General features: G+C 66.7%; 101 protein-coding genes, 1 tRNA gene, 2 rRNA genes and 1 pseudogene. 34 read left to right on the forward strand and 71 right to left on the reverse strand.

The window, feature by feature from the left end:
* Nucleotides 1–138: 138 nt before the first annotated feature.
* The 7 genes from ACFWHR_RS09960 to ACFWHR_RS09990 form a co-directional block, all read right to left on the reverse strand.
* Nucleotides 139–900 carry an ABC transporter permease gene (locus tag ACFWHR_RS09960; RefSeq protein ID WP_382448150.1) on the reverse strand — a complete coding sequence of 254 codons (762 nt, stop codon included), beginning with the start codon at nt 898–900 and terminating at the stop codon, nt 139–141.
* On the reverse strand, nt 897–1,721 hold the full coding sequence (locus ACFWHR_RS09965) for an ABC transporter ATP-binding protein (protein WP_382448151.1): 825 nt from the start codon (nt 1,719–1,721) through the stop codon (nt 897–899). The genes ACFWHR_RS09960 and ACFWHR_RS09965 overlap by 4 nt, the downstream gene beginning before the upstream one ends.
* Nucleotides 1,718–2,098, reverse strand: coding sequence for a DUF1048 domain-containing protein (locus ACFWHR_RS09970; RefSeq protein ID WP_382448152.1), 381 nt, complete (start codon nt 2,096–2,098; stop codon nt 1,718–1,720). The genes ACFWHR_RS09965 and ACFWHR_RS09970 overlap by 4 nt, the downstream gene beginning before the upstream one ends.
* Nucleotides 2,095–2,457: a PadR family transcriptional regulator gene (locus ACFWHR_RS09975; RefSeq protein ID WP_382448153.1), complete on the reverse strand. Its 363-nt coding sequence runs from the start codon at nt 2,455–2,457 to the stop codon at nt 2,095–2,097. Before ACFWHR_RS09975 ends, ACFWHR_RS09970 begins: the two co-directional genes overlap by 4 nt.
* A gap of 278 nt (nt 2,458–2,735) precedes the next feature.
* Nucleotides 2,736–3,428 carry a response regulator gene (locus ACFWHR_RS09980; protein ID WP_382448154.1) on the reverse strand — a complete coding sequence of 231 codons (693 nt, stop codon included), beginning with the start codon at nt 3,426–3,428 and terminating at the stop codon, nt 2,736–2,738.
* Nucleotides 3,428–6,034, reverse strand: a complete 2,607-nt coding sequence (locus ACFWHR_RS09985; protein ID WP_382448155.1) for a DUF4118 domain-containing protein — start codon at nt 6,032–6,034, stop codon at nt 3,428–3,430. Before ACFWHR_RS09985 ends, ACFWHR_RS09980 begins: the two co-directional genes overlap by 1 nt.
* Nucleotides 6,035–6,255: 221 nt before the next feature.
* Nucleotides 6,256–6,849 (reverse strand): TetR/AcrR family transcriptional regulator, encoded by a 594-nt coding sequence (locus ACFWHR_RS09990; protein WP_382448156.1) that lies wholly within the window; start codon nt 6,847–6,849, stop codon nt 6,256–6,258.
* 113 nt (nt 6,850–6,962) lie between these two features.
* Here ACFWHR_RS09990 and ACFWHR_RS09995 point away from each other — a divergent pair, with 113 nt between their 5' ends.
* On the forward strand, nt 6,963–7,964 hold the full coding sequence (locus ACFWHR_RS09995) for an SDR family NAD(P)-dependent oxidoreductase (RefSeq protein WP_382448157.1): 1,002 nt from the start codon (nt 6,963–6,965) through the stop codon (nt 7,962–7,964).
* A gap of 120 nt (nt 7,965–8,084) precedes the next feature.
* Here ACFWHR_RS09995 and ACFWHR_RS10000 read toward each other — a convergent pair whose 3' ends face one another.
* Nucleotides 8,085–8,756 carry a YdeI family protein gene (locus ACFWHR_RS10000; protein WP_382448158.1) on the reverse strand — a complete coding sequence of 224 codons (672 nt, stop codon included), beginning with the start codon at nt 8,754–8,756 and terminating at the stop codon, nt 8,085–8,087.
* A gap of 219 nt (nt 8,757–8,975) precedes the next feature.
* On the opposite strand from ACFWHR_RS10000, the gene ACFWHR_RS10005 reads away from it, so the two are divergent.
* Nucleotides 8,976–10,550: a dihydrolipoyl dehydrogenase family protein gene (locus ACFWHR_RS10005; protein WP_382448159.1), complete on the forward strand. Its 1,575-nt coding sequence runs from the start codon at nt 8,976–8,978 to the stop codon at nt 10,548–10,550.
* A 24-nt stretch (nt 10,551–10,574) separates the two neighbouring features.
* Here ACFWHR_RS10005 and ACFWHR_RS10010 read toward each other — a convergent pair whose 3' ends face one another.
* The 6 genes from ACFWHR_RS10010 to ACFWHR_RS10035 form a co-directional block, all read right to left on the reverse strand.
* Nucleotides 10,575–11,759, reverse strand: a complete 1,185-nt coding sequence (locus ACFWHR_RS10010; RefSeq protein ID WP_382448160.1) for an AI-2E family transporter — start codon at nt 11,757–11,759, stop codon at nt 10,575–10,577.
* A 127-nt stretch (nt 11,760–11,886) separates the two neighbouring features.
* A complete protein-coding gene (locus ACFWHR_RS10015; RefSeq protein ID WP_382448161.1) occupies nt 11,887–13,113 on the reverse strand; it encodes a C2 family cysteine protease in 1,227 nt (408 codons plus the stop codon).
* Nucleotides 13,110–13,499, reverse strand: a complete 390-nt coding sequence (locus ACFWHR_RS10020; protein WP_382448162.1) for a hypothetical protein — start codon at nt 13,497–13,499, stop codon at nt 13,110–13,112. Before ACFWHR_RS10020 ends, ACFWHR_RS10015 begins: the two co-directional genes overlap by 4 nt.
* Entirely contained in the window at nt 13,496–13,777 is a 282-nt protein-coding gene (locus tag ACFWHR_RS10025; protein ID WP_382448163.1) for a hypothetical protein, read from the reverse strand. The genes ACFWHR_RS10020 and ACFWHR_RS10025 overlap by 4 nt, the downstream gene beginning before the upstream one ends.
* Nucleotides 13,774–14,127: a hypothetical protein gene (locus ACFWHR_RS10030; protein ID WP_382448164.1), complete on the reverse strand. Its 354-nt coding sequence runs from the start codon at nt 14,125–14,127 to the stop codon at nt 13,774–13,776. Before ACFWHR_RS10030 ends, ACFWHR_RS10025 begins: the two co-directional genes overlap by 4 nt.
* Nucleotides 14,128–14,163: 36 nt before the next feature.
* Nucleotides 14,164–14,376 (reverse strand): hypothetical protein, encoded by a 213-nt coding sequence (locus tag ACFWHR_RS10035; protein ID WP_382448165.1) that lies wholly within the window; start codon nt 14,374–14,376, stop codon nt 14,164–14,166.
* 136 nt (nt 14,377–14,512) lie between these two features.
* On the opposite strand from ACFWHR_RS10035, the gene ACFWHR_RS10040 reads away from it, so the two are divergent.
* From ACFWHR_RS10040 to ACFWHR_RS10050, 3 genes are all read left to right on the forward strand, one after another.
* Nucleotides 14,513–15,157 carry a LysE family translocator gene (locus tag ACFWHR_RS10040; protein WP_382448166.1) on the forward strand — a complete coding sequence of 215 codons (645 nt, stop codon included), beginning with the start codon at nt 14,513–14,515 and terminating at the stop codon, nt 15,155–15,157.
* 228 nt (nt 15,158–15,385) lie between these two features.
* Entirely contained in the window at nt 15,386–16,549 is a 1,164-nt protein-coding gene (locus ACFWHR_RS10045) for a Cmx/CmrA family chloramphenicol efflux MFS transporter (protein WP_382448167.1), read from the forward strand.
* Between the two features lie 337 nt (nt 16,550–16,886).
* Complete coding sequence (locus ACFWHR_RS10050; protein ID WP_382448168.1) at nt 16,887–18,533, forward strand: ATP-binding cassette domain-containing protein; 1,647 nt, start codon at nt 16,887–16,889, stop codon at nt 18,531–18,533.
* Between the two features lie 100 nt (nt 18,534–18,633).
* Here ACFWHR_RS10050 and ACFWHR_RS10055 read toward each other — a convergent pair whose 3' ends face one another.
* From ACFWHR_RS10055 to ACFWHR_RS10120, 14 genes are all read right to left on the reverse strand, one after another.
* Nucleotides 18,634–19,455: a DeoR/GlpR family DNA-binding transcription regulator gene (locus ACFWHR_RS10055; RefSeq protein WP_382448169.1), complete on the reverse strand. Its 822-nt coding sequence runs from the start codon at nt 19,453–19,455 to the stop codon at nt 18,634–18,636.
* 16 nt (nt 19,456–19,471) lie between these two features.
* Entirely contained in the window at nt 19,472–20,269 is a 798-nt protein-coding gene (locus ACFWHR_RS10060) for a triose-phosphate isomerase family protein (protein ID WP_382448170.1), read from the reverse strand.
* On the reverse strand, nt 20,262–20,735 hold the full coding sequence (locus tag ACFWHR_RS10065) for a ribose-5-phosphate isomerase (protein ID WP_382448171.1): 474 nt from the start codon (nt 20,733–20,735) through the stop codon (nt 20,262–20,264). The genes ACFWHR_RS10060 and ACFWHR_RS10065 overlap by 8 nt, the downstream gene beginning before the upstream one ends.
* Nucleotides 20,732–22,534, reverse strand: a complete 1,803-nt coding sequence (locus ACFWHR_RS10070; RefSeq protein WP_382448172.1) for a dihydroxyacetone kinase family protein — start codon at nt 22,532–22,534, stop codon at nt 20,732–20,734. The genes ACFWHR_RS10065 and ACFWHR_RS10070 overlap by 4 nt, the downstream gene beginning before the upstream one ends.
* A 141-nt stretch (nt 22,535–22,675) precedes the next feature.
* Nucleotides 22,676–23,677 carry a D-ribose ABC transporter substrate-binding protein gene (locus tag ACFWHR_RS10075; protein ID WP_382448173.1) on the reverse strand — a complete coding sequence of 334 codons (1,002 nt, stop codon included), beginning with the start codon at nt 23,675–23,677 and terminating at the stop codon, nt 22,676–22,678.
* Nucleotides 23,678–23,733: 56 nt separating this feature from the next.
* Nucleotides 23,734–24,891: an ABC transporter permease gene (locus tag ACFWHR_RS10080; RefSeq protein WP_382448174.1), complete on the reverse strand. Its 1,158-nt coding sequence runs from the start codon at nt 24,889–24,891 to the stop codon at nt 23,734–23,736.
* Between the two features lie 19 nt (nt 24,892–24,910).
* Entirely contained in the window at nt 24,911–26,437 is a 1,527-nt protein-coding gene (locus ACFWHR_RS10085) for a sugar ABC transporter ATP-binding protein (protein WP_382448175.1), read from the reverse strand.
* Complete coding sequence (locus ACFWHR_RS10090) at nt 26,434–27,156, reverse strand: DUF2291 family protein (RefSeq protein ID WP_382448176.1); 723 nt, start codon at nt 27,154–27,156, stop codon at nt 26,434–26,436. Before ACFWHR_RS10090 ends, ACFWHR_RS10085 begins: the two co-directional genes overlap by 4 nt.
* On the reverse strand, nt 27,153–28,184 hold the full coding sequence (locus ACFWHR_RS10095) for a zinc-dependent alcohol dehydrogenase family protein (RefSeq protein WP_382448177.1): 1,032 nt from the start codon (nt 28,182–28,184) through the stop codon (nt 27,153–27,155). The genes ACFWHR_RS10090 and ACFWHR_RS10095 overlap by 4 nt, the downstream gene beginning before the upstream one ends.
* A 321-nt stretch (nt 28,185–28,505) precedes the next feature.
* A complete protein-coding gene (locus ACFWHR_RS10100; protein WP_382448178.1) occupies nt 28,506–29,537 on the reverse strand; it encodes an ABC transporter substrate-binding protein in 1,032 nt (343 codons plus the stop codon).
* Nucleotides 29,534–30,364: an ABC transporter ATP-binding protein gene (locus ACFWHR_RS10105; protein WP_382448179.1), complete on the reverse strand. Its 831-nt coding sequence runs from the start codon at nt 30,362–30,364 to the stop codon at nt 29,534–29,536. Before ACFWHR_RS10105 ends, ACFWHR_RS10100 begins: the two co-directional genes overlap by 4 nt.
* Nucleotides 30,361–31,419 carry a FecCD family ABC transporter permease gene (locus ACFWHR_RS10110; protein ID WP_382448180.1) on the reverse strand — a complete coding sequence of 353 codons (1,059 nt, stop codon included), beginning with the start codon at nt 31,417–31,419 and terminating at the stop codon, nt 30,361–30,363. The genes ACFWHR_RS10105 and ACFWHR_RS10110 overlap by 4 nt, the downstream gene beginning before the upstream one ends.
* A 103-nt stretch (nt 31,420–31,522) precedes the next feature.
* Nucleotides 31,523–33,325, reverse strand: a complete 1,803-nt coding sequence (locus tag ACFWHR_RS10115) for a prolyl oligopeptidase family serine peptidase (protein ID WP_382448181.1) — start codon at nt 33,323–33,325, stop codon at nt 31,523–31,525.
* 15 nt (nt 33,326–33,340) lie between these two features.
* Nucleotides 33,341–34,564 carry a hypothetical protein gene (locus ACFWHR_RS10120; protein ID WP_382448182.1) on the reverse strand — a complete coding sequence of 408 codons (1,224 nt, stop codon included), beginning with the start codon at nt 34,562–34,564 and terminating at the stop codon, nt 33,341–33,343.
* A 114-nt stretch (nt 34,565–34,678) separates the two neighbouring features.
* Here ACFWHR_RS10120 and amiA point away from each other — a divergent pair, with 114 nt between their 5' ends.
* From amiA to ACFWHR_RS10205, 17 genes are all read left to right on the forward strand, one after another.
* Nucleotides 34,679–34,777: a streptamidine family RiPP gene (gene amiA, locus ACFWHR_RS10125; protein WP_382448183.1), complete on the forward strand. Its 99-nt coding sequence runs from the start codon at nt 34,679–34,681 to the stop codon at nt 34,775–34,777.
* A 79-nt stretch (nt 34,778–34,856) separates the two neighbouring features.
* Complete coding sequence (locus tag ACFWHR_RS10130; RefSeq protein ID WP_382448184.1) at nt 34,857–35,735, forward strand: hypothetical protein; 879 nt, start codon at nt 34,857–34,859, stop codon at nt 35,733–35,735.
* Between the two features lies 1 nt (nt 35,736).
* Nucleotides 35,737–36,699 (forward strand): CocE/NonD family hydrolase, encoded by a 963-nt coding sequence (locus ACFWHR_RS10135; RefSeq protein ID WP_382448185.1) that lies wholly within the window; start codon nt 35,737–35,739, stop codon nt 36,697–36,699.
* Nucleotides 36,696–38,072, forward strand: a complete 1,377-nt coding sequence (locus tag ACFWHR_RS10140; protein WP_382448186.1) for a YcaO-like family protein — start codon at nt 36,696–36,698, stop codon at nt 38,070–38,072. The genes ACFWHR_RS10135 and ACFWHR_RS10140 overlap by 4 nt, the downstream gene beginning before the upstream one ends.
* Before the next feature lie 7 nt (nt 38,073–38,079).
* Nucleotides 38,080–39,219: a hypothetical protein gene (locus ACFWHR_RS10145; RefSeq protein ID WP_382448187.1), complete on the forward strand. Its 1,140-nt coding sequence runs from the start codon at nt 38,080–38,082 to the stop codon at nt 39,217–39,219.
* Nucleotides 39,216–40,892 (forward strand): ABC transporter ATP-binding protein/permease, encoded by a 1,677-nt coding sequence (locus tag ACFWHR_RS10150; RefSeq protein ID WP_382448188.1) that lies wholly within the window; start codon nt 39,216–39,218, stop codon nt 40,890–40,892. The genes ACFWHR_RS10145 and ACFWHR_RS10150 overlap by 4 nt, the downstream gene beginning before the upstream one ends.
* Entirely contained in the window at nt 40,886–42,583 is a 1,698-nt protein-coding gene (locus ACFWHR_RS10155; RefSeq protein WP_382448189.1) for an ABC transporter ATP-binding protein, read from the forward strand. The genes ACFWHR_RS10150 and ACFWHR_RS10155 overlap by 7 nt, the downstream gene beginning before the upstream one ends.
* A gap of 285 nt (nt 42,584–42,868) precedes the next feature.
* The gene (locus ACFWHR_RS10160; RefSeq protein ID WP_382448190.1) at nt 42,869–43,516 is read left to right on the forward strand and encodes a maleylpyruvate isomerase family mycothiol-dependent enzyme; all 648 of its coding nucleotides are present in this window, start codon (nt 42,869–42,871) and stop codon (nt 43,514–43,516) included.
* A gap of 85 nt (nt 43,517–43,601) precedes the next feature.
* The gene (locus ACFWHR_RS10165; protein ID WP_382448191.1) at nt 43,602–44,030 is read left to right on the forward strand and encodes an SRPBCC domain-containing protein; all 429 of its coding nucleotides are present in this window, start codon (nt 43,602–43,604) and stop codon (nt 44,028–44,030) included.
* A 14-nt stretch (nt 44,031–44,044) separates the two neighbouring features.
* A complete protein-coding gene (locus tag ACFWHR_RS10170) occupies nt 44,045–44,359 on the forward strand; it encodes an ArsR/SmtB family transcription factor (RefSeq protein ID WP_382448192.1) in 315 nt (104 codons plus the stop codon).
* A 281-nt stretch (nt 44,360–44,640) separates the two neighbouring features.
* Nucleotides 44,641–45,168, forward strand: a complete 528-nt coding sequence (locus tag ACFWHR_RS10175; RefSeq protein WP_382448193.1) for a GNAT family N-acetyltransferase — start codon at nt 44,641–44,643, stop codon at nt 45,166–45,168.
* Nucleotides 45,169–45,170: 2 nt separating this feature from the next.
* On the forward strand, nt 45,171–45,872 hold the full coding sequence (gene pnuC, locus ACFWHR_RS10180) for a nicotinamide riboside transporter PnuC (protein ID WP_382448194.1): 702 nt from the start codon (nt 45,171–45,173) through the stop codon (nt 45,870–45,872).
* A 100-nt stretch (nt 45,873–45,972) separates the two neighbouring features.
* Complete coding sequence (locus ACFWHR_RS10185; protein ID WP_382448195.1) at nt 45,973–47,400, forward strand: LLM class flavin-dependent oxidoreductase; 1,428 nt, start codon at nt 45,973–45,975, stop codon at nt 47,398–47,400.
* A 192-nt stretch (nt 47,401–47,592) separates the two neighbouring features.
* Entirely contained in the window at nt 47,593–48,141 is a 549-nt protein-coding gene (locus tag ACFWHR_RS10190; protein WP_382448196.1) for a hypothetical protein, read from the forward strand.
* A gap of 41 nt (nt 48,142–48,182) precedes the next feature.
* Nucleotides 48,183–48,533, forward strand: a complete 351-nt coding sequence (locus tag ACFWHR_RS10195) for a DUF4259 domain-containing protein (protein WP_382448197.1) — start codon at nt 48,183–48,185, stop codon at nt 48,531–48,533.
* 65 nt (nt 48,534–48,598) lie between these two features.
* A complete protein-coding gene (locus ACFWHR_RS10200; protein WP_382448198.1) occupies nt 48,599–48,991 on the forward strand; it encodes an ArsR/SmtB family transcription factor in 393 nt (130 codons plus the stop codon).
* Nucleotides 48,984–49,652: an SRPBCC domain-containing protein gene (locus ACFWHR_RS10205; RefSeq protein ID WP_382448199.1), complete on the forward strand. Its 669-nt coding sequence runs from the start codon at nt 48,984–48,986 to the stop codon at nt 49,650–49,652. The genes ACFWHR_RS10200 and ACFWHR_RS10205 overlap by 8 nt, the downstream gene beginning before the upstream one ends.
* Nucleotides 49,653–49,767: 115 nt before the next feature.
* On the opposite strand, the gene ACFWHR_RS10210 is transcribed toward ACFWHR_RS10205, so the two are convergent.
* The gene (locus ACFWHR_RS10210; protein WP_382448200.1) at nt 49,768–50,751 is read right to left on the reverse strand and encodes a DMT family transporter; all 984 of its coding nucleotides are present in this window, start codon (nt 50,749–50,751) and stop codon (nt 49,768–49,770) included.
* A gap of 34 nt (nt 50,752–50,785) precedes the next feature.
* Between ACFWHR_RS10210 and ACFWHR_RS10215 the strand changes: the two genes are divergently transcribed.
* Nucleotides 50,786–51,400, forward strand: coding sequence for a TetR/AcrR family transcriptional regulator (locus ACFWHR_RS10215; RefSeq protein ID WP_382448201.1), 615 nt, complete (start codon nt 50,786–50,788; stop codon nt 51,398–51,400).
* A 141-nt stretch (nt 51,401–51,541) separates the two neighbouring features.
* On the opposite strand, the gene arfB is transcribed toward ACFWHR_RS10215, so the two are convergent.
* From arfB to ACFWHR_RS10235, 4 genes are all read right to left on the reverse strand, one after another.
* Nucleotides 51,542–51,964 (reverse strand): alternative ribosome rescue aminoacyl-tRNA hydrolase ArfB, encoded by a 423-nt coding sequence (gene arfB / locus ACFWHR_RS10220; RefSeq protein WP_382448202.1) that lies wholly within the window; start codon nt 51,962–51,964, stop codon nt 51,542–51,544.
* A 245-nt stretch (nt 51,965–52,209) separates the two neighbouring features.
* A complete protein-coding gene (locus ACFWHR_RS10225; RefSeq protein WP_382448203.1) occupies nt 52,210–53,013 on the reverse strand; it encodes a PH domain-containing protein in 804 nt (267 codons plus the stop codon).
* A gap of 150 nt (nt 53,014–53,163) precedes the next feature.
* Nucleotides 53,164–53,706 (reverse strand): DapH/DapD/GlmU-related protein, encoded by a 543-nt coding sequence (locus ACFWHR_RS10230; protein WP_382448204.1) that lies wholly within the window; start codon nt 53,704–53,706, stop codon nt 53,164–53,166.
* Between the two features lie 87 nt (nt 53,707–53,793).
* A complete protein-coding gene (locus tag ACFWHR_RS10235; RefSeq protein WP_382448205.1) occupies nt 53,794–54,735 on the reverse strand; it encodes an NAD(P)H-binding protein in 942 nt (313 codons plus the stop codon).
* Nucleotides 54,736–54,802: 67 nt separating this feature from the next.
* Between ACFWHR_RS10235 and ACFWHR_RS10240 the strand changes: the two genes are divergently transcribed.
* Nucleotides 54,803–55,135, forward strand: a complete 333-nt coding sequence (locus ACFWHR_RS10240; protein ID WP_382448206.1) for a metalloregulator ArsR/SmtB family transcription factor — start codon at nt 54,803–54,805, stop codon at nt 55,133–55,135.
* Nucleotides 55,136–55,256: 121 nt separating this feature from the next.
* On the opposite strand, the gene ACFWHR_RS10245 is transcribed toward ACFWHR_RS10240, so the two are convergent.
* Complete coding sequence (locus ACFWHR_RS10245) at nt 55,257–55,655, reverse strand: hypothetical protein (RefSeq protein WP_382448207.1); 399 nt, start codon at nt 55,653–55,655, stop codon at nt 55,257–55,259.
* Nucleotides 55,656–55,848: 193 nt separating this feature from the next.
* Nucleotides 55,849–56,469, reverse strand: coding sequence for a DUF998 domain-containing protein (locus ACFWHR_RS10250; protein WP_382448208.1), 621 nt, complete (start codon nt 56,467–56,469; stop codon nt 55,849–55,851).
* Nucleotides 56,470–56,557: 88 nt separating this feature from the next.
* On the opposite strand from ACFWHR_RS10250, the gene ACFWHR_RS10255 reads away from it, so the two are divergent.
* A complete protein-coding gene (locus tag ACFWHR_RS10255) occupies nt 56,558–56,908 on the forward strand; it encodes a MerR family transcriptional regulator (RefSeq protein ID WP_382448209.1) in 351 nt (116 codons plus the stop codon).
* 879 nt (nt 56,909–57,787) lie between these two features.
* Here ACFWHR_RS10255 and ACFWHR_RS10260 read toward each other — a convergent pair.
* The 4 genes from ACFWHR_RS10260 to ACFWHR_RS10275 are packed head-to-tail and all read right to left on the reverse strand — an operon-like array spanning nt 57,788 to nt 60,991.
* A complete protein-coding gene (locus ACFWHR_RS10260; RefSeq protein ID WP_382448210.1) occupies nt 57,788–58,249 on the reverse strand; it encodes a Mov34/MPN/PAD-1 family protein in 462 nt (153 codons plus the stop codon).
* Nucleotides 58,246–59,532 carry a HesA/MoeB/ThiF family protein gene (locus ACFWHR_RS10265; protein WP_382448211.1) on the reverse strand — a complete coding sequence of 429 codons (1,287 nt, stop codon included), beginning with the start codon at nt 59,530–59,532 and terminating at the stop codon, nt 58,246–58,248. Before ACFWHR_RS10265 ends, ACFWHR_RS10260 begins: the two co-directional genes overlap by 4 nt.
* A complete protein-coding gene (locus tag ACFWHR_RS10270) occupies nt 59,529–60,041 on the reverse strand; it encodes a hypothetical protein (protein WP_382448212.1) in 513 nt (170 codons plus the stop codon). The genes ACFWHR_RS10265 and ACFWHR_RS10270 overlap by 4 nt, the downstream gene beginning before the upstream one ends.
* Nucleotides 60,038–60,991, reverse strand: a complete 954-nt coding sequence (locus ACFWHR_RS10275) for a nucleotidyltransferase (protein WP_382448213.1) — start codon at nt 60,989–60,991, stop codon at nt 60,038–60,040. The genes ACFWHR_RS10270 and ACFWHR_RS10275 overlap by 4 nt, the downstream gene beginning before the upstream one ends.
* A gap of 160 nt (nt 60,992–61,151) precedes the next feature.
* On the opposite strand from ACFWHR_RS10275, the gene ACFWHR_RS10280 reads away from it, so the two are divergent.
* Nucleotides 61,152–62,453: an SAVED domain-containing protein gene (locus ACFWHR_RS10280; RefSeq protein WP_382448214.1), complete on the forward strand. Its 1,302-nt coding sequence runs from the start codon at nt 61,152–61,154 to the stop codon at nt 62,451–62,453.
* Nucleotides 62,454–62,870: 417 nt separating this feature from the next.
* On the opposite strand, the gene ACFWHR_RS10285 is transcribed toward ACFWHR_RS10280, so the two are convergent.
* The 7 genes from ACFWHR_RS10285 to ACFWHR_RS10315 form a co-directional block, all read right to left on the reverse strand.
* On the reverse strand, nt 62,871–63,860 hold the full coding sequence (locus ACFWHR_RS10285; RefSeq protein WP_382448215.1) for a tyrosine-type recombinase/integrase: 990 nt from the start codon (nt 63,858–63,860) through the stop codon (nt 62,871–62,873).
* A 673-nt stretch (nt 63,861–64,533) separates the two neighbouring features.
* A complete protein-coding gene (locus ACFWHR_RS10290; RefSeq protein WP_382448216.1) occupies nt 64,534–66,807 on the reverse strand; it encodes an AAA family ATPase in 2,274 nt (757 codons plus the stop codon).
* Between the two features lie 255 nt (nt 66,808–67,062).
* Nucleotides 67,063–67,398: a hypothetical protein gene (locus ACFWHR_RS10295; RefSeq protein WP_382448217.1), complete on the reverse strand. Its 336-nt coding sequence runs from the start codon at nt 67,396–67,398 to the stop codon at nt 67,063–67,065.
* A gap of 201 nt (nt 67,399–67,599) precedes the next feature.
* Nucleotides 67,600–68,529: a hypothetical protein gene (locus tag ACFWHR_RS10300; RefSeq protein ID WP_382448218.1), complete on the reverse strand. Its 930-nt coding sequence runs from the start codon at nt 68,527–68,529 to the stop codon at nt 67,600–67,602.
* A 126-nt stretch (nt 68,530–68,655) separates the two neighbouring features.
* Entirely contained in the window at nt 68,656–69,330 is a 675-nt protein-coding gene (locus ACFWHR_RS10305) for an AAA family ATPase (RefSeq protein ID WP_382448219.1), read from the reverse strand.
* Nucleotides 69,331–69,486: 156 nt separating this feature from the next.
* Nucleotides 69,487–69,560 (reverse strand) — tRNA-Pro (locus ACFWHR_RS10310).
* 182 nt (nt 69,561–69,742) lie between these two features.
* The gene (locus ACFWHR_RS10315) at nt 69,743–70,213 is read right to left on the reverse strand and encodes an aminoacyl-tRNA deacylase (RefSeq protein WP_382448220.1); all 471 of its coding nucleotides are present in this window, start codon (nt 70,211–70,213) and stop codon (nt 69,743–69,745) included.
* Nucleotides 70,214–70,329: 116 nt separating this feature from the next.
* On the opposite strand from ACFWHR_RS10315, the gene ACFWHR_RS10320 reads away from it, so the two are divergent.
* The gene (locus ACFWHR_RS10320; RefSeq protein ID WP_382448221.1) at nt 70,330–71,226 is read left to right on the forward strand and encodes an NUDIX domain-containing protein; all 897 of its coding nucleotides are present in this window, start codon (nt 70,330–70,332) and stop codon (nt 71,224–71,226) included.
* On the opposite strand, the gene ACFWHR_RS10325 is transcribed toward ACFWHR_RS10320, so the two are convergent.
* Together ACFWHR_RS10325 and rraA are read right to left on the reverse strand one after the other, a co-directional pair.
* Nucleotides 71,192–71,941, reverse strand: coding sequence for a lysoplasmalogenase family protein (locus tag ACFWHR_RS10325; RefSeq protein WP_382448222.1), 750 nt, complete (start codon nt 71,939–71,941; stop codon nt 71,192–71,194). The genes ACFWHR_RS10320 and ACFWHR_RS10325 overlap by 35 nt on opposite strands.
* Before the next feature lie 10 nt (nt 71,942–71,951).
* Entirely contained in the window at nt 71,952–72,422 is a 471-nt protein-coding gene (gene rraA, locus ACFWHR_RS10330; RefSeq protein ID WP_382448223.1) for a ribonuclease E activity regulator RraA, read from the reverse strand.
* Between the two features lie 198 nt (nt 72,423–72,620).
* Between rraA and ACFWHR_RS10335 the strand changes: the two genes are divergently transcribed.
* From ACFWHR_RS10335 to ACFWHR_RS10345, 3 genes are all read left to right on the forward strand, one after another.
* The gene (locus tag ACFWHR_RS10335) at nt 72,621–73,244 is read left to right on the forward strand and encodes a TetR/AcrR family transcriptional regulator (RefSeq protein ID WP_382448224.1); all 624 of its coding nucleotides are present in this window, start codon (nt 72,621–72,623) and stop codon (nt 73,242–73,244) included.
* Nucleotides 73,245–73,296: 52 nt separating this feature from the next.
* The gene (locus ACFWHR_RS10340) at nt 73,297–74,847 is read left to right on the forward strand and encodes an MFS transporter (protein WP_382448225.1); all 1,551 of its coding nucleotides are present in this window, start codon (nt 73,297–73,299) and stop codon (nt 74,845–74,847) included.
* A gap of 124 nt (nt 74,848–74,971) precedes the next feature.
* Nucleotides 74,972–75,301, forward strand: coding sequence for a DUF4190 domain-containing protein (locus ACFWHR_RS10345; protein ID WP_382448226.1), 330 nt, complete (start codon nt 74,972–74,974; stop codon nt 75,299–75,301).
* Nucleotides 75,302–75,306: 5 nt separating this feature from the next.
* On the opposite strand, the gene ACFWHR_RS10350 is transcribed toward ACFWHR_RS10345, so the two are convergent.
* From ACFWHR_RS10350 to ACFWHR_RS10390, 9 genes and pseudogenes are all read right to left on the reverse strand, one after another.
* Nucleotides 75,307–76,212 (reverse strand): DUF817 domain-containing protein, encoded by a 906-nt coding sequence (locus tag ACFWHR_RS10350; RefSeq protein ID WP_382448227.1) that lies wholly within the window; start codon nt 76,210–76,212, stop codon nt 75,307–75,309.
* A 144-nt stretch (nt 76,213–76,356) separates the two neighbouring features.
* Complete coding sequence (gene der / locus ACFWHR_RS10355) at nt 76,357–77,772, reverse strand: ribosome biogenesis GTPase Der (protein ID WP_382448253.1); 1,416 nt, start codon at nt 77,770–77,772, stop codon at nt 76,357–76,359.
* A gap of 332 nt (nt 77,773–78,104) precedes the next feature.
* Nucleotides 78,105–78,842 (reverse strand): (d)CMP kinase, encoded by a 738-nt coding sequence (cmk, locus tag ACFWHR_RS10360; RefSeq protein ID WP_382448228.1) that lies wholly within the window; start codon nt 78,840–78,842, stop codon nt 78,105–78,107.
* Nucleotides 78,827–79,972, reverse strand: coding sequence for a prephenate dehydrogenase (locus ACFWHR_RS10365; protein WP_382448229.1), 1,146 nt, complete (start codon nt 79,970–79,972; stop codon nt 78,827–78,829). The genes cmk and ACFWHR_RS10365 overlap by 16 nt, the downstream gene beginning before the upstream one ends.
* 227 nt (nt 79,973–80,199) lie before the next feature.
* Nucleotides 80,200–80,928, reverse strand: a pseudogene (locus tag ACFWHR_RS10370) (pseudouridine synthase); the annotation flags it as partial.
* 182 nt (nt 80,929–81,110) lie between these two features.
* Nucleotides 81,111–81,890 (reverse strand): SMC-Scp complex subunit ScpB, encoded by a 780-nt coding sequence (locus tag ACFWHR_RS10375; RefSeq protein ID WP_382448230.1) that lies wholly within the window; start codon nt 81,888–81,890, stop codon nt 81,111–81,113.
* Entirely contained in the window at nt 81,883–82,755 is an 873-nt protein-coding gene (locus ACFWHR_RS10380; RefSeq protein WP_382448231.1) for a segregation and condensation protein A, read from the reverse strand. The genes ACFWHR_RS10375 and ACFWHR_RS10380 overlap by 8 nt, the downstream gene beginning before the upstream one ends.
* 4 nt (nt 82,756–82,759) lie before the next feature.
* Nucleotides 82,760–83,611: a ParA family protein gene (locus ACFWHR_RS10385; protein ID WP_382448232.1), complete on the reverse strand. Its 852-nt coding sequence runs from the start codon at nt 83,609–83,611 to the stop codon at nt 82,760–82,762.
* Between the two features lie 33 nt (nt 83,612–83,644).
* Nucleotides 83,645–84,574, reverse strand: a complete 930-nt coding sequence (locus ACFWHR_RS10390; RefSeq protein ID WP_382448233.1) for a LysR family transcriptional regulator — start codon at nt 84,572–84,574, stop codon at nt 83,645–83,647.
* Between the two features lie 71 nt (nt 84,575–84,645).
* On the opposite strand from ACFWHR_RS10390, the gene ACFWHR_RS10395 reads away from it, so the two are divergent.
* The 3 genes from ACFWHR_RS10395 (at nt 84,646) to ACFWHR_RS10405 (ending at nt 87,724) form a co-directional block, all read left to right on the forward strand.
* Nucleotides 84,646–85,611, forward strand: a complete 966-nt coding sequence (locus ACFWHR_RS10395; RefSeq protein WP_382448234.1) for a DMT family transporter — start codon at nt 84,646–84,648, stop codon at nt 85,609–85,611.
* Nucleotides 85,612–85,691: 80 nt separating this feature from the next.
* The gene (gene zapE, locus ACFWHR_RS10400; RefSeq protein WP_382448235.1) at nt 85,692–86,966 is read left to right on the forward strand and encodes a cell division protein ZapE; all 1,275 of its coding nucleotides are present in this window, start codon (nt 85,692–85,694) and stop codon (nt 86,964–86,966) included.
* A complete protein-coding gene (locus tag ACFWHR_RS10405; protein WP_382448236.1) occupies nt 86,966–87,724 on the forward strand; it encodes a hypothetical protein in 759 nt (252 codons plus the stop codon). Before zapE ends, ACFWHR_RS10405 begins: the two co-directional genes overlap by 1 nt.
* Here ACFWHR_RS10405 and ACFWHR_RS10410 read toward each other — a convergent pair.
* From ACFWHR_RS10410 to ACFWHR_RS10465, 12 genes are all read right to left on the reverse strand, one after another.
* Nucleotides 87,679–88,971 (reverse strand): M1 family metallopeptidase, encoded by a 1,293-nt coding sequence (locus ACFWHR_RS10410; protein ID WP_382448254.1) that lies wholly within the window; start codon nt 88,969–88,971, stop codon nt 87,679–87,681. The two genes, ACFWHR_RS10405 and ACFWHR_RS10410, sit on opposite strands and share 46 nt — an antisense overlap.
* 20 nt (nt 88,972–88,991) lie before the next feature.
* Nucleotides 88,992–92,936 (reverse strand): Pls/PosA family non-ribosomal peptide synthetase, encoded by a 3,945-nt coding sequence (locus ACFWHR_RS10415; RefSeq protein WP_382448237.1) that lies wholly within the window; start codon nt 92,934–92,936, stop codon nt 88,992–88,994.
* A 198-nt stretch (nt 92,937–93,134) separates the two neighbouring features.
* Complete coding sequence (locus tag ACFWHR_RS10420; RefSeq protein ID WP_382448238.1) at nt 93,135–94,118, reverse strand: site-specific tyrosine recombinase XerD; 984 nt, start codon at nt 94,116–94,118, stop codon at nt 93,135–93,137.
* Nucleotides 94,118–94,801: an NUDIX domain-containing protein gene (locus ACFWHR_RS10425; RefSeq protein WP_382448239.1), complete on the reverse strand. Its 684-nt coding sequence runs from the start codon at nt 94,799–94,801 to the stop codon at nt 94,118–94,120. Before ACFWHR_RS10425 ends, ACFWHR_RS10420 begins: the two co-directional genes overlap by 1 nt.
* Complete coding sequence (locus ACFWHR_RS10430) at nt 94,794–96,488, reverse strand: CTP synthase (protein WP_382448240.1); 1,695 nt, start codon at nt 96,486–96,488, stop codon at nt 94,794–94,796. Before ACFWHR_RS10430 ends, ACFWHR_RS10425 begins: the two co-directional genes overlap by 8 nt.
* A 92-nt stretch (nt 96,489–96,580) precedes the next feature.
* Nucleotides 96,581–97,843 carry an AI-2E family transporter gene (locus ACFWHR_RS10435; protein ID WP_382448241.1) on the reverse strand — a complete coding sequence of 421 codons (1,263 nt, stop codon included), beginning with the start codon at nt 97,841–97,843 and terminating at the stop codon, nt 96,581–96,583.
* A gap of 47 nt (nt 97,844–97,890) precedes the next feature.
* A complete protein-coding gene (gene recN / locus ACFWHR_RS10440) occupies nt 97,891–99,582 on the reverse strand; it encodes a DNA repair protein RecN (RefSeq protein ID WP_382448242.1) in 1,692 nt (563 codons plus the stop codon).
* Nucleotides 99,579–100,505: an NAD kinase gene (locus tag ACFWHR_RS10445; protein ID WP_382448243.1), complete on the reverse strand. Its 927-nt coding sequence runs from the start codon at nt 100,503–100,505 to the stop codon at nt 99,579–99,581. Before ACFWHR_RS10445 ends, recN begins: the two co-directional genes overlap by 4 nt.
* The gene (locus tag ACFWHR_RS10450) at nt 100,502–101,377 is read right to left on the reverse strand and encodes a TlyA family RNA methyltransferase (protein WP_382448244.1); all 876 of its coding nucleotides are present in this window, start codon (nt 101,375–101,377) and stop codon (nt 100,502–100,504) included. Before ACFWHR_RS10450 ends, ACFWHR_RS10445 begins: the two co-directional genes overlap by 4 nt.
* On the reverse strand, nt 101,367–101,516 hold the full coding sequence (locus ACFWHR_RS10455) for a hypothetical protein (protein ID WP_382448245.1): 150 nt from the start codon (nt 101,514–101,516) through the stop codon (nt 101,367–101,369). The genes ACFWHR_RS10450 and ACFWHR_RS10455 overlap by 11 nt, the downstream gene beginning before the upstream one ends.
* 40 nt (nt 101,517–101,556) lie before the next feature.
* Nucleotides 101,557–102,597, reverse strand: a complete 1,041-nt coding sequence (locus ACFWHR_RS10460) for an HAD-IIA family hydrolase (protein WP_382448246.1) — start codon at nt 102,595–102,597, stop codon at nt 101,557–101,559.
* Nucleotides 102,597–103,640, reverse strand: a complete 1,044-nt coding sequence (locus tag ACFWHR_RS10465; RefSeq protein ID WP_382448247.1) for a hypothetical protein — start codon at nt 103,638–103,640, stop codon at nt 102,597–102,599. The genes ACFWHR_RS10460 and ACFWHR_RS10465 overlap by 1 nt, the downstream gene beginning before the upstream one ends.
* 9 nt (nt 103,641–103,649) lie before the next feature.
* Here ACFWHR_RS10465 and ACFWHR_RS10470 point away from each other — a divergent pair, with 9 nt between their 5' ends.
* Nucleotides 103,650–104,996 (forward strand): hypothetical protein, encoded by a 1,347-nt coding sequence (locus ACFWHR_RS10470; RefSeq protein WP_382448248.1) that lies wholly within the window; start codon nt 103,650–103,652, stop codon nt 104,994–104,996.
* Between the two features lie 188 nt (nt 104,997–105,184).
* On the opposite strand, the gene rrf is transcribed toward ACFWHR_RS10470, so the two are convergent.
* Nucleotides 105,185–105,301, reverse strand: a 5S ribosomal RNA gene (gene rrf, locus ACFWHR_RS10475).
* 130 nt (nt 105,302–105,431) lie between these two features.
* Nucleotides 105,432–105,523 (reverse strand): 23S ribosomal RNA (locus tag ACFWHR_RS10480); the annotation flags it as partial.

Genomic DNA, 105,523 nt, shown 5'->3' on the forward strand with positions numbered 1-105,523 from the left:
CCGGGCACCCCCCCCCCAGCCACCCTCGCCCCACACCTTGCCCCCATATACATCTTTTCTCCCGCCGTTTTTCCCCCGCCCCCGGGGTTCGGCCGGGGGGCCGGGGGGGGCGGGGCGCCGGGGCCGGGCCCCGGGTCACTACCCCCGGCGTCTCGCCATCAGGATCGCGCCGCCCGCGGCGAGCGCCAGGATGCCGACCAGCCAGGCCAGCGCCACCCAGATCTCGTTGCCGACCGGTTCACCCTCGAAGAGGGCGCGGATCGTGTCGACCACCGCCGTCACCGGCTGATGCTCGGCGAACCACTTCACCGGTCCCGGCATCGAATCCGTTGGCACGAACGCCGAACTGATAAACGGGAGAAAGATGAGCGGGTAGCTGAACGCGCTCGCTCCGTCGACGGTCTTGGCTGCGAGCCCGGCAACGACTGCGATCCACGTCAGGGAGAGCGTGAAGAGCGCGATGATGCCAACGACGGCGAGCCACGCCCCCACCGAAGCGTCCGTGCGGAATCCCATGATCAGGCCAACGCCAACAACCACGGCGACCGAAACGAGATTCGCTACGAGCGACGTCAACACGTGTGCCCAGAGCGCGCTGGCGCGAGCGATCGGCATCGACCGGAATCTCTCGTAGATGCCACTCTGCCGATCGAGGAAGAGACGGTACGCGGTGTATGCGACGCCAGACGCGACGGTGATCAACAGGATCCCGGGCAGCAGGTAATTGATATATGCACCGTCGCTCCCAGTACGAATTGCCCCACCGAGCACGTATACGAACAGCAGCATGAGCGCCACCGGCGTGACCACCGTGGTGATGATCGTGTCGGGGCTGCGCAGGATGTGCCGCAGTGAGCGGCCAGTCAGCACACCAGTGTCGGGGATGAACAGCGCGGTCATCGGAGTGCCTCTCTCTCGGCGGCGGCCGCCGCAGCGGCGGCCGTAGCAGCAGCGGCGGAACCTTCCTCGTGCCCGATGAGCGTCAGGAAGATGTCTTCGAGCGTGGGCTGCGGTTCAACCAGCACGGGTTCACGCCGCGGCAGCAGACGTTGCAGTTCGGACAGAGTGCCCTCCTGGACGATGCGCCCCTCGTGCAGGATTGCGATGCGATCAGCGAGGTGTTCGGCCTCGTCGAGATACTGGGTCGTCAGCAGCACAGTGGTGCCGCCCGCAGCGAGCGAGCGCACGAGATTCCACACTTCGATGCGTGATTGCGGATCGAGTCCGGTCGTCGGCTCGTCGAGAAAGAGGATCGGCGGATCCCCCACAAGGCTCATCGCGATGTCGAGCCGTCGGCGCATGCCTCCCGAGTACTCCCCCGCGCGCCGGTCGCCCGCTTCGCTGAGTGAGAAGCGGTCGAGCATTGCGTCAGCGACGTCTCCCGGTCGGTCGACGTGGCGCAGTCGCGCGACGAGACGAAGATTCTCGCGGCCGGTCAGCACCTCATCGACAGCGGCAAACTGACCGGTGAGACTGATAACTCCGCGCACCGTGGCCGGGTTCGCGACGACATCGTGGTCAAGCACGGTCGCCTTGCCTTCATCCGGGGGCAACAGCGTCGAGAGGATCCGGATCAGCGTGGTCTTGCCCGCCCCGTTCGATCCCAGCAGCGCGAAGATCGTGCCGGACGTCACGTCGAAGTCGACTCCGCGGAGGACGGCGGTGTCGCCAAAGGACTTCGCGATCCCGCGCACTTTGAGTGCCGGGGGCTGCGAGCTCATGATGCGCCACCGCCCGTCGATTGCGCCTCGGCCTCGGAGATCGCCTTGATGAGACGGGCGCGCTCCTTATCGATCCATTGACGGCCTGCGTAGGCGGCGACGAAGGTCTCGGCGAACTCGACCGGGTCTTCGCCGATGATGTCGCGCACCGGTGTGCCGTCGACGGCCGCGCGTTCCCAGAGGTCGGCGTGGTCGACGAGCATCTGCACGAGCGTGGCACCGTCGGTGACGAAGCCGTAGTAGGTGAAGTAGCGGCTGAGCGCCTTCGCAGCGGTCGCGTAGGGCTCGGGCAGCGCGTCGATGCGAGCGGTCGCGGCCTTGTACTGCTTCTTTTCGTCGAGCGATCCGGTGATGGTTTCGATCCATTTGGCGGTCATGATTCGGTTCCTTCGTTCGTGTGGGGTGCGGGCGCTGCGCCGGGGCGCAGCCCCTCGATGTGTGTGGCGAGAAAGTTCCAGGACTCCCAGAACTCTGCGAGGCGTTCGCGGCCGGCCGCATTGAGCGAGTAGACCTTTCGCGGCGGGCCCTTTTCAGACGGGACCTTTTCAACGGTGACAAGCCCCCGCTGCTCAATACGCACGAGCAGCGCGTAGATCGTGCCCTCCGCGAGGTCGGCGAAGCCGCGATCCCGAAGCGACGTCGTGATCTCATATCCGTATGCCGACTGTTCGGCGAGGATCGCGAGCACAATGCCCTCGAGCGTGCCCTTCAGCATCTCGGTCATCTGTGTGGCCATGGACGGCCTCCAAGCTTCTCAGTGTTACTAGCTACCGGTACAAGGTAACACTAAGTACCGCTACTTGGCAAAACTTACTACTGGCGGGGTTAGGACGGCCGCTGGCGCTGGCGTTCGCGCCCACGTCGGCGCGCACCGCCGAGCGGGGCAACTTGTCGGGGGTGTCGCGACCACAACACCCCCTAATAGTTACCTCGCTCGAGAGGGCGCGCGAGCGCTCGGGAGGGCGCGCGGGCGCTCAGGAGGGCGCTCAGCGCCCCGCCCCGCCGGGCGCGCGGCTACGCCGTGACGCGCTCCAGGCGGTAGCCCATGCCGGCCTCGGTGATGAGATGGACGGGGTTGGCCGGATCCCGCTCGATCTTTTTGCGCAGCTGCGACAGGTAGAGGCGCAGGTATCCGGTGTCTTCGATGTGCTCCGAGCCCCAGATCGTGGTCAGCAACATCTGGCGTGTCACGAGCCGGCCGGGGTTGCGAATCAACAAGTCCATCACCTGCCACTCGGTCGGCGTGAGGCGAATCTGCTGCTCCCCCTCTGGCGTCGCCCGCACCACGCTGCGCGCCGCAAGATCAATCGTCACGTCGCCGAGTCGCACGACAGGCTCCGCCTCGCCGCGCACCACCCGCCGAGCGAGGGCGCGAATGCGCGCGAGCAACTCGTCGATCGCGAACGGCTTCGTCACGTAGTCGTCGGCACCCGCGTCGAGCGCATCGACCTTGTCGGCGGCACCCGTTCTCCCCGACACGACGAGAATCGGCGCCTGCGACCAGCCACGCACCGCCTCGATCACCTCGAGCCCGTTGAGCGCCGGCATGCCGAGGTCGAGCACGAACAGATCGGGCCGATGATCGATCGCCGCGGCAATCGCCTGCGCGCCGTCGCCAGCCACGATCACGTCGTACCCCTTCGCGGTGAGCGTGATGCGCAGCGCGCGCAAGATCTGGGGATCGTCGTCGGCGATGAGGATCTTCATCAGTGTGCCTCTCTGGCAATCGTCACGGACGGCCCAAGGTCGGGGTGGTGATCCAGCGCCGGATCACCCGCCGCGGTCGGCAGCGACACCACCATGGTGAGCCCGCCGCCGGGGGTGTCTTCGGGTCGCAGCGTACCGTGCATCGTCTCGACGAAGCCGCGCGAGAGCGCGAGGCCGAGCCCGAGCCCCGTCGTGTTGTCGGTGTCGCCGAGCCTTTGGAAGGGTACGAAGATGTCGTCATACTTTTCGGCGGGGATGCCGGGGCCGTGATCCACGATGCGCACCTCAAGCCGGTCGGCGAAGGTGCTCGTGGTCACGAGCACGCGGGCTCCTGCGGGGGTGAATCGCGAGGCGTTCGCGAGCAAATTGACGATGACGCGCTGCAGCAGCACCGGATCCGCCTGCACCAGCGCGTCCCCGTGCTGCAGGGCGAGAGACACGTCGGTGGGGCCGAGCGCGAGCTCATCAAGTGCGGCGGCGATGACCGCCTCGGGGTCGGTCGGCGTCACGCGGATCGACAGCGCTCCAGCCTGAATGCGAGTGACGTCGAGCAGGTCGGTCACGAGCGTTGCGAGCGCCTCAAGGCTCTCTGACGCGGTGTCGAGCAGTTCCCCCCGATCATCCGCGCTCATCGTGATGCCCGCGGCGCGCAATCCGCCCACTGCTGCGGTCGCGGCGGCGAGCGGGCGACGCAGATCGTGACTCAGCGCCGAGAGCAGCGCTCCGCGCACGCGGTCGGACGCGGCGATCGGCTCGATTTCACGGGCCGTGAGTTCGAGCCGCCGGTGCTCAAGCACGGCCGCCAGCTGAGACGCGACCACGGTGAGGAGCCGCCGCTCGGATACCGCGAGCTCAGCCCCGGTAAGTTCGAGCGTGACGCCGTCGCCGACGTCGATAACGGTGCCAGTGCCGTCGCCGGTGCCAGTGCCAGCGCCAGTGCCAGCACCAGCAGCCGCTCCCGGCACCGCCTCCCCCGCCGCAGCCAGCACCGTCCCGCCCGCGTCCACGAGCCGTGCACCCCGCAGCCCGAACGCCTCACGGGTGCGTTCCACGAGCGCCTGCAGCGCGTCATCGCCGCGCAGCACGCTCCCGGCGATGGTCTGGATCAGCTCGGACTCTGCCGCCGACCTCCGCGCCGCGCGCGTGTATCGCGCCGCGCGGTCAACGATCAGGCTTACAAGCACCGCGATCACCACGTAGAGCGCGACGGCAACCAAGTGGAGGGGCTCGCTGACGTGGACAGTGTGCAGCGGCTCTATGAAGAAGAAGTCCAGCGTGAGCCCCGAGAGCACGGCAGCAAACAGGGCGGGCCAGACTCCGCCGACGAGGGCGACCAGCACGACGAGCAACTGATAGCTCAATACATCGCTCGTGATTGAGTCATCGCTGCGGAATGTCGAGAGCAACCACGTCACCAGCGGACCGCCGACGAGCGCGAGTGCGAAGCCGAGCAGACGCCGCTTGACCGTGAGCGCGCCCGTTCGCCGCGGCAACGCGAAGTGACGCGCACCCTCGGCATGATTGACCATGTGCACGTCGATGTCGCCAGACTCGCGCACCACGGTCGCGCCGATCCCGGGGCCCGTGAGGGCGGCGACTAGGCGCCCACGTCTGCTGGCCCCCAGCACGAGTTGAGTCGCATTTGCCGACCGCGCGAACTCGACGAGCGCCGCGGGCACGTCGTCGCCGATCACCTGGTGATAACTCCCGCCGAGCTTCTCGACGAGCGCGCGCTGCTGGGTGAGGGCCGCCGGATGATCGCTGCGGACACCGTCGGAACTCGATACGTGCACCGCCAAGAGCTCGCCGCCGGCAGAGCGCGCCGCGATCCTCGCCCCGCGTCGGAGCAGCGTCTCACCCTCCGCCCCACCCGTGAGCGCGACGACCACGCGCTCCCGAGCCTCCCAGGTGCGGCGAATGCCGTGCTCGGCACGGTAGCCCTTGAGTGCCTGGTCAACCTCATCGGCGAGCCACAGCAGCGCAAGTTCGCGGAGCGCCGTGAGATTGCCGATGCGGAAGTAGTTTGAGAGCGCCGCGTCAACGCGCTCGGCGGGGTAGACGGCCCCTCCGGCGAGGCGGTCCCGGAGGGCCTGCGGCGTGAGGTCGATGACCTCGATTTGGTCGGCGCGACGCAAGAACTGGTCGGGCACGGTCTCGTGCTGGGGCACGCCGGTAATCTGCTCGACGACATCGTTTAGCGACTCGATGTGCTGAATGTTCAGCGTTGAAATGACGTCGATGCCAGCGGCGAGCAGTTCCTCAACGTCTTGCCAGCGCTGTTCGTGCGCGCTGCCCGGCGCGTTCGTGTGGGCAAGTTCGTCGACGAGCGCGACTGCGGGGTGACGCGCGAGCACGGCGGCCACGTCGAGGGTGCCGGTGCCGGTGGCACGGTCAGGGTCTCGCGTGCGCGCGGCCCGATCCGGATCGATCCTCGGCAACCCCGCCGCCATCGCCGCGGTCGCGGTGCGGCCGTGGGTGTCGAGATGCGCGATGACGATGTCTGCGCCCTCGGCGCGCATGCGGCGCGCTTCCTCGAGCATGGCGAACGTCTTGCCGACTCCCGGGGCGGCGCCGAGCAGCACGCGCAATCGCCCCCGTCTCGACATCCCCGGCTCCTGTTCTCGCTCGTACTCTGACTCGTGCTGGCGCCCCGCCCGCCCTCGCCCGCTGGCTCCAGGATATTCACTCCCCACCCGTCGCCGGGGTTCCCGCCCGCGCTCCCCCTGCGTTCGCTTCTGGAGGCGACAGAAACTCCGCCTAAAACGGGCTGAGAAGCGGAGTTTCTGTCGCTTCCAGAGGGCCGGGGGGCCGGGGGGCCGGGGGGGGCCTAGGTGATTCCGGTGAGGAGGAGGGTGACCGTCGCTCGGATGCGGGACTCCGTTTGCGGGGCGCCCGTGAGCGCGGCGTAGGCGGTGAACGCGATGAGGTGATCGGCGAGCAGGATCGCGTCGACCCCCTCCCGCACCTCGCCGCGCGCGGTCGCGAGTTCGACGCGCTGCTGCACCCATTCGCGGACCGGTGCCGCAAGCCGCTCGTTGAGCGCGGCGCCGACCTCCGGATCCGAGGCCGTCACCGCGATGAGCGCGCGCGCCACTCCGAGCCCCTCGGCGCGACCGAGCTGCTGCGCTGACCCGGTGAGCCAGTTGACGAGTTCGGTTGCGAGGTCGGGAGCAGGCTGATCGGCGGCAGGTTGCTCGGCGGTGGGCGGATCCGGAATCGCCTGCGGCAGCGCGCCCTCGACCAGCGCCTCGCCCAAGATCGCGGCCTTCGTCGGCCACCAGCGGTAAATCGTCTGTTTCGATACGCCAGCCTCGGCCGCGAGCCCCTCGATAGTGAGCGCTTCGTAGCCCTCGCCGACGACAGCACTGCGCATCGCGGCGAGCACTGCCTGGCGGGCGGATTCACTGCGAGGTCTCGGCACGGATTCAGGGTACCCGGGTGTACTGTAAATCATAAGTGGACGCACCGTTGCGAAATACGGTTCGCTCGGCTTTCCGCCGACTCCCCGCGCCCGCTCCGAACCAAGGAGACACCATGGCACTCACAGCACAATCCACCATTGGCGATTGGCTCGCCGACGAAACCGGCGGAGACCTCGTGCGCGGGCTACTCGCGCAGTCGGGCGCCGATCCCGAATCACTCACTCCCGTCCTCGGCCTCCCCCTGCAACAGCTCGTGACCCTGAGTCAGGGCGCGATGCCGCAGTCGGTCGTCGACGATCTCGTGCGCGCGGCAAACGGTGGCGAGATCCCCGACGAGGCGCCGGCAACCGGCTGGACCGAGCGCATCACCGCCGGACGCTTCTCGGGCAAGACGATCATCGTGACGGGCGCAGCATCGGGTATCGGCAAGGCCACCGCGTCGCGCATTGCGCGCGAGGGCGGGCGCGTCATCGCGTGCGACATCGCCGCCGAAAAACTCGAGGCCATGCGCGCCGAGTTGCCCGACACCGACATCGTCACCGTCGCCGGAAACCTCACCGAGCAGGCAGCGATCGACAAGGTTGTCGCAGCAGCGGGCGACACGATCGACGGCCTGGCGAACGTCGCCGGCATCAACGACGACTTCTCCCCCGCCGGAGAAACCCCCGACGCCGTCTGGGATCGCGTCATCGCGATCAACCTCACGGCACCGTTCAAGCTGATGCGCGCGGTACTCCCGGCGATGGAAGCGGCCGGTCGAGGTGCGATCCTAAACGTCGCAAGCGAGGCCGCTCTCCGCGGCAACGCGTCTGGCAATGCCTACACGGCGAGCAAGCACGGCATCGTCGGCGTCACGAAGTCGGCTGCGTTCATGTACGGCCAGAAGGGTATCCGAGTAAACGCGGTGGCTCCGGGCGGGGTGGCGACCGGGATCCCGATGCCCCCGAACATGTCGGAATCCGGATCCGCTCGCCTCACTCCGTTCCAGATGGCCATCCCGTCGCTCGCGACTGCCGAGCACCTCGCCGCATCGATCACGTTCCTGCTATCGGACGACGCGGTGAACATCAACGGCGCGATCCTCGCCTCGGACGGCGGCTGGTCGGTGCAGTAGGGCGCGCGGGCGCCAGCCAGATCCGCGCTGGCCAGATCCGCGCTGGCCAGATCCGCGCTGGCCAAACCATGCTGGCCAAACCATGCTGGAGGCGACAGAAACTCCGCCTAAAACGGCTTCTTAGGCGGAGTTTTTGTCGCCTCCAGGGACGGGTCGGTGAGTGAGCCGGGCGACCAGCTGCGCTGCGCGCTTGGCTCGGGTTTCTGGTTTCACAGCGGAGATGATCGGGTGCAGCGCGCTGTATCGCGCCGTGCGGTTGAGGCCCTCGAAGGCTGCGAGCGCCGCGGGGGCCGCCGCAAACGCCTCTGCAAGCTCGGCAGGAACCTCGGCTCCCGCGGGCCCCGCGTACGCCCGGTCCCACCGACCATCAGCCTTGGCGCGATTCACCTCGCTGAGGCCGCGCTCGCGCAGTAGACCGTCCGCCTCGAGCCGCGCGATGATCTCGACGTTGCGCTGCGACCAGATCGAGCGGGCGCGGCGCGGCGTGTACCGTTGCCGAAATGTGCCGGCGTCATACGACTTGCGCTGACCGTCGATCCACCCGCTGCAGAGCGCGATCTCGAGCGCCTCCTGGTACATCAGCGAGGTCGGCTGCGAGGTCCCCTTCTTCGCGAGCATCAGCCACACGCCGTCAGACGTGTGCTCGTTCGCCTCAAGCCACTCGCGCCACGCCGCGGCGTCAGCGAACACGATCGGCTCATCAGCGGCCACATTCACGGGCGTGCCAGCGGCGTCAACGCCGGCACCGCCGGCAATGCCGCCAACCGATTCGACGGAGTCATTCGCAGCCATCGACCAGCACCTCGACTCGCCACTCAGGGGTGATGATATTCGCGCACATGCCCCCACGCTAGCCCCATCCGGGCGATCGATCACCGGGCGCCGGATCGCAATGCCCCAGATAGACTCCGAGCCATTGGCGGTTTCACGATGTGCACCCCACGCTGCCGCCGCATCGAACCGCCGCGTCGAGCGAACACATCGAGCAGACTCATTGAACAGAGGAGCACCATGCCAACGGAGTACGACGTCATCGTGATCGGGGCCGGGCCCGTCGGCGAGAATGTCGCGGATCGCGCCGTTCAGGGCGGACTTTCTGTCGCCCTCGTGGAGGCGGAGCTCGTCGGCGGCGAGTGCTCGTACTGGGCGTGCATGCCCTCGAAGGCGCTCCTGCGGTCGGGCGAGGCGGTGCGCGCAGCGCAGCGTCTCGATGGCGCGAAACAGGCCGTCTCGGGCAGCGTCGACGCCGCCGCCGTGCTTCGTCGCCGCGACTCATTCACCCACAACTGGGACGATTCGGGCCAGGCCGAGTGGGTCGCGAGCGCCGGCATCGATCTCGTGCGCGGACACGGCGTCATCTCGGGCGAACGCGAGGTCACTGTCCATTCGAGCACGGAGAGCGCGGAGAGCGCGAACAGCACGGACAGCGCGGCCAACACGGACAGCGCAAGCAGCGCGACCGACTCCCCCGCCGTATTCCGCGCCCGCCACGCGGTCGTCGTAGCGACCGGCTCGGCCGCCCTGCTCCCCGACATTCCGGGTCTCGCCGAGTCGCGCCCGTGGACAAACCGCGAGGCGACGAGCGTGACCGAGATCCCGAAGCGTCTCGCCATCATCGGCGGAGGCGTCATCGCGGCAGAACTCGCCACCGCGTTCGCCACGCTCGGTTCGGCCGTGACCGTGCTCGTGCGCCACGAACTCCTCGCGGGCCAGGAACCATTCGCGGGCGAAATCGTCGGCGACTCACTCCGTGAACTCGGGGTCGATCTGCGCCTCAATACCTCCCCCACACGGGTCGAACGAGCCAGCGAGAGCAACGACACAGACACAGACACAGACACAGACACGAACACCAACACGACCACTCCCACCCCCGTCCGCATCACGACGGACACGGGCGACATCTTTGAGGCAGACGAGATCCTCGTCGCGACCGGTCGAGTTCCCCGCACGGCAGATCTCGGGCTCGAGAGTATCGGCCTCGACCCCGGGGCATGGCTGACCACCGACGACACGCTGCTTGTGCTGGGCGCCAATGGCAAGCCGCTCGCCGGCGACTGGCTGTACGCGGTCGGTGACGCGAACCATCGCGCACTCCTCACGCACCAGGGCAAGTACCAGGCCCGCGCGGCGGGCGACGCGATCGCCGCCAGGGCAAACGGCACTCCACTGCGCGACGCTCCCTGGGGCCGCCACGTCGCGACGGCGGATCACGCGGCCGTGCCGCAGGTCACGTTCACCGATCCACCGGTCGCCTCGGTCGGCCTCACTGCCGCCGCCGCGGAACAAGCAGGTCTCACCACCCGCGTGGTCGATTACGCCATTGGCGACGTCGCGGGTGCGAGCCTCCACGCCGACGGGTACCGGGGCACAGCGCGCATGGTCGTTGACGAGGATCGCGGCGTGCTCGTCGGCGTTACGTTCGTGGGCCCCGACGTGCACGAGCTCATCCACTCCGCCACCGTCGCGATCGTCGGCGAGGTGCCGCTCGAGCGTCTCTGGCACGCGGTGCCGTCGTATCCGACGATCAGTGAGGTCTGGCTGCGGCTGCTCGAAACCTACGGCCGCTCAAACCAGGACGCCTGAACGACCCGGGCGAAGGACGCCCGCTCACACCTCGACGGCTGGCGGGTTCCCGTCGACTCCCGCCTCGGCGCGCTCGCCGGGCGGCAATTTCTTGAGATCCTGCGCCGGGAACACCACCTTCTGCACAATGATGATGACGCTCGCGGCGACCGGGATCGCGACGAGCGCGCCCAAAATACCGCCGAGCGCGCCACCACCGACAGCCGCGATGACCACGAGCGACCCCGGCACCGCGACCGCCTTGCTCATGATGCGCGGGCTCAGCACGTACGCCTCGATCTGCATGTAGACGAGGTAGTAAATGCCCGCGATGAGCGCGGTCGTGGGCGAATTCACGAGGCAGACGGCCGTGATAATGATCGACGCGGACAGCGTGCCAACGAGCGGAATCAGTGAGCCGACGAACGCGATGAGCGCGAGCAGCGCCGGCAGCGGCGCACCGATGATGCTGAGGAAGATCAGGCTCAGCACAGCATTGCAGAGCGCGAGACTCACCTGCCCGATGACGTAGCGGCCGACCGCACCCGAGACGTCCTCGAGCAGTTCGCGGAATCGCGGGCGGTGGTAGGCAGGCACGAACCGCACCGCGAGCCGCTTCATCGCGCGCATCGAGGCCATGAAATACAGGGTCAGGATCAGCACAATGATGACCCCCGTCACGCCGCCCGCGATACCGGCGCCGACCGCGACGATGCCGCCACCGATCTCGCCGAGGTTCGTTGGATCCTGCAGGAAATCGAGCACCCCAGAGACGGCGCTATCGAAGTTGGTACCGAACTGGTCGGTCAGCCAGCCGTACCAATCGCTGTGCGTGATGTCGTCGACCATGTCGGGCGCGGTGTCAATGAGGTTCGTGATTTGCTTGACGAGTACGGGCACGATGGCGAGCAAGATCCCTGCGAAAGCGAGGATCACCCCGCCGACGACCACCGCAACCGCTGCAGGTCGCGGCAGCTTCCGTTCAATCCGCGAAACGATCGGGTCAAGCCCGAGCGACAGGAAGAGCGCAACTCCGACGTACACGAATACCGTGCCAAGCTGCCCGACGATGGAACCGATGAGCAGTGCCACGAGCACGCCGAGCGCGCCGAGCAGGCCGAACGTGAACGGGTTGATGCGCGCGCCATTGCCCCAGGGGATATACCCCGGGGTCGACACCGTCGCACTCGGCGCCTCGTCCGCGTCATCTTTCGCGGTCCACCAACGCATGTCGTTCCCCTTTGTTGCGGTGGCACGGTCGTCGTGCCGTCTCTGGCCAGTCGACCACTTGGCTGGGGCCGGGTCAAGCTCATTGCATTCTCGGTCGGGGCGTGTCGCTTTTTCGCCCGCACGGTGGCTACTCGGTGATGTTCGTGCTCGTCGCGCGCCAGAACAGGTCCGCGACGTCGTCGGAGCTCACGCGGAACTCGCCACCACCGTCAGCGGAGTTACCGGGGCCCCACGGGTTGCGCATCCACACGTCACCGTTTGCATCGATGCGGGTCACGACGTAGGAGTGCCCAGTCACGACCTCCACCTCGCGCGACGTGCCGTCAGCGTCGGTGACCGTGATGTGATGGTCGCCGCTCCGAGGTGACGACAGCACGACCTGACCGCCGTCGGTGATGACCTCGCGTAAATCGTCGACCTGATCGCTGTCGAGGCCGCTGTAGTCATTGTTTGCAACGACCTCGGTGTCGTGGCCAGTAATGATCTCCATTGCCTCATACGGCTGGCCACCGTCGAGAAAGTCGTAGCCGTATTCTTGCCGCATCGCAGCCTCGTACAGGGCCGCAATGGAGGGCTTGTCGCCACTGAAAATGAACCAGTCCCAGTCGCTCTGCTTTGCGCCATTGTCGAACACGTACTCGACAAACACCTCCTCTGGTTCGCCGTTGGAGTACAGCGTCACCCAGTAGCCCTGCTTGTCGGCGTCCCAGCGCACATGGTCGCGAATAAACTCATCGCCCTCGTCGGAGTTCAACAGCGACACGATCGAGCTCAGCATGAAGCAGTCGCCAATGCTGCCCTGCGCGACGTCGTCCGGGTCGAACGAATCGTCGTCGAGAATGTTGTCGGAGACGTGCTCATCAGGGTCTTCTTCGTCGTTGAACCAGCCGAAGGGGTCCCACCAGGGGCGCGCGTCACCGTCTTCGCCGAGCGCCGAACGCAACTCTTCGGCGGCGGTTGCCGCGGCCTGCTGCAGTTTGCCCTGCGCTCCGAGCGCCGCGAATCCCGCCTTCGCAACGGTCAGTGCCGCCGGAACATCGAGCGGGTTGGCGCGCAGCGCCTTCGTCGCGTGGTCGAAGTCGGCCTGAGCTCCCGCGAAACTCGATTGCGCCTCGCGCTGCACGACCGCATAGCGACTCAGCGTGCCAGACGCAGCGTCGAGCGCATCGGCAATGCTCAGAGTCTCGGGCAGCGTCTTGTCGACAGCCGCCGAGTACGCCTCGGCGGCTGCGCCCTGCCACAGCTCGGGCCGAGCTTTCGCGGCCTGCGCTCGCGCATTTTCAGCGGCGCGAGCACCTTGACGCAGCGCCGTCGCGGCCCCGTCGACCGCCGTCGGATCTCCGAATTCGCTCACCACAGTCGCCACCTCAGTTCCACTCGACCGCCCGCACCGTCAGCGGGGGCGCCGGCGTCGCTTGCCGCGGATGCAATATTTGCAGACGCATCAGCCTCCGATGCGTCAACCTCCGGAGCATCAATGCTGACGACCTCGACGACGCAGAGCGGGTGCACCCTGACGCGGTCGCCGGGCGTGAGCGCCGTATCAGCCACGCCAAGCAATTTGACCGACTTGCCCGATTCGACCGCTGATACGCCGACCTTCGCGCCGCATATCTGCGTCTGCCCACCAACAGCTACGACGCGCGTGACTCCCGCGAAGCCGAGCACGCCAACGGTCGCCACGGCCGCCAACGCAACAACCCCGCACACGACCGCGGCGATCCGGCGCCCGCGCGTCATGCTCCCGGCTCCGTAACCTCGATCGCGGCGGCTGTCTGCGTGCCGTCGGGGTTCACGAAAATGTCGATCACGCGAAGTTCGCCGCCGCCCGGCAGCGCCACGCCCTCACCCGATCCGAGCTCCACGATGGTGCGGCCGTCGGCCCACACGACACCCAGGCGCGCTGCAAGACCACCGCCCGCGTCGGAGGGTCGCAGCTTCGCCGCAATGAACCCGATCGAATAGCTGCCGCCGCGGCGCTGCGCGCCCTGCCGCAGCAGCTCCGGCCGACCGGTCACTGGAGCGGTCCGCTCGCCCGGATGGACCCTCCGGGACCACCGGCCCTGCCGGTGTCGCCTGAGCCCAGGTTGCCGCCGAATTTGCCGAGTCCCGCGACGATCTCGTCTTCGACCGTGCCCATGTCTTTGAGGGTGTCTTGCACTCCCGTGTCGAGTTCGCTCCATCGGGTGCCGAGTTGCTCAGCTCGGCGGCGCAGCGCCGATTCGAAGGACGCGACCGCGCTTCCCAGCACCGCGGGCCCGTAGGCGGCCGCACCCGGAAGCTGCGGCACGGCTTCGCCGAGGTCTTCCGAAGCTACGCGCAAGCGCTGCCGAATGGCCGACACGTCGTCGGCATCCATTGCAATCATCGTCGTCTCCCCTGTGCCACCCTGCGCCGAGTTCCCCTACTCGACAGCCGCCGACGCGATCTCCTGGAGCCGTTCGAGCAGCCGTTCTCGCGAACGCTGGTGCGGGAATGAAGCGTCCCGCACGTATTCGAGCAGCCCCCGGCCATCTCGCAGCACGGGTGCAGAAACATCGTAGCCTGCGCGCAGCAGCAGCGCCTCATAGAGCGGTTCGATCACCGATCCGTCGAGATCGCGATTGGCGAGCTGCACGATCGGGTGGCCACCGAGTTCCGAATCGACCAGACCTGTGCCGGGTTCGCTCCCGCGCTCAGCAGCCGAATGAGCACAGGGGGCCGGTTACGCTCTATGCAAGACCTCCGCCAAAGCAGCCCACCGAAGGAGCCCAGTGATTTCGCTCTCCGCCGCCCTCGGTATCGCGCTCGTCGAGCTCGGGCTGGCGCTCACGCCGGGTCCGAACATGATCTATCTCGTGTCACGAAGCATCAGCCAGGGGTGGCGAGCAGGCATGATGTCGCTGGCGGGCACAGCTGTGGGGTTTGTGGTGTACATGACGATGGCGAACGTCGGCCTGGCGGCCGTGTTTATCGTCGTGCCGTGGCTCTTCATCGCGCTCAAGGTGCTCGGCGCCGTCTATCTCCTGTGGCTGGCGTACAAGACGCTGCGCCCCGGTGGCACGTCGATGTTCGAGACGAATGAGCTGCCCCGCGATTCCTTTGGAAAGCTCTTTCGAATGGGTCTCGTGACAAATCTGCTCAATCCGAAGGTCGCGATTCTGTACCTCGCGATTATTCCGCAGTTCATCAACCCGGCCGCGGGCAGCGTCGTCGCCCAGGGCTTCCAGCTCGGCGCGATCCAGATCGCTGTGGGTGTCGCCGTCAACGGTGCCATCATCATCGCTGCCGGGTCAATTGCGGCGTTCCTGCAACGGAGGCCCCGCTGGACCCGGTGGCAGAAATGGGTGACCGGCTCACTGCTCGGCGCAATCGGAGTGAAGCTCGCGCTCGACGCCCCGGCGCCGGCGACGGGGTAGTTCCATGAGCACGCTTGCTACGCTGAGCACGTGAGTTCTCCCGAATCAGACAGAGCGGGGCTACCGGCCTTCCGGTAGCCCAGATACCCGCACTCACGACTGACGGCCTACGCCGCGCCGATCCGGCACGAAGCGAGACCGAGCAGCGAGACCGAGCACGCGTATTCGAAGCACCGGTTGTGCCACGCGCACCCCCGACCTGTCGTATCTACTTCGGAAGGCACTTCCATGCCCGTATTGCTCTATCTTCTTGCCCTCGCGGTCTTCGCGCAGGGCACCTCTGAATTCGTGTTGGCCGGCATTCTCCCCGGAATTGCGGCTGACCTGGACGTTCCGCTCGGCCAAGCGGGCCTGCTCACCTCGGGTTTCGCGCTCGGCATGGTCATCGGCGCTCCGCTCATGGCCGCGGCTGCCCGCCGCGCGTCACCGCGCTGGAGCCTGACCGCGTTTCTCGCGCTGTTCATCGTCGCGCACGTGGTGGGTTCGGTCACCGACAGCTTCGCCGTGCTGCTCGCCACTCGCATCGCCGCGGCGCTCGCGCACGCTGGATTCCTCGCCGTCACCCTCGCGACCGTCACGAGGCTCGTCCCCGCCGCACAGCACACCCGCGCACTCGCCGTCATTTTGGGCGGCACGACGCTCGCCCTCGTCGCAGGTGTGCCCGCGGGCGGGCTCGTGGGCGAAACGCTGGGTTGGCGATCCACGATCGGGGCGATCGCACTGCTCTGTGTGCCAGCCCTGGTTGCGGTGTTTCTGGCGGCCCCCAGCGACCCAGCGCCTGCGGACGCAACGCGCGCGGTCGGCAGCGTGCGCCGCGAGCTTGCGACGCTACGGGAACCAAGCCTGCGCGGTTTCCTGCTGCTGGCGGTGCTGGTCAACGCGGCCACGTTCTGCACGTTCACCTATCTTGCGGTGATTGCGGCGGGCCCGGCCGGGGTTCCGGATCGCCTGGTGCCCGCGCTGCTCGCCGTTTTCGGCGCGGGCGCGTTCGTCGGGGTAGCGGTCGCCGGCAGACTTGGCGACGCGCACTGGCGACGCCTGCTGGGGGTGACCTCGCCCGTGTTGCTCGCCGGGTGGGCGACGCTGGCGCTGGCTGTCGATGTCGAATGGCTCGTGTGGGCGCTCGTGTTCGTGCAGGGCGCACTGTCGTTCGCGCTCGGCAGCACGCTCATCGCGCGCCTGCTGGCCGCCGCTCGTGCGGCGCCGACGTTGGGCGGCTCGTTCGCGACGGTCGCGCTGAACATCGGCGCAGTGCTCGGGCCGCTAATCGGAGGCCTCGCACTCGACACCCGCGGCGAGCGCGCCCCGATCTGGGCGAGCGCATTACTCGTCGCGGTCGCGGCCATAACGTGGTTCCTCTGGCGCGAAGGGTCGCGTCGCGCCCGCCACTAACCACCCGCCCCCTCTCCCCTCTACCCCTCACCCCCTCACCCCCCTCACCCCCTCACCCAACTTCGCCGAGCGAACGCATATGGCCGTTATACGGGCTCATAACGCACATTTGCGTACGTTCGGACGGGGCACTCTGCGGGGCGGTGGGCAGGGGCGGGCGGGGCGGGTAGGGTGGGGGTGTGCATTTGTTGTTTCTGTAGCGGTGAGTTGGCCTACCGCGCCCGTTGAGTCAATCCGGGTGTGCGGTGGCCGATTGTTCTGACCTCTCATGGTCACCGCTATTTCGCGCGCCCAAACGTCGCACGACTTCGACGGCGCGCCCTGCCAAAGGAATCTCATGCCTTCCCAGACCGCTCATATTCACGCGCGCCATCGGGCGCAACTCACCGTTTCAGAGGTCTCCGTCGTTCGCGGCGCGAACCCCGTACTTACCGGCGTCAGTCTCGTCATCAATCCGCAATCACGCCTGGCTATCGTTGGCGAAAACGGGCGCGGCAAATCGACCCTGCTCCACGTGCTCGCCGGCACACTTGCCCCCACCACTGGAACCGTGCACGGGATCGGGACCGTTGGCGTCGCCGAGCAAGAAATGTCTGCTTCCGAAGGCCGGACGGTCGGGCACGCGATCGCAGAGTCGATCGCCCAGCCTCTCGCCGCATTGGCGACGCTCGATCGAGCCGCCGAAGCCCTCGCTGACCGCCTCGACAACGCCGATGATCACTATGCCCGAGCACTGGAGCACGCCGAAGCACTCGGCGCCTGGGACGCGGGGCGTCGCGTACAGATCGCACTCGAATCACTGCACGCCGAGACCGAGCCGACGCGATTGCTCGCGGATCTCTCGGTCGGGCAGCGCTACCGAGTGCGACTCGCGTGCCTGCTGGGGGCCGACGACGATTTCCTTCTGCTTGACGAACCGACCAATCACCTGGATCGCAGTGGACTCGACTTTCTGGCAGCGCAGCTCCGCGCTCGATCGGGCGGCGTCGTCGTTGTCAGCCATGATCGCGCGCTGCTTGCCGATGTCGCGGAAACGATCGTGGACCTCGACCCGACACACGATGGTCTCCCGAGAATCTACGGTGATGGCTACTCCGGGTACCGCGCCGGTCGCGTGGCCGAATACGAGCGCTGGCAGCGCGACTACGACCAACAGCGGGCGGAGCAGTCCCGCTTACAGGAGAGTCTCAGCGCGGCACAAAACCGGCTGGTTTCAGGCTGGCGCCCCGAGAAGGGCTCGAACAAACACGGTCGGGCCACCCGCGCCGGTGGCCTCGTGCAGAACGTGCATCGGCGACAAGAAGCGCTCGACGCGCACGCCGTCAGCGTGCCCGAACCTCCCCAGGCGTTCCGCTTTCCGGACCTCGCCACTCGCACGGGAGCGGACCTGCTCTCCGTCGACAACGTGATAGTCGACGGACGGTTGCGCACCCCGGTGTCTTTCGTGCTCTCGCACCGCGGTCGACTCGTGATTACGGGCCTCAATGGTGCAGGAAAGTCGACGCTGCTGAACGTTGCTGCTCGTGCACTCAAACCCGACACGGGCTCAGTGAGCAGCGCCCGCGGCACCCGGATCGGGTTGTTACAGCAGGAGAGCGCTTTGCCGGTCGAGCAGCGCGCGATCGAGATGTTCACCGCGCACGTCAACACTCTTCTTGCAGCGGGCACACTCCGGGAATCGGAGGCGATCGGGCTCTCTCAGCTCGGCCTACTGAGGCCGCGAGAGATGAGTAAGCGTTTCGGCGAGCTGTCAATGGGACAACAACGCAGGCTCGACCTGGCATTGCTGCTCGCCGCAAGACCTCACGTGTTGCTGCTCGACGAACTGACGAACCACCTATCGGTCGCTCTCGTCGACGAACTCACCGAGGCGCTCGGTGCGACGAACGCCTCGGTAGTGGTGTCCACGCACGACCGGCAACTCCTGAAAGACACGGAAAACTGGCCCCGCGTCGAGCTCGGGCCCCCCGCGCCCATCACTTGAGCGAACGCATATGGCCCGTATACGGGCTCATAACGCACATATGCGTACGTTCAACGGGGGCGCTAGCAGGGCGAGCGGGCGGGCGGGGGGCGGGGCGGGGTTAGCGCGAGGTGCGGCGCGCGACCACCACGTTGATGCCCTTGTCGCGCAGACGCTTCAGGTGTTCGGGGTCGATGCCGGTGTCGACGATCACCGCGTCGAACTGCGAGAGGGGCAGCATCGCGTGCAGCGCGCGGCGCTCAAACTTCGTGTGATCCGCCAGCAGAATGCGGCGGCTCGACGACTCGAACATCGCGCGCTTCACGTCGACGGTCTCTTGCGTCTGGTGGAAAGCCACATCGTCGGAGATCGCCGACGTCGACATCACGAGCAGGTCGGCGCGCAGGTTCTCGATCGTCGTCGTCGTAATGCGACCCATGTAGGCGCTGCACCAGTTGTAGTACTGGCCGCCGAGCCCGAGCATCGTGATGCCGTTCGCCGAACGCAGCTCCTCCATAATCGTGAGGGTGTTAGTGATCACCGTGAGCGGCTTCTTCGCCGAGAGGTGCGGCAGCAGGTGCAGCGTTGTCGTGGAATCGTCGAGCATGATTGCCTGCCCCGGCTCGATGAAGTCGAGCGCGGCGTGGGCAATGGCTTCTTTTTCGGCGAGCTGCCGCGACGCACGATAGACGTCGCTCGACTCGACCAGCGCCGACGACAGCGCGGTCGCCACGCCTCGACTCTTGCGTAGCAGCCCACGCCCCTCGAGCTCGTCGAGGTCGCGGTGAACCGTCATCACGCTGATGTCGAAGCGGGTCGCGAGTTCTTCGATGCGCACCGCTCCGGCCGCCATCACGGCCTCGGTGATGGCGCTCTGTCGTTGAGCCTGTCGCCCCTGGCGGGCATCACCAACGACGCCGCTGTCGTCGCGCATCGCCGTCATCTCAGGTCCTCCGTAGTCACGTGATTAGCTGCGCGGCCTCGTCGACGATGCGCGCGAAGTCGGCCGGGTCGTGCGCGAAGCGCCCCATAAACAATCCGTCCACACTGGCACCCAATTCACTCAGCGAACCCGGCTGCGCGCTCCCCCCGTAGATTACCCACGAGGAGGCGACTCGGTGATCGTTTTCGAGTATCTCACGAAGCGCAGCGACCACCCGCCCAACATGCGCCGCGGCGGCCGGGCGCGGGCCGCCGATGGCCCAGACCGGTTCGTATGCGACGACCACGTCGCCGAGTACTGCATCGCCAACGCCCGCCAGCGCCGATCTGAGCTGCGCGCTGCTCGCGGCAATGGCGTCGGCGACCGGGCCTTCCGTGGCCTCTCCGATGCAGAGGATCGGCGTCAGACTCGCGCGCATCGCCGCCGCGAGTTTTCGGGCAACGATCTCTTCGGTCTCGTGAAACAGCCCGCGACGTTCAGCGTGCCCCACCTCGACGGCGGTGCAGCCGACGTCCCGCAGGTCAACACCGCTGACCGCGCCGGTGTAGGCACCCCGATCCGCCCAGTGCAGGTCTTGCGCTCCGACCTCGATAGGAGTTCCCGCGATGGCGGCGCTCACCGCGGGGAGGGCCGGCAAGGACGGCAGCGCGATAACGCGAATGCTGCCGTCGAGAACGGCGGGGTGCTCCCCCACCATCGCCGCGACTCCTCTGGCCCACTCCGCACTCGCAGCGACGTCGAGGTAGAGCTTGAGACTGACGCCGAGCACCAGCGGCGGGCGACGCCCGGTAGGCCCGGCCTCCACCTCACCCACAGCTGCCCGTCTGTTCGTAGGCGGTGAGCTCCGCGACCTTCTCGGCCGACGCCGATGACTCGTCGAACTCGTAGCTCAGCCACTCGCGGGCGAGGCGACGCGCAAGCTCAAGGCCGACGACGCGCTGACCGAACGTGAGCACCTGCGCATTGTTGCTGAGCACGCTGCGCTCGACGCTGAAGCTGTCGTGCGCGGTGACGGCCCGAATGCCGGTGACCTTGTTTGCTGCGATGGCGACGCCGAGGCCGGTGCCGCAGACGAGTAGCGCGCGGTCGGCTAGCCCGTCGCGCACGCGCTCGGCGGCGGTCACCGCGACCCGCGGATACGGGGTGTGCCCGTCCGCATCGACGCCAACGTCGACGACCTCGGAGACTCGCGGGTCGCTCAGCAGGTCGGCTTTCAACGCCTCTTTATAGGCAAATCCGGCGTCGTCCGATCCGACGACGATCCTCCATGTGCGGGTCATGACCGCTCCTCTCGTAGTGCCGCGAGCACCCGGCCCGCGGCGGTCATCGCGCGGGCAAACGACACGGCCCCCGGATCGGGCGTGCCCAGACTCTTCTGCACGTGCGGCCGTGCGCGACCGAGCTTCGGTTCGAGCTCGCTCGTCGCGGCAGCGGCGGCGGTGGCGTCAGCCGCCGCCGCGATCCACGTCTCGACCGTCCCTTGCCCGTCCGCGACACCGCGTCGGAGGCCGTCGACGAACGGTACGAGGGCGTCAACGAGCGTCTTGTCGCCGACTTCGGCCTTGCCGTATCCCTGCACCGTGGCGCGCGCGGCGTCGACGGCGTCGGCGAGCGCTCGCGCGTCGGGGGCGAGCGCGTCACCTATGCGTTCACCGGCGGCGCGCAGGCCCGCACCCCAGAGCGCTCCCGACGTGCCGCCGGCCCGCAGAGCCCAAGCGTCTCCGGCGAGCGCGAGCACGGTGCCAGCGCCCGCCCCGGCGAGCTGCGCGCGTGTTGCGGCGGTCGCCGCCGCTCGGGCGCCGCGCTGCATGCCGATGCCGTGGTCGCCATCGCCGGCGATCGCGTCGAGTCTCCCGAGCTCATCGGCGTCGCGGTCGATCACGTCGCGGATCGCATGCATCACCTCGACCACCACGACCGCGGCCGCAACAGACTCATCGCTCGCTTCAGAAATGCTGAATTCGGAATCCAGATCAGGATCGGCGCCAGCCGTCGCCACGCTAGCAGTTTCGGGCGCGGGTACCGCGTCTGCTTGGTCGCCGCCAGCCCCGTGAAGCTCTGATGCACCGGCAACAGCGCCCTTCCGGTACGCGGGGGTGTAGGCGGGAGACGCCCACGCCGCTTCGAGTTCTTCATCGAGCCAGAACAGCGTCAGCGAAACGCCCGCCATCTCGAAGCTCGTCGCGTATTCGCCGACCTCAGGCTCCACGACAACGACCCCGGCTGCCTCGAGCAGCTGCGCGACGGTCGCATAGATCACGAACAGTTCCTCAGATTTCACGGCGCCGAGCCCGTTCAAGATCACGGCAGCCCGAGCGCCGCGCAGTGTCTCGATGTCGTCGGGCAGCTCGCCCAGCAGCCCGTCAACGAACAGCTGGCCCAACTCGTCCGCCCGAGCGAGCGGACGCACGTCGATCCCGGGCTCGCCGTGAATCCCCATGCCGACGCCCATCTGTCCCGCGGGAATCGTGAACAGGGGCTCGGTCGCGCCGGGGAGCGTGCAGCCGGTGAAGGCGACGCCGAGCGAGCGCGTGCGAGCGTTGGCGCGCTCCGCGATTGCGGCGACGGCGGCGAGGTCGAGCCCCCGCTCGGCCGCCCACGCGGCGGCGCGGAACACGGCGAGGTCGCCGGCAACGCCGCGACGCTTCTCGCGCTCGTGCGGCGCTGCGCTATAAATATCGTCGGTGACCCGCACCGTGCGGCAGGGAATACCCTCGGCGATGAGCCGCGCCTCGGCCTGGTCGAAGTTCAGTACGTCGCCCGCGTAGTTGCCGTAGCTGAGCAGCACCCCTGCGTCGGTCGCGACTGACTTGGCGACCGCGTAGACCTGCTGCGCGCTCGGGGATGCGAAAACGTTGCCCATGGCTGCGGCGTGCGCGAGTCCGGCGCCGACGAGCCCGCCAAAGGCCGGATAGTGCCCCGATCCACCGCCAATCACAATCGCGACCTGACCGGCGGGAGTCGCCGCTGCGCGCGCGACACCGCCGGGCACGCGGCGCACGAGTGAGCGGTGTGCCGCCACGAATCCGGCGGCCGATTCGTCGGCGAAGTCGGCCGGGTCGTTGAGTACATAGCTCATGGAGGATCTCCGAAGTTTGGGTCGGGAGGTGTGGGGCGTGAGGTGTGGGCCGGGCAGCTTGGCCTGGTCGGGAAGTGTGTGCCAGGGGCGGGCGCCACTCGGCACCCGCCCCTGTCATGGCGGCACGAGGGCCGCCGGTGGTTACTCCGTGTAGGTGAAGGGGCCCGTCATTTTGTCGACGTTGTCCTTCGTGATGAGGATGCAGTCAAACGACTGCTTCTCGGTCTTCGGCGACTCGCCCGTGCGCACGAATTCGTCGGCGAGAGTCACCGCTTCCTTCGAGAACACCGCGACGGGCTGCAAGACGGTGTAGGCCATCTCGCCCGAGGTCACCGCGTCGACCGCGTCGGGGTTGCCGTCGAAACCGCCCACGACGACTCCGTCGAGCTTGCCCGACTCTTTCAGCGCCGCGATTGCGCCGAGCGCCATTTCGTCGTTGCCCGATATGACCCCCTTGATGTCGGGGTTCGCCTGCATCAGCGCCTGCGTCTTGTTGCGGCCCTCGGTGCGATCCCAGTTCGCCACCTCTTGACCGGCCTCAACGAGGTCGGGGTACTGGCTGATCACGGTCTCGAACCCGTTGGATCGGGTCTGCGCGTTGTTGTCGGACGGGGCGCCGAACAGCTCGATGTAGTTGCCGGCCTCCTTCATCTGCGTGACCCACTCCTGGGCGCCGACCGCCGCGCCCTGCGCGTTGTTCGACACGAGCTGCGCCTTCGCAAGGCCAGACTCATTGATCTCGGCGTTCACCAAAAAGACCGGAATGTCGGCCGCGTTCGCTTTCTTTACAGCCGCAACCGATCCGTCAGCGTTGGCGGGGTCGAGGATGATCGCGACCGAGTTGTTCGAGATCGCCGTGTCGATCAGGGTGTTTTCTGTGTTCGTGTCGCCCTTGTGAGCGCCGACTACCGCGTCGTAGCCGAGCTCCTTCGCTGTGGCCTCGGCAACATCGCCTTCGGTCTTCCAATAGGGGTTCGCGGGGTCGTTGACGATGATCGTGATGAGGCCGCCGGCCTTGCCGCTGCCACCGCCGTCTCCGGAGCCAGAGCCCGACCCGCCGTCTGCGCCGCCAGCGCAGGCCGAGAGAGTGAGCACCAGCGCGCCTGCCGCCGCGAGGGCGGCTAGAGCCTTCTTGCGCACCATGTGAGTGTGTCCTTTCTAGAGGTGTCGGCAGCGATCTTCGATGCCGACGAGAGCGGTTAGGAGGTGGCGGCGGGAGCCGCGGTCTCCCGATCCGACGTTGGGTTGGGGTTCGCGGCATCGGGGCCAGCGGTGCCGGGGCCAGCGGTGCCGGGGCCTGCCGGCGTCCCGGATCCGGGCGCCGGCGCCTTGCGCCGCCGCCCGTACTGCAGGGTGTTCAGCAGCACGGCCAAGACAATCACCGCGCCGATCAGCACCATCTGCCAGTAGGCGGAGACGCCAACGATCACGAGCCCGTCGCCGAGGAAGCCGATGACGAACGCACCGAGCAGCGTGCCGCGCACGTTGCCGCGGCCGCCAGTGAGCGCCGCGCCGCCAATCACCACGGTGGCGATCGCGGTCAGCTCATAGGTGTTGCCCGCGGTCGGGCTCGCGCTCGTGAGCGTCGAGGCCAGAATGAGCCCGGCGATCGAGGCGCAGACGCCCGAGATCACGTAGACCCAGACCTTGACCTTGCGCACCGGCACGCCCGATAGCTCGGCCGCGCGCTCGTTGCCGCCAGAGGCGTAGAGCCAGCGCCCGAACTTGGTGCGCCCGAGCACGAAGCCGAGAATCAGCGCGACGATCCCCATGATGATGACGCCGATCGGAATGCCAAGAATGCGGTTGAAGCCGAGCCAGTCGAAGCCCGTGTTGCCGAGCCCCTCGTCGCCAGCCAGGTCATTGATCGTGAGCCCGTTGGTCATCAGCAGCGCGAGACCGCGCACGACATAGAGCATGCCGAGCGTCGCGACGAACGGCGCGACCTTAAACCTTGCGACCAGAATGCCGTTCACGAACCCCACCGCCGCGCCCACGCCACACGACAGCAGCACCACGACGGGGACACTCGGCACGAGTGTGAAACCTAAGAAATTGATCGGCACGCCCTGCAGCAGAAACCCGGCGATGACCGCCGAAAAACCGAGCGTCGATCCGACAGACAGGTCGATGCCGCCGTTCAGGATCACCATCAGCATGCCAAGCCCGAGCATTGCGTAGATCGCGACGTGCGACGCCATGATGAGCAGATTCTCGACCGTCAGATAGTTGGGGCTGAGCAGCGAAAACACGACGATGATGAGAATGAGCGCGACGAACGCGCGGCCCTCGAGCAGCAACTTCGCCGGGGAGAAGCGCTGCTTGTTCTGAATGATGGTGGTGGTGGTCGTCGTCATTGTCCGATCCGTTCTGAGGTCAGGCGGCCACGGCCTCGCCGGAGGCGGCCATGATCATGTCTTTGGTGGCGTCGGGAGTGAACTCGGCCGAGATTCTGCCGCGACGCATCACGATGATTCGGTGGGCGATGCTCAGGCACTCGCCGACCTCTGAGGTGGAAAAGACGACCGCGAGCCCCTGCCTCGCGCGATCTGCGAGCAGCCGAAACACCTCGCCCTTCGCGCCGACGTCGATGCCGCGGCTGGGCTCGTCGAGCAGCATGACGCGCGGGTTCGTCGCGACGATCTTGCCGATCACGACCTTCTGCTGATTGCCTCCGGAGAGCGACCCGATGGGCAGCTCGGGCCCCGGCGTCTTTACGGTCACGGCCGAGATGAGATCCTTCGACCGAACTTTCTCAACGCTGCGCGAGATGACGCCGCGCACGAGGCTGTCGTCGATGCTCGCGAGCGTCAGGTTCGTGCCAACGTCGAACGTCTGCACCAGGCCGTCGCGCTGCCGATCCTCGGGCACGAGACCAACGCCTGCCGCGATCCGCTCGGCGATCGAATCCCCGAGGATCGACCGACCCTCGAGCAGAATCTCGCCGGCCGCGACCGCTTCCCTGCCCGCCACGGCCTCGAGCAGTTCGGTGCGACCCGCGCCCATCAGCCCATAGATGCAGACGATCTCGCCCGCACGCACATCGAGACTCAGCCCGCTCACGATGGCGCGCTCAGGATTCTCGGGGTCGAGCACGCTCAGCCCCTGCACGCTGAGAGCAACCTCGCCGAACTCGTAGCCCTTGGGAGGGGTGCCGAGATCAAAGTGCTCGCCGACCATGTTGCGCACGATCCACTCGAGATCGATGTCTTCGCGCGCTCCGCGAGCGGTCATGGTGCCGTCGCGCAATACGACGGCGTGGTCGGTCACCTCGAGCGCCTCTTCCAGGTGGTGGGAGATGTAGACGATGGCGACGCCGCGGGCAAGCAGGTCACGGATGACACCGAAGAGCACCTCGACCTCGGCGGCCGCGAGCGCCGACGTGGGCTCGTCCATGATCAGGATGCGCGAGTTAGCCGACAGCGCGCGAGCAATCTCGACGATCTGCTGTTGGCCGACGCGCAGGTCTGCCACGAGGGTGTCCGGATCAATGGGGAGCTGCAGTTCGTCGAGGAGCGATCGCGCCTGCCGTGTCTCCTCGGCGTAGTCGACCCCGAAGGGGCCCGAGAGTTCGCGACCCATGAAGATGTTGTCGCGCACCGACAGATTCGGCGCGAGGCTGAGCTCTTGATGGATGATCGAGATCCCGCGCTCTCGCGCCTCGTTCGTGGATGCGAAGACGACGGGCTCGCCGTCGAGCACAATCTCGCCCGCCGTGGGCTGCTCGACGCCCGAGAGGATCTTCATGAGCGTGGACTTGCCCGCGCCGTTCTCGCCGAACAGCGTCGTGACGGTGCCTCGGCGTATCTCGAAGTTCACGCCTTTGAGCGCGCGCGTGCCGCCGTAGGTCTTGACGATGTTGCGCGCTTCGAGCACGACCTCGGTGTGGGTGGCGTCGCTCATTTGACCGTCAACTCCACGGGCGTGACGAGCCAGCCCGTCGGATTTACCAGCGTGAACGCGCCGGTGACCTCGATCTGCTTGCCGGTGAGGGACGCGGTGTCGACGCCGGCGAGCACCTGCGTCTTGAGTTCCTCGTTGAGCGCGGCAGCGGCGTTTTGATAGTCGATCTGGTTCTTGAACTGCCCGAATGTGATGTCGCCGGTCGCGTCGCGCAGCTCGGTGCCGTTGATCGCGGGGCCTGTCTGCACGCGAATGAGGAGGTCGTCAGGCACGCCCTCGACCTGCACCTCGTACATGCCCGACTTGCCCTCGCCGACGATGCCGGTGAGTGTGACGCTGTAGACGGGGCCGCCGGAGCTCTCCGACGCGTATTTCTTGGCGGCGGCGTCGGGATCGGCCGCGATCGCCGTAGCGAGGGTCGAGGCATCGACGGCGCGTTCCGCGACTCCGTCTTGCACCTTCGTGAAGTTGTCGGCGCCGAACGTCGTCGGATCGAACTCGACGTTGCTCTGCGCGAGCGGATCATCGTTGGGAACTACGCGCGTGCCGAGCACGACGCCCAGCACAACGAGCACGATCACGCCGATCCACACCCCACGCTTCGCTCGCGGGGTGAGCAATTTTTGACGCCGCGCGGGCGCGGTCGCCGCGGTCGCCGCGGGCTGAGCGAGCTTGGCGGCCGCTGGCTCGGCGGCCGAAGCGGTCGTCGCCTCGCTCACCGGAGCACCTTCGATTCCGTGTCGTTCGGGCGGATCTGCAGTTTGCGGCCGTCGCCCTTGCGGAACAGCTCGAGCGCCTGCTCGTAGTCATCGAGCGTGAAGGAGTGGCTGATCATCGCGGTCGCGTTGATCGCTCCGCCCTCGAAGAGTTCGACCGCGCGGCCGAACGAGTTCAGCACGGCCATCGTGCCGACGATCGAGATCTCGTCGCGGTACACGCGGAACGGCGAAAACTGTGCGGTGCGATCCGCCGGAGCCACCCCGAAGTCCTGAAAGAATCCGGCCGGCTTGACCCGGGTCAGTCCGTCTTCAATGGCGCGGATATTGCCGGTGCAGTCGATCACAACATCCCACTTTTCGCGGGTGGCGTCGTCTGCCGAGGTGTAACGCAGCTCGATGCCGCACTCCGCGGCCGTCTGCAGCCGGTCCGGGTTCAGGTCGACGATGGTCACCGTCGATGCGCCAGCCCGCGAGGCGAGCTGCGCCATAAGCAGGCCCATCGTGCCAGCTCCGTAGACGAGCACGTGGTCGCCGAGGCGACGCGGCAGCACGTCCCAACCGCGAATTGCACACGCGAGGGGCTCGATCAGTGCTGCCTCATAGAGGTCCGTTTCAGGCTTGAGCTTGAAGACGTTCGCCGCCGGGGCGGTGAAGAACTGTTGCGAGGCGCCGTCGGAGGCGACGACGCCGAGTCCGTTCCAAAAGCGACAGAGGTTTGCGTGCCCATTGAGGCAGAACTCACACTCCCCACACGTCGTGCTCGGGTTCACGGCGACGTGGTCGCCGATCGCGAAGTCGAAGACTCCGCTGTTCACGTCTTCGCCGAGCGCGACGATCGTGCCCGTTGCCTCGTGCCCGGGCACCAGCGGAAAGACGGTGCCCTCGAACTCGCCGTCGAAGACGTGGGTGTCGGTGCCGCAGATGCCGACGGCCGCGGTCTCGATCAAGATTTCCTTGTAGCCGGGAACCGGCATCGGCCGCTCCTCCAGAGCAAGCTTGCCCTCCGACGTGAACACCACTGCGCGCATCGTTGCATCCCTTCGCACCGCCTTCATTGGCGGCCTCGATCACAGACCATGGCGGTCGAGTCACGCGTGCGCTTCGCGTCAGCGCGAGCGCCCGGCGACCCGGCCGAAGTGTCCCCATGTTAGCTTTATGTGATCTTGTAAGTCAATAACGTTAGATTCACCATAAGGATCGAAGTGCGCCGCGCGGGCTCGCCGCAATACGCAAGCGATCCGCGTTCGGCAAGTTCATTCCCGATCAATCGGGCTTGCAGAACGCGGATCGCTTGCCGAACGCGGCGCCTCAGCGCAGGCAGCGCGGGCGCAGGCGCGGGCGCCTGCGCCTCAGAACGCCGACGGGTAGAGCTCAGCCGCTATGGCCTCGACCGCGTCGATGTTGCCGACCGTGCCCGGGTAGAAATCGCTGTGCGGGACGCTGATGAGCCGGTCTTCTTTCACCGCGGTGACGTCAGGGAAGGTCGCGCGGAGGTACTTCAGCACCTGCTCACGCTTGGTGTTGTTCGTGGTTCCGAAGACGATCGCGTCGGGGTTTCTGCTGATGATCTCTTCGGGGTTGATCTCGGCCGAGAAGAAGTCAGCGAATTCCGGCGCGTCGGGGTCGAACACGTTTTCGCCGCCAGCCTCGCGGATGATGTCGTACTCGATGCCCGCCCCGATTGCACCGAACAGATTGCCGTCGACCCACACCTCTGCAACGGTCAGGCGATCCTCGTCTGCGATTGCTTTCTCGACCGCGTCGAGTCGCTTCTGGGCGTCTGCCGCGAGCGCCTCGGCTTCGTCGCTGGCCTGAAGGATCTTTCCGAGATTTTCGATGTCGACGAACAGGTCGGCGACCTCCGCGCTCGACCGACGATCGGAGCATCCGCCAGTCGACACATACGCCTGCGCCCCGTTTTCGGCGAGCTGCTCGATGCTGGCGTAGCCCTGCTCAGCGGTGAACTCGTACTCGGTGGGTGACACGACGAGATCGGGCGACACGGCCAGCGTCTCCTCCCGCGCGGGCGGCGCGTCGGTGCTGATCACGGGCACGTCGGCGGCGAGCTCGGCGACGTCCTCCGGCAGATCCGAGGTGTCGACCTGCGCCTGCCCGGCGAGCCGGTCTTGCGCACCGAGCCGCAGCAGCAGGTCCGTCTGGGACGGCATCAGGCTCACGACGCTTTTCGGAGTCTGTTCGAACACGAGCTCACGCCCGCAGTTCGTGATCGTGACGGTCTCGGTCGCTGCGTCGGCATCTGTGTCGCTCGCTGACACACCCGTGCCGCATCCGGCGAGCAGGAGTGAAGCGCCGGTCATCAGGCTCGCGCTGGCAAGGAGGCGGCGTCGCGCCGAGCGCTGGGCGTAATTCAAAGTGTTCATGTGGTGGGTACTGCCTTTCTGCGGGTGAATTTCGGGCCGACAGCTTCGGCGCCGTCGGCACCGACGTGTTCGTCGAAGAGGAAGTGGCGATGGCCGGTGTGCGGATGAGTGATGCTGGTCGCGTCCACGCTGAATACCGAGCGGATGATGTCGGTGTCAAGCACTTCGCTCGGGCTGCCGTGGGCGATCAGCGATCCGCCCGCCAGCACGCCGATGGCGTCGCAGTTGCGCGCGGCGAGGTTGAGGTCGTGCAGCGCCACGAGCACCGTGCGATCGGTGGTGCGCACGAGTTCGAGCATTTCGAGCTGGTGAGCGATATCGAGGTGATTGGTGGGTTCATCGAGCACGAGCACCGGGGTTTCTTGCGCAATGGCGCGCGCAAACAGCACTCGCTGCCGTTCGCCGCCTGAGAGCATCGAGAAGGATCGGGCGACGAGATGTTCTGCTCGCACCTGCTGGAGGGCTTCGAGAGCGATCGCGATGTCAGCCTCCGAATCACGCCCGAATCCCTTGCTGTGCGGCACGCGCCCCAGCAGCACAAGGTCAAGCACCGGTATCTCGAACTCCTCGCTGTGCTCCTGGGTCATCACGGCCACCCGCTGCGCGAGTTGACGCCGGGAGAGACCCGCAAGCGAATCTTCGCCGTAGTGCACCGATCCGGCCGTCGCTCTGTCGATGCCAGAGAGCGCACGCAGCAGCGTCGATTTTCCGCTGCCGTTGGCGCCGATCAGCCCCAGCACCGTACCCGGAGCGACCGTGAAGCTGACGTCTCGCAGAATTTGCCTGTCGCCGCGGTGAGCGCTGAGCCCCTCGACCGTGACCCTCATCGCCCCATCCCCAATCGGTCGCTGCGATCGCGACGAAGCAGCCACAGGAAGAACGGGGCGCCGACGAGTGCGGTGAGCACGCCGAGTGGGATCTCGGCCGGCGCTGCGACGGTGCGCGCGAGCAGGTCGCAGGTGGTGAGGAAGACGGCCCCGGACAGCATTGCGACCGGGAGCATTCTGCGATGGTCGGAGCCGACGATGATGCGCGCGACGTGGGGCACGACGAGCCCGACGAACCCGATCCCACCCGACACGGCAACCACCGCGCCTGTGAGCAGTGCTGCGGCGACGAGAATCGTGGCGCGCAACCGGTTCACGTTGATGCCGAGCGTGCTCGCTGCGTCGTCTCCGACGAGCAGGGCGTTGAGGGATCGCGAGCGCAGCACGGCGAATACGCCGACCAGCGTCAGCGCGATCGCGGGCAGGATCAGTTGCGGCATCGTCGCGGCCGAGACGGAGCCGAGCAGAAAGAACATGATGCTGTAGACGTTCTGCGCGTCGGTCGAGATAGTGAGGTAGCTCGTGATTGCGCTGAACAGGGACCCCAGGGCGACACCGGCCAAGATCAGCCGCTGCGGGGCGATGCGACCGCCCTTCCGCGCGAGCAGGTACACGGCTCCCGTCGCGAGCACGGCTCCGGCAAACGCGGACGCCCCGATCCCGAGCGAGCTGAGCCCGATTCCGAGCACGATGTACGAGACGGCCCCGACGCCCGCTCCCGCCGAGACTCCCAGGATGTACGGCTCCGCGAGCGCGTTGTGCACGACGGCCTGAATCAGCGCTCCCGCCAGGGCGAGGGATGCTCCGGTGAGCGCGGCCAGCGCGCTCCGCGGCAGTCGGAACTGCCACACCGCGTTGTCTTGCATGGTGGTGAGCGATCCGTCGGTCATCCACGGCATCCCCTGAACGAAATGCCCGATCAGGATCTTGACGGCGTCTACCGGGGGCACGACGATCTTTCCCACACTCACCGAGAGGATCAGCATCACGAGCAGTAACACCGCGAGCACCGGCACCAGAATGCGCGCGGCCCGCGCGCCTCGGCGTTTCAGCATGGGCGCTTCACGGGGCGTTGAGCGGCGAGGCGTAGCGAGGCCTTTCGGGACAGGAGCGTCAGGGGCACGGGCGCTCCGCGAGTCGAGCACGGGTGCGGTGGTGTCAGGCGTCATGGGTGGCGTCTTTCTCGTTTGTGAGGGGCGTTGTGTGGGGTGTTGTGCCTGCAGGTGTGCGGGCAGATGTGCCGTGAAACGTGGTCGCCGCGGCGAATTTCAGCACGACAGCGCCGAGCTCGTGCAGGCTGTCGAGGTCGTTAGCGCCGTGCCCGGCCCCGGGCGCCTCCCAGAGCGTTACTTCTCCCCCAGCGACTCCGAGGGCCGCCGCGAACGCGTGCGTGTCGTCGGGTGCCACTCGGGAATCCTCGGCGAGCACGATTCCGAGGAAGCGCGGGGGCGCTGTGTCACCGCCGAGGCTCTGCGCGCGACTCAGGGGTGAAATTTCGCTGAGCTCGCGCTGCCCCGCCGCGTCACTGCCCGCGCCGAACTCGTCTCGCCACAGTCGTCCGAGCGGATGCTGATCGAGCGCGAGAAGATCGAGGGGCGCCGCGGTCACGACGAAGCCCGCGCAGATAGCGGGGTGGCCGAGCACGCAACTCGCGACGACGGTGCCACCGTGCGAGGCGCCGACGAGCACGAGCGAATCCGCGCGGGCCAGCTGTGCAGCCACGAGCCACCGCGCTGCAGACGCGAGGTCGTCGATCCCGCGGCGTTTGCGCGCTCCGTAGCCACCCGCACGCCACTGCGCGCCGTGTTCTCCCCCACCCCGAATGTGCGCCGTCGCGTATCGACCACCGGATTCAATCCACGCGGGGATCGTGGGCTCGAAGACGGGGAGCGATGCCACCCCGAATCCGCCATAGCAGGTCAGGATCGTGGGTGCGGGGCCGACGAGTCCTCGCGGTGATGTCACTACGAGCGACAGGATGCAGCCGTCGTCGGCACGAAATTCGTGCCACGTCGTTTCGGCCGCCCGGTCGTCTCCATCTCTCGGCGGCAATTGGTCACCGATTCCTTGGCGGCTGCTGAGCGTTACGACTTTCGGTGGGCTCGACGGCGCCTCGATCACCGCGGATATCCCGCCCACGTCAACGCTCACGTCAGAGAACGCGGCGACGGACTCTCCGAGGCGCGCCGTCCAGTCCTGCTGCACGACGCCGTCAGCAATATTCAGGAGCACGCTTTTCCCGGCGCGCACAGCGATTGCGTACACCTCGTTCTCCCAGACGCGGACGGTTGTCAGGCTCGTGGTGCAATCGCTCCAGCGCCACCGTTCGGCGCCCGAATACACATCGACGGCGTGGAGCGAGTTTCCGCTCTGCACCACCACTGCGTCGTTGCCGATCACGTGTGCACTCGAAATCGTCGGGAACGACACAAGGTGCGTGCCGGTGTCGAGGCGAACGAGACGAGTGGGCATGCCCGCGCGACTCTCTGCGGCTAGCCAGTGCGGCGCCGGCGCGAACAGGCGGCACCGCGCGTCACTCGCAACCGGGCTCTCCGCGACCCATTCGCGGGCGACGTCGATTTGCACGAGACGCTGCGGATCCCGCGCGATCAGCGAGAGCGTTCGCGAATCCATCGCCCACTGCATCGGGTCGTATCGGCAGTGAATGTCGGCATAGCGCCGCAACGCCCCCGACGAGACGTTGAGCACGGCCAGGTGCCCCGCTTCGTCTGCGCGTCCCGCAAGTTGCAGTGCAATGTGCTGTTCGTCTGGGGCGGGAACCATCAAGAGAATGTGCTCGTCACTCTCGAAGACTGCCTGGCCCGTGCCCGCCCGGTACACGCCCCGGGAACGCCTGCCCGGCAAGCGGCTGAGCGCGAAGCCAGCGGAGGGCGCACCTGGGCGACCGCAGTGTTCCCACCGGGTGAGCGCACGCTCGAGCGCACTCTCAATCGCAGCCATACTCGGCGTCACCGCTCAGCGCCCCACACCGTCGTAAGCGCCGCCGCACCACAGCAGCAGGCCGCCCTCGTCCACGGACGTCGGCACTGCGACAGTCTCAAAGGCGTCATCGGTGATGAGGTGCAGCTCACCGTCGCCGCCCCGCGTCACCGCGATCATTGCGCCCGTCGGGTCAATCGCAACTGAACGACGCTGCGCTGGCGCGTCTCCGACCGGATCCCAGGGGAGGTGACCCGGAGTGGGCGGAGCGCTCAGCGCGGGGAGCGACACTCTGCGAATGACGTCCAGGGTGCTCTTCGATCCGTCGCCCGATTCGCTTGAGCCGCGCTCGATGACCGTCAGCTCGTCGCCGTCCGGGTGGATAGTCACCACGGCAACGCGGCTGCGTGAGAGGGCAAAGCGAAACGCCAGCCCATCGGGGAGTCGCACGTGGCTCGTCGCGCCGGTGACGAGGTCTACCTCGACAAGGTGATTCGTCCAGTCAGCCCAGGCAGTCGGGTCTGCCGGGCCGCCACGCACGACACCGAGCGCCGCGCCTGCCCGTTCGTCGAAGCGCAGATAGAACGCGCGGCCTACGACCGGCCACGGAACAACACCGATTGGCTGCGGGACTCCCCCGGTGACAACAAACCGCTCAAGCCCCCGACTCGTCGACGTCGCAAACACGCCGCGTTTCGCGTCCGCTACGTCGCCGTGCCCATCGTCAGCGACCTGATCGCGCTCCTCCCCGCGCAGCACCGGCACGTGCGGGCCGACGGCGAGGGCACTCTGCAGCGGCACCGCTTCGATCGATCCGGGCTCACGGTGCCTGAATACGATGTGCGGTTCGCCCGTCTCCCGGTCGCGCACAATGCCGACTCCCGGTTCACCCACGCGGGAGCGGAAGCGACGGGCACTGCCTAAGTCAATATCAGCAACCGTGACGACGTCGCTCCACGCCTCCGCGTTGGCGCCGAGCCCCGTCGTGATCGCGACGTATCTGCCACTTTCGTCACCGGCGATGTGTTCGGCGGGGGTCGCGATCGGGATGCGGGAACCGCGTTCGTCGCCGTTTTCATCGCAGAGAACCAGCTCACCGCGCAGATCGTCGGCAAATGCGAATCGGCCCCGCTCCCCAGCAAGCGTCAAGACGCCCGCGTGTTCCGCCGCGAATCCGTGCCCGCGCGCCGTCGCCTCCGCGCCACGAATGTCGTACACGCGGTCCGAGCGATAGTCGATCAGCACCAGTCCGGGTTTCATGAGTCACACCTTATTGCGAACTAGAATCATTATCAACTACGGTGAAGGCGTTCGCCCCGCGAACACGGTTGCACTCACCGGTGTGACCGGCATGAAGACACGAACGGAGACACCATGGACAAGCAGATCCTTGCTGAGGTCGAAGAAACCGAGCAGCTGGCGCACCTGTCGGCGACGCACTCGAACGCACTCGTCGAGAATCCCTTCGACTGAGACCACTTCCCTCAGGCACCAACGGCCCGGTCGGTCAGCCCGCGACGCTGACCGACCGGGCACTTTCGAAAGCGCATTGATGCCCATTCCCAGTCACGCACTCACCCTCCCCGGCAATGTCGGGCACGTGTATTCGATCGCCGACGGCTCGTTCGTGCTCCGAACGGCCGCGGGGCAATTCCTGACGATCGACGACCCGGCTCCCGGCTTCGTCGACGCGCTGCGCGCGCCCGCTCTCGGGATCGCAGCCGAGATTGCAGCCGAGTCCGCGCGCGAGATCACGCCCGAGACAGACTTTGCGCAGCGCCTCATTTTGGAGGCGAGGGCGCGCCACGACACAGCCGCAGAGGCCCGATGGCCGGCCTCGCGTCGCGGCGTCATTCTCGTCGGTGAGGGCCTCATCGTCGACGCTGTGGCGCAGGCGCTTCGCGACTGGGGGTGCGAGTTGACGCTGCTTCCCAAGGCAGACGCGCTCGATGATGATCCCGCGTTCCGTGATGCACCCGATAAGGCCCACGACACACTGCTCATCAGCTACGCAGATTCGGCAGTTGAGCGTCGGGCTTGGAGCACCAGGGGCCAGGGCTTCACTGACCGACTGGCCTGGCTTCGCGCATACCGCGAGGGCGAGGTGTGCTTCGTCGATCCCCTCACCGTGGGCGCACACGACGCCGATGCCCATCAAGTGCTCCGCCGGCGCGTGGCGGCGAGTCTCTCGCCGACTGCGCTGACCCGGTGGGCAGAAATCGGGCCCCGATCCCCCGTGCCTGATACGTATAGTCGAGCGATGGTTGTGAGCCGCATCCTCACCGTGGCGCTCGCCTGGGCCCAGCAGCGCGACGACGTCACCGTGTTCCGGCGCACGCTCTGGAAGCTCGTGCCGCTCACGGGACGAGCGACGGAACACCCGGTTCTCGGTTACCCGCAACCGTACGGGCCGCCGCGAGGCACGGTCTGACATGGTCGAGACAGTGGAACCAGAGACGCACCGGGCACGAACATCAGGCGGCGTACAGCTGGGTGGGCTGCTGTGGCACGTCGCCGACGCGGCGGGGATCGTAATCCTCCGCACCCCCTACGACGCGCAGCAGCACACGGCGATTGGTACCTCTTGGGCGACCCGCGGATACCACTGCCTCATCCAAGACGTGCGTGGTCGCTATCGCTCCGCAGGAGATTGGCATCCGTATCAACACGAGGCTGTTGACGGAGCGAGCACGATTGCAGACCTCCGGGCGCGCTTCCCTGCGCTCCCGATCGTCATGTTCGGAGCCTCCTACGCCGCGGACGCCGCACTGGAGGCTGCCCGCGGCACCGTGCTCGGCGGGCACGATGCCCCCGACGCGATCATCGCGCTCGTGCCCGCACTCGGACTCGCCGAGACCGCTTGGGCAGCCGACGGGAGCCCACTCCTCGAGCACCGAATCGCGTGGTGGCACGAACACGGCAGCGCACGGCGTTCACGCTCGCCGCTGCCGCCCGAAGAGCTCGCCTGCCGAGTGAAACAGGCCACACAGCTCGGGGTCACGGCCGCCGCGCGCACCTGGGATTGGCCCGTCCCCGTGATCGAGCGCTGGAATCAGCTGTGGTCCGCGGCGCACATCGACGTGCGCTCACACTATTGTTCAGTAACGTCGCCGCTCCTCGTGATCACGGGCGCCGACGACCACTTCGACGCTGACGCCCACCGACTCGCGGGCGATTGGTCGGGCCCGAGCCAGCTCGTCACCGGGCCGTGGGGGCATCGCCTCGCGGCCGATCTGCAGAGTGAGGCGGCGCGCAATCGGCTGCGAGCGACCGGCGGCATCGGCAGCATCATCGACGAGTGGCTGAGACGCCGAAACGACGCGCACGCTCACAGACGACGCACGGTCTACGATCCGCGCCGGGGCGTTTGGCACCGAGAGGAACACGCAGCATGACCCCAGAGAGCAAGCTAGCTATCGACACGCTTGTTGATTCCGAGTGCGGCATCATCCGCGCGGTCGGCGAGGTTCCACACCCGGCCGGCACCCCAAGCGCCTACACCGCGCTCACCGCCTCCGTCTCGGATGCGCGACAGCTCGGCGAATGGCCCGCGGATCGAGTATCGCTCGGCACCTCCTTCAACGCGCCCGATGTGGCGCGCATCGCCGCGATCGCTGAGGGCGTCGAGCGGTACTGCGGCAACTGGTTGCCGCACGACCTTCCCGACGACCAGTTCAGGATCGCGAGCTACGCAGATCTGCTGTCCGATGAGGTCTCGCCGATCCCGCTCGCCGATCTCCCCGCATTCGCCGCGTGGCAGTATGAACGCCCCCATTTTCCCTATTTTCCGCTGACGGAAACCACTCCGACGCTGTGGACCAGGTGCGAACGGCTCGACGGCGCAGACGCATGGATCCCGGCGTCGCTCGTCTATCTCAACTGGCGCCAGTCGCGGTTTCGGGAGCTGCCGAGAACGCACCACCTGAACTACGCGGGGATTGCGACGGGCCAGGGCGCGAGCGATGCCAGAGACCGAGGCGTGCTCGAGGTGATCGAGCGTGACGCGCTCGAGGTGTGGTGGCACCTCGACGGCCCGACGTTCGGCATCGATCCCGACAGCGTTCCCGGCCTGCGTGACGATCTCGACGGCGCAAATTTCGAAGTATCACTGGTCGCGATGCCCTCAGAGTTCGCCCCGGCAGTCGCCGCATTGATTTACGACGCACACCGGAATCTCTACGCTGCCGGGTTTTCTGCCGCGTGCGATCCCGCGCATGCCGCGCGCAAGGCCGTACTCGAGGCCGTGCACACCTGGGTCTTCACGCAGGGGTGCACCGAGGCTGACGGCTGGGTGTTTCGGGCCGTCGAACAGGGCATGATGGCACGCGGTCTGTACCTCGATTACCGCAGCGATGCGAGCTACCTCGACGCGGCTGGCCCGCAATCCGAGCACGTCGTGGATCTCGGCGCGCACGTGCAGGTCTGGCTCGATCCCCGCGTGCACACCGAGGCCCGCCGGTTCACAGCGCCCGCGCTGGGCGTGCGCTCGATCGCAGAAGTGCCGTCAGTCACGATCACCGAGGTCTACGAGCGACTCGCGTCTCACGGTCATCAAGTGTTCACCCGGGACCTGACAACCGACGACGTGCGGCACACCCCACTGCGGGTCGTGCGAACGCTCGTTACCGGGCTCGTGCCCAACGCGCCCGCGGCGTTCACCTACTTCGGCATGCCACGTTTCGGGGCCGCGGCGCTCGACCGCGGCTGGCGCACGAGCTGGGAAGGCGAACCCGGTGAAGTCTCCTGTGTCCCGCCGCCGCACATGTGATCCGCCGATGAACACGACAATTGACGCTGGCCGGCAGCGCAGCGTCGGCGGCACCGCCGTTTCCGACAACACCGGCTCCCCCGCCAGTGCCTGCGATCGCACGCCGCTCCCGGCGCTGCCCCTGGCGCCGCTCCCGGCGCTGCTCGCGAGCGCGCTCACCGACACCAATCCGGGATCAGCGCGTCCGCCCGGCCCTCGCATGAACGCGTGGCTCGAATCCGGTGCGACACCGGTGGCCGACGCGGGCGTGCTGGGCTCCCTACTCGGTGCCCTCTGGCGGGCCGGTGCGCCCCACCGCACCCCTGACGGCGCCGAGAGTTCCATTCTGCGTCGACCCATCCCCTCCGCGGGGGCGACGTACGCGGTGCACACCCACGTGGTCGTCGGCGGCGACCGCGTCGCCGGTCTCGAACCCGGCCGCTACGTGTTCGATCACGAGCGGTCGCAACTGCTCCGCCGCGGCGACGACGCCGAATGTGCGACGCACACGAGCGACTCTCGCGGGAGCGAAGCATCCTCGCGCGTGATCTTCAGCGTGCAACCCGGCCGCAGCTTCGGCCGGTACCGCCATCGCGCGTGGCCGTTGTGGATCGCCGACACCGCCTACGCCCACGAAGCGCTCGCGTTCACACTCGACCGTCGGCTGCGCAGCCGTCTGGGACCGAGCGCTGAATTGCGGTCGGAGCTCGGGGTGCCGCGCGGCTCAGAGACAGCCGCGTGGCTCGATCGCGGGCTCGTGCCCGAGATTCCGCTGGTCTCGATTGAGCTCCCCGAGCGGCTGCACCCCGATCCGATTCGAGAGCGGGCGCTTGCTCGTCGACGCTCACCGGCCATCGCCGAATACCTGCGGAATCCAGTGACCTCGGGCGAAGCCGTTCGCGTCGCGAGGCTGTCGGCGCAGCCGTGGGTCGCACACGCCGATCACGTCCACGGGTGGAGCATCAGCCCACGCGCGACGGCATCTCAGATGTACGCGGCACTGTGGCACGCGCATCGCGCGGCCGCCCGCATGTGCTACCTCTCCGCACGCTCCGGCCGCCGCCGATGCCGCCCGGTGTCGGGGTTCGCAGCCCAATCCGACACCTGGATGATGCACGCCGTGGCCATTCTCGAGGGCGCCACCGAAGCCGAGGAGCCTGCCGCATGATGATCGTTCGTGAGCTGTGGCGGGAGGCGTCGCGGTTTCCCGCGCTGCTCCTCGGAAGCATCGTTCTCGCCGTGCTGGTGTTCGCCTGCCACGTCGCGCAGGCGGTCGCGATCGCTGCTGCGCTGAGCGCGATGGTCACGGGAAACGGAGCCGCGGTCATCACGACGCTCGTCTGGGTCGCTGGCATCGCCGCAATTCGGGTCGGGATCGGAACAGCGCAGTCCGCCGTCGCGGCTCTCCTCGGCGGAAAAGTTCGTCGCGAGTTACGCGGTCGCGCTGTGCGATCCACACTCGTTGCGCGACGACTGCGCGACGTCGATGCGCGAGACGGGGCACTGCGGGTCGCACTCACCGACGGCATCGACGGCACGGACACCTACGTTTCGAAGTACATCCCGGCCGTTGCCCAGCTCGCTATCACGTGCCCGGGCGTCGTCATCGCACTCGCGGTCGTGAATCTGTGGGCGGGCGTCTGGATCGCGATCGCACTCCTCCTCGCACTTCTCGGCCCGCTCGCCTGGAAGCGGTTGATGTCGCGTCGCGGGCTCGATCACTGGGACTCCTACGAGGCGCTGAGCGCCGATCTGCTCGACGCGCTTCGCGGCATGGCGACGCTCCGCACACTCGGCGATGTGCCCGGCACGCGCCGCCGCATACACGCCAGATCAGAGGCGCTGCGCACCGCGACAGAACGGGTGATGCGCGTATCACTCGCCGAAACGGGAATCATCGACTTCGCGATTCAAGCCGGAGTCGTCGTGGCTGCCCTGGTCGCAATCGTGGACGCCGCGACCGGGCGACCACCAGCACTCGAGACCTACCTGATCCTGCTGCTCGCCTCCGAGGCGTTCCGACCGATCCGGGAGCTCTCCCGCCACTGGCACGCTGGATTTCTGGGGCTCACAGCGGTTCCAGGGCTGCGTGGCCTCGGGGCGTTCGAAACCGGTGCGGGCGAGCGGGACGCGGGTGGCGGCTGCGCGAGCGGCGCTGCCCCCGCAGCCGATCCGAATCCCGTCAGCTCCTCCAGCAATTCTTTGCGCGTCAATCAGCTGCGCTTCCGGTACGACAGTGCGACAGAACCGGTGCTCGACGGTCTTGATCTGACGGCCCACCGGGGCGAGCTCACCGCGATCGTGGGCTCGTCGGGGGCGGGCAAGTCGACCCTGTTCGACGTGCTCCTCGGGTTTCTGACGCCCGAGGCTGGCTCCGCGGAGCTCGACGGGGCGCCGCTCCGCCCGAGCGACATCGCTGTGGTGTCTCAGCGACCGGTGCTGTTCGCCGGAACCGTTCGCGACAACGTCGACATCTGGGGTTCAGCGAGCGATCCCGAGCTCGTCAACGCGTGCCGCGCGGCGGGCATTCTCGACGAGGTGCTGCGCCTGCCGAACGGGATGGACAGCGCGGTCTCGGAAGCGGGCCTCAGCCTGTCGGGCGGCCAACGGCAGCGGCTCGCACTCGCGCGTGCATTGCTGACGCGGCGTCCGGTGCTCCTCGTCGACGAGCCGACGAGCGCGCTCGACACGGACCGCGCTGCCGAGGTGATGGCGACACTGAGAGCTGCAGCGGCAGATCGAATCGTCGTCATGATCACGCATCGCCCCGAGAGTCTGCACGGCGTAGATCGCCTGTTGCGGCTCAACAACGGTCGGTTAGACCGGGTGCCGGCATGGTGATCCGCCGATCCGGCGACGCGTTTCGCGCCCTCATCCCCGCGCTGCGGCCCGAGTACCGCGGGATGCTCATCAGTTACCTCACCGGCACGGCGAGCGCCTTGGCTCTCGCCGCGCTCACGGTGATGAGCGCCTGGGGCGTCGGGCACGCCGTCGTTGCGCGCGAGGCCCCCGGCCCGCTGTGGTGGGTCGTCGTGATCGCGCTCGTTTTCGCACGCGCGGTGCTCACCTGGCAGGAGATGGATGTCTCACACGCGATCGCCTACCGGGTGCTCGCTCGACTGCGCATGGCCCTGTTCGATTCGTACGCGCGTAGCGTTCCGGGTAAACGCCACGAGCACTCGGGTCGCGCCGCCGCGGTCGCGATGGACGATATCGAAAAGCTCGAGTTCTTCTACGCGCACACGATCGCACAGATCGGCACTTCGGTCACGGTTTTTCTGGCGTCCTTGATCACGGCGACGGTGCTGCTGCCGGGCGCGGCGCTCGTCATGGCCGCGGGGTGCGCCCTCATCGCAACGACCACCCTGTACTTTCGGCGACGGATTCGGCGGCTTGGCGAAGCGGAGCAGCGGCTGCGGTCGGAGCTGTCGACGCAGGTCGTCGACGCCCTCGGATCGCTCCGCGAGACGCTCTCGTACGGGCTCGCCGGAGCCGTCGAGCGCGATGTGCTCGACACCACCGATCGGGCGACCGCGATCGCGCAGCGGCGAGAACGACTCGCGCAGCTCGTCACCGGCGCTCAGGAGGTCTTCGTGAGCGCGACCGTTGTCGGGGTGGTGATTGCGAGCGCGTTTGCTGCCGGGGTAATCGGGGCGGGGGCGACTGGCGGATCCTCGCCAGTCACCCCCCTCTCTCCCTCCCTTCCCTTCTCACCCTTCTCTCCCGCGATGTTGCCCGCGATGATCGCGCTCGCGCTTGTCGGAGTCTCGGCCGTGTCTGAGGTCGCGACGACGCTGACCCAGCTTCATCCGCTGGCGGCGAGCGCGGACCGGGTGCACCGGGCGCTGACGCGGGAGCCGGTCGTGGCCGATCACGGCGACGCCCAGCCGTTGCCCGACGGCGCGCTCGGGCTTCGCTTTGAGGCCGTGTCGTTCTCGTACGACGACCACACCAGCGCCGTCTCCGCGTGGTCTGCCGAGGTGCTCCCCGGTGAGCACGTCGGCCTCGCTGGCCCCTCTGGCTCTGGAAAGAGCACGCTCGTCGCACTGGCGGCTCGACTGTGGGATCCCGACGCGGGAGCGATAGAGCTGTTCAACGCCGCGGGCGCGCGGGTTGCGCTGCAACGCGTCGACGATGTTGCGCTGCGCCGGGCCGTCGCCGTGGTCGATCAGCAGGCGACCCTGTTTCACGGCACGGTGCGCGAGAACCTGTTTCGCGGTGCCGATTCGCTGCCCGACGAGGATCTTCTCGCTGCGCTCGAATGCGTCGGCGCAATCTCGTGGGCGCCGCTCGACGGCGAGATCGGGCAGGGCGGGCTGGCGCTATCGGGCGGTCAACAGGCGCGTCTCGCCCTCGCGCGGGCGCTGGTGCGACAACCCCGAGTGCTGCTCGTAGACGAGGTCACCGCAAGCCTCGACCCCGAGACCGAGCGCGCGATCTCGAACGCGCTCGCGACGTTCCCCGGCACCGTGCTGATGGCCTCCCACAGGCCCGAGTCCCTAGCCCGCATGCCCCGCGTGCTCAAGATCTAGCCCCTGCCCCTGCCCCCTCCCTGGGTTCGCCCCTCCCGGTTCGCCCCTCCGCGGGTGAGCAATTTTTGCCACTTTCAGCCCGCGAAGTGTCGAAAATTGCTCACCCTCGGGGCGCGCGGGGCGTGGAGGGGGGCGGGGGCGCGGAGAGCGGGCGATGCGCTCGTGATCTGCGTTGGGCAAGCTCTGAGCGGGTTAGTTTGGCTTGCCGAACGCGGATCGCTTGCGCAACGCCGCGCGCCGCAGCTCAACATGCACACCCTCCCGCACCCCTGGTTCAATAGTTCTATGGGAAAGCGAGTCGGCGCCGAGATCTGGCCTGCGGTACACCTCGAGCGTCGGGCACTCATCGAAGACCTTGCCCACCTCGATCCCGCCCAGTGGCGTACCCCATCGCTCTGCGCCGGATGGAGTGTGCACGACGTACTCGCGCACCTCGTCGACTCTGCGAAAACGACGCGACTCGGGTTCGTGCGCCGCATGCTCGCATCGCGCTTCGACTTTGACCGCGACAACGCTGTCGGGGTGGCACGCGAGCGGGCAGCCGATCCTGCGCTCACGCTCGCCTCGTTCCGAGCCGTCAGCGACAGCACCGCGACTCCACCTGCCGCGCTCGCGACGCGACTCGTCGAGGCGTTCGTGCACGGTGAAGACATTCGCCAGCCACTCGGCATCGTCCGCAACTACCCGCCCGCGCACGTCGCGACAGCACTGCGATACCAAGTCGCCACGAGCATCAAAGTAGGCGGCGGCAGAGAGCTGGCTCGCGGCTCGCGGCTGATCGCAACAGACGCCGACTTCCAGCACGGCGAAGGCCCCGAGGTACGCGCGACCGCCATCTCTCTGCTGCTTGCGGTGTCTGGGCGGCCTATTGCGGCGGATCGCGTCGCGGGATCAGGGGCCTCAGCGTTCGTCGCGCGGGTAAACCGCGACTAGCCCACACCCACAATCGCAACCCAAGGGTTGCAAGATAGTCGTCGACCTGCAACACTTGGGTTGCACACCGATCTGAGGAGTCATCATGCAAGATTCAATCGAACGCACCATCGACATCGACGCGCCGCTCGAGCGGGTATGGAGCCTCGTCACTGACGCCGGGTGGTGGATACCGGTCGCCGCTCCGACTGAGCCAGTGCGCGCCGTCGGCGGCGTCGCGATTCGCGATTCGGAATGGGGGCGCTTTCCCGTCGAGGTCGTCGAATTGCGGCCCATGACCTACGCGTCGTTTCGGTGGGCAAGCCTCTTTCCGGGCGAGGACCTCACTCGCCATAACACCACTCTGATCGAGTTCACTCTTGAAGCATCAGGCGACGGGGTCCGCGTTTCAGTGCTTGAGACCGGCTTCTCACAGCTGGACGCTCCCGACGAGCTCAAGGCAAGGGAAATCGAGGCGAACTCCGGCGGCTGGACAGCTCAGCTCGACGTGCTGCGCGGCCTCGCCGAATCCTGAGTTCAGGTCATACAGTGAGCGTCGAATCCGTGCTCGTCGCACTCGCCGACCCGACGCGCCGCAGCGTGCTCGAAGCCCTCGCGACGCGCCCTGCGGCGAGCGCATCGGCGCTCGCGCGAGAGCTGCCGATCAGTCGACAGATGGTGCTCAAGCACCTGTCGGTGCTCGCTGAATCCGGGCTTGTCCAGTCGGCGCGCGTCGGCCGCGAGGTTCTGTTCCAGGTGCGCAGCGCCCCCCTCACCGAGGCCGCCAACTGGATGTCGTCACTCGCAACACAGTGGGACGCCCGCCTGCTTGACCTGAAACTGCGGGCCGAGCAGAGCGAATAGTGCACGTCCGCGCCTAACGCGCGAGTTCCGCTGGGCCCGCGTTGCTCGCCGAGCCCCTCCCTTCTCACCGAACCCCTACCGATATACACACAATCCGCGAGGGGCTCGGCGGTACCTAAGGGGCTCGACGACGTTGGAGCGGGTCGGCGACATGAGCTGCGCACCGCGCGTAACCGAACCGCCCCACAACCCTGCTAACGTCACCCGTGCGAACAAAACCTCGCACAAACCACACGCGCACAAACGCGCACACGCCCACACCGCAGGCAGGAGCCCCCTCGATGACTGACGTGCACATCAGGGCCGCCGAGAGCGCCGACCTCGAGATGATCACGGCGATCCACAATGATGCCGTGGCCCACACCACCGCGATCTGGAATGAAGAGACCGTCGACCTCGCTGACCGCAAGCGCTGGTTCGCAGACCGCGCGACGGCCGGAACCCCCGTGCTCGTCGCCGTCGACGACAGCGGCGTGCTGGGCTACGCGACGTACGCACAGTGGCGCCCGCACAGCGGCTACCGCCACACGGTGGAGCACTCCGTGTATGTGCGCTCGGGCGAGCGGGGCAGAGGGGTGGGCCGATCCTTACTTGAATCTCTGATCGAGCACGCGCGAGCCGCGGGAGTGCACGTGATGGTCGCGGCGGTCGAGAGCAGCAATCTCGGTTCGATCGTGTTGCACAAGCGCCTCGATTTCTTGCAGGTGGGGCGCATGCCGCAGGTCGGCGCGAAGTTCGGGCGGTGGCTCGATCTCACGCTGCTGCAGCTCATCCTCGACGATCGCCCGATGCCCGACGTGGTCGCCTGATCATGGCGGTGCTGCACTGGCTCGTTGAGCTCTTCAACTCGCAGTGGACGCTTCCCGGCGGCCAGACGCTGCTGGTGCGCGAGGTCGTCGGCAACGTGTTCGGTCTCGCGAGCGCGCTCGGCGGCATGCGCCGCAAGATCTGGGCGTGGCCGGTCGGAATCGTCGGGAATCTGCTGCTGCTCACGGTGTTTCTGGGGTCGATTCTCAATCCGGATCACACGCTCCCCCACCTGCTCGGCCAGGCCGGCCGCCAGGTGATGTTCATCGCTGTGGCGGTCTACGGCTGGGTGCGCTGGCGGCAGGCATCGTCGACCGGCGGCCGCATCACCCCACATTGGGCACCCACGGGCGCGCGGATCGGCCTGGTGCTCGTGCTGGTGGTCGGCACCGTCGCACTGACTCCCCTCTTCCGCGCACTCGGATCGTGGGAACCGGTCTGGGCCGACGCGTGGACGTTCGTCGGCTCGCTGCTCGCGACCTACGGTATGGCGAAGGGGTGGACTGAATTCTGGCTGATCTGGATCGCCGTCGACGTCGTCGGCGTGCCCCTACTTTTCAGCTCTGGCTTCTACGCGACCGGCCTGATGTACGTGTTCTACGGCGTCTTCACAGCGATCGGGTTTGTGGTCTGGTGCCGGGCCCAGGCGAGCGCGAAACCGCAGGTCGACACGATAGTTCCGGATCCGCGTCCGCACTCCGAGTAGACGCCGTGCCGAGGCACTGGCCCGGAACCGCTCACGTCGAATGTGTCGGTGAGTGTCGACGATGTTTGCCAGGGTGCGCCGCGTCGTCTTTCATGGGGGCATGACCCGCCAAATCCGCTTCAATGCGTTCGATATGAACTGCGTCGCCCACCAGTCGTCTGGACTGTGGCGGCACCCAGAGGATCGCTCGCGCCAGTACAACACGCTCGGCTACTGGACTGAACTCGCGAAGCTGCTGGAGAGCGCAACGTTCGACGGGATCTTCATCGCCGACGTGCTGGGAACCTACGACGTGTACGGGGGCACGAACGAGGCGGCGATCCGAAACGGCGCGCAGGTGCCGGTGAACGATCCGATCCTGCTCGTGAGCGCTATGGCCGCGGTCACCGAGCACCTGGGATTCGGCATCACCGCGGGAACCGCCTACGAACACCCGTACCCGTTCGCACGCCGCATCAGCACCCTCGATCATTTGACGCAGGGGCGGATCGGCTGGAACGTCGTGACCGGCTACCTGCCGAGCGCGGCTCGCAATCTCGGGCAGGAGGATCAGCTCGCGCACGACGACCGCTACGACTACGCCGACGAGTACGTCGAGGTGCTGTACAAGCTGTGGGAGGGGTCGTGGGAGGACGACGCGGTCGTGGAGGATCGAGAACGCGGCATCTTTACCGACCCGGCGAAGGTGCACCCGATCGAACACCGGGGCACACACTTCAGCGTGCCCGGCATTCACATCTCGGAGCCGTCGCCGCAACGCACCCCGGTGATTTACCAGGCCGGCGCGAGCCCGCGCGGGGTGCGCTTTGCGTCGGAGAACGCAGAGGCGATTTTCGTCGCGGCGCCGTCGAAGGAGGTGCTCGCGGGCACGGTGAAGCGCATCCGCGACGCGCTCGAAGATGCCGGACGCGGACGCTACGACGCCCGCATCTACACGCTGCTCACCGTGATCACGGCCGAGACCTCGGAGGAGGCCGCGGCGAAGCACGCCGACTACCTGTCGTACGCGAGCTCGGAGGGCGCGCTGACGTTCATGTCGGGCTGGATGGGCGTCGACCTCTCGCAGTACGCCGACGATGACCTCGTCGCCGGCGTCGAATCGAACGCGATTCAGTCGGTACTGCAGCATCTTAAAGAGGAGGCGGATCTCGGCCGCGAGTGGACCGTCGGAGACCTCGGCCGCCGCAACGCGATCGGCGGGCTCGGCCCCACTGTCGTCGGCTCGGGCGAGGAGATCGCAGACGAGCTGCAGGCGTGGGTCGAAGTGGCCGACGTCGACGGCTTCAACCTTGCGTACGCGGTGACGCCGGGAACGTGGCAAGACGTGATTGACCACGTGATTCCGGTGCTGCGGGAGCGCGGCGCCTACCCCTCCGAATACACCCCGGGAACGCTCCGCAACAAGCTCCAGGGCAAGGGCGACCGAGTCCCGGACACGGTGAAGGCGGCGAGGTACCGCGTGGGGGCTGGGGTTGGAGTTGGAGCTGGAGCTGGAACTGGAACTGGAGGCGACAGAAACTCCGCCTAAAACGCCCGTATGCACGGACTTATTGTCGCCTCGAGGTTGGCTGGGTTGCGCTTACCCCGGAGAGGCGACAGAAACTCCGCTTCTGAGGCCGTTTTAGGCGGAGTTTCTGTCGCCGCTAGGAGCGCCACCCCGGGGCCTCGAGTACCGGCCGGACACCGCATAAAATAAGCGCACCGCCGACAAGGAGGAGCCATGACCGAACCAGGCACACCCGAGCTCACCGCGTTGCAACAACGGGTGGGGCGACTCGAGCGCCTGCTCGAGAACGCGTACGCGGCCGTTGTTACGGTGATCTTGATGGCGGGCCTGATCGTGCCATTTTTCACCGAGCACGACACGACGGGTGATTCCTTCGTGGACACCCCGTGGTCGATTGCCCGCATGGTGTTTGCACCGCCGTCCCCAAACGATGGATCGGCCGGGGACGCCCCGGTGGTGGTCGCAATCATCATCGGGTTCATTGGTCTTGCGATAGTGGCGATCGCCGTCATCGCGATGGCCTGGAGCTTGGCGAATCGTGACGCGAGCACGCAGCGGCAGCTGGCGTTTGGCCGGGTGCTCCTCACACTCGGAATAATTGGATCCTTGGTTCCCGTGATCTTCTCCGCCATGGCTGCCAGCGGCGAGAGCAACGATTCTCCGGGATGGGGCGGGGTGGTTCTGCTCATCGGTATGCTCGGCGCGATCCCCCTGTTTCGACAGCGAAGCCGCGTCGGGCCCGGGTTCTCGCTCACCGGCTGACGGGTCTCGACCGTCGGCCACTGCCCCGCTACGCTTCCCCTATGGGTGTTTCTGGAGCAGGCAATTTCGAAGACGACTCGGCGCTCGATCAGCTCGGGCACTTCGTGCAGGGCATCGTCGACGAGATCGAGTCAGCGATCGAAAATGAGTCTCTCGAACCCGACGAAGACGCCGGTGCGTGGCTGCCATGCCAGGTCGAGATTCTGACACTCTTGGCGAAGAATTTTGGCGCGACGCTTCCGCCAGCGGCCACGATCGAACACTGGCGCGACGAATACATCTGCGTGTGGGAAGAGTACATTGACGAACTCGAACCCGATGACGACTACCGTGCCGACCGTCGCAGCACACTCGACCGCACCTTCGCCGAGGCCATCGCCGCCACCCGATAGCACTCGCGAGATTCGCTACTTATATCACTCTTGACTTATATAAGCCAAGAGTGAACAATGGTGGCATGCACGCACTCGATGTTCTCGGAGACCCCGTGCGGCGACGCATCCTCGAGTTGGTCGCCGAGGGTGAGACCCCTGCTGGCGCGGTCGCTGAGGTGATCCGCCAAGAATTTGGCATCAGCCAGCCCGCGGTGTCGCAGCATCTGCGCGTGCTGCGAGAGAACGGCTTTTTGACCGTGCGCCCCGAGGGCGCCCGTCGCCTGTATGCGGTCGACGCACGAGGTCCGCACGAGGCGGCCGATTGGCTTACGCCGTTCGAGCAATTCTGGCGTGGGCCGCTCGCAGCCCTCGACACCGAACTCGCCCGCGGCAGGCGACAGCGCCGGCTCGCGGGCGACCCTGAAGCATCTCCGCTCCCCGACCGCACCCCACGAAAGCGAGACACCCATGGTTGACGTATCACAACAGACTGCCGGCGTAACACGCACGCTGCGCGACAATGAGATCGACGGCGAACCCGCTCACGTGCAGACGCTCGTGCAGCACTACGGTGCCGGCATCGATGACGTGTGGAACGCGGTAACGACGGCGGATCGCATCACGCGCTGGTTCCTCCCCGTTTCAGGCGAGCTGCAGCTTGGCGGCCGCTATCAGTTCGAGGGCAATGCGGGCGGCGAGATCCTCGAGTGCAGCCCGCCCGCCGACGGTGCCGCGAGCTATCGCGTGACCTGGGAGATGGGTGGCGGGGTGACCTGGCTGACCATTCGGTGCACCGCCGACGGTCCCGACCACACGACCGTCGAGCTTGAGCACACTGCGCGCGCCGGCGACATTCCGGCGGGCATGTGGGAGACCTTCGGGCCGGGCGCGACTGGTGTCGGCTGGGATGGCGGCATGCTCGGCCTGGCCCTGCACCTCGGCGAGGTCGAGGGATCGCTCGCGCCCGACGAGGCGGCCGCGTGGGCGCTCACCGACGAGGGAAAGTCGTTCTATCGAGCAGCCGCCGATGGTTGGGCATTGGCGCACGTCGCCGCAGGCGCCGATCCCGAAACGGCCCAGCGCGCGGCAAACGCAACGTACGGCTTCTACACCGGCACCGCGGCGGGCGAGGGGTAGGGGTAGGGGCCGAGACCGCCCCCCACCCCTCGGAGCTCCGTGCATACGGCCGTTTTAGGCGGAGTTTCTGTCGCCTCCAGGTCGAACCAGCAGACGCGCCCACCACGCCGGAGGCTCAGGCGCGCCCGTCACCACCCCGGCCAGCCGACCCCACCCCACACGGCTCGCGGTCACCGACGCGCGAGTTCCTCGCCTCACGCTTCTCACTCACCAGAACAACCGCCACCCCAGCTCCGCACAGCGCGAACCCCGCCAGGGTAACCAGCGTCAGCGGCTCGCCGAGCAGGAGCGCTCCGGCCGCCGCGGTCGTCGGGGCGACGAGAAAGAGCAGGGCGTTCAGCGCGGTGATGCCCACGCGGCGCAGCAGCCACCAGTACAGGCCGTAGGCGCCGAGCGTCGGAAATACAGACGCGAACACAACAGCCAGCCAGAACGAACCGGACGCGGGAGGCGCGAGCGCGCCGAACACCGCCGCAACCGGCACGAGAACAACCGCCGTCACCGCGACGTGAATCGTCAGTGTCACGAGCACGGTCACGTGCATCCCGGTATGCGAAGCGGATCGGCGCTGCATAAACGTACCGATGACCAGGCAGGCCATCGCGACCGCGGGCCAGACATACGCCAGCGGGTCGGCGACTGAACCGTCGAGTTGCGAACGCACCACCAGCAGCACCCCGACCGCCCCGGCAATGAGCCCCATCCACTGCGCCCCGCGCACCCGCAACCCCAGCAGCGGACCCACGAGCATCGCCACCACGAGCGGCTGCACGGCATCGATCAGCGCCGTGGTGCCGGTAGCGACCCCACCCGCGATCGCCGCGTACACCGCGGTGCAATACCCGAACTGCGCGAAGAGCCCGATCGCTGACTGCCGCCGCACTTCCGCCCACGTCACCTCTCGCAACGCACCGGTGAACGCCGTCACAGCGAGTAGCAGCACCGCGAGCGGCACGAAGCGCCAGACGAGCAGCGTCAGCGGCGAAACGTCCACCGTCGCGATAGCGGGGACCACGAATCCCGAGCTCCAGCTCAGAACAAACGCCGCTGCGGCGACCACCGTCACCGCCACCCGAGGTATACCGATCTGTTTACTCATGGGCGCAACTATACAGATAGGTATACTTGGCGCCATGACCGAGGAATCCCTCACACACGCTCCCGTCCCCGAGCTCGCGCCACTCACGCCGGGCGCGACTCGCGTGCTCGACGCCGCATCGAAGCTCTTCTACGAGCGTGGCATTCACGCCGTCGGTGTCGACACGATCGCCGAGGCAGCCGGGGTCACGAAGAAGACGCTCTATGACCGGTTCGGCTCGAAGGAGGCGCTGCTCGTCTCGTACCTACAGCACCGCGACGCCCGCTGGCGCGTGCACGTCGCCGAGCACCTCGCGCGCGTTCCAGAGCCCGGCACGGAACGAGTGCTGGCCGTGTTCGACGCGGCAATCAGCTGGTCTGACGAGAACAGCCCCAAGGGGTGCAGCGCGATCAATGCCCGCGCCGAGATCGGCGACGGCCACGACGGCCACCCAGTGTTTCCCGAGGTTGCCCGCCAGAAGGCCTGGCTATTCACCCTGTTCGCCGAGCTCTGCACCGAGGCGAGCATCACCGACGCACGGTCGATGGCGCAGACCATGATGCTGCTCTACGAGGGCGCAATCGTGACCGTCGGCATGGAGACGTTCGCCCATCCGTTCGAGGTCGCACGGGGCGTTGCGCGCGAAATACTGCGGGGCGCTCGAGGCTAGGCGCGATCCGGAACTCGGTTAGCGATCCGTCGCCCGCTGCGGCCCATCACCCCAGCGCAGGATCGGTGCCTCGCGCACCTCGATTCGCTCGCGGGCCTCGGGTTCTGCGTTGCACACGCGTGCCTGGCCGATCCCGCCGCCCTACTCAGCGGTCGGTCGCCGCCGCGCCTGCTTCGTCGCCGAGCGTTGCCCCTTGGCCGCGAGTCGCCGATGGTTCGAACCCTTCGTCCGCTTCGTCGCGCGCCGGGGCGCCGGTTCGGGGGCGAGCCCCTCCGCGATTAGTGCGGCGAGTTTGGCGGCGGCGAGTTCTCGGTTGCGCAGCTGTGAGCGGCGTTCGGACGCGTCGACGGTGACCGCACCGGCGACGAGCCGACGCCCGAGTCGCGCCCGCAACCGATCCCTCTGCTCATCGCTGAGCACGGCCGACCGCTCAAGATTCCACACGAGCTCGGCGCGGCTGTCTGAAGTATTGACGTGCTGACCGCCCGGACCCGACGACCGCGAGAACCGCCAGCCGAGTTCGGCGGCGGGAATCGTCAGCTCGTCCGACACCACCAGGTCCATGCCAATAGCATGACACGCGCGTCGGCGCGGCCCACGTCTAACGCCCCGCGAACGATCCTGGTCACCACTGCCCGGTGGGGCCCGGGTGGGATCGTAGTCAGACGGACCGTAGATCGCACGAAACGTTTCGCGGAGAGTCGGCCAATAAGCCAAACTGCATGATGCGGCGAAGGAGCAAGACATTGCTCGGCGTAAAGCAGCGAGACCAGATGGACTTCATTTCCGGATCAATGTCACGGTGACACTCATGCGGGTGAGTCCAGCACTAGCGGCTTCCGCAATGCCTCCATCGGATCTTCGAGCAAGGTTCGTTCCTCCGGATGACGCAGGTAATAGGTGAGAAGTTCCGCCACAAAGTAAGGGTTCGAGCCGAGGTAGATAGCGGGAATTGAAACGACAGAATCGTCAACTAGGTGAAGTTCAAGCCTTGTCAGTTTTCCCGACACCCGTATCGAAGCCGCTTCCAGTTCACCCCATTTCATTCGGTGGATTGAGAGACCTTTCCGGGCCGAGATGCCGTCAACTTCGATGCGGAGACCGGATGGACGGTAAGCCTTCAACATTGCGCCGACGATACAACCGACGCCGATCGCAAAGAGCACGACTAACCCGCCGAGTTTTCCGGCGGGGCCAGTGAGCGGACTGACGCCGGGTGCAATTCGAGACCACACTGACACGCCGCACGCTGCCAGAAAGGAGAGTCCTGCAAGTAGCGGCACTGCTCCAGAGAATCCGGCTCCTACGATCCATAGCCCTTCACCCGACCTCATTCGGATGCCGTGCCAAACAATATGGCGGCTCATATTGACGGCCATCAGCAAAATGAAGTTCACTCCGGCAGATAGGAAGGTCAACAACAGCGCGACAGGCCTCGCCTGGTCATCGCCAACGACAAGGAACACGACGCAGAAAACCGTGGCAAGAAAAAATAGCGATAACACTCCAACCGCGCCCCTCAAATGCGGCCGGGCCTGCTCAAATCTGGCCGGCATCGTCACAGCCGGGTTTCGGACGCCTGCGACCGAAACCACGGTTTCATTTGAAGACATAACCATAGTCTCTGGCATCGAGAGCTTCCCGGATATCCAGAGGCACGTTGGATTCGTATATCCAAGTCGACAGTTCACCTGCACCGACCGCCAGTGCTGCGAAAACAGCATCAACCCGCTTCGCAAGTAACGCCCCGCGAACGATCCTGGTCACCACTGCCGGCGCACGCCCGCCTTCGGGCCGGTGACGAGGCTCGCGGCTGGAACATCCTCGGCGACGATCGCGCCAGCGGCAATCACCGCGTCGCGGCCGATGCTCACGCCGGGCAGGATCATGGCGCCCGCGCCGATCCACACATTCTCGGCGACATCGATGGGCGCGCCGGTCAGCCACCCCCGCCGCTCCCCCGGGTCGACCGGATGCCCCATCGTGATCAGCGTGGCCTTCGGCCCGATCATCACGCCCGCTCCGAGCCGAATGCCCGCATAGTCGAGAAACGTGCAGTTCTGATTGATGAACACGCGCTCCGACAGCTCGAGGTTCCGCCCGTGGTCCGTGAAGAACGGAGGATAGATCGTCACCCCAGGCGGAAGCCGCCGCCCCAGAATCAGCTCAAACAACTGAGCCTTGCCCGCCTCATCGTCGAACGGCAGCACATTCAACCGCGACGTCAGCGCCGTCACCTCGAGCACCCGAGCCGACATCGCCCGAAACTCCTCACTGTCGATGCGCATGATGCGATTCGGGGGCATGTGGGGGCTCCTTAGCTGCTTACATTCTGGAGAAAAGCGGCGTGGGATCGTGGCCTTGCGGACCTTACGGGCCTTGCAGGCCTGGCGTTACTCAGCCACTCCGGGCGTCTTCGCTTCTCGTGAGTAAGCGTATGCCTCACGACGTGCAGGAGCGATTCGGAGGTCACTGAGGCCGAATCGGCCGTCCGGCATCGCCGCACGGATACTAGCTTCATCGAACGGACGCGACGGTTTCAGACCCTCGGGAAGCTCTGGGGTTGGCGGCGCTGCTTCGTTCACGCCTTCGGCGAGCATTTGAGCTTGCGCCTTGGCAAGGAGCGGCGTGACCATCAGCCACTCGGTGATCTGCGCGAGAGCGCGGATGGTCCACACGGGTACGCGAACGTAGAGCGGGTGACGGCCCGCAACGCCCGCAATCCGACGTACGGCCACGCCGAGCGCCATTTCCTCAGCACCCATGACAGCGACGGTCGGATCGGTGATCCGTCCTTCTAGCGCCGCGACCAGCACATCAACGGCGTCCGCAATGGGGACCGGCCGCACCTTCCGATCACGGAGGCCGACAGTGGCGAAGACGGGAAACGTGCGCACGGCGCGGGTGACGTGATCCACCATGTGATCGCCGGGGCCGTAGATCATCCCGGATTTGAGGATCGTGTGGTCGAGGCCGGAGGCGCGCAGCAGTTCCTCGGCGGCCCACTTCGTGTCGTGGTAGCCGGATCCGCTGTCGGGCCGGGCGCGGAGAAAGCTGAGCATCACGATCCGCTTCACGCCCGCACGACGGGCAGCCTCGATGACGGCTTGCGTGCCCTCCACGTGGACCCGCTCAAAGGTTTGATCGCCGACCTCACGGTTGATGCCCGCGCAGTGAGCGACGGCGTCGCATCCGGCGAAGTCCGCTGCAAGGGCTTCGACATCCCAGATGGAGGTACCGGTGCGCCGCGACACGATCACGGTCTCCGCCAAATTCAGCCGTTCCGCCAGGTGCCGACCAACGAAACCAGTCCCGCCAGTAATGGCTACTCGCATGGTGTATCTCCTTCGCTTATTAGCTATTAAGCTACCCACTATTTCGCAAAGGTGCTATATTGCAAACATGACAGATACTGGGTCAGACATCTTCGCCGCTCTTGCACATCCGACCCGGCGGCAGATTCTGCAGGACCTCAAGGATGGCGAACTTGCCGCTGGCGAAATCGCTGCGCGCTTCAATGCCACCGGTCCCACAATCTCTCGCCACTTGGGCGTGCTGAGGCAGGCGGGACTGGTGACCGAGAGACGCGATGCGAACCGCATCCTGTACTCCCTCGTCGGCGAACGACTCGCCCTGTCGGTGGGCGACTTCCTCTCCACGGTGTGCCCGGAGCAGATCGTGCTGCGCGAGGTCCGTAAGCGGAGCACGGGCCCCGCAACAGAGGCGCGCGCGTAGGTATCACCACGCCCACTCGCCGGTGAGGCGACGCGGATTCGGGGCCGACTCAGCGCCGGGTTAGCAGGTGCAACTGCGGCGCAGACGCACCGGCTCGGAGCCCTCGGGAAAGCGGCCCGAACTAGGCGCCCGCACGAATCTGATCAGCGAGCTTCTTTGCTGCTTTCTTGTTTTTGGCACCGTCCAGTAGCGCAGTCGGGCGGCCCGGCATGTTTGCCATGTAGATGACCACGTGCGAACCCTGCGCAGCGGGAGTGATTTCGATCCCGGTCGCGATTTCCCAACTGACCAGGGTCTTCTTTGTGATCACAGCCAGTCCAAGACCGTCTTCGCTCTCACCCGCAATCTTGTGGCCCAGTTCGGTAATCAGCTTGCGAATGCCTACGACCACCGATTCGGGCGAACCCGGCAGATCGACCTCTGCCGTCGCATTGGTGTTTACGAAGTCAAACGACGGCAGAAGCGAAGGTCCATACTGATCCACAAACTTCGAGTTGAGGATCCTGTCAAACGCAGCCATGCAGCGAAAGCTACCACAGCCTGCCGAACTTCAACAGCAAGATTCAGGCGGCCTCTTATGGCCCCAGCTTTTCGCGATGTCAGTTCCCGGGCCGCCGATATCCACGGTGATGCTCGACCACTCGCTGCAGCAGCCATGGACCACTCAGGCAGGTTGACGTCGACATTTTCGATCCGGACTTGCATTGCACCCGCTACCCGCCCACGATCCCCGCAATACCGAGACTCGCGACGAGCGGCGCGAGGGTGACCACGAGGATGAAGACGCGCTCACTGACTCCGAAGGTGCGGGATTTCAAGGGTCGCACGATCAACGAGACGACGAGCGCGATGAGGGCGATCATGGCGATCACGTTGAGGACGGAGAGCAGATCCGCGGGGCCGGATATTCCAGCCGCTCCCAACAGCCGTCCGAGCGGACCGATCGTGGAATAGGCGATGGTGAACCAGGCGACGGCGAGGAGCAGATGCACTCGACCACGAACTGTCGTGCGCTGACCTGGACCGTCAGTCGGCACCCACGGCATGATCATGAGCACGGCGGCCAGCACGATCAACCAGATCCCGACCCCCTCCCGCGATGCTCCGAACTCCGGCTCGGTGAGCACACTCACCCCAAGGGCGGCCCAGCCGGCCGCAGCCGCCCACGACGAACACGTCGAGAGCACCCGCGTCACCGGCGAAGTGGATGCGGCGTAGTCACTCACGGTGTCCCGAACCGGATGGATGCCGCCGGGTATCAGGTGGAGGATCACGAACAGCACCAGACGGATCACAAACAGCACAGCGGCGACCTGCGCAAACAGCACGAACATACGGCTCCCTTAACAACGTGACACGACGCGATTGCGGCGCTGGTCCGATGCTAAAGTCTCAAGTAACTTGAAGGTCAAGAGGAGAATGATGAGGATCGGCGAGCTCTCCAGACTGACCGGGATCGCCCCGTCGGCCATCCGGTACTACGAAGAGCGAGACATGTTCAGCCCGGGCCAGATCCTGCGCTCACCCAGCGGCTACCGGGACTACACGCCGGCCGCACGACAACGCCTCGAGCTGATCCTCGCCGGACGCGAGGCCGGCCTCTCGCTCAGTCGCATGCGAACCCAGATGACGAACTGGAACACGATGGACGACAGCACACGCGCCGATCTTATGGAGGACCAGCGGCAAAGGCTCGACGATCAGATCGCTGCGCTTACCCGTAGCCGGGATATTGTTGCGGCGGTTGCGGCTGAGCTGCGCAGGAGGGGGTGAACGGTCTGCGGGCAGAAGCCCGGCAGGGCGTTGCCGAGTTGGGAAACCTCGGAGCTTCGATGAATCAAGCGTCACGTTGAGGTTATCCTGTCGGACTGACCCGATTTGGACCTGCGACCCCTTGACCCCCAGGTAGACGGTTGAGGCCAGATCCTTGATTTTCCGGGCATCGCTGCCCCTCAAACGGCCCTGTTTCACGTCATGGATTGCATGGTTTGCATGCATCAGGTCCCGGCCAGGTCCCGGCTCTTGGTAGATCCCCATATCTTCGTCATGGGTTTACGTGGGATTTATTGAAGGGTCGCGCACGATCTTCTCTTGGATCAGGTACGCAGCGAAAGCTCTAATCTCTACACGAGATCCCGCCTGCTATGCACGCTCGCGAGGGCATTATCCAGCGAAATCAGCTCTCCGTAAACGAGTTGTCGTGCCGCGACGTACCCGGCTTCGATGGCAGCGCGAGCGGGATGATCTGGATCGAACGCAGGACTGGACGCGTAACCGTCTGCGGGGCGGCTCGTCGAAGAGAAGCGACCTGTAGAGGGTTGGGCGGACACCGGTACTCCGCTCGTGCTCTCTACTCAAACCCCTCAGGGACTTGAAAGCTCTGGCAGGGCAAGATGCACGCGGATCAGCTCAGTTCACGGGCCCCCGCCAACGCAAGAAGCTCAGGATCTGAGACGGATCCCAGCAAGAGCACCTTCACTCCAGCCAATGGGTCGCAGGGACGAGCCACCGCCGCACTGGATTGCATGGTTTGCATGCCTCAGGTCTGAGCCAGGTTCCTACTCTTGGTAGATCTCTGCAGGTTAGTTAGGGGTTCACGTGGGGTTTTCGAAAGAAGCTCTCGGACGATGCTCGACGATCAGGTACGGTCAGTCAGCTGAGATCGAGTAGCTGCGTGCCCGCCTGCATCAGTATGAGTTCATTGCCGTGACGTTCAAGTATCCAAGCCGCGAGGATCGGTTGAGACTCGGAGACCGCGATAATCAATGCCAGAAACCGGTCAAATCCCAGGTCACGATCGGCCATGTGCTTCGCGTAGGTGTGAAGATCGAGGTCACTTGGTCTCGGTGGCACGTCGACGTGTGTGTGCCATTCGCCGATCCAGTGCGAGCCATCAGCTTGATAAAGGCGTCCGGCTTCGTGCTGGGTGAAAGCGAGGTCGCGGAGGAAGAAATACGGGCCATGTTCTGCCTTCGGACCAGGCCCGGCGGCGTGCAATACTTTGCTCCCATCCGATGGACCGAACAGCGCTCCACCTGTTTCCAGTCGAGGATCGCCTGAACGGATTGTTAAGGCCATGGATTCGAGCGCCGCAGCGTGGATCGGAAGTTTCATACCGAGTTGCATGCCGGGCAATCGTCGTAGGGGCGACCGGCTCGGTACCATTTCTGATCGAGCACTCTGGTGGTGTCAAATGGATCGGAGTAACCGGGAGTTGGGCGCAGTGCGATCACCAGGTTGTCGTCGACAAGGGTCTGATCGAGTTCTCCTTGGGCACGTAGAAGAGTGGCGACAGCGATCTTGGCTGTGAGCTGCCCCATGAGATGGAGGTCGCCGCCGACGGCGGTCATAGGGTTATGACGGGTGCCGGTGCCGTATCCACGGTCGAGCGTCGGCTCAAGATCGATGCGCCCCTCCTCTTGCAGACGGCGGCGTTGGCATTCGAGGCATCCGACTTCAGGTAGTGGCCTGATCCGCAGGATCTCACCGTAACGCCCGTCGCCGAGAACGCAGGCGAAAACGATCGGTTTGCGGGCACGCCGCGCGAGATAGTTCGCCACGCGCCTAGCTTCAACTCCATCAACGGTACAAACGACAATGTCGGCTTTGTCGAGCAACGGCCTGATCAGATTGGCATGCGTGACGAGGTCGGTTCCCCACGGTGTGACTTGACACTCTGGCCACGCGTCCCCGAGCGTCAGCGTGAGAGCGTCGACTTTCGTCATACCCACGTACTTAGTAGTCAGAACGTGACGGGGGATGTTGTGGAAAAGTAGCCGGTCGGGATCGACGACGTCGATCTTTCCCGTACCGTAGCTGGCCAGTGACTCGGCGGCTGCACCGCCAATGCTACCCGAGCCGAACAGGAGGACCCGCTTAGTGGAGAGCGCGCGCGCTGGCCAGAGACCATCAAGTGCGTCGACCAGTTCCTTCCCATCCCGCATGTCAAAGTGGATGGGGCGCACAGCGGAGTCGGTGACGCTCCACGCGGACCAGGCAGGCAGCGTTTCGTCGTCCGAGATTGCAGGAGGCTCAGCACAATATGTCACCGCGATCGACCACTTCCCCACGGCCGGGCGCTCCGCTTTCGGGACGAACTTCTGGAACTCATCAAACGACAACTCCCTCGACTGGCGGACCAGGAAGTACTCCTCAAGAGCGAGCTCGCCCGGGGCGGCGTACCAATGGCCAACCGGCTGGAAGTCAGCGGTCATCAAGAAGTGACCTGGGTCCGTGGCGACAGGCACTCGATCGGAGTCCTCGTTGGAGAGGGCGACGACCAGCGCCGCACGGTCAGGACTGGAAATTCGGCAGGTCAAGTGTCCCCAGCCGTCGCCCCTTTCGACAAGCTCCTTCGCCTCCCGTGGGAGCAGGACAATCCAGTCCTCACCGATCATGAGCTCAGCGCCTCGATCTGCTCCACGATGAGCTCATCGTAGGAGGTGTCGATGACGATGCCGCTCGTTGACATCTGCGTGATCGCTCTGGCGTTGAGAAGCGCGAGTTCGATCGCCCATCCAGCTGCCTTCAACAGCAGCTCGCTGGTCTTGGACCATGGGTACCACTGGTCTGCATCGCGCAGCAGGCAAAGGCGTCCGCTGGGCAGAACGTGGAACTGTGTGAAGCCCCGAATCGTGGGAACCGGCTGCGGGAGGAGCGGGAGTATTTGTGGGGGCGCGGCGGGGAACGCATGGTTGTACTCAACGCGGACAACAAACGGGTCCAACAGATCGCTGATGTTCGTCGGGGCGGATCGTGCAAACGGCCATAGCGGCAACGGCCCTTCGAACCGTCCCGCTCCCTCCGCTGTCCATGCAAGCAGCGGAGCGACCGCCTGCACGTCGGCGATCTCCTGCTCGAGCCTCACCGGGTCGTCCTCCCACCAGGTGCGCGAGTCGACGCTCATCCTTGGGGCGAATCCCGAATAGGCCTAGGCCCCGGGTCGGCTTCCCCGGTCGGCGCAAGTACGAGCGGGAACGCATCTCCGAAGACGTCCTGCCAGTGTTGGGTTGCACCCGGCTGGTCGTTGTTCGCCACCGATCGGAGAGCGGCGGTAGCGGCGAGGGCCGAATCTTCCAGTGCGCGGCGCAACCCGGCAATATCCAGATCCGGCTGGATCACGCCAGAGAGCCCGGCCGGATCCTCGATCTGGAGACTGTGGCTGGAGGCTTCAACGAAGAATGTCTTCAGTGCCTCAGGGCGGTTCCCTGCGTGGAGGCAATCGAGGGCAAGCACCTCCATTACGAGCGACTTCACCCTCCCTGTGTCGGCTGTGTGCTGCCGCGCCCAGTACTTCAGCATGCGCACCAGGGGCCGGAACTGTGCCCACTCCCGCTGGCGCTCCGCGACCTGACTGATCAGGTACTCAGGATCAGCGAGTGTCCACCGGCGCTCACTCTTGAACGGAATGAGGATGCCATCCGTGCGTCGAAGGGCAGGCATGACGTCAACTGTGAACGCATCATCCGAGCCTGGCGGGTCAATGAAGCACTTCGCCGCCCGGTTCCGTTCCGCAGTGTTTACCTGCCGCACCAGCTGCGCGTACGTTCCGCTCTCTACGGAGAGCAAATCGTGTACGAGATCACGGCACCGCTCGATCGCCTCTTCCGCTGTGTCGCCGTCGCTTCCCCATTCGGGGTACTCATCAGCGTCGAACTCTACGACCAGGTCGACATCGTGCACCGGCTGCAGTTGCGTACTTCGCGCGAGCGACCCTGACCCCCACACGACTTTCACATCCGTCGCGGTGGCAAGAGCTGCCTTGAACGTATCGCGCCTTTGCCGAGCAAGCCGCACAACTTCGGGGTCGGCGTCCACCTCTTGCTGGAGCGAATCGAACGAATCCAGAACTGTCATGAAGGCCTCCTAGCCGCACTCGGGCAGTGCGACGGACCTTGTCCGGACTGCTTATCACCAAGGATAGACACCACCACCGACATTCCATCGAAACAGCCCATTTGTCAGCCCATCGCGTCATACTCATATAGCAGAGCACCCAATCACAGAGGAGTCCCAGGTGAGTACAGGTATTGATGTCTTCGGGCCGTTGTTCCTCTCGTACCGCCAGAGTGATGGGTCGGAAATCGTCGCGCAGCTGGCTTGGACGCTGCGTGCCGCGGGGATACCTGTCTGGCGCGACAAGGACGATCTTCCTCCCGGCGACACCGCGAACAGGCTCGAGGAGGCGATCGATGGCGGATTGTCTGGAGCCACCTTTGTGATCACCGTGGACATCATCAACAGCTCAATCGTGCGCAGCATCGAAGCGCCCAAGTTGATCGATCTGCATCACAATGACTCTCGATTCCAGCTACTAATCGCCAATGACGTCGCTAAAGGTAGCGGTTCCCTTGACTACTCTGCCCCTGACAAGTTGCTCGGACGCGTTAAGGACGATCTCAAGGGAGTTGATCAGTCGGCAACGAGCATGGAAGGCTTGCTTACGATCACGCGGAAGGCGCTAACGCATCGGATGGTTCAGCACCGTGCAACGGTAGAGAATAACGGAGCGTTCAAGCTTACGATCCAGACCCGCAACATCGGCCAGGTCTACGACCGCACAGGTGCTCAGCTCGACATCCGCGTGCGTCGGTCTCATCATGAAAAGTTGCCTGACCCAGCCGGACTCGAGGATCTCCGTCGTACGTTGGGTTTGTTACCGGACGCAGTCACGAGCACCGGAGCGAGGGTAGTTCAAGTCGGCGGTGGTGCGCATTTGTCAGTCGCCTTCGCACTTGGCGCTGCGCTTCCGTCATCAAGGATCGGGACGATCGAGGTCTTCGACCAACGATCTGATGTCTGGACGAGTGGGCCTGAATCTTCTATTCCGGAGACTCCCACGTTACTTTTCGATGTAACCGAGCATTCGAAAGCGATCTCCTCGGACGACCGGCCACGCGTTGCCGTATACGTCGACTTACTGTCGACAAGGAGCGACGCGGCTTTTGAGCGCTACCTCGAAGAATACGGTGACAGTCTGGCTTCACACGGAGTCATCCGTTCTCCGCGGCGGGGTCTGCTTGATCCCGCGCACGCCGGTAAGATCGCCTCTGAAGTTGCGGGGCTCATTCGTCAAATTAGTGGCGATCATGCCAACGCACGAGTCGACTTGCTCCTCGCTGTACCTTTCGGACTCGCTATCCTCATTGGACGGCTCAGCAATACGCTTCGAGTGCGTCTATTCGAATGGGACGACTCTGATGCGTCTACCGAACATAGCGGCGATCCGCGGCCCCGATACGTACCCTGCCTCGAAGTCAGAGCAGGAAGCACAGCGGGTCCGATCACCTCAGTGTTACTCCAGTCCTGCAACGACTGAGAGAGTGAGACGCCTCAATAGGGAGCAAACGATGCCATCTGCGGGCGCCACTACTCATGCACTGAGGCAGTGTTGTCAAGAAGACATAATTCTGTAGGTCGTTGATAAGGAGTGAAGACCGATGAAACCGAACCCCGTAAACACTCGATGTTACATCGAGGAATATGCAAATGATCAGGGTCGTCTCAGCGCACGCCTGCGTCAGAAAACCACAGGGAAGAAGGTTGACCTTGGATTCACGGATGCAGGGTCGCGCCACGCATTCCTCTCGTTCCTAAGCGGATCCAAAAGACACCAGAAAGATATTCCAGGTGTGTTCGATAAGGACGATGAGGGTGACTGCATTATCGTCTCGGGCGACCTTGACTTCGACGCGCCCGACGAGATTCGATATGTCCCGAACGAACAGCTCTCGTATTACATCGCCTGATACCCAGTTGCAGTCCGCCCGAAGGAATCCCCCAAAAACTTGGCAGTGATGGGGTTAACGGTTTCGTTGCGGCGGATGTAGTGCTCTCGAGTGATCGAGGGGTCGCTGTGGCCGAGTAGCTCGGAGGCGAGCTGCAGTCCTCCAACCTCGTTGATCGCGGTTGCTGCGGTTCGACGGAACCGGTGCGGAGTGACGTCAGGCACTCCTGCCTGCTCCATCACGTCGCGAAGCTGTCTGCGGATGTTGTTCGTCGTGTGCGGTGTCCCGACGCGAGTGGAGAACAGCAGCGTGTCCGGATGCGTGAATCGAATCCTCTCGATCCTCGCGCGCATGGCACGGAGCGCAAACCCGGGAAGCGCGACCCGGCGAACGGAGCGGGCAGTCGCGGGGTGATCTTGGCGGTGGGTGGGTTCTCCCCTACGGCTCACAATCGTTCCAGAGATCCGCACCGACGGTATCGGCGCGTCCAGGTCGAGGTCGCCAAGGCGGATTGCGAGGACTTCGCCGATGCGTGCTGAGGTGCCGAGCATGACCTCCACGACCTGCCCGAGCTGTCCATCCGGTCTCGGTCCCGCCTTGATCGGTCGATGCTCCCACGCGCTGATACCTACACGGATGGTTTTGAGCTCGTCCCAGGAGAAGATATCCGGAGTGCAGACTGGGCGGCGGAGCCTGGAGACACGGTCCATCGGGTTACGCGGAAGGACCTCGTGGCGCACTGCGAGTCCGAGGGCGAGACGGAGGACGACGCGTGCTTGGCGTGCCCGGTTGTAGCTCTGTTTTGCGAGCTGTTTGAGGAAGTAGTCGCAGCGAGCGACGCCAATCTCGCGGAGGGTGACGTCTTTGAAGAACGGCAGCACGAGAGTGCGCATGTTGCGTTCATAGAGCAGCCTCGTCGTTCTTGAGAGTCGGTCTTCGAGGTTCATGTCTTCCAGCCAGTACGACTCCAGCGCCGGGAAGGGGCTATCGGCAGTCATCCCAGTGAAGCCAGGCTGGAATAGGTCGCGTTCGGCGAGCTTTTTCTTCAGCAAGCGTTCAGCTGAGGGCCTTGTCGCGCCAGTGGCTTGTACGTGCCCTTCCCGTCCCAATCGCGGTATCGGGTGCGAGCAAGGTAGCGTCCGCCTGGCGTGCGCGTAGTGGTGATACTGCCGAAGGTGCCGATCGGTGTGCGAGGTCTAGCCACGAACGCACACCTCCGAAATCTCGTGCGGGGCGGAGCTCTGTGAGGGCCTTGCGCTGTGGAGTTGTTGTTGCATCATTCAAGTCTGGGATGCGGTCTATCCTCCTCGTGCATACCCCGTCACGGAGACGGTCGTCCATGGTTGGAATCTCCTTTGACGATCTAAATAAGCGCACGGCGAGGGTGATGCTCCCGAAGTCAGCCCTGGGTCACAACAACACTCATTGAGTGCCCCAACCGGGAAAAGTCTGTATCCTCGCCCATCACCTTGAAATCGTTGATTCCACGAGGGTCTTCCGACGGTCCGTGCGTATCGGTTTCCAATCTAGCTGTGCCTCGAAGTGATGTTCGTGGGCCGGTGGTGACGCCACTTGAGACGGCTGGAACCCCGGTCGCCCACATGCGTTGCGGCGGGCAGGTGTCGAGTCCAGGCCCAGTTGTTGTCGCGTCGGGCGTAAGCTCGCACGAGGCTAAACACCAGCGACGTCCGATGCGCCAAGGATCTCGGCGGCGTTGAGATCGAGGGCCGCGCACATTTCGTCGAAGTGATCGGAGTCGACTGCGTTAATGAACTCGAATGCTGCACGCAAGACGGTGATTGCTTCACCGATCCTGACGGGTTTGCCGATGTCGGCTTCTTCGTTGTGTGATTGGCGATGAACGAATCGAGTGACTCGTTGGCGCAGGGGGTCTGCGACGGCCTTGGCTTCAAAGGCTCTGCGCATAGATCCTTCGAAGTCGCCGATCTTGCTGGGGTACTTGAAAGCAAGAAATGCCTCAAGCATCTGCCGCGCTGCATTGGGAATGATTGCGCTTGCCTCGAGCTCTGTGGCGAGGTCTCCTTCGGTGGCGTCGACTCGGAGAACGTCAGCGACACGCCAGAAGAGGTAGTGATACTGGGAACGCAGCTTCTTCCGCAGTTTCTCGTCTGTCCACGAGATCATCGTTGGACGGCGGCGCGTGGTCCCGTCGGGGTGGTTCTGGTAGCGGGCTCGGAGCTCATAGATCGAGTACTTGCAGTCCTTCTTGACGCTCGGAGGCAACCGGTCGAGTTGGTTACTCCACAGACGGAAGAGCTCAAAACTGTGGGTGAGCAGGATAACCTGATGTTGAGAGCTATTGCCGACCAACGTGCTCCAGAGGTGACTGGACGCGCCAACCAAGATCTCTTGGTCGAGGCTCGAAACGGGATCGTCAATGACGACGGTCGCGTTGATGTTGCGGGTCTTTTCATCGCGCAGGCTGCACAGGAAGTAGAGCAGGGAAATGGCTGTCTGTTCGCCTTCACTGAGTGCCGTTGCAGGCTTACCGTTGCGTTGGATCGAGTATCTGTCGTCTTGTTTGGCGAAGACGAGTTCGTCGCGACCGAGGAGGCTTGCCACATCTCGCGTCAGCTCCTCCGCCAATGGTGAGGGGTCAAGGTCCGTTACGTTGATGCGTTCGCGTTCTGCGGAGAGGGCTGTTTGTTCCTTTTGGAGCTCATCTGCGGACTCAGACTGCTCTTTAGCCTCCGCGAGGCGCGCGCGGTAGTCGGCAACGATCGATGCCAGGCGTGCTTGTTCGACCCTGCGTGCAGCATCGTTCACGGCTTCTTGGTACGAGGCAGACCGGGTGTTGTGCAGCTTGAGGACGTCATTGAGCGGCTCAAGGCTAATGGAGACCGCACCCGGGAGCTGGTCAATTTCAAGGACACCGAAGGGCGAAGCATGCTTCTGGGCGATCTGTGAACGCAGCGCGGCAATGCGTTCGCGGTACGCTTCAGCAGCGTTGCTTAGCTGCCGCACGCATGCCTGGTACTGATCCAGGAGATCTGTGTAGAGATGCCCCGGTTCTCGGACCGAAGTTAGCGTGTCTCCGAGCGTTTGCTCTTCTCGCTCAAGACGCTGATCGAGTGTCTGGAGCCGTTCCTGCAATCGCTTGAAGCTCTCGTCAAAATGGTTCTCAAGTGCCTGGCGACGCTCTTCGGTGATCGTGCTCGCGCAAAACAGACATTGGTCGCGATGATCGTGAAGCCGAAGACCTTGCTGCACCCAGGACTCGTTGACCGGGTTCCCGGACAGCCCTTCCAAGGCAGCGTTCGTGATCGTCTGCCGGAGCACGGACGAAACATCATCTTGAATCGCTTGCAGGTTGAAAGTGACCTGCGCGATCGGGTCAATCGGGTCGAGTCGCTGACCTTGTACGACGCGAAGGTCGGCTGCCATCTCCTCGTCAGAGCGTTGATGGACCACCTCGTCGATTCCCGGGAGCGCTTCGGAGACCCGTCGTGCGTCGTAACCGCGTGCGGAATAGCGACCGCCGGCAGCCTGCAATTCTTGGCCAATCGTTCGTGCAGTATCGGTTGTAAGCTTCCTCGCAGCCTTGCTCGCTGAGTCTGCGGCCTTACGTGTGCCGGGCAGAGTGGAAGAGAGTTCTTCGAGTCGGGCATCGATCTCAGCGATTCGCTGGTCTCTCTGAACGTTAGGTTCGCCGAGCACGAGCAACGGGAGGGCGTCGCTGCGACCGTTGAGATCGAAAAGCAAGTTCTTGCTGACGAACTGCTTGTCGAAAACCCTCAGCCGAGACCAGAAGGGATCTGACCGGTCAGACACTTGCCGCTTCGTCGCCGCAGCATCATGGACATCGATGTGGAGGACGGTATCGCTCGGCTCCTCGGTCGTCATTTGAGACAAAACGCGCGCCAGTGTGCTCTTGCCGCTGCCATTGCCTCCGTAGATGACATTGATCCGGGCAAGATCTTCCACAGAGCTGGGCATAGACCAGCCGTCCAGGATGCCCGCGTGTTGGGAACCCTGAACCCTAGTGACTTTCCTCATCATCACCACCACCCGTCGGTGGTTGTCATGGTGCTGGCGCGGGATTGAGAGCGGGAGGGACGGTGCCGGTGCATTGAGGTTCCTGACCGACGGGAACCTGTGGTCGGCCGTCTATCGTCGCGAGATCAACATCGTGACTCTAGAATCTCCGAAACCAGGCGGGAACACCACGCGACACGCTGATCACTCCCGCGCACTTGCGCCGCGGTGCCGACGTGCCTCCTGAATCCGCGCCCGCGCAGGGAGAACGAGGCTCCAAGGACCGAAGAAGAGGAACTTCAGCCCGTTCCACAGTGCCCAGAAAAAGGCCAGGTAGAGCCATTTGCTCCAACCGTGCTCGATGAGACAGGTGCAGGTGGCTGCAATCAGCAGGTATGCGAAGCCGAGGAGCATCGCGGGGATTCCCCATTTGAGGCCGGGCAGGGTGCGCAGCTTGTCAAGGAGGATGTTGGTGGGCATCCATGTGCGAAGGAAGATGCAGGTGTGGATGCTGGCGTTCCAGAGCCGGTTCAGGAGCATGATGTGGGCCTCGCTTTCGCACGCAGGACTATCGCGGTGTGGCTGGTCCTGAGTGGTTGAGTGCCCGAGATACTTCTCGAACGGTCTGCCTCACCCAGCGTGCGGGGATCGGCGCGTGGTTGCTCCTGCCCCCATCAGGATACCCACCGCTCCAGCAAGAAGGAAGACCTCAAGATCCGAGGCATTTCTGTCTCGGAGTATCTAAAGCCTGCGCTCGTCCCGTCGCTGCGCGACCTCTCGGGTGTGGTCGTCGGGAGCTTGGCTCAAGCGTGTGAGCGTGTCGCGGGTATGTTCGTAATCGATCCGTTGCGCGTCATCGGCGGGCACCGCCCCGAGAGCACTTGTCGAGGTAATGCCCCACCGGTCACGGTACGCGGCTACCGCGCGAACCATCTGTTTCCGGCTCTCGTGGTCGAGGTTTCCGAGCATGGGTAGCCACGGTGCGGGCTGCTCGATCGCGGCCTGGGTGAGCGCGTCGAGGCGTTCGCCCATGAGTTGTTCCCGCTCGTTCAGCGCTGCGCGCATGGCGGGGTCGGTGACGCCGGTCGCTCGTGGAACAAGGCCTGCAATAAGCCCGGCTGCACGTCGCGGGCTGGGCGGGTAGGTGCTGGTGATCTTCTGGATTAGGTACCGAAGCAGCGACCCCAGATCATCGACGCCCTCGAGATTCCCTGCCTGCACCACCCGCGGGAGCAACTGCTCGATACCGTGGCCGGCCGCTTCCAGGCGACGCAGCTCGGTGGTGAGGATTCCGAAGGACTCTGTCTCAACGAGCTCACCAACCACTTCGGTGGTGAGCTCGCCATGCTCGAGGAGGCTGGCCCAGCGGTGTTGCTGGGCTTCTTGGACGATGGTCTCGCACTCCGCCGCAAGCTGCGCCAGCGATCCCCACGTTTCTTGTTCGGCGGTGATGGTGTCGTGCGCGGATAGTTCAGCGCCGACGTGTTGCAAGATGCCGTAGAGGATGCTCTGGACCGTAATGTGCAGGTCATCGCGGTGCTGGTGTCCTTCGAGGTGGTGTTGGCCTGTGGCGATGTAGGCGCAGTTGGATTCCCGTCCGCGAGTCATCGCGACGTAGAACGATTCGCGAGTCATTTCCGGCGAAGACACGATCGCGTGCGCCGTCGTCACAGTCGAGCCTTGAGCACGATGTGCGGTGATCGCGTACCCGATTTCCACGTTCTTGGCGACATACGCGGCGGGCAAGGTGATCGTGGTGCGCCATTTCGAGTGGACTCGGCGGACAGTGAGGGTCCGTCATCGTGTGCTCGGGTCACGGTCCAGCGGTCGCCGTTCTTCACCCAGCCCCGCCCGAGCGACAACCTCCGGTCGTTTTTTCCGCGTGATGACTAGGTCACCGCGGGAGGCCTCGTTCCCGTCATGGAGCCGGACACCGTCGAGTGCGACCTCGCCTTCGAGGATCCGGTCGGTCCGGGCACGGGTGTTGAGTTGGGAGACAGTGTCGAGTGTCTCAGCGATCAACACCGATGTCTTTCCGGTGGCTTGGTCGTGTTGCCAGGCTTGGTAGGCCTGCTCGAGGATCGCCTCATACCCGCCAGGGGTGAGGCGATCTTGGGCGAGATAGGTATCGATGACGTCGGTGTCGCCGATCCGTTGGCCGGGGGAAGCGTGTTTCTCCAAGCCGTTTCGGAATCTCCGCACATCCAACAGTTCCGGTGCATCGTCCCGTTCACGCACCAGCATCCCGAACGCCCCACCCGCATCGACCGCAGCGAGTTGCGCCCAGTCACGCACGAGCAGCACCTTCGCGCTCACCACTTTCGCATGGGCGGTGATGGTGTCGAGGGCGAGGGTTCCTGCAAGGGACGCTTCGTCGATAATGACGAGCTGACCCGTAGTGAGGTTCCAGTTGCCGTGGTGGTGCTCTTGGAGCCACTTCGCGGTGTTTTCGGCGGTCGCGGATCGGAGCACGAACAGGCTCCTGACCCCGGCCCGTCGCCACGGCCACAATCGGAGAGCTTCAGAAGGCGTAAGCGCCCGCGGTCGGGTGCTCCCATAAACCCCGTCGAAAAGGACAACAGAAACGACGAAACCCTGGTGAAAGTTACCTCTCACCAGGGCAATCCGTCGGGCTGACAGGATTTGAACCTGCGACCCCTTGACCCCCAGTCAAGTGCGCTACCAAGCTGCGCCACAGCCCGTTGTTCTCCGCCATCGCCTGCCCGCGTGGGGCGTGCGCTGCCGAGGCAACCCCTCTATATTACCCACATCCTGGGGTGCGTTCGAACCACGGGGCCGGAATCTTGGCAGTCCCGCAGAATCATCGGCGTGGCGGCACACAACGCGGCCTGGCACGCGGCCCAGAACGACCGGCCACGAACGTTCAGACGGCGAGATCCAGAACTTCCGCCGCGTACGCCCGCACGAGCTCATCGGCCGATACCAGCGCGCCAAACCCGGGCGCCCCTGATCCGATCGCGATCCGGCGACCACTCAAACTCGAATCCACCAAGACCGGCCACGACCCCGCTGCTCCCAGCGGTGAAATCGTGCCGCGCACGTATCCCGTGGCCGCGAACGCTCCATCGGCGTCGGGCAGCGACAGCCGGTTCACTCCGAGAAATGCGCGCAGCTTGGGCCACGAGAACTGCGCATCGACGGGGGTCAGCACGAGTACAAAGCGATCCTTCGCCTGCACCACGACCGTCTTCACGAGATCCACACCCTCGATCACTGGGGGCCGCTCCCCCGGCGTGCGTTCGATGAACTCGACCGCCAGCCCGCGCGCCGCAGCATCCTCGGCCGCAGTGGCATACGGCAACACATCGCCAACGGCCGTATCTACATTCGTCATCTGCACTTCTCCCCCACCTACAACGCCCATACACCCCCGACCCATTCCCCCGCCACCTCCCGCCATTTTCGAGCAAACAAAAGCGAACCGTGCGGGGCGGCGAGTACGCTGAGACCATGAGCGACCTCCGAGACTCCGGCGACGCGTGGGTCACGGCCGACGACGGCGGGCGCTACTGGGGCCGCTTCGGGGCCGCCGGGCTGCTGGCCTACGACCACGCCCGCGACGCCATTCTCATGCAGCACCGCGTCACCTGGAGCGACCACGGCGACACCTGGGGCATCCCCGGCGGGGCCCGCCACGAGGGCGAATCCGCGAACGACGGCGCAATCCGCGAGTCACAGGAGGAGGCCGGCGTGCCCGACGATTCCGTGCGGCCGCGCTTCACCCACGTGCTCGATCACGGCGGCTGGACGTACACGACCCTCGTCGCCGACGTCACCACGCAGTTCGAGCCCGAGATCACTGACCCCGAAAGCCACGCCCTCGCCTGGGTGCCGCTCGACCAGGTCGAAGACCTCCCGCTGCACCCCGCCTTCGCCGAGAGCTGGCAGCTGCTGCGGCCCCTGCTCGGGCCGCCGCCCACGGTGATCATCGACGCCGCGAACCTCATCGGCAGCGTGCCGAACGGGTGGTGGAAAGATCGCCGCGGCGCCGCCGTGCGCCTGCGCGATCGCCTGGACGCGCTCGTCGCGACCGGTGAGGGCGTTCGCGCCGGGTTCCTCGATCTCGCCGAGCCGCGCGTGCCCGGTCTCGAGCGCGTCTACCCCGACTGGCTGCTCGTCGTCGAGGGCAACGCCCGCGGCATCGACAGCACCGACGGCGTACACGTTCTCAGCGCCACAGAGGTTGGCGACGACGCCATCGTGAGCGCCGTCGAAGCCCTGAGCGCCAGCGGATCGATCACCACCGTCGTCACGAGCGACGCCGAGCTGCGCGTGCGCGTCGGCGCGGCGGGCGCCACGACCGTGCGGGGCGTCAAGAAGTTGCTGCGGATTCTTCCCGAGGAATAACCGGCGCCGGATCGCCAGCCGCCTCGGCGGGCTCAGCCCGTCTCCGCAGTGCGGCGACGATGCCGAACGCGAGCAGGCCCTGGCCGAGCGTGTACGTCAGCATCACGACGCCGCTCGTCCACACCGTCGTCCCCGGCACAAACAATCGGAACGCCAGGATCGCGTCCGACAGCAGGAAGAACGCGCCGCCCCACGCGATCACCCGGCCGCACCGCGTCGCCATGCCGGCCGTCGCCACAAGCACGATGCCGTACGCCATCACGGCCAGCGACAGCGACTTCGTGTGCGGCAGCAGCAGGGCGACGAGCACGAGGTACGCGAGCACGTAGATCAGGCTCCACGCGGGTAGCCGTCGCTTCGAGATGCCGCGCCCCCACCACATCAGCGCCACATACGCGATGTGGGCGACGCCGAAGCAGGCGAGCATCATCGGCAGCTCGCTCTCGAACATCGGGAAGAACGTCGCCGCCCCGTCGCCCAGCCACGAGAACACAATCGCGCCGAGCAGCAGTGCGAGCGCCGCCGTCGGCACGGGCCGAATGCGCAGCCCGGGCACGAACAGCACCGACGCGACGACCGCGGCGGCGAGCAGCGGCATCAGCAGCAGCTTTGTCCACCCCTCGAAGGCGTACTGCCCGAAGCACGCGATCACGTGCACCACTGAGACGACCGCGTACGGTACGAACGGCAGCAGCGCGCGGGATCGCTCGGTCATGATCGAAATCCTACGGCTCGACCAGGATGCCGTCGTCGTCGCACCACACGTGCGCGCCTGGCCGGAAGGTCACGCCGCCAATCACGACCGGCACGTCAACCTCGCCGGCCCCGGTCTTCGACGACTTCGCGGGGTTCGAGCCGAGCGCCTTGACGCCGAACGGCAGCGTACCGATCGCAACGCGGTCGCGAATCGCGCCGTGCACGATCAGCCCGGCCCAGCCGTTGTCGCAGGCGAGCTCGGCGATCAAGTCTCCGACGAGGGCGGTCTCGAGCGACCCACCGCCGTCGATCACGAGCACCGCGCCATTGCCCTCACCCGAGAGCACCTGCTTCAGCAGCGCGTTGTCTTGGAAGCACGAAACGGTGCGCACCGGCCCAGAGAACCCGGTCATACCGCCGATGTTCTGAAACTGCAGCGACACCGAGTGCACGTCAGTGCCCCGCTCGTCAACCAGGTCGGCTGTGCTGATCTGCGCCATATTGGACCCCCCTCGTGCCCGTCGCCGGGCCGCCGACACAGTGTCGGCGTCAGGAATTACGTTACCGACATCCTCCGACATCGTCTGGGATGTCAGCAATGCCTTGCAATACGAGCCGCCATCAGTTCTGTACAAAAGTACATGTACAGATGTACAGTAATACGAACATCACTTCGACGACTCGCGAAAGGAGCACCCGTGTCAGGATCACCCGCAGCCGAAACCGCGGCCGAAACCGCGGCTGAAATCGCAGCCCAGCCCACCTCGCGGCGTCGCGACCCCGCGGGTCGCCGCCGCGCGATCCTCACCGCCGCCACGGCCGTGATCGTCGAGCAGGGGGCCGCCGCCCTCACGCACCGGGCCGTCGCGAAGCGCGCGGACGTGCCGCTCGGCTCGACCACCCAGTACTTCAGCTCGATCGACGACCTGCGCGAGTGCGCGCTGCAACAGCTCGCCGACGAGATCGACGAGGCGATTGCCCGGCTCGAACCGTTCATCCCTACGATGGTGGAGCGCCCCGAGCCGATCATCGACGAGATGCTCGCCTACCTCGACGATCCCCGCACGGTGCGCGCCGACATCGCGCTCATGACGAGCGGCATGACCGACGACCGCCTGCGCGACCTCGCGCTGCGCTGGCCCGTGCGCCTCGTCGAGCTGCTCGCCACGCAGGTCGGCGTCGAACGCGCCACCGCCATCGCGGTGTTCATCGACGGAGCGACCCTGCACGCTGGCCTCAACGGCGCCGCGCTCGGCAGAGACGAGATCACCCGCGTGATGCGCGCACTCGTCTCCATGCCGGTTCCCGACCTCTCGAAATAGTGGGGGCATCGGCACCGAACCCCACCACTCCGACCCTGGGAAATGCACCACCATGTTGAATCCGAACACTGCACACACGACCGTCGCACCGCCGCTCAGCCGAGCGCGCCGCTGGGCCGCGCTCAGCGTGCTCACCGCGAGCCTGCTCGTCATCACGATGGACATGACGATCTTGAACATTGCGCTGCCCGAGATGGCGGCCGAGCTGCACCCGACCTCCGACCAGCAGCTCTGGATCATTGACGTCTACTCCCTCGTGCTCGCGGGCCTGCTCGTTTCATTCGCCGCGATCGCCGATCGCTGGGGGCGCAAGCGGATGCTGCTGCTCGGCTACACGATTTTCGGGGCAGCCTCGCTGCTCGTGCTGTTCGCCACGAACGCCGAGTCGGTGATCGCGATTCGCGCGATCCTCGGCGTCGGCGGTGCCATGATCATGCCGATCACACTCTCGCTCATTCGCGTCATCTTCACCGACGCCCGCGAGCGCGCCACGGCCCTCGCGATCTGGGCGGCCGTATCGGGCCTCGGCGCGGCGTTCGGCCCGCTCATCGGCGGGGTGCTGCTCGAGCACTTCTCATGGCACGCGGCGTTCCTCGTCAACGTGCCGCTGATGCTGGTCGGCGTGGTGGCGGGCATCCTGATCCTGCCCGAATCGCGCGTTGCGCACACCGGCCGCTGGGATTTCATCGCGGCTGCACTCTCGCTCGTCGGCATGACGCTGCTCGTCTGGGCGATCAAGACGTTCGGCAAGGAGGCGAGCCTGCTCGTACCCGAGGCGATCGTCGCGTTCGTCGCCGGCGCGGCACTGCTGGCGTGGTTCGTCGCGCGCTGCCTGCGCAGTGCGTCGCCGCTGCTCGATCTCAGTCTCTTCCGCAACCGCGTGTTTTCGGCCGGCGCGATCGCGGCGCTCGGCTCGACGTTCTCGATGATCGCCGCGCTGCTGCTCATCGCGCAGTGGCTGCAGCTGGTCGACGGGGCATCACCGGTTGAGGCGGGCATCCGCCTGTTCCCGCTCGCTATCACGGGCGCGATCGCGTCCCTCGTGGCACCGTCGCTCGCGCGGCGCATCGGGGCACGCGCGGTGCTCGCTGGCGGCCTCGGATTCGCGGGCGTCGGCATGCTCATCATCGGGCTGCAGCCGGGCACCGTCACAACGCTCACCGTGATCGTCGCGCTGTGCTTCGTGGGCGCGGGCACCGGCTCGCTAGCGATTGCCTCCGCGATGATCATGCACGGCTCCCCCGAGGAGAAGGCTGGCAACGCCGGCGCCATCGAGGAGACCTCGTACGAGCTCGGTGCCGTGCTCGGCGTCGCGATTCTGGGCAGCGTCTCGGCGCTGCTCTACCGCGCCGAGTTCATTGCCTCTGGTGCGCTGCAGGGCCTCGATCGCACGCTCGCGCATCAGGCCGAGGAGTCGCTCGGCGCCGCCGTCTCGATCGCCGGCGAGCTGCGACTGCCCGAACTCGCTGAGCAGGCGGGCATCGCGTTCACGCACTCAATGCAGGCGACCGGGATCGCCGGAGGCATCGTGATGTTCGCCGTTGCCGTGGCCGTATTCGTCATGACGCCCCGGGGCACCGACGTATCGGCCGCGTCGCACTAGTGGGCACGGTACCGGGGTCTGACCCCGGCGATACAGGGGGCGGATGCGGGGGCACCGCCCCTCGGAATACCGTTGAGGTATCACGGGCAAGCAGTCAGTTCGCCCCGCACGAGAGGAGCCGCACATGAGCGCCACCATCACCCACGAATCCACCGCCTCAGCCACCAGCCAGGGCACCGTCCCGGCAGCCCCGCGCGCCCGCGGCTTCGCGATCACGAGCCTCGTGCTCGGCATTGCCTCCGTGGTCAGCGGCTGGACATTCTTCGCCCCGATCGCCGGCATCATCTTCGGCGTCTCGGCGCTCCGCCGCGACACGACCGAGCGCGCCGTCGCCCTCTGGGGCGTCTGGCTGAACGTCGTGATGCTCGCGCTCTGGGCGATCACCGCTGTCGTGCTGGTCGCCGTGTTCGGCATCGGTTTCGGCGCCCTCGCGGTCTTCTCCACGGCGGGCTAGCGGCGTCAGCGCGCCGCGGCGACCAGCGCCACAGCGTCCGGGCGCCGCGGCCGGTACACCCAGGTGACCATCACCACCGAGATGATCATCAGCAGCAACCACGAAATGATCTTCTGACCGGAGACCGGCTCCCAGCCATCGTTCTGACTGGGATACAGCCAGGCTCCCGAGAGGGTCGCGATGTTCTCAGCGATCCAGATGAACAGCGACACCCCCAAGAACACGGGCAGCAGCGGCACTTTCAGCGTCGCCCGCCACACCCGGAAGTACATCATCGTCGGCGCCCAGAGCAGCACCACGAGAGCGAGCAAGATCCACCGCAGATCGAACATGTAGTGGTGCGAGAAGAAGTTCACATAGATCGCGGCGGCCACCACGGTGGTCGCCCAGATCGGCGGATACCGCGTGAAGCGTAGATCGTGCAACCGATAGACGCGCACCATGTACGACCCGACCGCCGCGTACATGAAGCCGCTGAAGAGCGGCACGGCGCCGATCCGTAGCACTCCGTCGGCGGCGTACGCCCACGATCCGACATCGGTTTTGAAGAGCTCCATCGCCGTTCCCGTGATGTGGAACAGCACAATCACCCAGAGCTCGCGCCCGCTCTCCAGGCGAAAGGCGAGCATGCCGATTTGGATCAGCACGGCCGCTATCGTCATTGCGTCGTTGCGGGCGAGGCCCGCGTCGTCGGGGTACCACAGCCGCGCCGCGACGATGACGACGAGCATCAGCGCACCGAAGATACACGCCCACGCCTGCTTCAGCAGGAAGACCGCGGCCTCGATGAGCACGCCGCGCGCACCCGTAGCCGGCTTGCCAGCGAGCAGCCGATGCGCGGTCCGATCGATCGACGCCTCGAGCCTCGTCAGCTGGCGAGCCGGCTGGCCGGGAGTCTCAGTTGGCGCCATACTCCGAGGCTAGCGCGGGCTGGCTGAGCGCCCCGCAAATGGCGCTGCGGCACGCACAACAGCTGCGCCCACTACCGCGGCACCCGTACACACAGCAGGGCCCGGGATCGAAACCGATCCCGGGCCCTGCCGCATACCCACCCCTTACGGGCGCGGGCGACGCTCGCGAATGCGCATGTTGATCACGATCGGGCTGCCCTCGAAGCCGTAGCGCTCGCGCAGGCGGCGCTGAATGAAGCGGCGGTACTGCGGGTCGAGGAACCCCGAGGTGAAGAGCACGAATGTCGGCGGCCTGTTCTGCACCTGGGTGCCGAACAGGATGCGCGGCTGCTTGCCGCTGCGCAGCGGGTGCGGGTGCTCCTGCACGAGCTCGGCGACGAACGCGTTGAACTTGCCGGTCGGAATACGCATGTCCCACGACTCGAGCGCGGTCTCGAGCGCCGGAACGAGCTTCTCGAGGTGTCGCCCGGTGCGGGCCGAGATGTTGACGCGGGGCGCCCAGTCGACGTGCGCGAGATCTTGCTCGATCTCGCGTTCGAGGTAGCGACGCCGGTCGTCGTCGAGCATGTCCCACTTATTGAAGGCCAGCACGAGCGCGCGCCCGGATTCGAGCACGAGGTCGATGATGCGCAGATCCTGATCCGAAATCTCCTGCGTCACGTCGATCAGCACGACGGCGACCTCGGCCTTTTCGAGCGCGGCCGAGGTGCGCAGCGAGGCGTAGAAATCGGCGCCCTTCTGCAGGTGCACGCGGCGCCGGATGCCGGCGGTGTCGACGAAGGTCCAGACGCGGCCCGCGATCTCGACCTGCTCGTCGACCGGGTCGCGAGTGGTGCCAGCGATGTCGCTGACGACCGCGCGCTCTTCGCCCGCGGCCTTGTTCAGCAGGCTCGACTTGCCGACGTTCGGGCGGCCGAGCAGCGCGACGCGACGCGGCCCGAGCAGCTTGGGCTGCGCGACTGCCGACTCTTCTGGCAGCGCTTCAAGGACGTCATCGAGCAGGTCGGCGACGCCGCGGCCGTGCAGCGCCGAGACGGCGCGGGGCTCGCCGAGGCCGAGCGACCACAGCTGCGCGGCCTCACCCTCGAGCGCCACGTCGTCAACCTTGTTGGCGACCAGGAAGACCGGCTTGTGCGTGCGACGCAGCAGCTGCACGACGCGCTCGTCGGTGGCCGTCGGGCCGACGCGGGAGTCGACCACAAACATGACGACGTCGCAGAGTTCGATCGCGACCTCAGCCTGCAGGGCGACCGACGCGTCGATGCCCTTCGCGTCCGGCTCCCAGCCGCCGGTGTCGACGAGGCTGAAGCGCGTGCCGTTCCACTCCGCCTGGTACGTGACGCGGTCACGGGTGACGCCGGGCACGTTCTCGACGACTGCCTCGCGGCGGCCGATGATGCGGTTCACGAGCGCAGACTTGCCGACGTTCGGGCGGCCGACGATCGCAACGACGGGCAGCGCCTCGGAGACGGGCTCGCGGAAGCCGAGGAACTCGCCCTCGTCGCTGATGATCGCGTTGTCGTCTTCGTCGAGGTCGAAGCCGTCGAGGTTCGAGCGCATGGCGCGCAGTCGCTCCTCGTCGGTGACGCTCGCGTCAAAACCCTCGCCGACGATTACTTCGCCGTCGCCATCGTCCGTGGTGTAGTCGGCAGCGTTGAACTCGTCGGAGTTCGACTGTGCGCCCGCAGACACGGTCGCCTCGTAGGTGTCGGCCTCACTGTACTCGGGTGCCGCGGCAACCTGGCTGCCGTCGGGGTTCACCTGCATCACCTGGGGGCCGTCGAACTCGGATCCGTCGGACTCGGGTCCGTTGTGGTCGGGCTCGGCGTGCCGACCTCGTCGCGTCACTGGGGCATCGTTCTCGGCGCCCGAACCGGGGTTCTGCTCGCTCATTATTCGCTCTCTTCCGCGACGCCCTGCGCCACTCGTACGATATCGACCACAGCCTGCACCGACTGCTCGAAGTTCAAGTTGCTCGTGTCCACGAGCGTCACGCCGGGGGCCGGGGTGAAAAAGTCGACGACCTGCGCGTCTTTGGCGTCGCGGGCCTCAATGTCTGCGAGCACCTGCTCGTGGGTCAGCCCCGCGAGTTCGCCCGCTCGGCGCTGCGCGCGCACCTCGGCCGAGGCCGTCATGAGGATGCGCACCGGCGCGTCTGGGGCGACCACAGTGGTGATGTCGCGCCCCTCGATGACGACGCCGTCGAGACCGGATTCGGCCACGATCTCGCGGAACATCGCGTTCAGCCGTTCGCGCACCTCGGGGTGCTTCGACACCCGGCTGACCAGCCCGCTCACCGCGTGCTCGCGAATCGCCGCGGTGACGTCGTGGGTCTCGCCGCCAATATCGACGGTGACGCGCTGCTCACCGCGCAGCGTGATGGCGTACGTCCAGGAGTCGAGGATCGCGACAACCGCCGCGGAGTCGTCAAGATCTGCCGCCGTGGCAACCGCCGCCCACGCGAGCGAGCGATACGCCGCGCCGGTGTCGAGAATGCCGAAACCGAGCTGCTCGGCCGCCGCGCGAGACACGCTCGACTTGCCGCTGCCCGCCGGCCCGTCAATCGCGACGAGGAGGGGTGCGGCGTGCGGTGCATCATTCAGTGCAGCCTCAGTCACAGCGTCCTCCATCCACGATCGACGAGATCGGCGACGGCGCGCTCTGCTACCTCTGGCAGCACTGAGATCTCCGCGAAACCGATCTGGGCGCCCGGCGAATGCTCAAGGCGCAAGTCTTCCATATTAATACCCAGTTCTCCGAGTTCGGTGAGCAACTTCGCGAGCTGCCCGGGAGAATCGTCGATCAGCACCGTAATGTGGGCAAATCGCTCGGACGATCCGTGCTTGCCCGGGATGCGCGACACCCCGCTGTTGCCCGCCGAGAGCAGGTCGGCGATGCGGCGCTTCGAACCCACGCGGGCCGGATCGCGCAGCGCGTCGGCGAACGCGGCGACATCCGCGGCGAACGCGTCGAGCAGCTCGACGACGGGCGCGCTGTTGGCACCCAAGATCTGCACCCACAGTTCGGGATCGCTCGACGCGACGCGCGTGGTGTCGCGCAGCCCGCCACCGGCGAGCCCGATCGCCTGCTCCGTCGCGGGCACGAGACGGGCGGCGAGCAGGCTCGATACGACCTGCGGCAGGTGCGAGACGAGACCGACGGAGCGATCGTGCTCCTCCGGAGTCATCTCGATGAGCACTCCCCCGAGGTCGAGCGCCACGGCCTCGACGAGCGCGAGTGCCTCGGCGGGGGTGTCGCCGTCGCGGCAGATCACCCAGGGCCGACCCACGAAGAGATCGGCGCGCGCCATGATCGCACCGCCGCGCTCGCGGCCAGCCATCGGGTGCGAACCGACGTAATTGGCGAGGTCGATGCCGCGCCGCTGTAGTTCGAGGAACGGCGCGAGCTTCACGCTCGCGACATCGGTGACGACCGCGTCGGGGTACGTCGTGAGCGCGCGCTCGACGACGTTCGCGACGACATCGGGCGGCGTCGCGACGATCACGAGCGAGGGCGCGGCGTCGTCGCTGGAGCGCAGCCGACCGGCGCCGTAATCAGCGGCGAGGGCGACGGTCGTCGGCGACAGGTCTTCGAGCGTCACGTCGACGCCGCGCTCGCGGAGGCCGAGCCCGAGGCTCGCGCCGAGAAGCCCCGCGCCGATGATGTGCACGGTGCCGCGGGTGCGCGAGGCGAGCGCCTGCTCGCCGGCAGCCCGCAGGTGGGGGCCGGCTGTGCCGGGCGCTGTGTTCACGTCGGTCATCGCCCGCCCTGTCGTCGGCCGCCCGGGTTGCGGTTGCCGCCGCCGTGACCGTTGCCACCACCATTGCCGCCGCCGTACTGGCCCTTCGGGCCGCCGCGGCCGTGCGGGTTGCCGCGCGCTGCCATGCCCCGCATGCCGCGGGCGCCCTTGCCGTCACCGGGTCGGCCGGCCGTGATCTCGCCACGGCGGCCGGGCTGCTGAGCGCCGCCGGATCCGGAACCATCGCTTGTACCGCCGTCTTCGACCGCCGACAGCAGCGCGCCGCGCTCTGCGGAGGACAACTCGCGCAGTTCGCCGACGCGCAGCGTGCCGAGGTTCAGCGGGCCAAACTGGCGACGCACGAGCTCGACGACGGGGTGCCCGACCTCGGCGAGGAAGCGTCGCACGATGCGGTTGCGGCCCGAGTGGAGCGTGACCTCGACGAGTGAGTGGGAGTCGCCGGAGCCGCCCGGCAGCAGCTTCGCGCGATCCGCGTGGATCGGGCCGTCTGAGAGTTCGACACCGTCTTTCAACTGCTGGATCACGGCGGCCGTGACCCGGCCGCGCACCTTGGCGATGTACGTCTTCTGCACGCCGAAACTCGGGTGCGCGAGGCGGTGCGCGAGCTCGCCGTCGTTCGTCAGGATGAGCAGACCGCTCGTGTCGGTATCGAGGCGGCCGACGTTGTAGAGCCGATCTTCGACCTCATCGGTGAACTCGCGGAGGTCGGGGCGGCCATTCTCGTCGCTCATCGTGGAGACGACGCCGCGGGGCTTGTTCAACACGAAGTATCGCTTCGAGACGTCGAGCTGCACGACGACGCCGTCGACGCGCACGTCATCGGTTTCGGGATTGATGCGCGAACCCATCTCGCGCTGGATCTCGCCGTTCACGGTAACGCGTCCGCTCGTGATCAGCGATTCACAGGCGCGACGCGAGGCGACACCGGCGTGGGCGAGCGCCTTCTGCAGGCGAATGCGGCCGTCGTCGTCGTGCTCGGTGGTGGTGGTGTCGGTGTCACCGTTGTCATTGTCACCGTTGCCGGCGCCGCTTCCGGGTGCGCCGGTGACCGGACGGTCCCAGCCGAATGCTGCGAGGTCGACCTCGACGTTGTCACCGTCGACGGAAAATGATCCGCCGAGACTCTCTTCCGAGTTCTTCATTCGTCGAATCCTTCTGTTGGTTCATCAAGCAGGGGTGAAATGGGCGGCAGCTCGGAGATGTCACCGATACCGAGGTAGCCGAGCAGCGCGTCGGAGGTGCCATAGAGAATCGCGCCGGTCTCCGAGTCTTGCCCTGCCTCGGTGATGAGGCCGCGGCCGAGCAGCGTGCGCACGACCGAATCGACGTTGACGGCGCGGATGGACGCGATCGCGCCGCGCGAGATCGGCTGCCGGTACGCGATCACCGAGAGGGTCTCGAGCGCCGCCTGCGACAGCCGCGTGGGTGACTGCTGCTGCACGAAGTCGGCGACGAGCGGGTCGAGGCTTTCGCGCACGTAGAAGCGGTACCCGCCGGCGACCTCGCGCAGCTCGAAGCCGCGCGGGCTGGGTGCTCCGCCGCTTGCGGGGTCAGCATCGCTGGCGGAATCAGTGCCGCCCGCAGAGGCAGCGCCGCCTGCGGAATCCACACCGTTGAACTCGGCGACGAGCGCGGTCAGCGCTGCGCGCACCTCCCGCACGGGGCGGTCGGTTGCCGTGGCCAGAGCGACCGCGCTGAGCGGCTCGTCGGCGACGATCAGCAACGCCTCCAACTGCTGCGCCAGCGTGTGCGCTGCCCGCACCCGCGCCAGCTCGGCCGCTTCCGCGAGCGGGGTAACTTCTCCGGGGTGTCGCTCGGCGACACCCACCAATAGTTGCCCCGCTTCGGGAGCGCTGGCGGCGCCGGCGGCGCCATCAGCGGCCGGCGCAGCGGCACCCTCAGTCTGCGTATCAGTCATAGTCGTTTCCCAAGGTAGCAAGTTCGTCGTCCGACCAGCTCTCGCCGTTCCACTGCACGTGCAGCTCACCGAGGGGTTCGGCCTGTTCAAACGTGACCGCGGCCCGGCGATGCAGTTCGAGGATCGCGAGGAACCGCGCCACGACCACCCCGCGCTCGCTCACACCAGCGACGAGCTCCCGGAAGCTGCGGGCACCCCCGCGACCGTCGCCCCGACCATCGCCAACCCCGCCGCTTCGCAGCAGCGCCACCACAATCGCCGCCTGCTCGCGAATGGAAACGAGCGGAGCGTGCAGGTGGTCGAGGCCGACGGTGGGGATCTCACGGGGCGCGAACGCCAGCATCGCGATTGCGGCAAAGTCGGCGGCGTTCAGCGTCCACACCAGCTCGGGCCCGCGCGAGCGATACTTCGCATCGAGCGGCACGAGCCGCGGGTGCCGCGCGCCCTCGGCCTCGAGTCGCTCCCGAAACCAGGCGCTCGCCTGTTTGAAGGCGCGGTACTGCAGCAGCCGCGCGAACAGTAAATCGCGAGCTTCGAGCAGCGCGATGTCTTCGGCGTCGACGACCTCGCCCTGCGGCAGCAGACTCGCGATCTTCATGTCGAGGAGCGTCGCCGCCACCACGAGAAACTCCGAGGCACGATCGAGCTCGATGACCCCCTGGCCCTCGATCGTCGCGAGATAGGCGATGAACTCGTCGGTGACGAGGCTGAGCGAGACCTCGGTGATGTCGAGTTCGTGCTTGCCGATCAGGTTCAGCAGCAGGTCGAACGGCCCGTCAAACACGGCGAGACTCACGCGGAAGCCGTCATCCGCGCCCGAATCCGTGCCGGCCTGCGCGGCGCCCGGATCCGTGTCGACCGCCATGATCCTAGGCGACTGCGCCGCGTTGCACGAGCTCGCGGGCCAGCTTCAAATAGGCCTCCGAGGCCGCATTCGACGGTGCGTAGTCGAGGATCGGCTTTGCCGCGATCTGCGCGTCGGGCAGCTTCACCGTGCGACCGATGACCGTATCGAACACCTTGTCGTCGAACGTATCGACGACGCGTTCGAGCACCTCGCGCGCGTGCAGCGTGCGCGCGTCGTACATGGTCGCGAGAATGCCGTCGAGTTCGAGCGCCGGGTTGAGCCGGTCGCGCACCTTGTCGACGGTTTCGACGAGCAGGGCCACACCGCGCAGCGCGAAGTACTCGCAGGCGAGCGGAATCAGCACACCGTGGCTGGCCGTGAGCGCGTTCACCGTGAGCAGGCCGAGCGACGGCTGGCAGTCGATCAAGATCACGTCGTAGTCGTCGACGACCTTGCGCAGCACACTGCCCAAGATCTGCTCGCGGGCGACCTCGGTGACGAGGTGCACCTCGGCCGCTGACAGGTCAATGTTTGCGGGGATAACGTCGAGCCCGGGGGTGCCGGTGGTCTGAATCGCGTCGCGCGGATCTTTCACCTTGCCGAGCATCAGGTCGTAGATCGTGGGCACGTCGTGCGCCGGTACACCGAGCCCGGCTGAGAGCGCGCCCTGCGGGTCGAAGTCGACTGCGAGCACGCGACGGCCGTAGCGCGCGAGCGCTGCGGCCAGGTTGATCGTGCTGGTGGTCTTGCCGACGCCGCCCTTCTGGTTGCACATCGCGATGATGCGCGCGGGCCCGTGGCGGTCGAGCTTCTTGGGAGGCGGAATGATGCGATCGGGTCGCCCGGTCGGCCCCAGTTCGACCTGTTTCGCCATACCCGGTCTCCTCCCGCTCATTGACGTTCCATCCTATCGTGCCGCGACTTCCCCAGAACTGCGCTGCGCGATCTCGATGATCCGCGCCACGATGGTGCGCACAGCCTCTCGCGTCATCGCCTCCGGCCGCGCCAAGACATCGATGTGACGCATCACGGTCACGTCGCGGATCGGGCGCAGCACCACCTCGTCCCGAAACGCCCGCGCTAGGCCGGTGTGCAGCGGCAGCAGCCCGACGGCGCCCGTGCGAGCGATAACCGCGGCGACGACGTTGAACTCGTTCACGCGGTGGGTGATCTCGATCCGGCGCCCCTCGCTCGCGGCGAGCGCCTGCACGATCAGGGGTTCGAGCGCGAATCCCTCGTGCGCGGCGACCCACGTCTCGCCGGTGAGTTCGGCGAGACCGACGGTGTCGCGTTCAGCGAGGGGGTGGTCGCGGCGCAGGGCGATCGCGATGGGTTCCTCGAGCACGGGGATGGCGACGACCCTGTTTGCTGGCCAGGGCTCGGATGCTGGCGGGCGGTGCGCGATCACGATGTCGTGGTCGGCCGCGAGCCCGACGAACTCTGAGATGGAGACGTCTTCGTCGCGGCACCGCACGCTCGGCCCGTCTGGGTCGGCGATGCTCGTCGCGATCAGCTCGGGGAACCAGGCGAGCGCGGCGCTGTGAAACGCCGTGACCGAGACCCGCTCCCCCGGCTCGGCGCGGAACCCGGTGACGGCCTGCTCGGCGCGCGACATCGCTTCGATGACGTCGTCGCTCGCGGCGGCGAGACGTTCACCCGCCGGGGTGAGCCCGAGCATGCGCCCTCGGGGCTCGGTGAGTGGCACCTCGAAGCCACGCTGCAGCGCGGCGAGCTGCTGCGAGACCGCCGACGCCGAGAGGTGCAGCGCCGCGGCAACCGCGGTGACGGAACCCCGATCCCGCAGCTCTCGGAGTGTGCGCAGATGACGAATCTCCATGAAGCAGATCTTACTGACCCTTGAAGACAGTGCCCGTAGTTCTTCACGGTGAACTGCGGCATCGTCGGTGTGTGCCCGTTCCTGCCAGCCGCCGCCACCTGCTCCCCGATCTCGCCCTGCTCGGCATCGCCGCGGTGTGGGGCGGCAGTTATCTCGCGACGCAGCAGCTCGCGACAACGCTCGGCGTCACCGCCGTGCTGTGCGCGCGCTTTCTGCCCGCGGCACTCGTGCTCGGCGCCATCGTGCTCGGCCGCCGAGGCCCGAACCTGCGGCGCTCGCTGCGGGCCGGTTCGGTGCTCGGTGGCTTGCGCGCCGCGACGATCGTGCTTGAGACCGTCGGTGTGACGATGACGAGCGCCACGAACGCGGGGCTCATCATCGGCCTGTCGATACTGCTCACGCCGGTGCTCGAATCGTGGGCGACCGGGCGCCGCCTCACTCCGGGCCTGATTGGCAGCGTACTGCTGGCCCTCGGCGGCATCGCGCTGCTGGTCGGCGGAGACGGATTCGCGAGCGTGAACCCGGGCGACGCGTTGATCTTGGTCGCAGCGATCACCCGGGCAACGCTCGGGGTCGCCGAGGCGAAGGCTGCGCGCGCCCCGGGCGCCGACCTGCTCGGGCTGACGACAGTCGAGATCGCGCTCGGGGCCGCGCTGTTTACCGCGGTGGGCGGTGCGCCGCTGCTCGCTCGGCTGCCCGAGTTCACGGCCGCAATGTGGGTTCTGGTGGCGTTTCTCGCGCTCGGCTGCACCGTGTTCGCGTTCGTGGGCCAGCTCTGGGCAACGAGCCGCACCTCGGCTTCGCGGGCGGGCCTGATGCTCGGCTCGGAGCCGGGATGGGTGCTGATCATCGGCGTCGTCATCGGCGGCGAGCGCATCGGCCCGCTGGGCTGGATCGGTGCCGCCGTTCTGCTCGTCGCGATGGTGTGGGGCCGCCGCGCCGAGCTGCACTGGCGGTTGCCCGACCCAGCCGAGAGTACGCAAAAGGACCCTTCAGCAGCTCGGAAACGACCATTCGGGTACTCTCGGCGGGCTTGAAAGAGGGGGGCGGGTGTGTGTGGGTGGGGTGTGGGCGGGATTGGGTTGGGCTTGGGCGGGCAGGCAGTAGCCTGGGTCGCGTGACGCAGAACCTCGACACTCGCTCGACGCCCGATCGAGCGCTCGTGGACTCAGTGATCGGGGCAGCGTCAGCGCGAGGGTTCACGCTCGATACCGCCCAGCGCGCGCTGCTCGATGACGTGGCAGCGATCATGAATGCAGTCGCGAAACCGCAGTCGCCAAGCACACCGAACTCGCCGGCCGCGCCGCACCTCATCGGGTGCTTTGTGCACGGCCCGGCAGGGCGAGGCAAGACCTGGCTCATGTCCGAGGTGTTCGACGCGATCGACGTGCCGGAGTCTGCGAAGCGACGGGTACACTTCCACACCTTCTTCCAGGAGCTGCAGCGCAGGTTCGGTGCGCGCATGAGTGCCCGCGATGCTATCGAGCAGACCGTGGCCGAACTGCTCGCCGGCGCTCGGGTGTTCTTCTTCGACGAACTGCACGTGCACGACCCGGGCGGGGCCAGCCTGCTGAATCGCTTGATCGCCGAGCTCGTCGAGCGCCGCATCCCGACACTGCTGACCTCGAACTATGAGCCCGAGGGGCTGCTCGAAAACCCCGTCTTTCACCACGTCGTGGAACCCAGCGTCCGGCTGATCAGGCAGCATTTCGGGGTGCGCAGCCTCGACGGCGGCACCGATTACCGCACGACGGCGAGCGTCACACGCGCGGGCTTCGCCTCGGGGCGCTGGATCACCTACGGCCCGACCGGCTCGGCGGCGAGCGCCGCCCGCGCCGCAGGGTTGACGCCCCCGGACCCCGCCGAATCGGCCACCGTGCTCGACGGGCACCGCGCGCTGCGAGCGCTCGCGATTCGCCGCGGAACCGGCACGACCGGCGGGCCGGCCGACAGCGCAATCTACAGCCCCGCCGAAAGCACAACCACAAGCACAGCCGAGGTCTGGTTCGACTTCGCAGACCTGCTCGAGGCTTCGTCGATCGCCGACGACTTTCTCGAACTCGCCGCCGACTACGATCGCTGGGTCCTCACCGATGTGCCCCCTCTCTCGGCCGCGAGCCGCGAGGCTCGGCAGCGCTTCGTGTCACTGCTCGACGTGCTCGTGCACGCCAACCTGCCGCTCACGGTGCTCGCCCGCACCGACCGGGCGGGCCTCGTCGATATCGCGGATCCGCCTCCGGATCTCTTCCGCACCGTCAGCCGCCTCGCGCTCCTCCAGGACGGCGCCGTGGACTTCCCCGACGGTACGGAGCTCCCCGACAGCACGGAGCTCCCCGATAGCACGGTGCTCACCGACAGCACAGATCGCCCCACCGCGGGTACAGCGGCCTGATGCCCGGCCACGGCGGCGAGCAGCCCGGACCGCTCGGCACGCGACTGGCGTGGCGGGCGACGACCCCTGACGAGGATCGGCGAGCAGCCGCCCACGCCCTCCTTCTCGACCTGCTCGCGACAGCAGGCTCGCACGAGTCTCACGACTCGCACGAATCTCGCGAATCGCTGCGCATCGTGCGGCAGTGCCCGGCCTGCGGCAGCGACGCCCACGGCGTGCCACTGGCGCGCGCCACGGGCACGGTGCGCGTCGCAGGCGCGACGGGCGCGGCGCGCACGACCCACGCGGCGCGCCTGCCCCTCGTGAGCATCAGTTACGCGGAGGGGCTCGTGGCGGTCGGGGTCGCGCCGCCGTCCGCCACCGCGTTCGGCATCGATCTTGAGCTCGACTCCCCCGAGACCCGCATGCGAGTGGCCGAGGCGCTCGGGGACGAGACGGCCGACGTGGCCACCTGGACCCGCATCGAGGCCGCGGCAAAAGCACGCGGCACGGGGCTGCGCGGCACGAACCTGAGCGGCACAGACCTCAGCGGCACAGACCCGAGCGGCACAGACCCGAGCGAAACAGACCCGCACGGCGCGACACACCCCAACGCCGAGCTAGCATTCGCCGAACTGCGCCTCGACCTCACCCCGGGCGGCCACGCCGCGATCCTGACGGTCGCTCTCGCCACCGCGCTCGCCAGCCAGCGCACCCAGCCTGCCACACCCGCTCAGCTCGCGGCGGCAACCGGCAGCTCGGGCAGCGCCGTCGCGTAGAGCCACGCCTCAACCAGCGCGTCGAGACGCACCGGGCTCAGCGACTGCGCGAGGGCAACGAAATCGGCCGTCGCGACGAGCCGGTGCCGGTGCGTGCCCGCCCAGGCCAGCAGCAGCGCGCGGAATGCCGGCTCGCCCATGACGCGGCGCAGCGCTTCAAGCGTGAGCGCGCCGCGCTTGTACACGCGGTCGTCGAACATGTCGTCGGGGCCGGGGTCGGCGAGCAGTAGATCCTGCGGCAGGGCGGCCAGTCGCGCGTGGTGCTGAGCGGCGAGCGCGGCGATGGTCGGCCCGCCCGATGCCTCAGACCAGATCCACTCGGAGTAGCACGCGAAGCCCTCGTTCAGCCAGATGTCGTGCCAGCGGGCGATGCCGAGGCTGTTGCCGAACCACTGGTGCGCGAGCTCGTGCGCGATCAGCCGCTGCTCAGCGGGGGCCTCGTGATTGCGCCCGAACGTCGCCATGCCCTGCGCTTCGAGGGGAATCTCGAGTTCCTCCTCGGTCACGACAATGGTGAGGTCCTCCTGCGGGTACGGCCCGAACCACTCTTCGAACGTCTCGATCATGCGCGGCACGGGCGCGAACGCGCGCTGCGCGGCTCTGGCGCGGACGGGCGGCGCGATGAGCCGCGCGCGCTCGCCGAGGCGATACTCGGCGTACTCGCCGATGTGGGCGGCGAGCAGGTAGGTCGCGGTCGGCACGGAACTCGCGAACCGCCGCGTGGTCTTGCCGGATCGGCCCGTCACCGTTCCGGGCACACCGGTCACGGCGACGAAGAAGCCGCGGTCGGTGGTGAACGCGATGTCGTAGGTGGCGCGGTCGTCGACGCGGTCGTTGCACGGAAACCAGGTCGGCGCACCCGTGGGCTGCGACGCGACGAGAGCGCCGTGTTCAAGTTCTTCCCAGCCGAGCTGCCCCCAGCGCGACCGTCTGGGCGCCGGTCGCCCCGAGTAGTCGATGTCGAGCTGCAGTTCGCTCCCCGCGACGACGGTCTCGTCGAGCCGAATCGTCAGGGCGTGCGCCGTCTGCTTCGCCTGGCGCTGCAGGGCACCGTCGACGCGCACCTTGCCCGCTGTGAGGCCGATCAGGTCGACGCGCAGCTGATCGGTGTCGGTGAGCACGCGCACGCTGAGGCGCGCGTGCCCGTCGAGCCGGTTCGTGCGCGGCGTGTACTGCAGGTCGAGGTCGTAGTGGGCGACGGCGTACCGCGGGTCGCCGCTGGTCGGCGTGTAGGGGTCGCTCACCATCGCCTTTCGCGCCCGCACGGTCACTTCGTCGACTGGTAGGCGCGCAACTTGAGCGCGCGCCAGGGGCCGATGGGGTTGCCGCTCCAGCGCGATCCGACGGGCACGCTCTCGCCGCGCATCACGAGGGAGGCGGGGCCGACCGTCGCGTGCGCGCCGATCACGGCCGCGGGCAAAATAACGCTGTGGGGGCCGAGTGTGGCCCCGGCAGCGAGTTCGACGGTATCCATGCTCATGATTCGATCATGAAACAGGTGGGTCTGCACGACGCAGCCCCGGTTCACCGTGGATCCGTCGCCCAGCGTGACCAAATCTGGCTCGGGAAGCCAGTACGACTCGCACCACACACCCGAGCCGATCGTCGCGCCGAGCGACCGCAGCCACACCGCGAGCGCGGGGGTGCCGGCCGCCGCCCGCGCAAACCAGGGCGCGGCGAGCATCTCGGTGAACGTGTCACTGACCTCGGTGCGCCACACAAAGCTCGACCAGAGCGGCGCCTCGCCAGCGCGAATCGGCCCCACGATCGCCCACTTCGCGGCCGTCGTCACGCCAGCCGCGACCGCGCCCGCCGCGAGCATCACGACGCCCGAGAGCAGCGCCGTGGTGACCGGACCGACCGTCGTCCACAGCCAGGCGAACGCGCCGAGTACACCGAGGCCGAGCGCCGTCGTAGTGAACACGGCGACGATGCGCCCGAGTTCCCAGAGCGCGCGAGCGATGCGCAGGCCCGCGCCCGGGTGGTACGTGCGGCTGTCGTCGCCGCCCTGAGCGAGCCGTCGCAGGCGCACCGGCGGTGAGCCGAGCCACGATGAGCCGGCCTTCGCCTTGTTCGGCGCGACCGACAGCACCGCGACGAGCGAGTCCTTGGGCACTCGGTGCCCTGGCCCGGCCATGCCAGAGTTCCCCAGGAAGGCGCGCTTACCAATGCGCACCCGTCCGATGCGCAGCCAGCCGCGGTGCAGTTGGTATGACGCGACCATCGTGTCGTCGGCGAGAAACGCGCCGTCGTCGATGCGCGTCATCGCCGGCAACAGCAGCACGGTCGAGGCCTCGACGTTGCGCCCCACGCGGGCGCCGAGCATGCGCAGCCAGACGGGCGTAAACAGGCTCGAGTAGATCGGAAACAGAAAGGCGCGCGCCGCATCGAGCAGGCGCTCGGTCGTCCAGCTCTGCCATCCGACACGGCTGTGCACCGGGAAGGTGCCCTCCGTCAGCCCGATCGCCAGCAGTCGCACGAGCACCAACACCGAGCCAGCGTAGACGACGCCGGTCAGCAGCGTCGCGGGTACGAGCCAGGCGAGCGCCGCGAGCAGCGCCCCGCCGAGCGTGTCTGCCCCGCGCACCCCAGCCGCGATCACGAGCCCGCCGACGGCGAACGAGACGAACGGCAGCAGCGCGAGCACGACCGACGACAGCCCGAACGCGATTCGCCACGCGGGCTGATGCGGCGGCCGACCGGCCGGCCACTCGTCTGCGCGGCTCGCCCCGACGCGCACCGCGGGCGAACCCGCCCAGGTCTGTTCGGCTTTCACTCGGCCGAAGACGGCGGATCCGGGAGCGATCTCGGCACCGTCATCGATGCGCGTGCCGGGTGCGAGCGTACTGCGCGCTCCCACGGTGACGTCGCTGCCGATCCTGACCGCCCCAACCCGCAGCAGGTCGCCGTCGATCCAGTATCCGGTCAGATCAACCTCGGGTTCGATCGCGGATCGCGCGCCGACCGCCAGTTTCCCGGTGATCGGCGGCAGCGTGTGCAGGCTCACGTCGGCACCGATCTTCGCGCCGAGCGCTCGGGCGTAGAGGGTGATCCACGGTGCGCCCGCCAGGCCGACGGCGTCGATCTGCTGCGCGAATTGCTCGGCCAGCCACAGCTTCATGTGCGTGGCGCCGCCGCGCGGGTAGTCGCCGGGGCGCAGGCCAGCGAGCAGCAAGCGGGCGACAGCCGCCGCAATCGCCATCTTGCCGAACGGCGTCGCGAGCACGAGGAGCGCGATCAGCAGCGCCCAGATCGGTACGCTCGGCAACACCTCGAACCCCGTGGTGAGGTTCAGCACCGTGCCAGCGGTCAGCAGGTACACGAGCCAGCGCAAACCGCTCGCGATGAACAGCGGCACACCCGCGAGCGTCTGCGCCCACTGGGTGCGCCGCGGCGTCGGCGCTGGCTCGTGAAAGTCACCGTCGTCGTGCGCCTCCGCGACCGCCGAGATCGCCTTCGCCATCGCGCCGAGTCGGGGCACGTCGTAGATGTCGGCGACCGTGAACTCGGACACGCGGGCCCTGATGCGGGAGACGAGTTGCGCCGCGGGCAGCGATCCGCCGCCCAGGTCGAAGAAGTCGGCCTGCGATCCGGGCACCGGCACCCCGAGCACCGACTGCCACTGCGCGGCCAGCCACTGCTCGCTCTCGCTCAGCCCCTCGGCCAGCGGAGCGTCGACGCCGGGCAGCGGCCACGGTAGTGCCGCGCGGTCGACCTTGCCCGAGGTGCGAATTGGCAGCTCGTCCACGATCGCGAGCAGCGGCATCACACCCGCGGCGAGCCGACCAGAGAGGTGCTCGCGCGCGAGGGCGCGATCGAGGGGCTCCTCACCCTCCACGACGAGGTACCCGACGAGCACCGGCACCCCCGCCTCGCTCGCGCGCACGGCGGCCGCGGCGGCGGTGACGCCCGGCAACTCCTGCAGCGCGTTTTCGACCTCGCCCAACTCAATGCGGCGCCCACCGACCTTGACCTGATCGTCGGCGCGGCCGAGAAATATCAGCCCGGTCGTCTCGTAGCGCACGAGATCGCCCGAGCGGTACGCGCGCCCCCACCCGAGTTCGGGCATCGGCGCGTACTTTTCCGCGTCTTTCGCGGGGTCGAGATAGCGGGCGAGGCCGACCCCGCCAATGATGAGTTCGCCCGACTCCCCCGGTGCTACGCGACGCCCGGCCGGGTCGACGACGGCGAGATCCCAGCCGTCGAGCGGCAAGCCAATGCTGATCGACGAGACCCCGTCGAGTTGGCAGCCGCACGCCACGACTGTGGCCTCGGTGGGGCCGTAGGTGTTCCAGACCTCGCGTCCGTCCTCGACGAGCCGGGCGGCCAGCTCGGGCGGGCACGCCTCGCCGCCGAAGATCAGCAGTCGCACGTGCTCGATCGCCTCGCGCGGCCACATCGCGGCGAGCGTCGGCACGGTCGAGACGACGCTGATGCCCTGGCGCACGAGCCACTGAGCCAGGTCTTCGCCCGCGCGCACGATCGCGCGCGGAGCCGGAACGAGGCACGCGCCGTGCCGCCACGCGAGCCACATCTCCTCGCACGATGCGTCGAACGCGACCGACAGCCCCGCGAGCACGCGATCGCCCGGGCCGAGCGGTTCTCGCTGCACAAACATGCGCGCCTCGGCGTCCACGAACGCCGCCGCCGAGCGGTGGCTGACGGCGACGCCCTTCGGCACGCCGGTCGACCCGGAGGTGAAGATGATCCACGCGTCATCATCGGGGGTCGGGGCCGCACTCGGGGTCGGGGCGGCACTCGGGCCCGGGGCGCTGTCGACTTCCCCCGCAACCTGGCGGCGCACAAAGCCGTTGTTGCCGACGACACCGATCACTCGCGCCTCGCCGAACACGAGACGCGCCCGCTCGTCGGTGTCGTCGGCGTCGACGGGCACGTAGGCGGCCCCGGCGCGCAAAATGGCGAGGATCGAGATGTACAGGTCTTGTGATCCCGAATCGATGCGCACCCCGACCCGGTCGCCTCGCCGCACACCCACGGCGCGCAACTCTGCGGCGAGCGCGTCGACCGCCGAAACGAGTTCGCGGTAGCTCAGCGCCCCGGCACCGGCGTCGATCGCGGACGCGTCGGGGTGGGCTTCGGCGGTTGCCAGCAAGATATCGATGAGTGTGCTCTCGGGCGCTGCGAGCGCTCCGCGGGTGAGCGGCAGCTGCGGATCGTCAGTCTGGGCGTCGTCAATCTGAGTGGCGTTCACTGCGCGGTGTCTTCTCGTTGTTCGGCTTCGGGTCGCGCGCCCAGTGCGGGCAGCGCAGACATTCTGCTTCGAACTATGCCATCTGGGCGCCACTCACGGCGCCTGAGTCGCCGAAGTTTCCCCTCCCGTCATCTCCCGTTCATGCCGGGGCGGCTCGCGGCTCTCGGCTCTCGGCTCGCGGCTCGCGGGGCGACGCGCCTACTTGGCGCGCGGGTGCGCGAGCAGGTAGTGCTCGCGCAGGGTATCGGCCGTGACCTGCGTGTAGATCTGGGTGGTCGTCACGGAGGCGTGGCCGAGCAGTTCCTGCACGGTGCGCACGTCAGCGCCACCGGCGAGCAGGTGCGTCGCGAACGAGTGGCGCAGTGTGTGCGGTGACACCTCGCGCGTGAGTTCGGCCCGCTCGGCTGCCGCGCGGATCACGAGCCACGCGCTCTGACGCGAGAGTCGCGCGCCGCGGGGGCCTACGAACAGCGCTGGCGTGCCTGATCCTCGTGTGACCATCTCTGGCCTCGCCCGCACCAGGTAGGCGGCGAGCGCGCGGCCCGCGTAGCTGCCGTAGGGCACGATGCGCTGTTTGGAACCCTTGCCTGTCACCTGAACGAACCCGCCCGCGCCGAGCGCCGCCTCAGGGTCGCTCACCGCATCGACCTGCCCGGGCGCGCCGATCAGGTCGTCGACGTCGAGCGCCGTGACCTCGCTAACGCGGGCACCGCTCGCGTAGAGCAGTTCGAGCAGCGCGCGATCCCTGAGCCCCACGGGGTCATCGCCACCGGCGGCGTTCAGCAGTGCTTCGACGTCTTCGAGCGGCAGCGCCTTCGGGAGGCGCTGGGCGCGCTTCGGGGTGCGCACGCCGCTGCCAGCGTGCGCGTCGAGGAGGCCCTCCTCGAATAGAAACCGGTGCATGCCGCGCACGGTCGACAGTCGGCGCGTAATCGAGGCCACGGCGAGCGGTGGCTTCGGGTCGGCGCCCGGCACCTCCTGCGGGCTCGCGAGATCAGCGACGTATTCCGCGAGGGTCTCGGGAACCACTGCGCCGAGGTCGGTGATGCCGCGCTGCTCAAGCCAGGTGGCGTAGGCGGCGAGATCGCGCCGGTAGGCCGCCTGGCTGTTCGCGGAGAGGCCGAGTTCAAGGGCGACGTGACGCAGGTATCGCTCCACGCCCTGGTGCACGCTGACGGGCATTAGCGCGAACGGAACCCCGGCACGGCCGCGCGCGCCGACCAGGGCAGCTCGGCCGAGCGCAGCGTCGACCAGCCCCGGCTGCGAGCTGCGACGGCGGCGAGCACGGCGTTCGCGGTCACCGTGTTCTGCACGCGTCCGTCGAGCACGGCGTCGACGACCTCCTCGAGCGGCACCCACACGGGCTCGAGCTCGGTCTCCTCCTCCGCGCGCACGTACGAGTGCGTCGCGGGCGAGAGCCCTCGAGCGAGAAACACGCGCATGGCCTCCGACGAGCTGCCGGGGGCCAGAAAGAGATCGAGCAGCAGGTGCCAAGAGTCGGCCTGCGTGTCGGCTTCTTCGGCGAGTTCGCGCTGCGCCCCCGCGAGACCCGATTCGCCCGGCACGTCCATGAGCCCGGCCGGAATCTCCCACAGCCTATGGCCGGTGGAGTGCCGGTACTGCTTGATGAGCAGCACGCGATCATCCTCGTCGAGCGCGAGCACGGCGACGGCGCCCGTGTGATCGACGTAGTCGCGCGCCAGCACCGTGCCAGCGAACTCGAAGCTGTCACGCCGCATGTCCCACACCTGGCCGGTCGCGATCAGCTCGCTCTCGACGACGCGCACATCGTCGGCGCGTTCGTCAGAAAGCGGGCCGAATACCTCGGCCTCGCCGCCCGCGAGCGCGCCGACGCGGTCACTCACCGTTGTCGACCTCGAACAGCTGCGCTGCATCGCGGCGATCGATCGCGGCACCCACGAGCCCCGCGAACAGCGGGTGCGGGGTGCCCGGGCGCGAGCGCAACTCGGGGTGCGCCTGCGTGGCGATGTAGTACGGGTGCACGTCCGTGGGCAGCTCAACGTACTCGACGAGCGCGCCATCGGGGCTGGTGCCCGAGAACGAGAGGCCCGAGGCCGCAATCTCGTCGCGGTAACGGTTGTTGACCTCGTAGCGGTGACGGTGACGCTCGGTCGCTGTCGGCGCACCGTACACGGCGGCCGCGAGCGAGCCTTCAGCCAGCGCGGCCTCGTACAGGCCCAGGCGCATCGTGCCGCCGAGGTCGCCGCCATCGATGATGTCGACCTGCTCGGCCATCGTCGCGATGACCGGCACGGAGGTCTCGGGGTCGAACTCGGTCGACGATGCGCCGTCGAGCCCGGTGACGTGGCGGGCGTATTCGATCACCATGCACTGCAGGCCCAGGCACAGGCCGAGCGTCGGAATGTGGTTTTCGCGGGCGAAGCGCAGCGCACCGAGCTTGCCCTCGATGCCGCGAATGCCGAAGCCGCCGGGGACGCAGATGCCGTCGACATCGCCGAGCGCCTCGCGCGCGCCCTCTGGCGTCTGACAGGTGTCTGACGGCACCCAGCGAATGTTGACCTTCGTCGAGTGCGCGAAGCCGCCGGCGCGCAGCGCCTCGGTGACAGAGAGGTAAGCGTCGGGCAGGTCGATGTACTTACCGACGAGCGCGAGGGTGACCTCGCCCTTCGGGTGGTGCACCGCGTCGAGCACCGGCTGCCAGCCGGTCCAGTCGACGTCGCTCGAGCGGTCGGAGAGGCCGAGGTTCTCGACGATGATGCTGTCGAGGCTCTGGTCGTTCAGCAGGCGAGGCAGGTCGTAGATGCTGGGCACGTCGATCGCGTTCACGACGGCGTCTTCGTCAACGTCGCACATGAGTGCGATCTTGCGCAGGTTGTCGTCGGTGACCGGGCGGTCGCTGCGCAGCACGAGCGCGTCGGGCTGAATGCCGATGGAGCGCAGCGCGGCAACGGAGTGCTGCGTCGGCTTCGTCTTCTGCTCGCCCGAGGCGCCCATGAACGGCACCAGGGAGACGTGCACGAAGAACACGTTCTTGCGGCCGAGCTCGTGGCGCACCTGGCGTGCCGACTCGAGGAACGGCTGCGACTCGATATCGCCGACGGTGCCGCCGACCTCGGTGATGATGACGTCGGGGCGCGGGGTCTCTGAGGCCTGCAGGCGCATGCGGCGCTTGATCTCGTTCGTGATGTGCGGGATCACCTGAACGGTGTCACCGAGATACTCGCCGCGACGCTCCTTGGCGATCACCGTCGAATAGATCTGCCCGGTCGTCACGTTCGCCGCCTGCGACAGATGAATTCCCAGGAATCGCTCGTAGTGACCGATGTCGAGGTCGGTCTCAGCGCCGTCGTCGGTCACGAAGACCTCGCCGTGCTGGAAGGGATTCATCGTGCCCGGATCCACATTCAAATACGGATCGAGCTTCTGCATAACGACGTGCAACCCACGCGCTGTCAGCAGATTTCCGAGACTCGCGGCGGTGAGGCCCTTCCCCAGCGAGGAGACGACACCCCCGGTCACGAAGATGTGTTTGGTGACTCCGGCCTGGTCCGCGTTCTGCTCTGTTCCCACGGGCTTTAATCCTATCAGTTCATCTCGGACTTGTTCATCACGCATTTGCTCTGTGCTGCTTGAGTGCTGCTGCTTGAGCGCTGCTCATCTGGCTACCGCAGCTCTTGCCGCGGCACCCACACTTGTTTAATGATCATCAGCATCATCGCCGTAACCGGGATCGAGATCAGCGCACCGAGCAGCCCCAGCAGCGTGCCGCCGGCGAGCGCGCCGATCACGACGAGCGCGCCGGGCACCGACACCACGCGATTCATCACGCGGGGCGTCAGCAGGTACGACTCGATCTGCATGTAGATCAGGTAGTAGACCGCAGCGATGATGGCGGTCGTCGGCGAATCGAACAGCGCGACGATGGTTACCAGCACGGTCGCGACGACCGAACCGATCAGAGGAATCAGCGCGAGGAAGAACACGCCCACCGCCACGAGGCCGGCGAACGGCACCCCCACAATCGTCATCATGATGAAGCCGAGCACCGCGTTGATGAACGCGAGGATCACCATGCCGTTGACGTAGCCACCGACCGACTTGGTGACTTGCTCGGTGATGTCCATCACCTTCGCGCGACCCGACCGCGGCACGAGCGAGTAGAACGCGCGCTTGATCGACTGCAGTGAGGCGAGAAAGTACAGGGTGAGAATCAGCACGATGAGGCCGGCCGTGAGACCGTTCGCGATGCCGATACCCGCTTGCCACACTCCCCCGGCGACCTGCGCCCAGTTTTCTGGCTTGCTGACGATCTCTTGCCCGATCTTCAGCAGGCCGTCGAAGTCGATGAACTTGCCGAAACGCTCGTTCACGTCGGCGAACCACTGCTGCTGGGTGATGTCGCGGAACAGGAACGGCGCACTGCGCACGAGCTGCGAGATCTGATTCGCGATCATCGGGATGATGATCGCGAGCAGACCAGCGATCACCAGCACGAAGCCGCCGAACACGACCGCGATGCCGAGCGGGCGGTTCAGGCCGCGCCGGTTGAGCGCGCGCACCACCGGGTCGAGCCCGAGCGCCACGAACAGCGCCGCCGCCACGTACATAATGATCGTGGTGAGCTGCTCGACCATGCCGCCGAACAGCATCGCGACGAGCACGCCCAGCGTGATCGTGAAGCCCAACTGGAACGGGCCACGAATGACGAACTCGCGCGTGCGTGCGTTTGCGCGCTCCTCGACCGCGTCTACCGCGGCCTCGCGCGCGTCGCGATACATCTCGCGGGTGTCAGCGTCCATCTGCTCGATGTCGGCGTGCTTCACCGCGGGATGCGAGTCGAGGTATTTCGCCTTTGTCGCCGCATCATCATTGAGATCGGGCTTCTTCATGCCCGCGGAGCGCAACCGCCCCAACAACTTCACCATGTGGGGAGCGTAGCAGCCACTCGCGACATTGCTGGTGCGCCCGCGGCCTAGGCCGCGTCGCGCAGCGCAAGCAGTTCGGCGGCGTGCTCGAGCGCACTCCCCGAATCGCTGAGCCCTGAAAGCAGTCGCGCCATTTCGGCGAGCCGCGCATCGCCCTCAAGCCGCCTGCAGCTGCTCTCGGTGAAACCACCGGCCGAGTCCTTCACGACCTGCAGGTGGTTCGACGCGAACGCCGCGACCTGCGCGAGGTGCGTGACCACGATGACCTGTGACGTGTGCGAGAGCCGCGCGAGGCGGCGACCGATCTCAATCGCGGCGGCGCCACCCACGCCCGCGTCGACCTCGTCAAACACAAACGTCGGTACGGGGTCGACCGCGGCGACCACGACCTCGAGGGCGAGCATGACGCGCGACAGTTCGCCACCAGAGGCCGATTTGGCGACCGGCCGCGGCGGCGCACCGGGGTGCGGGCTCAGCAGCAGCTGCACGTCGTCGCCGCCAGATGCGCCGAGCGCGGGTGACGGCGACACCTCGACCACGAACGTCGCGTCGGGCAGTGCCAACTGCCGCAGCTCGATCGAGACGAGTTCGGAGAGCTTCGCCGCCGCAGCCGTGCGCTGATCGGTCAGGCGTGCGGCGAGCTCGCGCTCGCGCGCCGTCTCGGCCTCCAGTCGCTCGGCGAGCTCGTCGACGAGGTCGCCGTCGCCGTCGAGTTCGGCGAGACGCACCGCTGACGCCTCCGCGGTTGCAATGACAGCAGCGCTGTTTGCGCCGTACAGCCGGAAGAGTCCGTTCAGTGCCGCGAGTCGATCGTTAGCGCGCGCAAGTTCGCCCGGCCCCTCGTCGTCGAGGTCGCCCGCGTACGCCGCGAGCTCCGTCGCCGCGTCGGCGATCTGAAAGCTCACGCCGCGCAGCGTTTCAAGCACGGACGCGAGCCTCGGATCGAACGCCGCGACGCGCTCAAGCTCACGCACCGCCTCGTCAACGAGCCCCCCGGCGTCGCGCACGAGCGGTTCGTCAGAGTCGCTCGCGAGCGCCTCGTGGGCGGTTGCACTCGCTGAGTGCAGGGCCTCGACGTTGCTCAGCAACTCGATGCGCCCGGCCAGCTCGACCTCTTCGCCGACCTGCGGATCCACCGCCGCGATCTCGTCCAGCTCCTCGCGCAACCGCGCGGCCTCGGCGGCCCGATCGTCGCGCGCCTCGGTCAGTTCGTGCACCCGCGCGCTGAGCTGCTGCCGCTCGCGATGTGAATCGCGATACTCGGCGAGCGTCTGCGTCAGCTGCTCCCCACCGAAGCGGTCGAGCGTCTCGCGCTGCGCCGCGGCTGATTTCAGCCGCAGCTGCTCGGACTGGCCGTGCACCGCGAACAGGCGGTCGGCAAGCCGGCTGAGGCTACCGACGGGAGCACTCGCCCCGCCCACGCCAGCGCGGCTGCGCCCTTCAGCGCTGACCGTGCGGCTGAGTACGAGTTCGCCGTCTTCGACCTCACCGCCGAGCTCATCGACGATCTCTTCGACCGCCGGATCAACCGTGCGCACGATGCCGTGTACCCGGGCCTGCGCGGCGCCGACTCGCACGGCACCGGCGTCGCTGCGTTCGCCCATGAGCAGGCCAAGCGCGCTCACGACCATCGTCTTACCCGCGCCGGTTTCGCCAGTGATCGCGGTGAAACCGGGCCCGAGTGGCACCGTCGAATCGACGATGACGCCGAGATCTCTGATCCGAAGCTCTTCGATCATGCGGCCTCACCCCCGCGCCGGCCGCCGCGCCAGCCCGATGTGGGCAGGTGGAACTTGCGCACGAGTCGATCACTGAACACGCCGGCGTTCAAACGCGCCAGGCGTACCGACTGCGCCGAACGGCTTACCGTCACCACTGACCCGGCGGGCAGCTCGGTGCGCCGGCGTCCGTCGCACCACAGCACGCCTGGCCCAATGTTCTCGGGCAGAATGCGCACGCGCAGCTCGGAGTCGGTGCCGGTCACGAGCGGACGGTTGAAGAGCGCGTGAGCCGCGATCGGCACGATCAGCATCGCCTGCACGGTCGGCCACACGATCGGCCCACCGGCGGAAAACGCGTAAGCGGTCGAGCCGGTCGGTGTCGCGAGCACGACGCCGTCGCACGCAAACGTCGAGATCGGTCTGCCGTCGACCCCGATCTCGACCTCGAGCATGCGGCGCTGCTTCTCGACACTCGCCTCATTGAGCGCCCAAGTGTCTGCAATGAGCACGCCGTCGTGGCTCGCGCGCACGTCGACGGTCAACCGCTCCTCGACCGTGTAGTCGCGGCGCAGCACCCGATCGATGGTCGTCGAGAGGTCGAAACTCTCCATCTCGGCGAGGAACCCGACGTGGCCCAGGTTCACGCCAACGATCGGACAGCCCGATCCGCGCAGCAATTCGGCAGCGCGCAAAATGGTGCCGTCGCCGCCGAGCACGATGGCGGCTTCGAGGTCGGAGACGTCGACGTCTTCGCCCAGACGGGCGATGCGCTCGACTTCAAGGTGCGGTGAAAAGTCGTCGCGATCTTGCTCGTCGAGCACCGGTACGACGTCTGCGGCGAGCAAGGCGGTCACGGCCTCGACGGTCGCTGCGACGGCCTCGTCGCGGTGCGTGTGCGACACGATCAGGATCCGCCGTGCATTGTCGATCTGCGTGCTCATCGCGCCTCCTCCGCTCGTGCCGGGTCGCCGTGCAGTGTCGCATCGGGAGACCCGGTGAGCTCCGCGATACGCGACTCCCATTCTGTCGGACCAGCGTCTACGGCGCGCACAAAATGGCCGAGGAACTCGCGATTGCCAGTCGCCCCGATCACCGGCGACGACGCGAGCCCCCGAGCGGCGAACCCGTGGTCGGCCGCCGCGCGCAGCACGATGCGCATCGCGTCGGCCCACTGCGCCGGCGACGTTACGACGCCGTCTTTCACGCGCCCGACCTCGAACTGCGGCTTGATCAGCAGCACGACATCGGCGTGCTCGGCGGCGCAGGCCGCGATCGCCGCGAACACCAGTCTGAGCGAGATGAACGACAGGTCAGCCACGACCAGCGCGGGCTGATCACGCACTCCGGTGTCGGCCGCAAGGTTCTCGGGGGTGAGGTCGCGCGCGTTGCGCCCCTCCACGAGTCGAACGCGAGGATCGTCGCGCAGCCGTTGCGCGAGCTGATCATGCCCAACGTCGATGGCCAGCACGGTCGCGGCACCGCGTTCGAGCAGTACCTGGGTGAAGCCGCCGGTGGACGCGCCGAGGTCGAGGGCGATTCGGCCGTCAGGATCGATGCCGAACGTGTCGAGCGCCGCGAGCAGTTTGTGGGCGGCGCGGCCGACGTAGTGGTCTTCCCCGCGCACCGAGACGTGATCGCCCGCAGTGACCTTCGCCCCGGCCTTCGTCGCGACGACGCCGTTGACCAGGGCGTTGCCCTCAGCGATCAGCTCGGTCGCGCGACTGCGCGACCGCACCAGCCCGAGTTCTGGCAGTACGCGGTCGAGGCGCACGGTGTCGCCCGCCCAGGTTGCACCCCGGGGGTCAGGCGCCATGGTCGCCCCGCTGCAGTTCAGCCAACAGTTCATCGTGCAGCTGTTCGAAACCGAGCGCCCGCTGCTGCAGCGGCTGGGATTCGATGACTTCAATGCGGCTCATCAGGCCGGTGTCGTCGCTGTGCTCGGTCGAGGTCATGCGTCCAGCCTAGCGACGACCTCCGACGTGCGGCTGAGGCTCAGCGCCAGTGATCCTCGTAGAGAATCTCTGGCACCTTCAGGCCGTAGATTGCGAGCCCGGAGGCCCAGATCGCAGCGCAGCCCGCGCGCAGCAGATTGATCTGCGAATCGCCCTCGGCAACTACTGAGGCCACGTGCCCGTCCATGCGTACCTTCGCCGTTCCCACCTGCATCGTGCCGTCTTTCAGGCGCTCAGTGCTGGGGTACGGCTCGTGCAGTTCGGCGAGCGTAGCAACAATGAATTCGGGGCGCATGTCTTGGGACGCTGCGACGAGCTGCTTCGGCCGGTCGACGCCCGTGAGCACGTGCAGCGAGGGGATGCCCGCAGCGAGCGCGCCCTTGATGTCGGTGTCGAGTCGATCGCCGATCATCAGTGCGTTGCGTGTGCCGAAGCGTTCGAACGCCGCCTCGAAGATCGGTGTCTCGGGCTTGCCCGCGAACACTGGCAGCCGCTGCACCGCCGTGTGTACGGCAGACACCAGAGTGCCGTTGCCCGGGGCCAAACCGCGGGCGACCGGAATGGTCCAGTCGGTGTTCGTCGCGATCCACGGCAGCGGTTCGCGGCCCGGCTGCTCCGCGAGCGCGAATGCGGCCTCTGCCAGGTGCACCCAGCCAACCTCCGGCGCAAACCCCTGCACAACGGCCGCGGGATCGTCATCAGCGCTCCGCGTGACCTCGAATCCGGCCTTGCCCAGCTCGTCGACGAGCCCATCGCCGCCGATGACCAGCACGCGTGAGCCCGCGGGTACGGTGCGCGCGAGCAGCGACACAGCCGCCTGCGGCGAGGTGACGATGTCGGCGGCAACGGCGCGCAGACCGAGCTCGCGCAGGTGCGTCGCGACGGTCTCGTCGGTGCGAGACGCGTTGTTCGTGACGTATGCCACGCGCACCGCCTCTGCTGCACGGTTCAAGTGATCGACCGCCTGCGGGATCGCGTCAGGACCGCGGTAGATCACCCCGTCGAGGTCCGCGAGCACGAGCTCGCGACCCTCGATCGGGGCTGCGCCGAGCGCGGTCGCACGCTTGCCGAACAGTGCCATCAGTCCTGCTTGTCCGTGGTGGGCTCGGTGTCGGCGTCAGCATCTTCAGCGCTCGCGTCTTCAGCGTTCGCGTCAGTAGCCTCGGCCGGAACGGCGGCACCGGTGATGCCGGCGGCCGCGAGCAACTCGTCGACCTCGTCTTCGATGGACATTTCTTCATCGCCGCGCTCAGCAGCATCGAAGTCATCGGTTTCGACGTCGTCGGTCGCGACATCATCTGTGGCGACGTCTTCGGTTTCGACGTCTTCGGTCTCGACCTCGTCAGCCTCTGCTGCCACCGGCGCCTCGGCCACGTGCTCGTCGCCGAAGTCGTCGGCCGGATCCACCATCGCTTCTTCGTCTTCTTCAGTGGACACCTCGGGCTCAGCCGCGGGCTCCTCCTCGTAGATCTCGAACACCTCGAGCTCGTCGAGCGAGCCGTGGTGCGCCTGCAGGGCGCGCGCCGCGTGCTCTGCGTGCTCGAGCCACTGCGCGGCGTCGGCGGGGCGCTCGAGATCTTCGAGCACTGCGGAGTACGCAGCGAACAAATCGGGGCTCCACGAGAACGCCTTCGCCGGGTTCAACTCGGGGATCTCGAGCTCAAACAGGGCCTGCTGGGTCTGACCGAGGTCCAGGCGGGCGCCCGACATCGCGATCGCAAGGTGCACGCGCTGCTCGGTGTCGAGCTTGCTGGCGTCCACATCGAGTCCGGTCTCGATCGCCTTCTCAGGGCGTCCGAGCCCGCGCTCGCAATCAACCATGAGCGAGACGTGACCGTCTTGACCGCTCAGGCGACGGTGCGTGCGAAACTCGCGAAGCGCGAGGGCAAAATCGCCCGTGCGGTATGCGGTGATCGCGAGCGTCTCGCGGGCGACGGGAATGCGGCCCGCACGTCGGCTCGCCGACAGCGCGTGCTGATGCGCAAGCTCGGGCTCATCGTCAATCAGGAACGCGACCATCGCGAGATGACGCGCAACGCGCTCTTGCACGTCTGCCTGCAGCGTCTTCAGTTCGTTGCGCGCTGCCGGGTGCAGGTCTCTCGGCTCGACCTCGTCCGGGAGCACCGGGTCACGATGATCCGAGCGGACCGGACGAAGCTCGTGCTGCAGGCGCTCGGCTTCGGTGAACACGCGCTCGCGGCCACCGCGGTCGCTGCGTCCGGCGCCACGCGTGCCACCGCGGCCGTAGCCGGGTGCGTCGTCGCGCTGCGGGCGACCGTTGCGGTCCCCGAAGTCGCGGCGCGGGGCGCGGTCGTTGCGGTCCCCAAAGTCACGACGCGGCGCGCGGTCATTGCGGTCCCCGAAGTCACGACGGGGTGCGCGATCATTGCGGTCGTTGCGGTCCCCGAAGTCGCGGCGCGGAGCGCGGTCATTGCGGTCGCCAAAATCACGACGGGGTGCGCGATCGTTGCGATCACCGAAGTCACGACGGGGTGCGCGATCGTTGCGGTCACCGCGGTCACCGCGGTCGTCGCGCTGCGGGCGACGGTCGTTGCCGCCGAAGTCGCGACGCGGTGCACGATCGTCGCGGTTACCGAAGTCGCGACGCGGCGCACGCTCGCCACCTCCATCGCGCTGCGGGCGACGATCATCACGATCACCAAAATCACGACGGGGTGCACGATCGTTGCGTTCGCCAAAGTCGCGACGCGGAGCACGATCGTTACGATCGCCGAAGTCACGACGGGGAGCGCGATCATTACGGTCGCCGCGATCATCACGCTGTGGACGACGATCATTGCCGCCGAAATCACGACGGGGCGCACGATCGCTACCGTCTTCACGCTGGGGACGACGATCGTCACGATCGCCAAAATCACGACGGGGACCGCGATCGTCACGGTTACCGAAATCACGACGCGGCGCACGATCGTTGCGGTCGCCCCGATCGCCCCGGTCATCACGCTGCGGACGACGGTCGTTGCCGCCGAAATCACGACGCGGAGCCCGATCGTCCCGTGCACCGAAGTCGCGGCGCGGAGCACGATCACTGCCACCGTCGCGCTGAGGACGGCGATCATCACGATCACCAAAGTCACGACGCGGAGCACGATCGTCCCGCTGCGGGCGACGATCATCGCGGTCGCCGAAATCACGGCGGGGCGCACGATCATCGCGCTGCGGGCGAGCACCATCACGGTTGCCAAACTGTGGACGCTGCGAACCGCGGTCGTCGCGGTTACCGTACTGCGGACGCTGCGAACCACGATCGTCGCGGTTTCCGTATTCGCGACGCGGGGCGTCACGGTCCCGCTGCGGGCGACGATCATCGCGGTCGCCGAAATCACGGCGGGGGGCACGATCATCGCGCTGCGGGCGGCCGCCGTCGCGGTTGCCATACTGTGGACGCTGCGAACCGCGGTCGTCGCGGTTACCGTATTGCGGACGCCGACGATCGCCGTCGCGCTGCGGGCGGCCTGAGCCGCCGTTCCGCGCGTCGTCGCCGCGCTGGTTCCGGGGGCCGCGATCCGAGGAGTCGTACCGATCGGGTCGTTCATTCATGGGGTGCCTCCGAAAATCAGCGCTGTTGAAATGTCTATACAAAGCGAAAGGGCCGCACAGTGTGAGCCAGCATTGGCTCCCACTGTACGACCCTTTCTGTAAAAGGTGTCCGGCGGTGTCCTACTCTCCCACAAGGTCCCCCTTGCAGTACCATCGGCGCAATCAGTCTTAGCTTCCGGGTTCGGAATGTGACCGGGCGTTTCCCTGACGCTATGGCCGCCGTAACTCTATTCACATATGACCACACCACCCCCAACAAGGGGCCGTGTGTGGCCGTACGTCTAGAACCACAAAGTGGACGCGAAACAATCGTTACAAAAAAGACTTATGCAACACCCCACCAGGGGGTGTAAAGAAATCAAGTCATCGGCTTATTAGTACCAGTCAGCTCCACACTTTACAGTGCTTCCACATCTGGCCTATCAACCCAGTAATCTACTGGGAGC

Source organism: Leucobacter sp. NPDC058333 (assembly GCF_042726155.1).
Taxonomy (GTDB): Bacteria; Actinomycetota; Actinomycetes; order Actinomycetales; family Microbacteriaceae; genus Leucobacter.

Excerpts from the sequence above, each read along its gene's own strand:
- ACFWHR_RS09960 (WP_382448150.1), bottom strand. The coding sequence starts at position 900 with ATGACCGCGCTGTTCATCCCCGACACTGGTGTGCTGACTGGCCGCTCA.
- ACFWHR_RS09965 (WP_382448151.1), bottom strand. The coding sequence starts at position 1,721 with ATGAGCTCGCAGCCCCCGGCACTCAAAGTGCGCGGGATCGCGAAGTCC.
- ACFWHR_RS10295 (WP_382448217.1), bottom strand. The coding sequence starts at position 67,398 with ATGCTCCTGAACCGGCTCTGGAACGCCAGCATCCACACCTGCATCTTC.
- ACFWHR_RS10260 (WP_382448210.1), bottom strand. The coding sequence starts at position 58,249 with ATGAAACTTCCGATCCACGCTGCGGCGCTCGAATCCATGGCCTTAACA.
- ACFWHR_RS10085 (WP_382448175.1), bottom strand. The coding sequence starts at position 26,437 with ATGAGCGACGCCACCCACACCGAGGTCGTGCTCGAAGCGCGCAACATC.
- ACFWHR_RS10380 (WP_382448231.1), bottom strand. The coding sequence starts at position 82,755 with ATGGCGGTCGACACGGATCCGGGCGCCGCGCAGGCCGGCACGGATTCG.
- ACFWHR_RS10120 (WP_382448182.1), bottom strand. The coding sequence starts at position 34,564 with ATGAAACCCGGACTGGTGCTGATCGACTATCGCTCGGACCGCGTGTAC.
- ACFWHR_RS10270 (WP_382448212.1), bottom strand. The coding sequence starts at position 60,041 with ATGAGCGTCGACTCGCGCACCTGGTGGGAGGACGACCCGGTGAGGCTC.
- ACFWHR_RS10240 (WP_382448206.1), top strand. The coding sequence starts at position 54,803 with ATGACAGATACTGGGTCAGACATCTTCGCCGCTCTTGCACATCCGACC.
- ACFWHR_RS10105 (WP_382448179.1), bottom strand. The coding sequence starts at position 30,364 with ATGAGGGTCACGGTCGAGGGGCTCAGCGCTCACCGCGGCGACAGGCAA.
- ACFWHR_RS10345 (WP_382448226.1), top strand. The coding sequence starts at position 74,972 with ATGAGCGCCACCATCACCCACGAATCCACCGCCTCAGCCACCAGCCAG.
- ACFWHR_RS10020 (WP_382448162.1), bottom strand. The coding sequence starts at position 13,499 with ATGACGCGCGGGCGCCGGATCGCCGCGGTCGTGTGCGGGGTTGTTGCG.
- ACFWHR_RS10445 (WP_382448243.1), bottom strand. The coding sequence starts at position 100,505 with ATGAGCACGCAGATCGACAATGCACGGCGGATCCTGATCGTGTCGCAC.
- ACFWHR_RS10110 (WP_382448180.1), bottom strand. The coding sequence starts at position 31,419 with ATGCTGAAACGCCGAGGCGCGCGGGCCGCGCGCATTCTGGTGCCGGTG.
- ACFWHR_RS10130 (WP_382448184.1), top strand. The coding sequence starts at position 34,857 with ATGCCCATTCCCAGTCACGCACTCACCCTCCCCGGCAATGTCGGGCAC.
- ACFWHR_RS10235 (WP_382448205.1), bottom strand. The coding sequence starts at position 54,735 with ATGCGAGTAGCCATTACTGGCGGGACTGGTTTCGTTGGTCGGCACCTG.
- cmk (WP_382448228.1), bottom strand. The coding sequence starts at position 78,842 with ATGGAGGACGCTGTGACTGAGGCTGCACTGAATGATGCACCGCACGCC.
- ACFWHR_RS10045 (WP_382448167.1), top strand. The coding sequence starts at position 15,386 with ATGCCCGTATTGCTCTATCTTCTTGCCCTCGCGGTCTTCGCGCAGGGC.
- ACFWHR_RS10050 (WP_382448168.1), top strand. The coding sequence starts at position 16,887 with ATGCCTTCCCAGACCGCTCATATTCACGCGCGCCATCGGGCGCAACTC.
- der (WP_382448253.1), bottom strand. The coding sequence starts at position 77,772 with ATGCGCTCGAACCTCGACGGCTTCGACCTCGACGAAGACGACAACGCG.
- pnuC (WP_382448194.1), top strand. The coding sequence starts at position 45,171 with ATGGCGGTGCTGCACTGGCTCGTTGAGCTCTTCAACTCGCAGTGGACG.
- ACFWHR_RS10410 (WP_382448254.1), bottom strand. The coding sequence starts at position 88,971 with ATGGTGAGCGACCCCTACACGCCGACCAGCGGCGACCCGCGGTACGCC.
- ACFWHR_RS09985 (WP_382448155.1), bottom strand. The coding sequence starts at position 6,034 with ATGTCGAGACGGGGGCGATTGCGCGTGCTGCTCGGCGCCGCCCCGGGA.
- ACFWHR_RS10460 (WP_382448246.1), bottom strand. The coding sequence starts at position 102,597 with ATGGCACTGTTCGGCAAGCGTGCGACCGCGCTCGGCGCAGCCCCGATC.
- ACFWHR_RS10005 (WP_382448159.1), top strand. The coding sequence starts at position 8,976 with ATGCCAACGGAGTACGACGTCATCGTGATCGGGGCCGGGCCCGTCGGC.
- ACFWHR_RS10205 (WP_382448199.1), top strand. The coding sequence starts at position 48,984 with ATGGTTGACGTATCACAACAGACTGCCGGCGTAACACGCACGCTGCGC.
- ACFWHR_RS10065 (WP_382448171.1), bottom strand. The coding sequence starts at position 20,735 with ATGACCCGCACATGGAGGATCGTCGTCGGATCGGACGACGCCGGATTT.
- ACFWHR_RS10390 (WP_382448233.1), bottom strand. The coding sequence starts at position 84,574 with ATGGAGATTCGTCATCTGCGCACACTCCGAGAGCTGCGGGATCGGGGT.
- ACFWHR_RS10165 (WP_382448191.1), top strand. The coding sequence starts at position 43,602 with ATGCAAGATTCAATCGAACGCACCATCGACATCGACGCGCCGCTCGAG.
- ACFWHR_RS10070 (WP_382448172.1), bottom strand. The coding sequence starts at position 22,534 with ATGAGCTATGTACTCAACGACCCGGCCGACTTCGCCGACGAATCGGCC.
- ACFWHR_RS10095 (WP_382448177.1), bottom strand. The coding sequence starts at position 28,184 with ATGCGCGCAGTGGTGTTCACGTCGGAGGGCAAGCTTGCTCTGGAGGAG.
- ACFWHR_RS10115 (WP_382448181.1), bottom strand. The coding sequence starts at position 33,325 with ATGGCTGCGATTGAGAGTGCGCTCGAGCGTGCGCTCACCCGGTGGGAA.
- ACFWHR_RS10385 (WP_382448232.1), bottom strand. The coding sequence starts at position 83,611 with ATGGCGAAACAGGTCGAACTGGGGCCGACCGGGCGACCCGATCGCATC.
- ACFWHR_RS10365 (WP_382448229.1), bottom strand. The coding sequence starts at position 79,972 with ATGACCGACGTGAACACAGCGCCCGGCACAGCCGGCCCCCACCTGCGG.
- ACFWHR_RS10420 (WP_382448238.1), bottom strand. The coding sequence starts at position 94,118 with ATGCCCGTCAGCGTGCACCAGGGCGTGGAGCGATACCTGCGTCACGTC.
- ACFWHR_RS10450 (WP_382448244.1), bottom strand. The coding sequence starts at position 101,377 with ATGGCGCCTGACCCCCGGGGTGCAACCTGGGCGGGCGACACCGTGCGC.
- ACFWHR_RS10190 (WP_382448196.1), top strand. The coding sequence starts at position 47,593 with ATGACCGAACCAGGCACACCCGAGCTCACCGCGTTGCAACAACGGGTG.
- ACFWHR_RS10455 (WP_382448245.1), bottom strand. The coding sequence starts at position 101,516 with ATGACCTCGACCGAGCACAGCGACGACACCGGCCTGATGAGCCGCATT.
- recN (WP_382448242.1), bottom strand. The coding sequence starts at position 99,582 with ATGATCGAAGAGCTTCGGATCAGAGATCTCGGCGTCATCGTCGATTCG.
- ACFWHR_RS10265 (WP_382448211.1), bottom strand. The coding sequence starts at position 59,532 with ATGATCGGTGAGGACTGGATTGTCCTGCTCCCACGGGAGGCGAAGGAG.
- ACFWHR_RS10215 (WP_382448201.1), top strand. The coding sequence starts at position 50,786 with ATGACCGAGGAATCCCTCACACACGCTCCCGTCCCCGAGCTCGCGCCA.
- ACFWHR_RS09980 (WP_382448154.1), bottom strand. The coding sequence starts at position 3,428 with ATGAAGATCCTCATCGCCGACGACGATCCCCAGATCTTGCGCGCGCTG.
- ACFWHR_RS10135 (WP_382448185.1), top strand. The coding sequence starts at position 35,737 with ATGGTCGAGACAGTGGAACCAGAGACGCACCGGGCACGAACATCAGGC.
- ACFWHR_RS10160 (WP_382448190.1), top strand. The coding sequence starts at position 42,869 with ATGGGAAAGCGAGTCGGCGCCGAGATCTGGCCTGCGGTACACCTCGAG.
- ACFWHR_RS10325 (WP_382448222.1), bottom strand. The coding sequence starts at position 71,941 with ATGACCGAGCGATCCCGCGCGCTGCTGCCGTTCGTACCGTACGCGGTC.
- rraA (WP_382448223.1), bottom strand. The coding sequence starts at position 72,422 with ATGGCGCAGATCAGCACAGCCGACCTGGTTGACGAGCGGGGCACTGAC.
- ACFWHR_RS10470 (WP_382448248.1), top strand. The coding sequence starts at position 103,650 with ATGATCCGAGCGGACCGGACGAAGCTCGTGCTGCAGGCGCTCGGCTTC.
- ACFWHR_RS10145 (WP_382448187.1), top strand. The coding sequence starts at position 38,080 with ATGAACACGACAATTGACGCTGGCCGGCAGCGCAGCGTCGGCGGCACC.
- ACFWHR_RS10255 (WP_382448209.1), top strand. The coding sequence starts at position 56,558 with ATGAGGATCGGCGAGCTCTCCAGACTGACCGGGATCGCCCCGTCGGCC.
- ACFWHR_RS09995 (WP_382448157.1), top strand. The coding sequence starts at position 6,963 with ATGGCACTCACAGCACAATCCACCATTGGCGATTGGCTCGCCGACGAA.
- amiA (WP_382448183.1), top strand. The coding sequence starts at position 34,679 with ATGGACAAGCAGATCCTTGCTGAGGTCGAAGAAACCGAGCAGCTGGCG.
- ACFWHR_RS10150 (WP_382448188.1), top strand. The coding sequence starts at position 39,216 with ATGATGATCGTTCGTGAGCTGTGGCGGGAGGCGTCGCGGTTTCCCGCG.
- ACFWHR_RS10195 (WP_382448197.1), top strand. The coding sequence starts at position 48,183 with ATGGGTGTTTCTGGAGCAGGCAATTTCGAAGACGACTCGGCGCTCGAT.
- ACFWHR_RS10055 (WP_382448169.1), bottom strand. The coding sequence starts at position 19,455 with ATGACGGCGATGCGCGACGACAGCGGCGTCGTTGGTGATGCCCGCCAG.
- arfB (WP_382448202.1), bottom strand. The coding sequence starts at position 51,964 with ATGGACCTGGTGGTGTCGGACGAGCTGACGATTCCCGCCGCCGAACTC.
- ACFWHR_RS10080 (WP_382448174.1), bottom strand. The coding sequence starts at position 24,891 with ATGACGACGACCACCACCACCATCATTCAGAACAAGCAGCGCTTCTCC.
- ACFWHR_RS09970 (WP_382448152.1), bottom strand. The coding sequence starts at position 2,098 with ATGACCGCCAAATGGATCGAAACCATCACCGGATCGCTCGACGAAAAG.
- ACFWHR_RS10185 (WP_382448195.1), top strand. The coding sequence starts at position 45,973 with ATGACCCGCCAAATCCGCTTCAATGCGTTCGATATGAACTGCGTCGCC.
- ACFWHR_RS10250 (WP_382448208.1), bottom strand. The coding sequence starts at position 56,469 with ATGTTCGTGCTGTTTGCGCAGGTCGCCGCTGTGCTGTTTGTGATCCGT.
- ACFWHR_RS10210 (WP_382448200.1), bottom strand. The coding sequence starts at position 50,751 with ATGAGTAAACAGATCGGTATACCTCGGGTGGCGGTGACGGTGGTCGCC.
- ACFWHR_RS10155 (WP_382448189.1), top strand. The coding sequence starts at position 40,886 with ATGGTGATCCGCCGATCCGGCGACGCGTTTCGCGCCCTCATCCCCGCG.
- ACFWHR_RS10000 (WP_382448158.1), bottom strand. The coding sequence starts at position 8,756 with ATGGCTGCGAATGACTCCGTCGAATCGGTTGGCGGCATTGCCGGCGGT.
- ACFWHR_RS10340 (WP_382448225.1), top strand. The coding sequence starts at position 73,297 with ATGTTGAATCCGAACACTGCACACACGACCGTCGCACCGCCGCTCAGC.
- ACFWHR_RS10435 (WP_382448241.1), bottom strand. The coding sequence starts at position 97,843 with ATGGTGAAGTTGTTGGGGCGGTTGCGCTCCGCGGGCATGAAGAAGCCC.
- ACFWHR_RS10320 (WP_382448221.1), top strand. The coding sequence starts at position 70,330 with ATGAGCGACCTCCGAGACTCCGGCGACGCGTGGGTCACGGCCGACGAC.
- ACFWHR_RS10225 (WP_382448203.1), bottom strand. The coding sequence starts at position 53,013 with ATGTCTTCAAATGAAACCGTGGTTTCGGTCGCAGGCGTCCGAAACCCG.
- ACFWHR_RS10010 (WP_382448160.1), bottom strand. The coding sequence starts at position 11,759 with ATGCGTTGGTGGACCGCGAAAGATGACGCGGACGAGGCGCCGAGTGCG.
- ACFWHR_RS10285 (WP_382448215.1), bottom strand. The coding sequence starts at position 63,860 with ATGACTGCCGATAGCCCCTTCCCGGCGCTGGAGTCGTACTGGCTGGAA.
- ACFWHR_RS10375 (WP_382448230.1), bottom strand. The coding sequence starts at position 81,890 with ATGACTGATACGCAGACTGAGGGTGCCGCTGCGCCGGCCGCTGATGGC.
- ACFWHR_RS10230 (WP_382448204.1), bottom strand. The coding sequence starts at position 53,706 with ATGCCCCCGAATCGCATCATGCGCATCGACAGTGAGGAGTTTCGGGCG.
- ACFWHR_RS10140 (WP_382448186.1), top strand. The coding sequence starts at position 36,696 with ATGACCCCAGAGAGCAAGCTAGCTATCGACACGCTTGTTGATTCCGAG.
- ACFWHR_RS10405 (WP_382448236.1), top strand. The coding sequence starts at position 86,966 with ATGCCCGGCCACGGCGGCGAGCAGCCCGGACCGCTCGGCACGCGACTG.
- ACFWHR_RS10275 (WP_382448213.1), bottom strand. The coding sequence starts at position 60,991 with ATGACAGTTCTGGATTCGTTCGATTCGCTCCAGCAAGAGGTGGACGCC.
- ACFWHR_RS10100 (WP_382448178.1), bottom strand. The coding sequence starts at position 29,537 with ATGAACACTTTGAATTACGCCCAGCGCTCGGCGCGACGCCGCCTCCTT.
- ACFWHR_RS10075 (WP_382448173.1), bottom strand. The coding sequence starts at position 23,677 with ATGGTGCGCAAGAAGGCTCTAGCCGCCCTCGCGGCGGCAGGCGCGCTG.
- ACFWHR_RS09975 (WP_382448153.1), bottom strand. The coding sequence starts at position 2,457 with ATGGCCACACAGATGACCGAGATGCTGAAGGGCACGCTCGAGGGCATT.
- ACFWHR_RS10030 (WP_382448164.1), bottom strand. The coding sequence starts at position 14,127 with ATGATTGCAATGGATGCCGACGACGTGTCGGCCATTCGGCAGCGCTTG.
- ACFWHR_RS10175 (WP_382448193.1), top strand. The coding sequence starts at position 44,641 with ATGACTGACGTGCACATCAGGGCCGCCGAGAGCGCCGACCTCGAGATG.
- ACFWHR_RS10245 (WP_382448207.1), bottom strand. The coding sequence starts at position 55,655 with ATGGCTGCGTTTGACAGGATCCTCAACTCGAAGTTTGTGGATCAGTAT.
- ACFWHR_RS10350 (WP_382448227.1), bottom strand. The coding sequence starts at position 76,212 with ATGGCGCCAACTGAGACTCCCGGCCAGCCGGCTCGCCAGCTGACGAGG.
- ACFWHR_RS10315 (WP_382448220.1), bottom strand. The coding sequence starts at position 70,213 with ATGACGAATGTAGATACGGCCGTTGGCGATGTGTTGCCGTATGCCACT.
- ACFWHR_RS10200 (WP_382448198.1), top strand. The coding sequence starts at position 48,599 with ATGCACGCACTCGATGTTCTCGGAGACCCCGTGCGGCGACGCATCCTC.